Raw genomic sequence first — 109494 nt, forward strand, 5'->3', positions numbered from 1 at the left:
ATATTGACGAGGATGCCCTTCACTTGCGGGGTCGGAGGTGATGATCTTGAAGGCCTCGGTGACCTTTTCCTTGGTCGCCCCGCCGCCCACGTCGAGGAAATTGGCAGGCTCGGCGCCGTAGAGCTTGATGATATCCATCGTCGCCATCGCCAGACCCGCACCATTGACCATGCAGCCGATCTCGCCATCCAGCGCGATGTAGTTAAGGTCGTATTTCGAGGCTTCCAGTTCCTTGGGGTCTTCTTCCGAAGTGTCGCGCAACTCGGCGATATCGGGGTGGCGGTAGACCGCGTTGCCATCAAAGCCGAGCTTGGCGTCCAGCACCATAAGGTTGCCATCGGTGGTTACAATCAACGGGTTGATCTCGAGCATCTCCATGTCCTTTTCGACAAAGGCGCGGTAGAGAAGGCCCATGAGCGACACGCATTGCTTCACTTGTCCGCCGGTCAAGCCAAGCGCAAAGGCAATGCGTCGCCCGTGATAGGGCATGTAGCCGGTGGCGGGATCGACGGCGAAGCTGAGGATCTTCTCTGGCGTTTCAGCCGCGACCTCCTCGATATCCATGCCGCCTTCGGTTGAGCAGACAAAGCTGATACGGCTGGTTTGCCGGTCAATCAGGAGGGCGAGGTAAAGCTCGCGCGCGATGCTGGAGCCGTCCTCGATATAGATGCGGTTGACCTGCTTGCCCTCGGGGCCAGTCTGATGCGTGACGAGCGTGCGCCCGAGCATGCGCTTGGCTTCTTCTGCGGCTTCGTTAACTGATTTGGCGATGCGCACGCCGCCTTTTTCTCCGGCGCCCGCCTCTTTGAACTTGCCCTTGCCACGGCCACCGGCGTGGATCTGCGCCTTGACCACCCAGACGGGGCCATCGAGCGCGCCTGCGGCGGTCTTGGCCTCTTCGCCGCGCAGAACGACGCGGCCTTCGCTGACCGGAGCGCCGTAACTGCGCAACAGGGCCTTTGCCTGATATTCATGGATGTTCACGCTCTTCCTCCCTTAAGTGCAACGACCGGGGCCGTCATTTGATCAGTGGCAAAAGTTTCTTGAAGGCCGGGGTTCCGGCCCGGCCCAACCATTCGAAGGCGACCATTTCGGTTGTGGCGATGCCTGCGCCTGCGGCGCTGAGCCGGGCGATACAGGCCTGTTCGCTCTCGAGCGTGCGTGAGGCGGTGGCGTCAGACACGACAAAGACCTCGTATCCCTCTTCAATCAGGCTGGCGGCGGTTTGGAGTACGCAAACATGCGCTTCCATTCCTGCAAGCACCGCCTGCCTGCGCCCCAATCCCCGGAAATGCGCTGCGAAATCGGCGTCTTCCATGCAGGAAAAGTGCATTTTGCTAAGTACGGCGGTGCCGGGTGCTGGCTTGAGATCGGGCACGGTCTGGCCCAGGCCGGCGGGATACTGCTCGGTCATTACCACGGGCACCCCCATTTCCTGCGCGCAGGCCATCAGGGTGCGGGCATTGCGAATCGTGCGCGCGGGGGCCTGCATTGCGGGGACGAGACGCTCTTGCATGTCTATGATCACGAGCACGCTGTCGGCGGCGCGGATAAGCATGATCGTCCCCCTGATGTTGTCCACAGTGTGGTATTAATTCCTGTGGTAGTCCAAATACCACAGTTGATTTTAGCCAGCAACCCGGCAAATTTCAGGCCCTATCAGTAAGTTTCGGGGCGATGTGCCGGTCAAGACAAAGGTGGGGCTTTCGGGAGAGATGAAATGCCGCGCTGCGACATACGCGTGGTGATTCGGCAAGGTGGGGTCTGGTCCATAGATCGCTGAAATTCTCATAAAAAAGCAAATAAAACAGATACTTAAAAATCTCGCTGTCGACGCGAATTGCGCTTTGCCTTCGCCGATCCTGCAAGTCTAAATTGTGCTTGAATAACAAGGCTGTCGACGACTCTTGAGGGGGATCATGCTGCATGTGCGGCGACGAATTTTAAAAAAACGATTTGCCCGGTCTGATATGCTGGTCTATGGTATACCACAGATATGAGCATGGCCGCCACAGGGCGCGGGCGCATTGGAGGGATGACATGAAGCTACGCCCGATCGTGTCGAAATTCACGCTCAAGGATCATGTCTACGACCGTCTGCGCGAGGCGATCCTAGAGATGGATATATATGATCAGAATGCCGATCTGCGGCTCGACGAGCGATCTTTGGCCGAACAGCTGAATATCTCGCGCACGCCACTGCGGGATGCCATTGCCCGGCTCGAGGCGGATGGGCTGGTGACGGTGGTGCCGCGCAAGGGCGTCTATGTTCAACGAAAGAGCCTCGAAGAAATTCTCGAGATGATTGTGGCTTGGGCCGCACTTGAGAGTATGGCGGCGCGGCTTGCGGTAGACAACGCGAGCGACAGCGAAATCGCGACCCTGCGCAAAATCGCATCTAAATATAACGACGAGTTGTCAGCGACGCGGATTGCGGAATATTCCGACGATAACCTGAAATTCCACATGCATATCTTGGAGATTTCGCATTGCGGCCTGCTCAAGACCATGGCGGAGGGGCTATTTCTGCACATTCAGGCAGTGCGGCTGCGGTCGATGTGGGAGGGAGACCGCGTCAAGCGGTCGGTCGTTGATCACGCCGAAATCATCGAGGCGTTGGAGCGTCGCGATGCCGATGAGGCCGCCGAGCGGGTCCGAGAGCATACGATGCAGTTGCATCAGCATCTCCGAAAGACCTGGGGAAGGTTGGAATTGACGCGCAACGCCGCGGCGAACACGGGCTGAACAGCATACTCATACCCGGCAGCATAGGCGGGGTGAGATTGATTTGAAACGGGAGGGAAACCATGGCAGTCGCCAGCGCACACGCAGCAAATAGCAACGCACCTGAAGGGGATATCGAAAATCTCACCGATGGGTTCCACCTGCTTATTGATGCACTCAAACTTAACGGGATTGAGACAATCTATAACGTCCCGGGTATCCCGATCACGGACCTTGGACGCTATGCGCAGGCGCAGGGGATGCGGGTGATTTCCTTTCGCCACGAGCAGCATGCAGGCTATGCAGCTTCGGTCGCGGGGTTTCTGACCAAGATGCCGGGCGTCTGCATGACCGTCTCGGCCCCCGGCTTCATGAACGGTCTGACCGCTCTGGCCAATGCGACGACGAATTGCTGGCCTATGATCCTTATCTCCGGCTCTTCAGAGCGGGAAATCGTCGACCTTGCGCAGGGCGACTACGAGGAGATGGATCAACTGGCCATGGCGCGGCCATTCTGCAAGGCGGCATATCGCCTGACTTACGCGCAGGATATCGGTATTGCTGTCGCGCGGGCCATCCGTTCGGCCATTTCTGGTCGGCCCGGCGGTGTTTACCTCGACATTCCCGGTGCGATGTTGGGTCAGGTGATGGATGCTGCCGAAGGCGCGCGCTCGCTGGTCAAGGTGATCGAGCCTGCGCAACGGCAGATCCCTGCGAAGTCAGCGATTGATCGCGCTATCGAGGTAATGAAAACCGCAAAACGTCCGCTGATCGTGCTGGGCAAGGGGGCGGCCTATGATCAATGTGATGATCTGATCCGCGAACTGGTCGAGAAATCCGGCTATCCATTCCTGCCGATGTCGATGGCCAAGGGGCTCTTGCCCGATACGCACCCGCAATGTGCCGCGGCCGCGCGCTCGATGGTGCTCAAGGACTCGGATGTGGTCATCATGATGGGGGCCCGGATCAACTGGTTGCTCAGCCATGGTAAGGGCAAGCAGTGGGGTGAGCCGGGGGCCAAGCGCTTTGTCCAGATGGATATCGAGGCAGAGGAAATGGATTCCAACGTTGAGATCGCAGCCCCCATAGTGGGCGACGTGGGGTCATGTTGTGAGGCGCTGCTCAAGGCGATGGACGGAGCCGGGATCGCGCCGCCGAAAGAGTGGCTCGATGCGGTCAATTCCAAGGCCACCGCAAACATGGCCAAGATGGATGCGCGGCTGCGCAACAACAACGATCCGATGGATTATCACGGGGCGCTTGGCGTCATCAAGGATGCGATCAACGATCACCCCGACACGATCCTTGTCAATGAGGGGGCCAACACGCTGGATATGTGCCGCTCGATCGTGAACATCCACAAGCCACGTCACCGGATTGACGTGGGCACCTGGGGTGTGATGGGGATCGGCATGGGGTCGGCCATCGCGGCGGCGATTGAGACCGGCAAGCGGGTGCTGGCGGTCGAAGGCGACAGCGCCTTCGGGTTCTGCGGGATGGAGGTGGAAACAGTCTGCCGCTATAACCTGCCGATTTGCACCGTGGTGTTCAACAACGACGGCATCTATCGCGGGGATGGCGAGAACTGGGGCGGCGGTGACGATCCCGCGACCACGGTTTTTGTCAAAGGCGCGCGCTATGATCAGATGATCGAGGCCTTTGGTGGTGTGGGCGTCACCGCCCGCTCTCCAGATGAACTGCGCAAGGCTGTTTACGAAGCCCTCGACAGCGGCAAGCCCACGCTCATCAACGCAATCATTGACCCGGCTGCGGGCAAGGAAAGCGGCAATATCGGCAACCTCAATCCGCAATCGGTGGTGGCACAACGCCTCTATCCGCAGGCGCGAAAAGACTGAACACAGAACGAAACTGGGGCGTGGGTAACCAGCCCACGCAGCTCAGAAGATGGAGAACCCTATGAAAGCTCTTGAAGGCGTCAAGATCCTCGACTTCACCCATGTGCAATCTGGCCCGACCTGCACGCAACTCTTGGCGTGGTTTGGCGCGGATGTGATCAAGGTGGAGCGCCCGGGTGTGGGCGACGCCACTCGCAAGCAACTCGTGGATGTGCCGGGTGCGGACAGCCTCTATTTCACGATGCTTAACCACAACAAGCGCTCGATTGAGCTCAATCCCAAGAACGAAGCGGGCAAGGAGGTGCTGACGCGCCTGATCGAAACCTGCGACGTGCTGGTCGAGAATTTCGCGCCGGGTGCCCTGGACCGGATGGGCTTTAGCTGGGAGCGGATTCAGGAAATCAATCCGCGCATCATCATGGCGTCGGTCAAGGGGTTTGGCCCCGGCAAATATGAGGATTGCAAGGTCTATGAGAATGTCGCGCAATGCGCGGGGGGGGCGGCCTCGACCACTGGTTTTCTCGATGGTCCGCCACTCGTGACTGGCGCCCAGATTGGCGATAGCGGTACTGGCCTGCATCTTGCGCTTGGAATCGTCACCGCCCTCTATCAGCGTGAGCATTCAGGCCGTGGGCAAAAGGTGCTGGCACCGATGCAGGACGGGGTCATCAATCTCTGTCGCGTCAAGCTGCGCGATCAGCAGCGCCTGGCGGCAGGACCGCTCACCGAATATTCCCAATACGGGGCGGGCATTCCCTTCGGTGACTCCACTCCGCGCGCGGGGAATGACTCGGGCGGCGGTCAGCCGGGTCGCATTCTCAAGTGCAAGGGCTGGGAGACCGACCCCAACGCTTACACCTATTTCATCACGCAGGCTGCGGTGTGGGAGAAAGTGTGCGACGTGATCGGTGAGCCGGATTGGAAAACCGCTCCCGGCTATGCCACCCCGGCCGAGCGGCTGGACAAGCTCGATGCCATTTTCGCGCGCATCGAGGAATGGACCATGACCAAGACCAAGTTTGAAGTGATGGACATCTGCAACCCGCATGACATTCCCGTCGGTCCGATCCTGTCGACCAAGGAAATCATGGAGGATGAGGGCCTTCGCAAGACTGGTACCATTGTCGATGTCGATCATCCGACACGCGGCCGTTACACCACTGTTGGCTGTCCGATCAAGCTGAGCGACAGCCCGGTCGAGGTGACACGTTCCCCGCTCCTCGGGGAACATACGGCGGAAATCCTGAAGGACGTCCTTGGCTATTCCGGCGAAGATCTCGCGCGGATCATGGAGTCGGGTGCCGTCGGCACGGCTAAGCAGGCCGCCGAATAACGAATGAGTGACGGCAAGGCCGGCGCAGACCGGCCAACCGCACAAACGGGAGGAGCGAATGCGACTTATAGTGATGGGGCAACAGGCCTTTGGCAAAGATGTGCTGGCCAAGTTGCTCGACACCGGGACAGACGAGGTTGTCGCGGTATATTGCGAACCTGACAAGGACGGCAAACCTGTCGACCCGATCAAGGAACTCGCGCTGGAAAAGGGCCTGCCGGTCCACCAGCCTGCCAATTTCGATGATCCCGCCTCGCTCGAGGTGTTGGCGGGGCATAAGGCTGATCTGATGGTGATGGCCTTCGTCAACGTCTTCGTGCCCGAGGCCGCGCGCGATACGCCGACCCATGGCTCTATATGCTTTCATCCGTCCCTGTTGCCCCTGCACCGTGGCCCCTCTGCCGTTAATTGGCCGATCATCATGGGCTCGACGAAATCTGGCTATTCGTGGTTCTACCCGTCGGATGGTCTGGACGAGGGCGACAGCCTTTTGCAGTGGGAATGCGAGATTGGTCCAGATGACACAGTGATCGACCTCTACTTCAAGAAGATCTATCCGCATGCGGTCCAGAGCGTGCTTACGGTCTGTGATCTCTTCCGCGCGGGCAATCCGCCGCGCATCGTCCCGGACGAGAGCCAAGCGACCTACGAGCGCCGCTGCACCCGCACTCACGCGCGCATCGAATGGCATCGTCCGGTCAAACAGGTCTACGATCTCATTCGCGGTACCAATCCAGCACCGGGGGCCTGGACCACGCTGAACGGGGCCGAGGTCGATGTCTATGACTGTGCGCTCGTGCCGGGGGACGGCATATCGGGCCGCGTGCGTGAGGTTTCCGATGCAGGTGTTGCAGTGCAGTGCGTGGGCGGGCGTATCCTGATCAAGAGGGTTCGTCCGGCAGGCGGTGCCAAGATGCCCGCTGCCGAATGGGCCGCATCGGTCGGGCTTGCGCCGGGGGCCACCTTCGGAAGCTGATATACCATAGCAATGGGAGCGTATCATGGCAGACCTTGACCTATCTCAAGCCAACAGAGGGCCGCGGCAGATCGCCGATCGTCCTCTGGGTCAAGGTCTGCCATGCTGCACCTTCGCGACTGCGCCGGTTGCCTGCCGAATATTTCTGGCGCGTTTCCCATCCACCAACGCCGCAGGCGTTCCCAACGGGTTCTATTGATCATGGGCAAGAGCACACTTCACACCATCATGATGCCGGTTCGCGAAGACGGGCGGGGGCCGATCCTGTTTGCCCATGCCGCAGCTCTCGCCAAGCGCTACGACGCCCATGTGCGGGTGGTGCACTGCCATCCCAAGGCCGAAGACATGATGCCCTATGGGGTAGTGATCCCTGCCTTCTTGCGGAAGCAGTTGGAAGAGGCAAGCCAGAAGCGGGCGGACTACGAACAGGGCTACATGCGCGACAAGTTTCTTGACGATGCCAAACGGCATGGCATCAGCGTGGAGCCGCGCGCCGTCGGCAAGGCCACGGCCGCCTTTCGAGAGTATGAAGGCAAGCAGGTCGAGGTCGTGCGGCATTACGGTCGCCTGGCAGATCTGATCTGTGTGGCCAAGCCCAGCCAAGACGAGAATCTTGGATATAACACCTTGAAATCGGCGCTCTTCACGTCGGGACGTCCAGTTCTGGTCTGTCCCAATACCGAGCAAGTGGCCCCAGATATCGGCAGCCATGTGGCGATCGGTTGGAATGGCTCGCTTGAGGCGTCGCGCGCGGTGGCGATGGCCATGCCGCTCATCGAGGGCGCAGATCAGGTGACGATCCTGACGGCAGGGCGAATCGAACATACCGCCACGCCTGAGGAATTCCGCCATTACCTCGCGCAGCGCGGGGTTACATCGCAGATTCATGCCTTCGAGCGCACCGGAAATGTTGGTCGGACGCTTTTGGAAAAATGTACCGAAGTGGGGGCGAACATGCTGATTATGGGGGCCTATCACGAGAGTTATGAGCGGGAATCGCTCTTGGGCGGCAATTCCGCGACGATTGTCGCGGAGGCGAAAATTCCAGTCGTCATGGTGCATTGAGGCCGCGAGCACGAGGAACGGAAAACTTGTGGACAGAAAAGGGAGGACGACCGCAAACTAAAATCTGGTTCGGATAAGCCTGCAGAAAAATGACCGAGGAGGGTCAAGGGCCTGTCAGAACCTCTAACGCATCTGGCCATTTTGAAAGGCCATCAACGGGAGGAAGACATGAATATTCTGAAGACGTTAGCAATCGGCATCGCCGCGCTCGGGCTCTCGGCCCCTGCAGCAATGGCCGAATGGCAACCGCGCAAGCCTATCGACTTTGTCATCATGGCAGGTCCAGGCGGCGGTGCAGACCAGATCGCCCGCTTTATTCAGTCGGTGGCCGAGAAGAAGGACATGACGAACCGTCCTCTGATCCCCAACAACAAGGGTGGTGGATCCGGTGCAGAAGCGCTGATCTGGCTAAATTCCACGAATGACCCTGATCACACCATTCTGGTGACGCTCAATTCGTTCTTCTCGACGCCAATCCGGCAGCCGGAATTGGGCGTCGATATCCAGACCTTTACTCCGATTGCGATGATGGGCGTCGATCCCTTCGCCCTCTGGGTGCATAAGGACAGCGGCATCGAGAACTTCGAGCAGTGGGTTGATGCGGTCAAGGCGGCGGATGGCGAATATGTCACCGGCGGCACAGGCACGGGTCAGGAAGACAGTATCGTTTTTGCCTACCTCAACAATGCCTTTGATCTCAAGTCGAAGTACATCCCCTTCGACGGTGGTGGTGCGGTTGCGGCGGCCCTGGCTGGCAAGCAGATCATGGCCACTGTGAACAACCCTGCTGAGGCGCGTGGCTTCTTCCAGTCGGGCGATGTGCGTCCGCTTCTGGTTTTCTCGGACGAGCAGATGAGCGCCTATCCGGGCATTCCGACGCTCAAGGAAAAAGGCCACGATTTCAGCTACTACAACCAGCGGGCTGTTGTCGGTGCGCCGGGCATGTCGGATGAGGCCGCAGCCTATTACCAGAAGCTGTTCGAGGACATCTTCAACTCGGAAGAGTGGCAGGGCTACCTGGAAGCTGAATCGCTCTCGCCGCTGTGGATGAACCCCGACGAGCAGCGCGCCTATTGGCAGCTGCAGGTGGAAAACCACACCAAGCTGCTTTCTGGCATGAAGTGATCTGAATCGAAACCGATAATAAGGAGGGCTGGCCATGCGGGTTGGCGAAATAGTGACGGCGGGCGTGCTGGCCCTCCTCTCCATCTACCTGATGTACAAATCATCGGCGAACGGGATCGGTTTCGTGGCCGGGACCGGACCACAGGGCGGCTTCTGGCCATTCTGGCTGTCTCTCGGCATGCTGATCTCGACCGGCTTTATCGCCCTGAACTGGGTGCGGGGTACGTCTCCGCAATCCCAGTCGGATGAGCCTGTGCTCGACTCCTACGGGCTCAAGACATTGTTGCTCGTAGGGGGCGGTATCATCGGCTTTGTCGCGCTGATCGACGTCGTGTCGATGTATGGCGCGGTTGCGATCTTCATGATCTACTACCTCAAAGTTCTCGGTCGCCACGGCTGGTTTCTCACCGGCATGATGGCGGTAGTATTCCCGCTTGGGCTGTTCTTCTTCTTCGAAGGGCTAATGCAAATCTCGATGCCGACTGGCATGGGATTCACCGAGCCGGTGTTCAATGTCCTCTACGAAATCATCTACTGAGCCGGTCACGGCCTAGCTGACAAAGGGCGACCAAACCCATGGAAATTCTATCTCTACTTGGCGACGGCATATTTGTCGCACTGCAACCTCTTAACCTTTTGCTCATCTTTGTTGGCGTGACTCTCGGGCTCTTTATCGGCGCAATGCCGGGTCTGGGTTCCGTGAATGGTGTGGCAATCCTGTTGCCGATCACCTTTCTGGTCCCGCCGGGATCTGCGATCATCTTCTTGGCCGCCATCTACTACGGGGCCATGTACGGGGGAGCGATTTCGTCGATTACCTTGGGTATTCCCGGGGCCTCGACGGCGGTCGCGACCACCTTTGACGGGCGACCACTGGCACTTCAGGGCAAGGCACGTCTTGCCCTCGTGGCGGCGGCTATTGCTTCGTTTGTTGGTGGAACGGTGTCGGTCGTGCTCTTCACCGGCTTTGCCCCGCTTTTGGCAACGGTGGCCCTCAGCTTTGGTCCGCCTGAAATCTTTGCACTCATGCTTTTGGCCTTTGCCACATTCGTGGGCCTCGGCGGTGATGATATCCCCAAGACGGTGTTCTCGATCTGCTTTGGACTCGTGCTTGCAACGGTCGGCTTCGACCAGATTTCCGGCGCGCCACGCTTGATCCTGCTCGACATGAACGGCTTTCTTGGGGGCATCAGTTTTCTCGTTTTGGCCATCGGTGTCTATGGCATCGGCGAGATGATCTGGACGATTGAATCGACCCGGGGCGAAGTGACCAATACCGAAGCAAAGATCACGGTAAAGGGCATCGTCGAGGATACCGGTACATCCTTCAAAAGAGGGTGGAAGGGTATGTCCATCGGCTCATTCCTCGGCTTCTTTGTTGGCGTGCTTCCGGCGGCGGGGGCTACACCTGCGTCGCTCATGTCCTATGGCGTTACCAAGATGATCTCGAAACGCCCGGATGATTTCGGCAAAGGGCACGTTGGCGGCGTGGCTGCCCCGGAAGCAGCGAACAACTCTGCCTCGACCGGCTCCATGTTGCCGATGCTGACCTTGGGTATTCCTGGGTCTCCTACTACGGCAATTTTGCTTGGTGGTATGGTGATCTGGGGGTTGACCCCTGGCCCACGCCTGTTTGTGGAACAGTCGGATTTCGTCTGGGGTCTGATTGGATCGTTCTACGTATCCAACTTCTTCGCCGTGATCGTGAACCTCGCTTTCATCCCGCTCTTTATCTGGATGCTGCGCATGCCCTTCACGGTTCTGGCACCGCTGATCTTTGTATTGTCGGTGGTCGGTGGCTACGCCGCGATGCAGGATATGTTCGACATCTGGCTGCTTCTGATCTTTGGCTTTGGCGCCTTCTTCCTGCGCAAGTTCGACTATCCGGTGGCGCCTGCGGTTCTGGCCATCGTGCTGGGTCCGATTGCCGAACCGACGCTGCGCCAATCGCTGCTTCTGTCCTCGGGCGATCCGTCGATCTTTTTCAACCGTCCGATTTCGGCACCGATCATGGTGGTCGCGATCATCTTGATCCTGATGCCCGCGTTCAAATACTTGCGCCCCCGCCGGGCCAAGCCAGCCGAATAAGGACACATCGAGAGAAATGGAAGGGGGGCCAATCGGCCCCCTTTTCAGCTTTCATAACGGGTGCTGCCGCGCCGGTTTTCGTCAATTGGCAATTCCATCAACAAGGGCTGATGCGCGCGCTGTGAACAGGCCTGACGCGGGCAGAGGTTGCAGTTGAGACCGATGGGCGCATAGAGCTTGGGGTCGTCGAAATTGTAGCTTGAGGCATAGCGCAGGCGATGCGCATATTTCGCCTCGCAGCCTAAGGCGAGTGTCAGGCGGCGGTCCTGCGTTTCCTCGCTGAAAACCGGACGATGCACTGTGCGGCTGACAGTGAAATACCGCGCGCCGTCCGGCATTTCGACGAATTGCGGCATCATCACGCCGGGTTGATAAAACGCCGTGTGAATGTTCCACACTGGGCACGATCCGCCATACTCCGCAAGGTGAAACGAGGTGGAATTGAAGCGTTTGGTGACGTTCCCAGCCTTGTCGATGCGCAAGAAGAAGAACGGCACGCCGCGCGCGCCTTCGCGTTGCAGGGTGGTCAGGCGCTGACACACCTGTTCGAACGAGGTGCTGAACACGGCGGCAACGCGGTCAATGTCATAGGCGGCCAACTCGGCCTCGCGCAAGAAGGCGTCATAGGGCATGAGAAACGCGGCGGCAAAGTAATTGGCCAACTCCACCCGTAGCCGAGCCAAGGCATGTTGCGATCCAAGTCCGCTGCGATCCACAATCCCCGACAGAACGTCCGGATAGGCGACAAGGCACAGCACATGCGCCAATTGGAAGGCGCGGTTTGAGGTGTCAAGCGCCTGCGACAGATGCACGACGCCTGTGGCTTCGTCATAATAGCGCAGGGCATCGCCTATTTCTCCGATCCGCCGGATGCGCACGCTGATGCCGTGCCGCATCCGCAACCGCTCTCTCAGGTCGAAATAGCGATCTTCGGGCGAGCTGAATTCCCCGTCGCGTGCGCTTTCGGCGGCGCGCTCCAATTCCGGGAAATGGTTCTCGTGGTCGCGAAAGAAGTTGTGGATCACTGTCTCGGGTGAGCTGCGCAAGAGTTCGTCGGCGGCGTTCTCTCCCGCAAGGCTCAGGATCTTTTCCAACGCCGTGCGATAGGCACCGTGTAATTCGAGAAAAAGATCAACCAACCGGGGGGCGTGATCGACCGCGCCGCGCAATTCCTGCAGATCCGGGCGGTCCGACGCAAACACCGGATCGCGCACCGCATGGCGCAGGTCGGCCACCCGGCGCGCGGTCTCGTCCCGCGTCAGATCACGCCAATCGACCGCATAGGCATCGGCGATGGACATCAGCATCTGCACCGACAGGCTGCGCTGGTTGTTTTCCAGCAGGTTAATATAGGACGGGCTGACGTCCAGCTTGCGGGCCATGTCGGCCTGGGTTTGCCCCCGCTCGCGCCGCAGCTGGCGCAGTCGAGGGCCGATGAGGGTCTTGGCCATAGGAAACCTTACAACATTACAGATTTTTGCGATGTAATGTTTACTATACACACATTGACATTAATTTCGTAGTGAAATCGGCGCGCTCCTATATAACTAGTGGAACCAAAACACGCGCAAGATTCTTTCGAAAGGACTGTCATGGCATATCGCATCGTAATCCTTGGGGCCTCCTACGGCTCTCTTCTTGGCACCAAGCTTTTGATGGCCGGGCAGGATGTGACGCTTGTCTGCCGCCAGTCCACGGCTGATCTCATCAACTCCGAGGGCACCGATGTGCGCATCAAGCTGCGTGACGAGGCAGAGCATCGTTCGCTCCGCTCGCATGATATGCCTGGTACGCTCAACGCTCTGGCGCCCGAGGATGTCAATCCCGCCGATTATGACATGGTGGCGCTTGCCATGTCCGAGCCGCAGTATTGTGCCCAGAATATCGTCGACCTCTTGGGTCGCATTGCTGCTGCGGGCACGCCGTGCCTCTCGATCATGAACATGCCGCCGTTGCCCTATCTGCGCCGGGTGCCGGGGCTGGACACGTCGAAGCTTGAAGCGGCCTATACGTGCCCGAGTGCGTGGGCCGCGTTCAAGCCTGGCACAGTCACGCTCTGCAGCCCTGATCCGCAAGCATATCGCGTGGCCGAGGATGGCGCCAATACGCTGCATGTCGGCCTGCCCACCAATTTCAAGGCGGCCATTTTCGAGGATGAGGCCCATAACCGCATCCTGCGTGATCTGGAGGCGGCGATTGATGCGGTGACGGTCGATGGCAAGGACGTGCCGGTCAAGCTGCGCGTGTTCGACTCGATCTATGTTCCCTTTGCCAAATGGAGCATGCTGCTTACCGGCAATTACCGCTGTGTCCTGCCCGAGGGCGCGCGCCCGATCAAAGAGGCGGTGCATGGCGATGTGGCGCTGTCGGAAAAGATCTACAGCACCGTTGACGAGGTTGTGCGCCGATTGGGTGCAGAGGCCGACGATGCCGTGCCGTTCGCCAAATATGCCAGTGCCGCCAATGGCTTGCTCAAGCCGTCCTCGGCTGCGCGGGCAATTGAAGGCGGGGCCGATCGGATTGAGCGGGTTGATATGCTGGTGAAACTTATCGCCGACCAGCAGGGCATCGAGTCGAGTGAATTCTCCGGCATCGTCGATACGGTGAATGCACGGCTCAAGGCCAATCGTCGCAACGCCGCTTGAGGTGGGACATAAGCGCTCGCGGCTCAGGCCGCGAGACCCTTGCTGCCCATGCGCAGGAATTTTTCGCGCCGGTCCTTGATAAGGGCGGCGCGATCTTTTTCGGCTAACTCACTGAGCATCGCCTCGATTGTTCTACCCACCGCGGCAATGGCGCTTACCGGATCACGGTGCGCGCCGCCCAAGGGTTCATCAATCACGCGGTCCGCAACACCAAGCCGGGTCAGATCCTGAGCGGTGAGGCGCAGCGCTTCGGCGGCCTCACGCATCTTTTCGGAATCCTTCCATAGGATCGATGCGCAACCTTCGGGCGAAATCACCGAATAAACAGAGTGTTCCAGCATCGCCACGCGGTTGGCAGAGGCAAAGGCCACGGCCCCACCCGAGCCACCTTCGCCGATGATGACCGAGACCAACGGCACGCCGATGGCAAGACAGGTTTCGGTCGCGCGGGCAATCGCCTCGCTCTGGCCGCGTTCCTCTGCCCCCTTGCCGGGATAGGCACCGGGCGTGTCTACCAGCGTCACAACCGGCAGGCCAAAGCGGTCGGCCATCTGCATCAGGCGTACGGCCTTGCGATAGCCCTCGGGGCGGGCCATGCCGAAATTGCGGGCGATCCGGCTCTTGGTATCGTTACCCTTTTCATGGCCGATCACCATCACGGGGCGCCCGTTGATCCGGGCAAGACCGCCCATTATGGCGTGATCCTCGCCAAAGGCGCGGTCGCCGGCGAGAGGGGTGTAATCGGAGAACAGTGCCTCGATATAGTCGCGGCAATGCGGGCGGTCTGGGTGACGCGCGACCTGGCATTTACGCCATGGAGTCAAAGACTTGTAGAGATCGCGTAGCATCTCGGCGGCCTTGGCATCCAGGGCGGCGGCCTCTGCCTCGACGTTCATCTCGGCGTTTCCGCGGGCAATGGCGCGCAGTTCCTCGGCCTTGCCTTCAATCTCGGCCAGAGGCTTTTCAAAGTCGAGGTAGTTGGTCATTGCGCTCAGGTCTCCACGGTTGCCGTGGCGTTATATGGCTGCAAGAGCGACGATTTGCAATCACAACCGGGTCAGGAGGGCCAGAGTACGGGGATCAATGTTGCGATGAGCAGGGTGGCCATGAGCCAGTTGAAAATGCGCAGGCGGGTTTGGTTCTTGAGGAGGCGGCGGAGTTGTTGGCCAAGCAGGGTCCAGCTTGTGGTGCTGATGCTTGAGACCACAACATATACGCCTGCGACCCAAAGGACCGAGGCCAGATCGCGACCTGTTGCATAAAGGGTGATAGCCGAAAGCGCCATGCTCCACGCTTTGGGATTGACCCATTGGAACGCCGCAGATTGCAAGAAAGTCAATGGCTTACCGGACGCTTCCGCATCGCGGGGAGGGGCGGCGTTGGCGATTTTCCACGCGAGATAGACGAGGTAGGCGACGGAACCGATCTTGAGCAGGGTGTAGCTGAGCGGCCATAGGTCGAAAACCTGCATCACGCCAAGGCCGACGCAGGCCACCATTAGTGGAAACCCCAATCCGATCCCCAACATATGGGGAATCGACCGTGTAAACCCGAAATTTGTCCCCGACGCCATGAGCATGAGGTTGTTTGGCCCCGGAGTCATGACCGTGACGAAGGCGAAAGTGGCGAGGGCGGTGAGCAAATCGAGTGTCATGCCGCAACCTTATGCGAGAAAATCTGCCATGAAATTGCGTTCTGTTGCGATTTATAGGAATCAATGCAATAAAATTGATCCATGGACAAGATCGGTGAGCGTATATTGCAAGAGTTAACCCGCGATGGCCGGATCAGCAATCTGGAGCTTGCGGAGAAGGTGGGGCTGTCGCCGTCTGCCTGTCTGCGGCGGGTGCAGGATCTGGAGCGCCGGGGTATCATAGCGGGCTATCGCGCGGTGCTGGATCGCGGCGCGCTTGGTATCGGGTTTCTGGCCTATGTCACGGTCGGGCTCAACAGCCACACCAAGGCCAGTCAGGTGGCCTTTGAGCAGGCGATGAGCCGCGCGCCAGAGGTGGTGGAATGCCACAACATCACCGGAGCGGTGGAATATATCCTGCGGGTCGAAGTGGCCGATCTGGCGGCCTACAAACGGTTTCACACCGATGTTCTGGGCACGCTGCCGCAGGTCAATGCGATCACGTCCTATGTGGTGATGGGGTCGCCCAAGGATGGGCGCGGATGAAAACAGCCCCATAAAATGAAAGGGGGCCGTTGGTTCGGCCCCTCGATCATTCCTGCCATCGTAACTGGAAATCCCCGTAAAGTCAGGGGGTTGGAAGGTTTAGCACCTGACCGACGCGCAAGCGATCCGTGGGCTGCATCGTGTCGGCATTGGCGGCGAGGATGTCAGCCTGCCGCGCGAAATCGCTGTAAAAGCGATAGGCGATAGAGGCGAGGCTGTCGCCGGTGGCCACGGTATAGGTGGTGGGCACGCGAGGGCGAGCGGGTTGCGACAGGGCGCTGAGAAGAAGGGCGGTATCAACCCGGCCTTCGGCGGTTACGAGACCTTGGGGCACCTCGACCTTGCCCTTCTTGGCGGCGTCATTCACGAGCGCGTCGATGTAGCCTTCGGACTGCCCCTGTTGCAGCGCCCCAAGCACCATGGATTCAAGTGCAGTGCCAACCGGCATGGCTGTCTGCGGTTGAGGAGCGGTAGGGGTTGGGGCTGCGGGAAGGGCTGGCAACGTGGCAACATCCGTATTGTTTACCAACGGTTCAGTCGCGTGCGCAGGCGCGGTGAGCGTCGAGAGGTCCGGAGCAACGCGAGTGACATCGGTGTCGATCACGGGGGGCAAGTCGGCCACGGGACGCGATTTTCCGGGCTGAAGCAGGATCAACGCAAGGGTTACAGCGACAAATCCCGCCGCGATCAGTGTTGCACGCAACATAAGAAAACCTCATAATAATCAACGCTTTGGGAATATGCGGCCGGGGTCGTCGTACAGGCAACCGCTGTTGCTGCATCGCCAGTGTCACGGTTTGGCACGGCTCTATCCCCCTCGACGATTATGCAGTCCGGCGGGCAGGTGAGCCGGATTTTATTGCCTATATTTAGTCTGAATTTCAAGATTTCGTCAATATGGAGTGATTCGGAAATGGTCCTAAAACTCCGGAAAAGTCCGAAAAACCGCTGATTTCTCTCACGGTGTGGTTCACAGAGGGCGACCTTACAATCTGTAAGGTCCTTACGTGGATTTTGTAAGCTTTTTGCGTGTGTCTGTGCTGTGCCCCGGTCCGCCGGACTACCTAGCCGTTCTCGCGCAGGATTCCCCCTGCAAGGTAGAGGGAGCCACAGATGAGAATCCGCGCCTCGGGGCAGGTTGCGACGATGTCGGTGATAGCGGCAAGGGCGCTCTCGGCGGTGGTGGCGGGCAGGCCCGCCGCGCGCGCGGCCTCTGCCGTTACATCGGCGGGCAGGGTGTTGGCCTCGCCGGGGATCGACAGCGCGGTGAGTGCCGTGGCATGGGCGGCCAGCGGCGTGAGATAGCCCGCGATGTCCTTGGTGTTGAGCATGCCGCAGACGAGATAGGTCGGGCGCGCGGGCAGGGTGGCCAGATGCCGGGCGAGCGCCTCGCCTGCCGCGGGGTTGTGGCCGCCATCCAGCCAGACCTCGGCCCCGGGGGCCGCATCAAGGAGCGGGCCGGTTTGCAGGCGTTGCATCCGCGCGGGCCAGAAGGCGTGGGTGACGGCGGCCTCATAGGCGGCCTCGCCCATCTGGAGGTGGCGCAGCGCGGTGAGGGCGGCGCCTGCGTTCTCGATCTGATGCGCGCCGGGCAGGTTGGGCAGGGGCAGGTCGAGAAGGCCAGTTTCGTCCTGATAGATCAGGCGGCCGCGTTCTCGGGTTGCGTGCCAGTGCTGGCCATGCGCCAGCAGGGGCGCGCCGTGGCGGGCGGCGACGGATTCGATCACGGCCAAGGCCTCGTCGGGTTGCGGGCCGACGACGCAGGGCACGCGGCGTTTGATGATCCCGGCCTTTTCGCCCGCGATCTTGGCCAGCGTGTCGCCCAGATATTGTTCATGGTCGATGGAAATGGGCGTGATGACCGTGAGCGCCGGTTGGTCGATCACGTTGGTTGCATCGAGCCGCCCGCCAAGACCCACCTCGAGCAGGGTGTAATCCGCAGGTGTCCGGGCCATGGCCAGAAGTGCCGCGCAGGTGGTGATCTCGAAATAGGTGATCGGGTCGCTGCCGTTGGCGGCGTAACATTCATCGAGAATGGCGGTCAGGTGCTCTTCTGTGATCAACTCGCCTGCAAGGCGGATGCGTTCGTGAAAGCGCGCAAGGTGGGGCGAGGTATAGGCGTGGACGGACTTGCCCGCCGCTTCGAGCCCGGCGCGGATCATCGCCTGCGTGCTGCCCTTGCCATTGGTGCCCGCGATATGGATCACCGGGGGCAGGTCGTTTTGCGGATTGCCCAAGGCATCGAGCAAGCGCCAGACGCGATCGAGCGTGAGGTCGATGATCTTGGGGTGCAGCGCCATCATCCGGGCAAGGATGGCGTCGGATGTGGGGGCGGTCATTTTTGGGTGGCGTCCTGCTGCGGTTGTGCCTCGGGTCCGGGGGCGGGCAGGTCGCCCTTGATCGCGGGGGGCAAGCCCATCAACATGCGGGTGATGGTGATCAGTTCGTCGCGCAATTGGGTGCGGGGCGTCACGCGGTCAAGCATGCCGTGATCCAGCAGGTATTCGGCGCGCTGAAAGCCCTCGGGCAGTTTTTCGCGGATGGTCTGTTCGATGACGCGCGGCCCGGCAAAGCAGATGAGCGCGCCCGGTTCGGCAATCTGGACATCGCCCAACATGGCATAGGATGCCGTGACACCGCCGGTGGTAGGGTGGGTCAGCACGACGATATAGGGCAGGTTCGCCTCTTTCAGCATCTGCACTGCGACGGTGGTGCGGGGCATCTGCATGAGGCTCAGGATGCCCTCTTGCATCCGCGCGCCGCCTGCGGCGGAGAAGAGGATAAGGGGGCGTTTGAGCTTTACCGCGGCCTCGGCGGCGGCGATGATGGCGTTGCCCACATACATGCCCATGGAGCCGGCCATGAAGCTGAAGTCCTGGGCGGCGGCCACGATGGGTGTGCGACCCATCTCGCCGGTGGCGACCAGCATCGCCTCTTTCTCGCCGGTGGCCTTTTGGGCAGCGCGCAGGCGGTCGGGGTATTTCTTTTGGTCGCGGAAATGCAGGGGATCTGGGGTGGGCGCGGGGACCTCCACCTCGGAGAAGATGCCGCCGTCAAAGAGCGCTGTAAAGCGCGCGCGCGGGGTGATGCCCATGTGATGGCCGCAGTTGGTGCAGACGTTGAGATTGTCCGAGAGTTCGCGGTGGAACAGCATGGTTCCGCACTCGTCGCATTTGGTCCAGAGGTTTTCGGGGATTTCGCGGCGCGAGAAGATCGAGTTGATCCGGGGGCGCACGTAATTGGTGATCCAGTTCATTGGGTCCGGTCTCTCTGGTAACGTTGCGCCCTCACATAAGCGGGGCGCGGGTGAAATGCAATCAGCGGCGCAAGCTGAGGCGAATGGCGAGCCAGCCGCAGATGAGGATCAGCAGGTCGAGCGGCATCATGGCCCAGAGAGCGTCGGCATTGTCCACGGTGAAGGGATAGGCATAGAGCGCCAGCCCGTCGAATTGCCCGCGCGGGGCGGCGATCATGATGGCGCTGAAATTGTTGATGAAATGCAGTGCCGTGGCGGGGCCAAGGGTGCCGGAACGGGCGGTGAGGTCTGCGGCGGCCAGACCGAAGGCCGCAGCCCAGGCGACCACGACCCAGGCGTTTGCGCCAAAGCTGATGGGATCGTAGTGCAGCATGGCAAAGCTGACGGAGGGCAGCACCATCCATACAAGGGGCGATGCAAAACGCGCGGCAAGCTGGCTTTGCAAATAGCCGCGAAACACCAGTTCTTCGGCAAAGACCTGAAGAAAGAGGCCCGTCAGGGCGAGCGGCAGAAGCATCAGCCATTGCGAGGCGGGCAGGTTGGCAACCGGTTCCAGCCCTTCGGGCATGGGCAGAAAGAGCAGAGCACCGTAAAGCAGCAGCATCACCCCCATCGCGCGGGTGAACTGGCGCAAGGCTAGGGCATGGGGGCCGATGATGCTAGATAGGCCGCGCCGGTGGACGATGCGCAGGGTGAGGCCCAAGGCCACGATCAGCAGACCGAACACGAAGAGGTTGATCAGCACGCCCTGCGGGTTCGAGGCGCTTTCGATTCCCGGCGAGATTTGCGCCCAAGCCTCGGGTCCGAAGAGCAGCGGCAGAAGGGCGGCATAGCCATAGCTGAGCGCCACAAAGACCGGCACGCCAAGGGCGATGCCCGCCACAAGCCGCCCCGGATGGGCCGTGGCACGGGCAGGACCAACGAGGATTTCATGGGCGTCATATCTCATGCGCGCAAGCTATAGGCAGGGCAGAGGGGTTGCAATCGGCTTGCCCCCGCCGCGCCGCTGGCCTAGACCGATTTCCAGCTAATTCCGGGAGGCCTCTCATGACCAAGTTCGACAAAGCCAAACTGCCCAGCCGTCACGTGACCGAAGGGCCCGAGCGCGCGCCGCATCGGTCCTATTACTATGCCATGGGCATGACCGAGACAGAGATCCATCAACCGCTCGTGGGTGTGGCGACCTGCTGGAACGAGGCGGCCCCCTGCAATATCTCGCTCAACCGTCAGGCGCAGGCCGTCAAGGGCGGCGTGAAAGAGGCGCATGGCAGCCCACGCGAGTTCACCACGATCACGGTGACGGACGGGATCGCCATGGGGCATGAGGGTATGCGCTCGAGCCTCGCGAGCCGTGAGGCGATTGCCGACACGGTGGAGTTGACCATGCGCGGGCATTGCTATGATGCGCTGGTGGGTCTGGCGGGCTGCGACAAATCCCTGCCGGGGATGATGATGGCGATGGTGCGCTTGAACGTGCCGTCGGTGTTCATCTATGGCGGGTCGATCCTGCCGGGCAAGGCGCCGCAGGTCGAGGAAATCCCGGCGGACTTCCGCAGTCGCGATCTGACTGTGCAGGATATGTTCGAGGCGGTGGGGCGGCATCAGAATGCCGAGATGTCCGATAAGGCGCTGGATATGCTGGAGCGGGTGGCCTGCCCGTCGGCGGGGGCCTGCGGTGGGCAGTTTACCGCCAACACCATGGCCTGTGTGTCCGAGGCGATTGGTCTGGCGTTGATGAATTCCTCAGGCATGCCCGCGCCTTATGAGAGCCGCGATCAATATGCCGAGGCCTCTGGCCGGGCGGTGATGCAGCTCTTGGAAAAGAACATCCGGGCGCGCGATGTGGTGACGCTCAAGAGTTTGCAGAATGCGGCGCGGGTCGTGGCCTGCACCGGGGGCAGCACCAATGCGGGTCTGCACCTGCCTGCGATTGCGCATGAGGCGGGGATTGATTTCTTTCTCGAGGATGTCTGCGACATCTTCCGCGACACGCCCTATTTCGTCGATCTGAAACCGGGTGGGGCCTATGTGGCCAAGGACCTCTATGATGCTGGCGGCATTCCGGTGGTCATGAAGGAATTGCGCAAGGCGGGGCTGATCCATGAGGATTGCATCACCGCCAGCGGGCGCAGCATCGGCGAGGAGCTGGACCTGATCGAGCGCGAGGCCGATGGTAAGGTGATCTATCCGATTGAAACGCCGATCACCAAGACGGGGGGCGTTGTCGGCCTCAAGGGCAATCTGGCCCCGACCGGCGCGATCGTGAAAGTGGCGGGCATCGCGCCCGAGCATCAGGTCTTTACCGGCCCGGCGCGGGTGTTCGAATGCGAAGAGGATGCGTTCGAGGCGGTCAAGGCGCGCGCCTACAAGGAGGGCGAGGTGATCGTCATCCGCAATGAGGGCCCGGCGGGCGGCCCCGGCATGCGCGAGATGCTGTCGACCACGGCGGCGCTGAGCGGTCAGGGCATGGGCAAGAAGGTGGCGTTGATCACCGACGGGCGTTTCTCTGGGGCGACACGCGGGTTCTGTGTGGGCCATGTCGGGCCGGAGGCGGCGCATGGCGGGCCTATTGCCTTGATTGCCACGGGCGACATGATCACGATCGACGCGATCAAGGGTGTATTGTCGGTCGACTTGAGTGACGAGGAATTGGCCAAGCGCAAGGACGCGTGGAAAGGGCCGCGTGAGACCATCTACACGAGCGGCGCGCTGTGGAAATATGCGCAGTTGGTGGGCGAGACCTACAAGGGCGCTGTCACCCATCCCGGCGCGGCGTTCGAGCGGCATGTTTATATGGACCTCTGAGCGGGGCGGGGTCCGGGCGATAGCGCGCCGGACCCTGCTTGGGCTGGGGATGATGGCCCTTGCGGGCTGTCTTGCCGCGCCTGCGGGCAAGCCTCAGGCGATGACGGCGGTCGCGTTTTACGAGGGTGCGGTGGTGGTGACGGGCCCGCGTGGCTATTGCGTGGATGCGGCCAGCGTGCGGCGTGGAGTGTCGGGCAGTTTCGCGCTGATTGCCAGTTGTCTAAGTCTGGGGCAGATGGGCGGCGTCTATGCCGATCCGGCGGTGATGACTGTTTCGGTTCTGCCGCGCGTGGCGTCGGCGCAAGCACCGGATGCTCAGGCCATGGCCCGGGCGCTGGCCCCGGCAGAGGTGCGGGTGGCGCAGGAAAAGGACGGTCTGGCCGTGGTGCAGGTGATGCAGGGCGGCGATGCCGCGCTTCCGGGGGGCGATCCGGTACATTGGCGTGCTGGACTGGTGATCAACGGGCATCTGGTGGGACTGGCGGTTTACGGCCCCGAGGGGCAGGGTGTGTCGGGGGCCGAGGGGCAGGCGTTGGTGCAAGCCCTGGCGCGGGCGATGCGGGCGGCAAGCCCATCCTCCTGATCTTTGGGATGGATTGTTTCCTCTTTTGAATTAATGCTATGCAAGGATTTGGGACGTAGCAGTGCGGCACGGCCGCGCGTGCGAAGATTGGCAAGGGTGCGCTCTGCATGAAATTACTGGACGTGTTGACGCATCGCCACAGCCTGCGCAAATGGCGTCAGACTGCGCGCAATGCCCCGATGATGGGCTTGGCGGAGTTGCGGCGCGCGCGGGCGCGGGCGCGCAAGCTGATGTATTCGCTCAACGAGGTGATCTCGATTTCCGATAACCGGCTGGCGTTGCCGATGATCGGGTCGAATTCGTTTTCCCGGCCGCATGGCACCGATTGGGCCTGGCGGCCTGAATTGTGGCGCGAGCCCTTGCCGGTGCCCGGCATGGCCTCGGTCCGGTCCAAGTCTATGCTGGGGCGCGAGGTGACACTGTTTCACGATTGCGCCCGTTCGGAGCTGTGTTTGCGCCAGTTGCGCAACAGCCGCGAGGCGGATCTGGCGCCTTATGGGTTGCGGATGGATGTGTTTGCCTTTGACGGATCGTTTCTGTCGGTGGTGCTGGATTTTCCGCAGCAGGCGGTGAACGGGCTGACCAAGCGGCATCTGTTGCGGATGGATACGATTGTGGAATTGGAAAAGCCGCTGGAAATCTTTGCCCGGCTCAACATCAAGCACGGGCCGAATACCGAACAGATCGTGCGGGAATTGCCGCTGAATGCCGAAGAAATCATGGTCGAATTCGATCTGGCCTATTCCAACCTGAACGAAAAGCGGGTGGAGCGGGCGTGGATCGACCTGATCTTCGAGAATCCGCAGATGAGCCAGCTTGTGTTGCGGGATGTGACGTTTAGCCGTCGCCCGCGCGCGGCGCTATAGGGGGGTGCGGTGATGAGCGAGTGGACATTGACCAAGACGCGGCTCTTTGAAGGGGTCTGGGAGGGTGTGCTGACACGGGCGGGCGAGGCAGAGGCTGCGCCCGAGATCGAGGTCACGCATCAGCAAGAGCCGGTGGCGGGGGTCGTGGTGACGGCGAAGCCGGAGGAAAACCTCTGGGTGGTGCGGGTGCCGGTGCCCTTGGAAAAGATCGCGGACGGGGTACAGACCTTTGTGATCCGGGATCGGCGGAGCGGCGAGGTTCTGGACAGTTTCGCGCTCTTGGCGGGGGATGTGCTGAGCTATGACATTCGCGCCGAAATGGCGCTCTTGCGCGAGGAATTGGACCTGCTCAAGCGGGCATTCCGGCGGCATTGTCTGGATACGCTGTAGGGTCGTTGCATCTGATCGGGGTCACAGCGTCCCGGCCCCCGAGCCGGGGCCTCTATGCTGCTTGGGTGTGGTCCCGGGTCAAGCCCGGGACGGGTGTGGTTTCTATGGGGTGCCGCACGTTCTAGAGGCGGTCGAGATCACCCTTGCGCGGGAACATCTGTTGCACGACGCCTGCAAAGAGCAGGTAGACGCTGGTGATCACCAGCCCCCAATGCGCCCAGCTTTGCGGATCGAAATGCACCCAGGCCGCCCAGCCGGCAAAGAAGGTCCACGCCAGGGCCATGGGCAGGGTCAGCCAGCGCCAGCGTTCGGTGCGGACGGGATGCACGAATTTGAGCGGCAGGAACATGGCCACCGCGAGCACCACCACCAATCCGAGGATGATCCAGAAATTCGGAGCGAGCGCGAAGAGCACCAGCACCAGCATGTTCCAGCATCCGGGAAAGCCGGAAAAGGAATTGTCCTTGGTTTTCATCCGTGTGTCGGCGAAATACATCGCACTTGCAAAGGTGATCACGATGATGGCGAGCCAGCCTGTCCAGCCCGGCAAGAGATCGGATTTAAAGAGCGCAAAGGCCGGGATGAACACATAGGTGAGATAGTCGATGATCAGATCGAGCAGCACGCCGTCAAATTCGGGGGCATATTGCTGCACATCGTATTTGCGCGCGAGCGGCCCGTCGATGCCGTCCACCGCAAAGGCCACCACCAGCCAGAGGAACATCAGTTCCCATTTGTGATCGACTGCCGCGAGCATCGCAAGCATCGCGAAGACGGCACCGGTGGCAGTAAAAAGGTGAACAAGGAGCGCGCGCATCTGTAGGGTCATTCGGGTTTAATGACGCAGAGATGACGGATTTGCAAACAAAAGCCCGGCCCCTGAGAGGAGCCGGGCGAATTTTCTGGCGAGCTGCTCAGTTTGCGAGCCGCACCTCTTCCAGTGGATAGGCCAGCATATCCTGTGCCTCCCATGCGACGTGGCAGTCATGGCAGAAGCTTTGCTTGAATTTCATCGGCTTGCCGTTGGGCTGAATGCCGCCATAGACCCAATCGGCGGTCTCGGGCGCGCTGCCCGGTTCGCCCTTGGTCATGATGAAGAGCGGGCCGGGCACAGCGGCCTTTTTCTTGGCGCTGATGGTGATGCTTTCCTTGGCCAGCACGGATCCTACGGGCATGTTCACGCCCTCGGTCGCGTATTTCAGGTATTGCTCGGCGGCGATGTCATTGGCGAAGGTATAAAGCAGGCGGTTGCCATGGGCACCGGCCACGGCGGGGCGGGTCGAGGACACGGTCCAGTCACGATAGGCGCTGGCGACGGCATCGCCTTCTTTTGCGTAGCCTGCGACCATCTCGTCCTTGATGCAGGCGTAGATTTCCTCAATCGCGGCGGCCTCGAGCGCGAAGGGGTCATCCACCGCGACGGCACATTCGGCGGCATGGGCGGTTTGCGCAAAGCTGAGGCTGGCCATCAGGGTCGCGGCGGCGAAAAGCTGGCGGTTCATTCTGAATTTTCTCCCTTTAAATGATGAGACACGGCGGTCATCCACGCGGACATTTGCATGAATCCACTGTAATTGAACTTAACTATTGCGTGAGGCGTTGAAGGGATCGCGGGCTGTGATGGGCCGGGGCTGTGCGATTGCTGCAATGCGGCAACACTCTGCGGCAGCTGTCCGGTGATGGGCGATTTCCGACCGGATTCGCGCTATGATACCTTCAGGGAGGGGACCTGTTCGATCCGGGAAAGGGAACCCAAATGGCCGAGACCGACCTGACGACCCGCTTCATGCCTGCCAATTGGCGGCACGATCTGGACCTTTTTCTGGCCGAGCGTGCCGCCGGGATGAATGGCTATCTCTTGGCGCGTCCTAGGCTGGCGAGCGTGGCGCATCTCGAGAGCCTGTCTGAGTCTGAATTGGCGGCGATGGGGCTGACGCGCGCCGATATTCCCAGCTTTGTATTTGAGGACCTTTTACCGGAGTGAGTGCTGAACGCGGGCATTGATCCAGCTTGACAGTCTCGGCGGCAGCGGCCAACTCTGCGCCTCATGTTCGATATGCGACCCGTGGGATATCTCGTTGGCCTGATGGTCATGGCCATGGGCCTGACCATGGCGCTGCCGCTCTTGGTGGATATCGCCGAGGGGCGCGAACATTGGCCGGTTTTTGCCGAGAGCATGATCGTGACCTGCATTGCGGGCGGATTGGTGGCCCTGTCGTGCAAGAATTCGATGGGGCAACCTCTGACCATCCAGCAGGCGTTTTTGCTGACCACGCTGGTCTGGGTGGCGCTGCCGCTGTTTGGCGCGCTGCCCTTCATGCTGGGCGAAACCGATCTGGATTTCATCGACGCTTTTTTCGAGGCGATGTCGGGTGTGACCACCACAGGGGCGACGGTGATTGCCGGGCTGGATACCTTGCCCAAGGGCCTCTTGCTGTGGCGGGGCATCCTGCAATGGCTGGGCGGTCTGGGGATCGTGATCGTGGCGCTGGTGTTCCTGCCCGAGATGCGGGTGGGGGGGATGCAATTCTTTCGCGCCGAGGGGTTCGACACCTTTGGCAAGGCGCTGCCGCGCACCATCGACATCTCGAAGGGGGTGCTCAACGTCTATCTGGGGCTGACCGCGATTTGCACGCTTACCTTTCTTGCTCTTGGCATGGGCGCGTTTGATGCGACGGTGCATGCGCTGACCACGGTCTCGACGGGGGGGTTTTCCAGCATGGACAGTTCCTTTGCGGCCTTTCCTGGCGGGCCGCAATATGCCTGCGTGGTTTTCATGATCCTGGCCAGTCTTCCCTTTGTGCGGATGATGCAGGGGGTGCAGGGTAATATCCTGCCGCTCTATCGCGACACGCAGGTGCGCACCTACCTGCGGTGGATTTTTTATTCCGTCGCCTTGGTGGTTGGCTATGATTTCATAATGAACGGCCAGTTATCGGAAGAAAGCGTGCGCTTGCGGCTGTTCAACATCGTGTCGATCTTTTCCGGCACCGGATTCGGCGATGGCGATGTGACGGCCTGGGGGACATTTCCCTTTGTGGTGCTGATCGTGGTGGGGGCGATTGGCGGCTGCACCGGGTCGACGGGCTGTTCGATCAAGATTTTCCGCTACCAGCTGATGTTGCGCGCCATGGGGCAGCAGGCGCGGCGCATTTTCAACCCGTCCAGCGTGATGATCCTGCGCCATGAGGGGCGGCGGGTCGAGGATGAGGTGCTGCAATCGGTGATGCTGCTCTTTACCGTCTATATCCTGTCGCTGGGGTTTTTCTCGGTCGCGCTGGAGTTGACCGGGCTCACGCTGATGGAATCGGTGACGGGGGCCTGGACCGCGATTTTCAACGTCGGCCCGGCCTTTGGTCCCAGTGTCGGGCCGACCGGATCGCTGCTGGAGTTTCCCGATGCGGCCAAGGCGTTGATGATCCTTGCCATGCTGATGGGGCGGTTGGAAATTCTGGCCGTGATCGTGCTTATCCTGCCGTCGTTCTGGCGTCCGTGACACCCTGACCTGAAAAGGAGCCTGACATGGCCAAGACATCCGACGAGTTCCGCGTGCAGGCCCCTTTGGGCGCGCAGATCAGCCATATGCTGAAATCGCGCGGGGTCGAGGTGATCTTTGGTATTCCGGGCGTGCATAACCAAGAGATGTATCGCGGCATCGAAGAGGCGGGCATCACCCATGTTCTGGCGCGGCATGAGCAGGGGGCCGGGTTCATGGCCGATGGTTACGCGCGGGCCACGGGGAGGCCCGGGGTGGCCTATGTGATCACCGGGCCGGGGCTGTGCAATATCCTGACGCCGCTGGGGCAGGCGTGGTCGGACAGTGTGCCGGTGCTGGTGCTGTCATCCTGTCTGGATGAGGCAGCGGCGCAGCAGGGGCAGCTGCACCAGATGCGCGACCAGCGGGCGGCGGCGGCATGTGTCACGGAATGGAGCGCCGAGGCGCGCGACGCCGCCAGTGCCTATCGGTTGATAGACCGCGCGCTTGTCGAGTTTGCCACGCGGCGCGGGCGTCCCCGGCATATCCAGGTGCCGATTGCGGCGTTGGAGGGGATGGCCGAGGCGGCGCCTGTGGCGGTGCCCATGGTGGATAAGCCGGAGATTGCGATTGAGGTGGCGGCGGAGGTGGCCGAGGCGCTATGTGCGGCGCGCAAGCCGCTGATCATTCTGGGCGGCGGAGCCGTGAAGAGCGCCGATGCGTGGCGCGAGATTGCGACGAGGCTGGGGGCGGCGACCTTTACCACCTATGCCGGGCGCGGGATCATGGGGGCGGCGGCCCCGCTCGATTTCGGGGCCTATCTGGCGCGACCGGACAGCGCGTCGGTGATTGCCGAGGCCGATCTGGTGCTGGTCGTGGGCAGCGAGTTGTCGCAGAACGATCTGTGGCGGGCAGAGTTGGGGCATCGTGCGCCGCTCATCCGGGTGGATATGGACCCGGATGTTCTGGGCGGTGCGGTGGCTGGGGATCGCCGGATCCTGGCGGATGCCGGGGCGCTGGCGCGGGGGATTCTGGCGCAGGATATTGGCTCTCGGGGCGGCTGGCGACCCGAGGAGATTACGGCTGCGCGGGCACGTTGGCGGGCCGAGAGCGATGCCGAGCGGCCGGGGATCGCCGGCATTTGCGATGCCCTGCGCGCAGCCTTGCCCGAGGATACGATGATCTATTCCGACATGACGCAATTCGCCTATGTCGCCAAGGAGGCCTGGCCCATGGCGCGGCCCGGTCATTGGCACCATCCCACCGGCTTTGGTACGCTGGGTTATGCGCTGCCTGCGGCGATTGGCGGGGCGATGGCGCGGCGGGGCAAGCCCACGGTCGCCATCGCGGGCGATTACGGGTTTCAGTATACGGTGCAGGAGCTGGGCACGGCAGTCGAGCAGGGTCTGGCCCTGCCGATTCTGGTCTGGGACAATACCAAGCTGAAAGAGATCGAGGATAGCATGGTGCGTGCGCAGATCGCGCCCAATGCGGTCAAGGCGCATAACCCCGATTTCGGCGCCCTGGCGCGGGCTTACGGCGCCAATGCCGAGGCCCCGCAGAGTTTGGCGGCGCTGCAAGCGGCGGTGCAGGCGGCGCTGCGCGCGGACCGCCCGACGCTGATTCATATGACGCCGGTTTTGTCGGGGCAGGCCTAGTAGACATCCCCGCGCCCGGTGACGGAAATATAGGCCGGACAACCGGGCCGGGCGGTGTTGATGATGAGATACCAGACCGTTTCACCGGGCCGTCCGGTGCGCGAATATTCGCAGCCCGAGGGGTGGGTCCACCATTGGCCCTGATGGCTGGCAGGGGGCATGACGCTGCTTTTGCCGACCTTGATCTGGCTGGCACGGCCGATCTTTTTCGAGACATCGGCCTGTGCTGCACCGGTGAGGCCAAGGGTGAGCGCGGTGATGAGCGTGAGGATGGGTTTCATGGTCGGGACTCCGGTTCAAATGTTGCGTTCCGGCGGTCATTCCAGCGCCCGGCAGGGGCGCGTTGGCGTCAGGACCGTGGCAAAAGCACGGCTCTTCGCGAGGATTATTCTCGAATTTTACCAAAGGCTTGAGGGGCGTTCCGCTTCGCGTGCCACGTTTGGCGCGCGGGCGCGGTCCGTTGCGCGGTGTCTGTGCGACACGCGCTTGCGTGCGCTTGGCGGCTGTGGTTGTAGGATTGAGGAGCGATGCAGGATCTGGGGTGCGTATGAAGACGGTTCTGTTTCACGTTGGCATGCCGAAATGCGCCACCACGACGATCCAGGATTTTCTGACAATGCAGGGGACCTGGCTGGAAGAGCGTGGGTTTTCCTACAAGAAGCACCCGGATGATCCCACCGAGAGGCAGGGAAACGCTGCGCAGTTGGCCGACTATGCGATGACCGGCACCCCTGCGCAGCTGCTCGACCATCTCGACTTTTTCCTGAACTGTGACGGCAATGTCGTTCTGAGCAGTGAAATGCTGTTCGTTCTGGGGCGCGGAAACGGCTTCGAGACGATCCAGCAAGAGGTGCTGCGCCGGGGCTTTGATCTGCGGGTGATCGTTTATCTCAAGCGGCAGGATTTGTGGATCGAGAGCGATTACAAACAGCATGTGAAGGACGGCAACCTCTGGCAGGGGGATTTTGCCCAACTGCTTGCGATGCGGCAGTCGAAGCGCACGCTTGACTATAATTTCACCCTGACGAATTGGTCCAATCAGGTTGGGCATGCGCGAATGAGTGCAGTGGCGTTAAACCTGTCGCAGGATGAGGGCTATGCCATCGACAGTTTTTTGTCGCTGCTTGGTTTGCCCCGTCCAGAGGCGGAGATCGCCGCGCCTCGACAGAATGTCAGCCCGTCGGCAAGTGCAACCGAGGCGGCGCGCCAGATCAAGCTGCAACTGATCGGCGCAGGAATGGCCCCTGATGATATTCGAAATTTGATCCAGCGGTTTCTGGAGTCCGTGCGCGATGTCAGCCTTGATGTGCCCGGCGATGGCTTTCTCAGCCCGGTGGCGCGGCGCGCGCTCTTGTCCGAGTTGGCCGCCTCGAATGCCGAGCTTTCGCGCAGCTTTCTGGGGGGAAAGCCCGCCTTTGACGATCTGCCGCAGGACGATATGGCGGATTGGGTGCCCCCGACGGAGCGGGTGCCCGCTATTCTGGCGGGGGTGATTGCGAAATCGTTGAGGCAAGAGCGCCAAGATGACAGGTCGCCCGTTCAGAGCGATGCCCCGCTGACTGCATCCGGACAGCCTGAGGGGGCAGTGTCGTTGTTGGCGCGGATGAAGAGCCTGCTCCACCGCTGATATGGTCTGCCCCTTGGTGTGGCAGGGGCGCGTATCATGCGCTGTCCCTCTATCGCTTTGATCTCGACGTGTTATAGACTCTGGGCCATTGGGGGATGTGGCTGACATGGCGCGTCCCGTTCAGACCACAGGCGCGGTGATGCCCGTAGTAACCTTTCATATCGGCATGCCGAAATGTGCGACCACGACGATCCAGAGTTTTCTGGAGGCGCGGGCCGACTGGCTGGCGGCCCAAGGGCAGATATACGAGCGTCATCCAGAGGACCGCACGCGCAATCAGGGCAATGCGGCGCAGCTGGCCGCCATCTGCATGGCGCAGGATGCCGCGCGGATGGAGGCGCATCTGGGCTATTTCCTGCGCACGGGGCGCGATGTGGTGTTGAGCAGCGAGGTCCTGTTTGACCTGTGGCGCGACGAGAAGTTCATGCCGTTGCGCGATGCGGTGGAGCGCATGGGCTATGAGCCACGGGTGGTCGTCTATCTCAAGCGGCAGGATCTGTGGATCGAGAGCGATTTCAAGCAGCATGTGAAGGGCCGCAGCGATTGGGTTGGCAGTTTTGAGGATCTGCTGGAGCGGCGGTGGTCGCGGGGGACGCTGGATTATCACCGGCTCTTGTCGGCATGGGCGGCGCAGGTGGGGCGCGCGGCGATGCGCATTGTGCCGCTCAACCCCTCGCAGCCGCAGGATTTTGCCGTGAGCCGTTTGCTGGAAGTGATTGGCGTGGCCCTGCCAGATGGGCCGCTCGGCATCGCGCAACAGAATGTGAGCCCGCCCGCGGCGATGATCGAGGCGGCGCGGCACATCAAGGCGGCGCTGATGGCGCAGGGGATGCGGGCCCCGGATGTTGCGCCGCTCTTGGCGCGGTTCATGGCGCGGGGGCCAGAGTGGGCGCAAACCCGCGCCGCACAAGAGATCCTGAGCCCCGAGGCGCGGCGCGATTTGCTGGCGCGCTGTGCGGCCTCCAATGCGGCGCTGGCGCGGGATTTTCTTGGGGGGCAGGCACTGTTTGACGCGCCGGAAGACCCGGACGAGGCATGGGTGCCGCTGGCGGAGCGGGCAGAGGCGATCCTGTCGACGCATGTGGCGCAAGAGATGCGGGGCGCCCTGCCCGAGACCAAACCCGATGGCGCGCGGGTCCGGCGCTGGCTGGGCGCGCGTTGGCGCAAGACGTAGGGTAATCTTTTGCCGGGGGTGCGCAAATTGGGCTGGTCTCGGGGCAGTGGCGCGATTAGGTAGATGGGCGATAGCGACGCAACGGAGTGAGCCCAGACATGGCTAAAATCACCTATATCGAGCATAACGGCACCCGGCACGAGGTCGAGGTGGCCAATGGCCTGACCGTGATGGAAGGCGCGCGCGACAACAATATCCCCGGCATCGAGGCCGATTGCGGCGGGGCCTGCGCCTGTTCCACCTGTCACGTCTATGTCGATCCGACCTGGGTGGAGAAACTGCCCGCCAAGGATGACATGGAAGAGGACATGCTTGATTTCGCCTATCAGCCGGACCCGGCGCGCTCGCGCCTGACCTGCCAGCTCAAGGTGACGGATGCGCTGGATGGTCTGGTCGTGCAGATGCCGGAAAAACAGATCTGAGATGCGCGGCGCGGCAGCGGTCATCGGGGCGCTGCTGATTGCCGGACCGGTTCTGGCCGAACCTTGGGTCGCGAGCGGCGGTGGCAACATCGCCGCTGCGCGCTTTGAGGCCCCCGACGACAGCTATCCGCACCGGATCATGGGGCAGATCCAAGAGCGTCGTGTCCTGGCGGTGCGCGATGCCTCTGGAGTGGAAATCCGGCATGACTTGCGGCAAGGGCCGGAACCAAGCCATGTGTTCGAGGATATGGCCCCGCGTCTGGTGGATGCGGATGGCGATGGTCAGACCGATGTCGTGGTGGTGGAATCGAGCCCCACGCAAGGTGCGCAGCTGGCGATTTACACTCTGCGGCGCGGGCAGTTGGTGAAATCCGCGGCCACCCCGCATATCGGCACAAGGTTTCGCTGGCTGGCACCCGCCGCGATTGCCGATCTGAATGGCGACGGGATTACCGATATTGCCTATGTCGAGACGCCGCATCTGGGCAAGACCCTGCGCGTCTGGAGTTGGGCACCGGGGGGATTGACGCAAATTGCCAGTCTCACGGGCGTCACCAATCACCGGATCGGGGATGAGGTGATCTGGGGCGGGGTGCGCGACTGTGGTCAAGGTCCCGAAATCATCGTCGCGGATGGAGGATTTCGCGAAGTTGTAGCGGTGGCGTTTGACGGCGCTGACCTGACGGCGCGGCCCTTGGGGATCACGGCCAGCCCTGCGGGGTTCGCACAGGCGCTGGCCTGCGGTTGACAGGGGGCGCAGCTGTTGCGCGCTTGCAGCACACAACCATAATTTGAAAGCCGCAAGGGGAAGCCATTCGATAGGTAGATTGATTGCATTTTTGTCCCGACCTACGCTTCGTGCAAGGCAAGGTTTGTGAGGAGCGACGGTATGCTTGGTTTGCTGTTGGCGGCGATGGGCGTTTTGGGGGCATCCCTTGTCCTAAGTGATCAAAATGACGATGATAACGTGTCCAATGAGGGGCCGCCCGACGAGGATGACGTCGGAGAGGAGTTGCCGCCCATAACACTCCCCGAAGAGCCGGACGAAGAGCCGGTCGTAGATGGCCCGCGCCAATTCGGCACCGTCTCGATTTCATCCGGTCCTGACGATCAAGTGGCCACGCCTTTTGACGATGTGATCGCGATTGACAGCGGGTTCGCCCGAAATCCGTCAGGCGCAGGATTGGTGCCGGTTTTCAATTCCGTAGACGCCGGGGCGGGCAATGATCGCCTCTACGTATCCGGCGGCACGGGTATCGGGGGTGAGGGCGACGATACGATTTCACTGTTTGAAGGTGAGAGCCTCATTCAGTTTTTTGGCACCGAGTTCGAGGACTTGCCGGGAGTGCAGCCTGTTGCACTGGGGGGGGATGGCAATGATCTGATCGAGACGTTCGTTGGGGGCGATGGTGTGATCGACGCGGGTGAGGGCAATGACACCGTTGATGTCTATTCGGACAGGTCCGAAGACGGTGTTGATGTGACCTTAGGCGATGGCGATGATCTCATCCGGTATTTTTCCAGTAGGAGCCCGAGCGGCGTAATTGCCCAGCTGCATGATTTCAATCCGGCCGAAGACAGGATCGAGATCGTTCGGGATATTGCCGAGGGTTCGGTTCTTGGGGAGATGACCGGATTTGACGTGACAATTACCCCCGGCACCGGGGAAGAGCCATCCGTTCTGGCGATTACTGTCACTCATGCCGATCCCGCACTCCCTCCTGAGGTTTACCGCTATTTCGCTGACGGGCTGGATGCGACACAGGCGGACGAGATTCGGATCGGCTTTGTCGATGACTTGGGAGAGGAAAATGGGACACCAATCGAACCTCTGCGCGATGGCAGCGATCTTGTGTTCAGCCTTCGGTCCGCGGATTTGGCAACCCTTTCGGCGCAGACGTTTGACGTGTCCGGACAGGACGGAAATTCGCTCGCGGATATTACCCGTGTCGTGCTGAATATTGATGAGACTATAGAGGGCACATTCGAGGTTCACGATAGCAGACTCTTTATAAGGACAAGCGGCTCTGGGGATGGGATCAGCTCGCACTTCCGGCATGTCGTGTTTAGTCCGGCAGAGCTTGACGGGGCAACGGTGACCGAGGTGAAGCTGGCGGATGCGCCCTTTACGTTTTTGTCGATAGATGGACCCGCAGGGCCCGGAGGGAATGGTCTGCTCGATCTTCCGCAATTCCTGGCACCAAATGTCGAAGTCGTTCGGTTATTCAGAGGGGAAGTTGTTGAGGATTTGTTCAATCCCGAGAATGAGCGGAACACGGTCAATGATATAGAGATTGTGATCAACCGTGTGGCGCTTTCTTAGGCTGTGACCTCTGGAAACGTGGGATTTCGTTTCGGGGTGACACCCGAGAAAATGCCCGTTTAGGTCACTATGCGCTGCATGGTGATCGAGGTGGGGCGGTCATATCCGGGATGGGCGGTTTCGCCGGTTTTGACAAAGCCCATTCTGGCAAAGGCCCGGTGGTTTTCCGTCAATTCCACACGGACCTGCAATTCCACCGCGTCGAGGCCACGGGCGCGGGCGCGATCCGTGGCAAGGTCTACCAGCCGCGCAGCAAGCCCTTGTCCACGCCATGCGGCATCGACCGCGAGTTTGCCCAAGTAGAGACACCCGGATTTCGGCGTCAGGAAAACGCAGGCCACGGGCGGCGTGCCGATGGTCCAGACCTCGCCATTGCGGCAGTGCTGGTCGACGGATTCCACGGTCAGGCGGTGCATGGAGGAGGGCGGGTCGATCCGGCCCTCCATCTGCGCAAAGCTGCGGCGGATGAGATCAAGGATCGCCTCGGCCTGCCCGCTGCCGGGTTGCACCCGGACCGGGGCCGTGTCGAGGGTCATTTCAGCGCGCGCCAGCCGATGTCGCGGCGGCAAAACCCCTGAGGCCAGTCGATGCGATCGACCATGGCATAGGCGCGGTCGGCCGCCTCTTGCAGGGTGGTGCCACGGGCTGTGGCGGCCAGAACGCGGCCGCCTGTCGCGGTGATCTGCCCTTGGGCGCGTGTGGTGCCCGCGTGAAAGACCATGTGAAAGCTGTCCTCGGGGCAAGTGTCCAGCCCGTTGATGACGCTGCCTTTTTCGTAATCGTCGGGATAGCCCTGTGCGGCCAGAACCACCGTGAGGGCGTGATCCTCGGCCCAGTTGACGGAGATATCGGCAAGCCGCCCCTCGGCGGTGGCAAGCATCAGGTCGAGCGCCTGCGCGCCCAAGCGCATCATCAGCACCTGACATTCGGGATCGCCAAAGCGGCAATTGTATTCAACAAGGCGCGGTGCACCGTCCTTGATCATCAGCCCGACAAAGAGCACGCCTTGGTAGGGCGTGCCGCGCCGTGCCATTTCCGCCAAGGTGGGGCGGACGATCTGATCGAGCGCCTGTTGGGTCACGGCATCGGTCATCACCGGGGCGGGGGAATAGGCCCCCATGCCGCCGGTATTGGGGCCGGTGTCGCCTTCGCCCACGCGTTTGTGGTCTTGGGCGGTGCCGATGGGAAGGGCCGTCTCGCCGTCGCAAAGGACGAAAAAGCTGGCCTCTTCGCCGTCCATGAATTCCTCGATCACCACTTCGGCCCCGGCGCTGCCGAATTCGCCGCCGAACATGTCGTCTAGGGCGGCAAGCGCCTCCTCCTCGGTCATGGCGACGATCACGCCCTTGCCTGCCGCAAGTCCGTCGGCCTTGACCACGATGGGGGCGCCTTGGGTTTCGACATAGCTGCGGGCGGCGGCGAGATCGGTGAAATGGGCGTAGGCGGCGGTGGGGGCGCCTGCGGCGTCGCAGATGGATTTGGTAAAGCTCTTCGAGGCCTCAAGCCGGGCGGCGGCGGCGGAGGGACCAAAGACCAGCAATCCGGCGTCGCGCAGGCGGTCGGCGACACCGGCGGCCAAGGGCGCCTCGGGGCCGATGATGACGAAATCAATCGCCTCGGCCTCGCAAAAGCCAGCGATGGCCCCGCCGTCGAGAATGTCGAGCGCCGCAACTTCGGCGATTTCCGCGATCCCCGCATTGCCGGGGGCCACGATCAGCCGGTCGCATTTGGGGTTTTGCAGGACCGCCCAGGCAAGCGCATGTTCCCGCCCGCCCGATCCAAGGATGAGAATGTTCATGGCGGCAACTCCTGCTTGGCCTCGGTTGGCGAGCGTTCTAAGGTGGCGGGCAGCCAGACACAAGGCAGGAGGCGCGCGCATGTCCGATCTGATCGACGATCCCCAAGAGGGCGGCAATGCTCCGGAATTTTCGGTCTCGGATCTGTCAGGGGTGATCAAGCGGATGATCGAAGGCGAGTTTTCGCATGTGCGGGTGCGCGGCGAATTGGGGCGCATCTCGCGGCCACGGTCGGGGCATATCTATCTGGATCTAAAGGATGATAGTGCCGTGCTGGCGGGGATCATCTGGAAAGGGGTTGCGGCGCGCCTTGCGGTGCAGCCCGAAGAGGGGATGGAGGTGGTGGCCACGGGCCGTCTGACCACATTCCCCGGTCAGTCGCGCTATCAGATCATCATCGAGGATATGAAGCCAGCGGGCATGGGCGCGCTGATGGCGATGCTGGAAAAGCGCAAGGCGGCGCTGGCGGCGGAGGGGCTGTTTGCGCCTGAGCGCAAGCAGGCGCTGCCCTATCTGCCCGAGATTATCGGGGTTGTGACCTCGCCCTCGGGCGCGGTGATCCGCGATATTCTGCACCGGCTGCGCGACCGGTTTCCGCGCAAGGTGCTGATCTGGCCTGTCGCCGTGCAGGGGGACAGATGTGCGTCCGAGGTGGCGCGAGCGATCCGGGGGTTCAATGCGATGACGCCCGGTGGCGCGCTGCCGCGTCCCGATCTGATCATCGTGGCGCGCGGGGGCGGGTCGGTCGAGGATCTGTGGGGGTTCAACGAGGAAATCGTGGTGCGTGCGGCGGCGGAGAGTGCGATTCCGCTGATTTCCGCCGTGGGCCATGAGACCGACACAACGTTGATTGATTTCGCCTCGGACAAGCGGGCACCGACACCGACGGCGGCGGCGGAACTGGCGGTGCCGGTGCGCATGGACCTTTTGGCCTGGGTCGAGGGGCAGGGCGCGCGGCTGAGCCATGCGCTGAGCCAAGGGGTGCGTTTGCGTGGGCAGCGGTTGCGCGATCTGGCGCGGGCCTTGCCACGGGCCGAGGTGCTGCTCGATGGGCCGTGTCAACGGCTGGATGCGCTGGGCGAGCGCCTGCCTGCGGCGCTCATCCGTTCGGTGCAGGTGCGACGGGTGCATCTGTCGGAAACGGCGGGGGCGCTGCGGCCTGCGCTCTTGCGGCGCGCGGTCGAGGGGGATCGGCGGCGGTTACAGGGGGTGGCGGCGCGGCTCAATGTGCATGCGCTGAACCGGGATATTGCGCAGAAGCGGCGCGAATTGGACCGGCTGTCGATCCGATTTTCGGATGCGGCAGGACGGCAGGTGCAGGGCTGGCAGGATCAGCTGGCGGCGCTGGACCGGCTTCGCGAGACGCTGGGATACAAGGCCACGCTCAAGCGTGGCTATGCGGTGGTGCGCGGCGATGGGGCGGTTGTGACCACGCGGGCGGCGGCCGCGGGGGCCGGAGCGCTGGCGATCGAATTTACCGATGGGATGCTCGAGCTGTCGGGGGCTGCGACCCCGGCGCCGAAATCCAAGCCCAAGGGACCGCCGGAGGGGCAAGGGACGCTCTTTTGACGGGTTTATTCCGGTTTCTGCCCGCCGATGCGCTGGGTCAGGTCCGCAGCCGCCTCGGCCACTTGCCGTCCGACGGTCTCGAGCCGGGAATCGGGCAGGCGGGCGGCCAGACCCGAGACCGAGATGGCGCAGACCGCCTCGGCCTGCGGCGACCAGACCACGGCGGCAAGGCAGCGCAGGCCGGTCACGTGTTCCTCATCATCCAGCGCAAAACCCTGGGCACGGATGCGTTTGATGTCCACCATGGCGGTGGTCAGGCTGCGATGTGAGCGTTTGGTCATCGGGTGAAAGCCGGTGCGCGCCACGAATTCCGCAATATCGGCATCGGGCCAAGTGGCGAGAATCGCCTTGCCCATGCCAGAGCAAAAGGCGGGCACGCGCCCGCCGGGGGGCGAGATGGCGCGCATGATCTCGCGGCTTTCGACCTGTGACAGGGTCACAAGCTCGTCCTGGTCGAGAATCCCGAGATTGGCGGTTTCGCGCGTGACATCACGCAGATGACGCAAAAGCGGCAGCGCCGGGGTCACGAAATTATGCCGCCGGGCAAAGGCGGTGCCCACCGAAAACGCGCCGCGCCCCACATGCCAGAGCGCGCGTTCCGAATCGAACTGGGCGAAATGCTGCAATTCCAGCGTGGTCAGCAGCCGGTGGGTGGTCGAGACCGCAAGACCGGCCAGCCGCGCCAGATCCGAGACGCGCGCGCCTTCGTCCTGCTGGCTGAGCAGGTGCAGCAGGCGCAAGGCGCGGGCGACAGACTGGACGCCTTGGGTTTGGGGGTCGGACATGTTCGGTATACCTTTCCATACAATGGAAAACATTTTTCCCGTTCTTACAAGTGCCGCAGCACTGAAGTAGCTGCAAACCCCGATGATTTCCTGAAATACTGGAGCGATACTCATGACCACCTATGTTGACCGTCACGGCCTGAGCGTGGCCGCACCGCTGGCCCGTCTGATCGAGGATGAGGTGCTGCTTGGGCTGAGCGCCGATCAGTTCTGGTCGGGCTATGCCGCGCTGTTGCGTGATCTGGCCCCCAAGAACGCGGCCCTCTTGGCCAAGCGGCGGGAATTGCAGGTGCAGATCGACGGCTGGCACCGGGCGCGGCGCGGCCAGCAATTCGACGGTGAGGCATATCGCGAGTTTCTGACCGAGATCGGCTATCTGGTGCCGGAACCCGAGACATTCGAGCTGGGCACGCAGAATGTCGATGCCGAGATTGCGCAGGTCGCGGGGCCGCAATTGGTGGTGCCGGTGATGAATGCGCGCTTTGCGCTCAATGCGGCCAATGCGCGCTGGGGCAGTCTCTATGATGCGCTCTATGGCACGGATGCGATTGCAGGGCGTGCAGCGGGGCCGGGCTATGACGCGGCGCGCGGGGCGCAAGTGATTGCATGGGCGCGGGCACATATGGACAAGGTGGCCCCTTTGGCGGCTGGCTCTTGGGCGGATGTGGATGCCTTGGAGGTGGATGGCGAGTTGCGCATCACGGTCGCAGGACAGGTGACGGGGCTGGCCGATTCGGCGCAATTTGCCGGGCATACGGCGGGCGGTAATGTGATGTTGCGGGTCAACGGGCTGATGATCGAGATCGTGATCGACCGGGCCTCGGCCATTGGTCGCGATGATCCGGCTGGGATTTCTGACGTGCGGATCGAGAGCGCGCTGACCGCTATACAGGATTGCGAGGATTCGGTCGCGGCGGTGGATGCCGACGACAAATGCGTGGTCTACCGCAACTGGCTGGGTCTGATGCGCGGGGATCTGGAAGAGCGGTTCGAGAAGGGCGGGCGGCTCTTGACCCGGCGGCTGAACCCGGATGTGACCTATCTTGATCCGCAGGGCGCCGAGGTGGTGCATCCCGGTCGTGCGCTGATGCTGGTGCGCAATGTTGGTCTGTTGATGACCACGGATGCGGTGCTGCTCGATGGCAAGGAAACACCCGAGGTGATGCTGGATGCGGCGGTGACCGTGGCGGCGGCGATGCATGATCTGGCGCGCGGGCCTGAGGGCAATTCGCGGGCTGGATCTGTCTATGTGGTGATCCCCAAGCTGCACGGACCCGAGGAATGTGCCTTTGTCGATACGCTCTATGGGCGGATCGAAGAGGTGCTGGGCCTGCCACGCAACACGGTCAAGCTGGGCGTGATGGACGAAGAGCGGCGGACCTCGGCGAACCTGATGGCTTGTATCAAGGCGGTCAAGGATCGCTGCGTGTTCATCAATACCGGGTTTCTGGACCGCACCGGGGATGAAATTCATACCTCGATGCAGGCGGGGCCGGTCATTCCCAAGGGCGAGATGCAAAAGGCGATCTGGCTCGCGGCCTATGAGGCCGGGAATGTCGATGCGGGCCTTGCGGCGGGTATGACCGGGCGCGGTCAGATCGGCAAGGGCATGTGGGCCAAGCCCGATGCCATGGCCGATATGCTGGAGGTCAAGATCGCGCATCCCAAGGCCGGGGCGAATACCGCATGGGTGCCGTCGCCCACCGCGGCGACGCTGCATGCCACGCATTACCATCAGGTGGATGTGGCTGGACTGCAAGAGGCGCTGAAAGGGCGGGATCGCGCGGCACGGGCCGATCTCTTGACGCCGCCGCTGATGGTGGGGCGGAACCTATCGGGCGAAGAGGTGCGGCGCGAGTTGGACAATTCCTGTCAGTCGATCCTGGGCTATGTGGTGCGCTGGGTCGATCAGGGCATTGGCTGTTCCAAGGTGCCGGACATCAATGATGTCGCCCTGATGGAGGATCGCGCAACGCTGCGGATTTCGTCGCAATATCTGGCAAATTGGCTTATCCATGGGATCTGTACGGCAGAGGAAATCGACGCCTCGTTGCGGCGTATGGCCCCCAAGGTGGATGCGCAGAACGCGCATGACCCGGCCTATCGCCCGATGGCGCCCGATTTCGACGGGGCGGCGTTCAAGGCGGCGCGGGACCTGATTTTCGAGGGGGCCAAGCAGCCCTCGGGCTATACCGAGCCGCTGCTGCATGCGGCGCGGCGTGGGGTCAAGGCGGCATAAGGGGCAGGGCCATGATGACAGTGAAGCGGCTTGATCTGGCGGATGCCGGGGCGCTCCTTGCCGGGGCGCGGGCCAAGGCGGCGGAAATCGGCGTGCCGATGTGCATCGCCATCACCGACGAGGGCGGCAATCTGGTGGCATTCGAGCGGATGGATGGCGGCAAGGTCACGTCGATTACCATTGCCATCGACAAGGCCTTTACCGCCGCCGGAGCCAAAAAGGCGACGCATGAATATGGCGAGGTGAGCCAACCCGGCAAGCCGGTGTACGGTATCGCCTCGGCCATTGGCGGGCGGTTGATGGTGGTGGGCGGTGGCCTGCCTGTCGTCGTGGACGGAGAGGTTGTGGGCGGCATCGGCGTGAGTTCGGGCACACCGATGCAGGACCGCGAGGTTGCAGAGGCCGGGATCGCGGCGTTTCTGGCGGAACTCTAAACTTCGGCGGGGGCCAAGGCCTGCTGAAAATTTGCAAAGAACTGCGCGGCGAGTTTCTTTGCCGTGCTCTGAATCAGGCGGCTGCCCAATTGCGCGAGCTTGCCGCCGATTTCGGCGCGGGCGGTGTAGCGCAGCGTGGTGACGCCGTTGTCTTCGGTCAAGGTCACATCCGCGCCGCCCTTGGCATGGCCTGCGGCGCCGCCATTGCCCTGACCTGTCAGTGAAAACGCATCCGGCGCGCCTGTGGTGTCGAGCGTGACGGTGCCAGTAAAGCGCGCCTTGACCGGCCCGATCTTGAGCACGACGCGCGCCTCAAGTTCAGTGTCGGACTGTTTGATCAACTCCTCACAGCCCGGAATGCTCTGGCGCAGGATTTCGGGATCGTTCAGCGCGGCGTAGACGCGGGATTTGGGCGCGTGAAGCGTGATTTCATCGGCGAGGTCCATGGGGTCTCCTTGATACTTGGGGAATGTCAGGTCTGGCGCTGGCCCTGGCGGCGGTGCTGGACGATCTGCGCAAGGATCGAGAGCGCGATTTCCTCGGGCGTCACGGCATGGATCGCAAGGCCTGCAGGCGCGTGAACCCGCGCCAGCGCCTCAGGCGTGGCCTCAAGCCGCGCGGCGAGGGTGGCGAACTTGCGGCGGCTGGCGACAAAGCCGATGTAATCTGCGTCACTGGCAAGCGCCGCGCGCAGGGCGTCAAGATCGCCCACGCCTTGGGTGGCGATGACCACCATGCGCACATGGTTGGCGGCGGGCAGGGGGCCAGAATCGGGCAGGGTATCCGGCGTGGTGATGTCAAAGCCGAAGGGCTGGGCGAGGGTGGCAAGCGCCAGGGCCACGGGCGAGGCCCCGAGAATCACCAGTTCTGGGCGAGGCAGGACAGGTTCCACGAAAATCTCCATCGCGCCCTTGCTGGGACAGCCGTTGCGGGCAATGTCGCGCCCCTCATGGCGCTGACCGGGGCTGAGACCCTGTGCGGTCAGATCCTCGTCGGGCTGAATGGAAATCAGGCGCGGTGTGCCCTCGGCGATGGCGCTCTGGGCGGCGCGGGCAACCGCGCCCCGCACGCATCCGCCGCCGATCCAGCCCTCGGTGATGGTGCCATCCGCGAGGATCAGCGCCCGTGCGCCCGGCTTGGCGGCGGTGGCCCCGACGGTGCGGATCACGGTGGCGATCGCATAGGGGGTGCGGGCGGCGTTCAAGCGGTGGGTAGCCGTGTTGAGCGTGTCAGGGATCATGTCAGGCGCTCCAACTGCGGGCCAAGCGCCGCCAGATCATCGAGCGTCGTGGCAGCGGCGAAGAGATCAAGATGCGGCAGGGCGGCGGCCATGGCGGCCGTCACCGGCGCGTAATCCTTCCAACCTTTCAAGGGGTTGAGCCATATGATGCGACCGCCCCGTTTGCGCAGCCGCGCGAGGGCGTCGGTCAGGGCGGCGGGCGGGTCGGTGTCGTAGCCGTCCGAAAGGATCACAACGACCGAGCGCGAATTGACGCAATGCCGCGCAGGGCCGTGGGCGAACTGTGCAAGCGATGCACCGATTTTCGAGCCGCCGCCAAAGCCATCGGCCAAGAGCGACAGGCGGTTGAGCGCGCGCAGCGGATCAGGGTCACGCAGCGCGTCAGAAATGCGCACAAGGCGGGTGTGGAACAGCCACGCGTCGGTGGCGTCATCGGCGCGAATGAGGCCGGTGAGAAAGGCGAGAAACACCCGCGCGTAGATTGTCATCGAGCCGGAGACATCGCAAAGGGCGATGATCCGCATTTGCCGGTCTGGGCGTTTCTTGCGCGGGAGTGTCAGAGGCTCGCCCCCGGTCGAGAGGCTGGCACGGATCAGGCGGCGAAAGTGGATTTGATCGCCCCGGCGCGCGGCGCGGCGACGGCGCGACCGGCGGTAGGCGAGGGAGTGCGCGAGGTGGCGGGCGATGGATTCAGCGGCGGCAATGTCCTGCGGGCTGACCAGTTTGCGCATGTCGTGATGCATGAGGCTGGCGGTGCGGCTGGCGATGAGCGTGCCGGTGCCCTCGCCATGCGCGGCACCTGCACCATCGTCGGGGGCGTGAATTTGCCCGCGCGCGGCGGCGTTTTCGCCGCTTGCTTCGCGGCTGCTGCGGCTGTGGGCGTTGCCGCCACGCTCTGACGGGGCAAATTTTTCGCGCACGCGGCCGGCGTTCAGCCAATAGCTGTCAAAGAGCGCGTCGAACTGCGTCACCTCATCGGCGGTGCTGGCGCAGACCGACTTGAGGGCGCGGCGGGTCTCGTCGGGGTTGGCGGCGTTGACATGGGTGAGCGCGGCGAGGGCTGTTTCTGTCTCGCCCACCCCCAAACGCAGGCCATTGGCGCGCAGATGGGCGATGAAACCCGCGATGCGCGCCGATGGCCCCGGATCGCGGGCGGCAAAGCGGGTGACGCGACTCATGCCGCTTGTCCCGCGAGGCGCTGCGCCACTTCGGTGGTGATGCGGGCGCGGTCCACTTGGGTCTTGAGCAGGGTGGCGAGGGCAGCTTGCAGGATCACCGGATCATGGGTCAGGTCGTTGATGCCGAGGCCAGCAAGGGCGGCGGCGAAATCGAGGGTTTCGGCGATGCCGGGGGTTTTCTCCAGATCCTCGCGGCGGAGTGTCTGCACGAAGCTGACGATCTGGCGGGTGAGGTGTTGGTCGATCTGGGGACAGCGACTTTGCAATATTGCAAGCTCTGCGGCGCGTTCCGGGTAGTCGACATGCGCATAAATGCAGCGTCTGCGCAGCGCATCCGAGAGGTCGCGGGTGCCATTGGCCGTGAGGATCACCATGGGGCGCGCAGTGGCGGTGACGGTACCCATCTCGGGAATGGTGATCTGGAACTCGGACAGAATTTCAAGAAGATAGGCCTCGAATTCCTCGTCCGCGCGGTCGATCTCGTCGATCAGCAGAACCGGCGATTCCGTCTGCCTGATGGCCTGCAACAAGGGACGCTCCAGCAGATATTCATCCGAGAATATCCGTGCCTCGATGCCGGCCCCTGTCTCGCCCCCCTTCGGCGGCGGCGCGGATGGCAAGGAGTTGGCGGGGGTAGTTCCATTCATAGATCGCCTGTGCTGCGTCCAGCCCTTCGTAGCATTGCAACCGGATCAGGCGCGTGGATTTGAGCGCCGCGAGCACGCGCGCCACCTCGGTTTTGCCCACGCCTGCCGCCCCTTCCAGCAGGAGAGGCCGCCCCAGCGACAGCGCGATATGCAAGGCCATGACCAGATCATCGCCCGCGATATAGCCATGATCCGCCATGCTCTGTTGCAGATCGCGCCAGTCTGCCATGCTGTCATCCTGTTTCTTCTTGGTGCAAATACTCCGGGGGTCCGGGGGCTGGCCCCCGGTCCCGTCCTCAGCCATGCAGCCCAAGCTCGTGCGCCGCGCGCCAGATGCGCCAATGATCATGCGGCATATGGGTGTGGCGCAGGCCAAAGGGGCGCAGCGCGTCATGCACGGCGTTGGAAAAGGCCGGAACACCGCCGACATTCGGGCTTTCGCCCACGCCCTTGGCCCCGATGGGGTGATGCGGCGAGGGGGTTTCGGTGTGATCGGTGGTGTAATGCGGCGTTTCCCAGGCAGTCGGGAGGAAGAAATCCATCAGCGTGCCGGTTTTGACATTGCCCATCTCGTCATAGGCAATCTCTTGCCCCATGGCGATGGCGAGTGCCTCGGTCAGGCCGCCGTGGACCTGGCCTTCGATCACCATCGGATTGATGCGGGTGCCGCAATCGTCGAGCGCGTAGAACTGGCGCACCGCGATCTCGCCGGTGTCCACGTCGATCTCCATCACGCAGATATAGGCGCCGAAGGGATAGGTCATGTTGGGCGGGTCATAGTAGCTGACCGCTTCGAGCCCCGGCTCGACACCGGGAATGGCCTGATGATAGGCGGCATAGGCAATCTCGGCCATGGTCTTGAATCGTTCCGGCGCGCCCTTGACGACAAAGCGGTCGATGTCGAATTCGACGTCATCGTCGTGGACCTCAAGCAGATAGGCCGCGATCATCTGCGCCTTGGCGCGGATCTTGCGACCGGCAAGCGCGGTGGCCGCGCCTGCGACGGGTGTCGAGCGGCTGCCATAGGTGCCAAGGCCGTAAGGGGCGGTGTCGGTGTCGCCTTCTTCCACCGTGATCTTGTCCGCCGGAATGCCGATTTCGGAGGCGAGGATCTGGGCAAAGGTGGTGGCGTGGCCTTGGCCCTGAGAGATGGTGCCAAGACGGGCGATGGCCGATCCGGTGGGGTGGATGCGAATCTCGCAGCTGTCGAACATGCCCATCCCGAGGATGTCGCAATTCTTGACCGGGCCAGCGCCGACGATCTCGGTGAAATGGGTCAGGCCGATCCCCAGCAATTTGCGGGTTTCGCCGCGTTTGAAGGCCGCGACCCGGTCGGCCTGTTCCGCGCGCAGACCGGCGTAATCCACGGCCTTGAGCGCCTTGTCCCAAGCGGTGTGATAGTCGCCCGAATCGTATTCCCAGCCAAGCGCCGACTGATAGGGAAACTGGTCGGCGCGGATGAAGTTGAGGCGCCGCAGCTCTGCGGCGTCCATGCCCAACTCGATCGCCAGTATCTCGATCATCCGTTCGATGAAATAGGCGGCCTCGGTCACGCGGAAGGAGCAGCGATAGGCGACGCCGCCGGGGGCCTTGTTGGTATAGACGCCATCGACGCCCACGTAGGCCACGGGGATGTCATAGCTGCCGGTGCAGATGTGAAAGAAGCCGGCAGGAAATTTGGTGGGATCGGCGCAGGCGTCGAACGCGCCGTGATCGGCGGTGACATGGCACCAAAGGCCGGTGATCTTGCCGTCTTTGGTGGCCGCGATCTTGCCTTTCATCCAGTAATCGCGGGCGAATGCTGTGGCCATCAGGTTTTCCATCCGGTCCTCGACCCATTTCACCGGCACGCCGGTCACGATAGAGGCGACAATGGCGCAGACATAGCCGGGATAGACGCCCACCTTGTTGCCAAATCCGCCGCCGATGTCGGGGCTGACCACGCGGATGTTGTGTTCGTCGATGCCCGAGAGCAAGGAGGCCACGGTGCGCACCACATGCGGGGCCTGAAAGGTGCCGTAGACGGTGAGCTTGCCATTCACCTTGTCCATGGATGCGACGCAGCCGCAGGTTTCCAGTGGGCAGGGGTGGGTGCGGTGGTAGTAGATCATTTCCTCGGCCACCACATCGGCGGCGGCGATCACCTCTTCGGTGGCGGATTTGTCGCCCTCTTCCCACAGGAAAATGTGGTTGGGGTGGCGGCGGGGGCCGTGCGCGCCATCGGCACCGGGGGTGAGATCCTCGCGCAGGGTCACATCGGATTGCAGGGCCTCGAACGGGTCGGTGATGACGGTCAGTTCCTCATACTCGACCTCGACCAGTTCCACGGCATCGGCGGCGATATAGCGGTCGCGGGCGACGACAAAGGCCACCTCTTGCCCTTGAAAGAGCACCTTGCCATCGGCCAGCACCATCTGTTTGTCGCCCGCAAGCGTGGGCATCCAGTGCAGGCCAAGCGGTTCGAGATCCTTGGCGGTCAGCACAGCGACCACGCCATCGAGCGCCATGGCGGCGGAGGTGTCGATGGATTTGACGCGGGCATGGGCGTAGGGCGAGCGAACAAAATCGCCAAAGAGCATACCGGGCAGCTTGATGTCATCGACATAGTTGCCCTTGCCTTGGGTAAAGCGTGCATCCTCCACGCGCTTGCGGGCGCAGCCGATGCCCTTGAGCTTGGCGGTGCGGTCGTCGCGGTCTGGGGTCAGGTCGTTCATTCTGCGGCCTCCTTGGCAGCATTGATCGTGGCGGCGGCGGCAAGCACGGATTTGACGATGTTCTGATAGCCGGTGCAGCGGCAGAGATTGCCGGCCATGCCAAAACGCACCTCTTCCTCGGTCGGGTCGGGGTTTTCCTTGAGGAGTTGCGCCGCGCGGGTGATCATGCCCGGCGTGCAGAAGCCGCATTGCAACCCGTGATGCTCGCGGAACGCCTCTTGCAGCGGATGCAGCGCGTCGGGCGTGCCGAGCCCCTCGATGGTGGTGATGGAGGCACCATCGGCTTGCGCGGCGAACACCGTGCAGGATTTGACCGAGCGGTCGCCCATGATCACGGTGCAGGCGCCGCAATGCGAGGTTTCGCAGCCAATGTGAGGCCCGGTGATATTGAGGCGTTCGCGCAGGACATGGATCAGGAGTTCGCGCGGCTCGGCCAGCAATTCATGCCGGGTGCCGTTTACGGTGAGGGTGATCTGCATTTTCTTTGACATGGGTCTCTTCCTCAGGCGCGCGACCAGGCGCGGGCGATGGCGCGGGCAAGGATGATGCCCGCCGCGTGGCGTTTGAATTCGGCAGGACCGCGATTGTCCTCTGATGGATCAATGGCGGCCTGCATCGCGGTGATTGCGGCGATAACGGCATCCTCGCCGCAGGCGGTGCCGACAAGGGCCTCGCCTGCTGCCTCGGCCCAGATGGGCGTATCCGACAGGTTGGTCATGGCGATGGAAGCGGCGGTGCAGCGGTCGCCCAAGCGGGTGAGGATCACGGCGGCGGCGGCGGTGGCGTAATCGCCGATCTTGCGTTTCTGTTTTTCATAGGCCTGCCCGCCGGTGGGTGCGTCAAAGCTGACGGCGGTCAGGATTTCGTCGTCCTCACGGGCGGTGAGATAGGCGCTTTCGTAAAACTCTCGCGCGGGGATGTCGCGGCTGCCCGCAGGGCCGGTGACGTGGAATGTGGCATTCAGGCATTGCATGAGACCGGGCATGTCGTTGCCGGGATCGCCATTGGCGACATTGCCACCGACCGTGCCCATGGCGCGCACCTGCGGGTCGGCGATTTGAAGGGCTGCCTCGCGCAGGATGGGGGCGTGGGTGGTTAGGCCGGCATGGGCGATGATTTCTGCCTGCGTGACCATGGCCCCAAGGGTGATGCGGTGGCCGTCGATGGTGATCCCGCGCAACGCGTCGATGGCTTGCAGGTCGATGAGATGCGGCACCTCGGCCATGCGCAGCTTCATCATCGGGATGAGGCTGTGACCGCCTGCGATGACGCGGGCGTCGTCGCCGTGTTCTTGCAGCAGGGCCAAGGCGGCGGGCAGATCACCGGGGCGGTGATACTCGAATGCGGCTGGAATCATGTGGTCTCCTCCCAAAGACGGGGCCGGGCGGCCTTGGGCGGGATTTGGAGAGGGCGGGCGCGGGTTGTCGCCTCACATGTCCTGAAAATCGCGGGTCGCTGCACGAAATGCGAAATGGTTGCACGAAATGCGAGTGTTTCAGGCGGCGAGCGTTTCGGCGCCGATGGGGTGCCACGCCTGCATCCGCGCTCGGAACCATGTGCGCTGGCGTTTGGCATATTGGCGGGTGGCGATGGTGGCGGCCTCGCGGGCCTGATCGAGGGTCATTTGCCCACGCAGATGCGCGATGAGTTCGGGCGCGCCGATCGCCTTCATCGACGGCAGGGCAGGGTCCCAGAGGGGCAGATTGGCGCGCGCCTCGTCCAGCGCCCCGGCGCCCAGCATTGCATCAAAACGGCGAGCGATACGGGCCCCAAGCCAATCCTTGTCGGCGGTGATCACGAGCGGCGTGCAGGTGCCGAGCGGCAGGAGAGGCGGCGGTGTGTCATCCTGCCATGCCGACAGCCCCCGGCCTGTGGCGCGCTGCACCTCCCAGGCGCGCTGCACGCGCATCGGATTGCGCGTGTCGATGCGGTCACGGGTCGTGGGGTCGAGCGCAGCCAGAAGGGGGGCAAGGCCCTGGCTGGCCAGCAGGTGATCTGCCTCGGCGCGGATCGCGGCGGGGGTTGCGGGGATTTCGGCCAGACCTTCGGTCAAGGCGCTGAAATAGAGGCCGGTGCCGCCGACGATGATGGGCCGCGCGGGTGCCTTGAGGATCGCTGCCACCTCGCGCAGCCAATGGCCGGTGGAATAGGGCGTGCGCGCGCCGACGTGACCATAAAGACGGTGGGGAAGATCAGCTTCGTCCTCGAGACTGGGCCGCGCGCTGAGAATGCGCCAGTTTTCATAAACTTGCAGGGCGTCGGCGTTGACGATCACGCCGCCCTGGGTGCGGGCGATTTCCATCGCAAGCGCCGATTTGCCGCTGGCAGTGGGGCCGGCGATCAAGACGGGGCGGTCGGGGGCGATGTCAATGGGCAGGTGCATAGGCCCCGGTTAACGCCAATCGCGCGGTTTGGCGAGGCGGTTTGCCGCCTTTTCCCCGCGAAACGGGGTGATCAGCGATTGCACATGGGCGGCATTTGCGACATTTTGCGCGGGATTGACACGACCGAGCGGAGAATGCCGATGACCACCCCGGAGAGAGCCAAATTCACCCGTGTGATGCTCAAGATTTCCGGGGAGGCTCTGATGGGGGATTTGGGGTATGGCCTGCATCCGCCCACGGTCGAGCGGATCGCGCGCGAGGTTAAGATCGTGCATGATCTGGGGGTCGAGATCTGCATGGTGATCGGGGGCGGCAACATTTTTCGCGGCTTGCAAGGCAGCGCGCAGGGGATGGAGCGCACGACCGCCGATTACATGGGCATGCTCGCCACGGTGATGAACGCGCTGGCGATGCAATCGGCGCTGGAGAAAATGGGCGTGTTCTGTCGGGTGATTTCGGCCATTCGCATGGATGAGGTGGCCGAGCCTTATATCCGCCGCCGCGCGGTGCGGCATCTGGAGAAAAAGCGCGTCTGCATCTTTGCCGCCGGAACCGGCAATCCCTATTTCACCACGGATACGGCGGCGACGTTGCGCGCCAATGAAATGGCCTGCGAGGCGATCTTCAAGGGGACCAAGGTGGACGGCGTCTATGACAAGGACCCGATCAAGCACGCGGATGCCAAGCGGTTCGAGCGCGTGACCTATGACGAGGTTCTGGCGCAGCATCTGGGGGTGATGGATGCCTCTGCGATTGCACTGGCGCGGGACAATAACCTGCCGATCATCGTCTTCTCACTTGACGAACCGGGCGGGTTCAAGGGCATTCTGGCCGGTGAGGGCACCTATACAACCGTGCACGGTTGATGCAAAACAAGGCTTAGACGCAAGAGCCGCAAGAAGGACCAAGACAATATGGCGGATGATATCGAAATCGACACAGGCGATCTGGAGCGCCGGATGGAAGGCGCGATGAGCGCACTCAAGACCGAGTTTGCCTCGTTGCGCACCGGGCGCGCCTCGGCCTCGATGCTGGAGCCGATCATGGTCGATGCCTATGGCCAGAAAACCCCGATCAACCAAGTGGGCACGGTCAACGTGCCAGAGCCGCGGATGGTGACGGTCAATGTCTGGGACAAGGGGCTGGTCGGCAAGGTGGAAAAGGCCATTCGCGAGAGCGGTTTGGGCATCAATCCGCAGCTAAATGGCACGATCATCATGTTGCCGATCCCCGAGTTGAACGAGCAGCGCCGCAAGGAATTGACCAAAGTGGCGGCGCAATATGCCGAACACGCCCGCGTCGCCGTGCGCAATGTGCGCCGCGATGGCATGGATCAGATCAAGAAGGCCAAGGGCGATGGCATGTCGGAGGATGATCAGAAATTCTGGGAATCCGAGGTGCAATCCCTGACCGACCGTTTCATCAAGCATGTGGATGAATTGCTTGAGGGCAAGCAAGCGGAGATCATGCAGGTCTGATGGCAAAAAGCGCGCCCATGGCAGGAATATCCGCGCCGGCCGAGGGGCCGCGCCATGTGGCGATCATCATGGATGGCAACGGACGCTGGGCGCAAAAGCGCGGGCGTCCGCGCCTTTTCGGGCATCACGCCGGCGCGCGGCGGGTGCGTGAAATTGTGCAGGCCTGCCCCGGTTTGGGGGTCAAGTATCTGACGATCTTTGCCTTTTCCACCGAGAACTGGAAACGGACACAGACCGAGGTGGCCGGTCTCATGAGTCTCTTTCGCCGCTATATCATGAAGGAAATGCAGGAATTCGTGCGCGAGAACGTGCAGGTGCGTTTCATCGGGGACCGGCCGCGTCTGGATGCCAAGCTGCGCGGGCTGATGGACGAGGCCGAGGCGATGACCGCGCATTGCACCGGCACGAACCTGACCATTGCCCTGAATTATGGGGGGCGCGATGAGGTATCGCGCGCCACGCGGCGGCTGGCAGAGGATGTGGCCGCAGGGCGGTTGCGCCCAGAGGATGTGGACGAGGAAACCTTGCCACGGTATCTGGATACCTATGTTTTGCCCGACCCCGATCTGGTGATCCGCACCAGCGGCGAGGCGCGGATTTCCAATTTCCTGCTCTGGCAATCGGCCTATGCGGAATATGAGTTCATCGACACGCTCTGGCCGGATTTCACGCCGGATGTCTTTGCTGGATTGCTCGCGCAGTACGGCACGCGGGACCGCCGCTTTGGGGCTGTGCCTGCATGAGCGGCGCGGCGCGTTGGGCTGATCTCTGGCCCCGGCTTGTGTCGGGTATCGTGCTGATCGTCGTGGGCGCGGTTGAGATCTGGGTAGGTGGATTACCCTTTGCCGCGCTGGTCTGTGCGCTGGCGGGCGCGATGATCTGGGAAGCCGCGCGGATGTTCGCGGCCCGTGATGCGCTGCGCTCTGGCGTGCTGGCGGCGGTGGCTGTGGCGCTGGCACTGTGGCTGCCGGGGATCATGGTCTTGCCTCTTTTGCTGGCGGCAGTGATGGTCGCGTCAAGCTCAATCGAGCGCGAGCGCGGGCCGTTCTTTGCGCTGGCGCTCTGGGCGCTATTGGGCTGTTATGCCATGGGCACGCTGCGCGCTGAGGCCGGTTTGGTCTGGGTCTTGTGGCTGGTCGCGGTTGTGGTGATCTCGGATGTGGCGGGGTACTTTGCCGGGCGCATTCTGGGCGGGCCCAAGTTCTGGCCACGGTTCAGCCCCAAGAAAACATGGTCCGGCACGATTGCGGGCTGGATTGGTGCGGCGGTGATCGGGCTGATCTTTGCCGGGCCGACCGGGGCAGGTCTTGCGCTGGTGCCTTTGTCGGTGCTGGTAGGCTTTGCCGGGCAGATGGGGGATATTGCCGAAAGCGCGGCCAAGCGGCTGCGTGGGGTCAAGGACAGTTCCAACCTCATCCCGGGTCATGGCGGTGTTCTGGACCGGTTCGATGCGATGCTGGGCGCGGCGCTGGTTGTGGTGATCCTTTGGGCGCTGGGTCTCTTGCCGGGGGTGGCATGAAACGTATTTCCATTTTGGGCGCGACCGGTTCTGTCGGGCAGAACACAATTGACCTGATCCGCCGCGCGCCGGGGGCCTATCAGGTGGTGGCGCTGACGGGCGGGCATCATATCGACCAGCTGGCGCGGGATGCGATTGATCTGGGGGCCGAAGTGGCGGTGACGGCGCATGACGATCTGCTGGTGTCCCTGCGCGAGGCGCTGAGGGGCAGCAAGGTCGAGGCGGCGGCGGGCAAGGCCGCGCTGATCGAGGCGGCCAGCCGTCCGGCGCAATGGGTCATGTCGGCCATCGTTGGGGCCGCCGGGCTGGCCCCCGGTCTGGCGGCGCTGGAGCAGGGCGCGACGCTGGCCTTGGCCAACAAGGAATCGCTTGTGACGGCGGGGGCGCTGATGATGCGCACCGCGCGCGCCAACCGCGCCAATATCCTGCCGGTGGACAGTGAGCATTCGGCGATTTTTCAGGCGCTGGTCGGCGAGGATGCTGCCGCTGTGAGCCGGGTCATCATCACCGCCTCGGGCGGGGCATTTCGCGATTGGCCGCTGGAGCGGCTGGCCGCCGCTACCGTGGCCGAGGCGTCGAGCCATCCCAATTGGGCCATGGGGCAGAGGATCACCATCGATTCCGCCTCGATGTTCAACAAGGCGATGGAGATGATCGAGGCGCGGGAATTCTTTGGCTTTACCCCCGATCAGATCGAGGTGTTGATCCATCCCCAATCGCTTGTGCATGCGCTGGTGGGGTTCTGCGACGGGGCGCTCATGGCGCATGTGGGGCCGCCCGATATGCGCCATGCCATCGGCTACGCGCTGAACTGGCCGCAGCGTCAGGCGCTGCCGGTGGCGGCGCTGGATCTGGCGGCGATTGGCACGCTGGAATTTCGCCCGCCTGATCCCGAGCGTTATCCCGCGCTGCGGCTGGCGCGTGAGGTGATGCAGGCGCGCGGCCTCTCGGGGGCGGTGTTCAACGCCGCCAAGGAGCGGGCGCTGGACCATTTCATCGCAGGACGGATCGGATTTACCGACATGAACATCGTGGTGGAGGAGGTTTTGACCGCCTTGCACGATGCGCCCGAGGCGCGGAATTCCGAGATGACCCTTGATGTGGTGGCGCATATGGACCATCTGGCTAGGAAGCAGGCCGATCTGGTCGTGTCTCAGCGAAAAACCCAAGGATAAAGTGTGGAAATTCTGACCTCTCTGCCGCAGTTCGGCAATCTGTTCCTGACCCTTGCGGCCTTTGTCGTGGCCTTGTCGGTGATCGTCGCCGTCCATGAATATGGCCATTACATCGTCGGGCGCTGGTCGGGGATCAAGGCCGAGGTGTTCTCGCTTGGGTTTGGTCCGGTGCTGTTTTCGCGGATGGACCGGCATGGGACCCGTTGGCAGATCGCTGCCTTGCCCTTTGGTGGATATGTCAAGTTTCTCGGCGATGCCGATGCCGCGAGTGGCAAGGATGGCGCGGCGATGGCGGCGCTGCCGTCTGAACGACTGCGCCAGACCATGCATGGCGCGCCTCTCTGGGCGCGCACGGCGACGGTGGCGGCGGGGCCGATATTCAATTTCATTCTGTCCATCGTGATTTTCAGCGCTGTGATGATGACTGGTGGCAAGACCGCCGATCCGTTGACGGTGGGGGCATTGAAGCCGCTGCCGGTAGCTGGGATCACGCTAGAGCCGGGCGACCGGGTGCTGAGCATCGAAGGCCATCCCCTGCCGGATGTGGCGGCGGGCGAGGTCTATGACGACATGATCGACGCGCTGCCGCGCGTGGCGCTGCTCAGCTACAGGGTCGAACGTGCAGGGCGCGAGATCGAGGCGACGGGGCCACAGCTCATGCCGCCCTTGATCAGCGGGCTTGCGCCGCAATCGGCGGCATTTGCTGCGGATCTGGAGGCGGGCGATGTCATCACGGCGGTTAACGGCACGCCGATTGTGGCCTTTGAAGAGCTCAAGGTTGTGGTCGAGGGATCGAACGGGGCACCTCTGACGCTGACAGTGTGGCGCGAGGGTCGCGGGACCCACGAGGTCTCGATCTCGCCGCGCCGGGTGGACGAGCCGCAGCCTGAGGGCGGGTTTCGCACCGAATGGCGAATCGGGATTGCGGGCGGCATGGCGTTCGAGCCTGCGACAGAGCGGCTGGGGCTGATCGAGGCGGTGGGCGATGCGGTGGCGCAGATCGGCGACATCATCCAAAGCTCGCTCTCGGGTCTCTATCACATGATCACGGGCGCGATCAGCAGTTGCAACATGTCCGGGCCGATCGGTATCGCGCAGGTTTCGGGGGCGATGGCCAGTCAGGGCGCGCAGAGTTTCATCTGGTTCATTGCGGTGCTGTCGACGGCGGTGGGGCTACTCAATCTCTTTCCGGTGCCGGTTCTGGATGGCGGGCATTTGGTGTTTTATGCCTATGAGGCGGTCGCGGGCCGTCCGCCGAGCGAGCGGGCACTGCGTGTGCTGATGACCGTGGGGCTGACGCTTATCCTGTCGCTGATGCTGTTCGCGCTCTTCAACGATATTTTCTGCCCCTGAGGGCGGGTGCGGCTATCCTGACTTGTCTGGCGCGACGATTTCGCGCGATGCTGCGCGTGTTATAAGGGGAGCGCAGAGCATGTCAGAGCATGACTATACTGCCCGCGTCGTCTGGACCGGAAACCGGGGCGAGGGGACGCAGCATTACAAAGGGTATGACCGCACCTGGAATGTCGAGACGCCGGGCAAGCCGGTCATCCATTGCTCCAACGATCCGCTGCTGGGGGGAAACCCCGGCCTGCACAACCCCGAGGACATGCTGATTGCCGCGCTCAGCGCCTGTCATATGCTGTGGTTTCTGCATCTGGCGAGTGACGCAGGCATTGCCGTGCAATCCTACGAAGACGATCCGCTGGCGGTGGGGGAGACCGACAGCGCCGGGGCGAGCCGGTTTCTGCGCGCCACGCTGCGGCCAAGGATTGCGGTGCCGGCGGGAACCGACCTTGCCCAAGCCGATGCGCTGCATGGGCAGGTCCATGCCTTTTGCTTTATTGCGCGATCGGTGAATTTTCCGGTGAGCTACGCGGCGCGCTACCGGGTTCTGGCGTGAGTGGTCCGGGCGGCGTCGGTTTCAGGCTTGCAGCTTGGGGGCCCGCGCGTCTAGGCTGAACCTGTCAGGGTGCCGCCCTTTGGGGCGGAGAATTGGGAAGCCGGTGCAAGTCCGGCGCTGCCCCCGCAACGGTAAGGAAGGGCGTTTCGGCAATAGGCCACTGGGCAGGTTTGCCCGGGAAGGTGCCGCAACGCGAGGGCCGCAAGGCCTGCCGTCCAAGCCCGGAAACCAGCCTTGGCGTGACGTCGAATCGCGGGGTGCGGTGCGGGCGTGCGCGCGCCAAGCCGGATGCTCTGACGTGCCATGTCCCTTGCCGCTCTCGCCCCATCCGGCCCGGGGTGCGGTCGGGGAGAAGAGCAAGATGGGCTTTCAACGAATCATGGATGGGCTTGAGAGCAGCCCGGCGACCGGGTCACAGGCGATGCAGGCCGCGCGGTTGGGGTTCCTGCAGTGGGCCTGCGCGGTCGATGGGCCGGTCACGTCACAGCTTGTGAGGGCCGCGTTGGAAAGTCCGGAGGCGCGGACCGCCGAGAGCGACGCGGCGCGGGCCTTTGTCGGGGTCCTGCAAGAGGCCTGCCGGGCCTTTCAGGTCAAACCGATGCGGCGCGGACGGGCGCGGATTCTGCATTGAGGGCAGGGCCGTGGGGCCAATAGCGACCAGAGGGCCACCCGTTCGGTCATGTCACTGAATATCTCTGCCTTGCGTTTGCGCAATAAAAAACGGCGGCACCAGGGAGGAGGAGGGGTGCCGCCGTTTCCTATACGTCCGGCCCAGGGAGGAGGAGAGGGCCTTTCGCAAAACATAAGGACTTGTTCAGTCCCGATTTGACGGCCCCGAGCATCAGGGAGGAGGAAAGATGCCCGTGACCGTAACAGATACCCCAGGGAGGAGGAGGGGGGTACCTGATCTCTTATTACGACCGGTGGCCGTAAACTGTTTCATGCGCAACGCGGCGAATTTCGCTACGGTGCAGGCCCAGATCGGCAAGGTCATGCGCGCTGAGTTGCGACAGTTCATTGACCGTGCGGCGATAGGTGCGATAATTCACGACGCGCTGCATTGCAGCGTAGACAGCCGCGCTCAGGTCTTCGCCAAGGACGGCGGCGGCGGAGCGGCTGGTATTGAGCGTGGTCGGCATTGTTTCGGGTCCTTGCGGATTTGATCGTGTTAAGGTTCGGCGGAGTTCGTTTCGCCTTTTGTTGAGAGTAAGATACGCCTTTGCTGCGCGTGCACAATACCCCGGATGAGCAATGCTGCTATGCAGCAATTGCATAAGCCAAAAGTGACCTAAGGTTAAGCAAATGCGGCATTTTTTAGGCGTTATGTGAAGATGAACCGCCCCGGTTGTGGGGTGGGCGAGAGAGCAACCCGGGACCAAAGGACCGAAAATGAGCGATTTTCGCAACGAACTTGAAGCGCGGTTGCGGCAACTGGAATTGCCCGACGGCGGCAATCTTGTGTCGCGGGATATGGTGCGCGCGCTGGAGGTGGAGGCGGGCGAGGTGCGCTTTGTCATCGAGGCCCCAAGCCCGGAAATGGCGCGGATGATGGAGCCGCTGCGGGCCGCCGCCGAGCGTGCGGCATTGAGCCTGCCGGGAATCGTCCGGGCGCGCGTCGTGCTCACGGCGCAGGCGGCCCCACCTGTGCTGAAGCTGGGGCAGCATCCCAAGGGGGGCAATGCCTCGATCAGGCCAGAGGGAATTGGCGCGCTGTTGGCGGTGGCAAGTGGCAAGGGCGGCGTGGGCAAATCCACCGTCGCGGCCAATCTGGCGGTGGCGCTGGCGCGTCAGGGACGGCGCGTGGGATTGCTCGACGCGGATATTCATGGGCCGAGCCAGCCGCGCATGATGGGGCTGAGCGCGCGCCCCGCAAGCCCCGATGGCACGCGGATCACCCCGCTGGAGGCGCATGGCGTCAAGGTCATGTCAATCGGGTTGATGCTCGATCCGGCCAAGGCGGTGATCTGGCGGGGGCCGATGCTGATGGGGGCGTTGCAACAGATGATGGCGCAGGTCGATTGGGGCGATCTGGATGCGCTCATCGTCGATTTGCCGCCGGGCACGGGCGATGTGCAACTGACGCTCAGCCAACGTGCCCGGCCCGATGGGGCGATTATCGTCTCGACGCCGCAGGATGTGGCGCTTCTTGATGCGCGCAAGGCGATGGATATGTTCCGTACGCTGCAGGTGCCGATTCTGGGTATGATCGAGAATATGTCGTTCTTTACTTGCCCTGAATGTGGCCATGAGGCGCATGTCTTCGGTCATGGTGGTGTCCGGCATGAGGCCGAGGGGTTGGGTCTGCCGCTCTTGGCGGCCTTGCCGATTGATCTGGAAACCCGGCTGGCGGGGGATGCCGGCCGTCCGGTGGCGGCGGGCGACAGCGCGGCGGCGCAGGCCTATCTGGCGCTGGCACAGCGGCTGGTCGATCAGGGGCAGGGCTGAGGGCAGGGGGCGCTGCCCCCGTCCCGGATGATTCCGGGACTCCCCCGAGGTATTTCGGGCCAGATGAATCCCGGAGGGCAGGGTCAAAAGTGGGCGATCGCCTCAGTCGGGGATCGGCGTGGCCACCAGCCCCAGGCGACGGGCGCTGTCGAGCGAGAGCGTGTCGCTGTCCAGACCAAGCGGGGCCTGATAGCGGGCGATGGCGGCGCGGGTGCGGGCATCGAACCGGGCCGTGATCTGACCGGTGTAGAGCCCGCGTGCCGCGAGCGCGCGTTGCACCGAGGCGATGAATTCGGGCGTTTGCACATCGGCGCAGGGGGTTTCGTACCACGTGGTAACGCGTTCCTGCAGAATGGCCTGACGGGTCACGGTGGCATAGGTGGCAGGCCGCAGAACGCGGCCTGTGGCATCTGTTTCGGCGGGGGTAAGTTGCACCTGTTCGGTGACGGTTTCGATTACGGCAGGGGTGTCCTTTTTCCCCCAGCAGGTGCCGGGTGCGGCACCCGGCGGTGTCTCGGCCCCGAGGTTTGGGCGATCCACGCCGGGGGGCGTGGGCTGGCAGGCGGCAAGGGCAAGTGCCAGCACAAGGCAGGGCAGGCGGAAAGGCATCATGGGCGGGCGTCTCGCAGGCGGTGGACCGGTCAAGCCTAGCCTGTTTGATCCGGTGGGGAAAGCGGGGTTTCGGGATCGGCCAGAAGGTCAAGCAGGGGCGAGATGTCCTCGATCTCTTCGGCGACGACATGGGTCACACCCGATTGCCGCTCGACCCGGCCAGTGACCCGCAGCATCCGCCCGGCGATGACCGCCCGGCGAAAGCGGTCGAACACCTTGCGCCAGATCACGACATTGACGGTGCCGGTCTCGTCCTCGAGCGTGACAAAGACCACGCCGCGCGCGGTGCCGGGGCGCTGTCGCACCAGAACCAGCCCTGCCACGGTCACGCGCCGCCCCGGCGCCACCTCGGGGAGGGCGGCAGCGATCAGGGCTGAGGGGGGGCGGGCAGGTGGCATCGTGATCGGGGCTTTCTGGTGCGCGCTGTCTTGAGCAAGAGGTATCCAATTCCGAGGGCCTAGTGCAAGATCACGACGTGGTCGGGTCACGGTGATACGCGGTGATGCGGCGCACCGATCTGCGACGCGGGCACTTTCTGACGCGCCATCAGAGTGCCATTCGACACGAAAGGCGGGCACAGGGGCAGATTTCCATGATGTGGCAAAAGTGGCAGCCCGTAGGGGAGTCGAACCCCTCTTTTCAGGTTGAAAACCTGACGTCCTAACCGATAGACGAACGGGCCATGCCTTGGCGTGTCGCGTAACTAGGCAAAAGCGGCGGGGGGTGCAAGAGGGATTTTGCAAAAACTTCGCGCCACAATCAGAAATTTCTCCCCCACGGGGCAGGGGCGTCGGGCAGCGGGATTTTCAAGCCGGAGCGGCATCTTCCAGCCGCAATTGAACGGTCTGTCTGCCGCCCCAATTGTTGATGTCGAGCCGTCCAGCAAGGTGGAAGCGTGCGCCGCCATGGTTCAGCAATGTGGGTCCAAGAGGGCCGTCGAGCGCGCCAAAGCAGATCGCGTCAAGGCTTGCCCCCATGCCATCGCCAAAGCGCAGCTTGAGATGCGCGCCGCTCAGCGCCTTGGCAAAGGTGATCTGGCAATCGGGAAAGACATAGCGGGGTCCGGGCGCGCCCGCGCCAAAGGGGCCGGCGGCCTCGATCCGCTCGACCAGTTCGACCGTTGCCGCACCGGGCATCAAGAGACCGTCCAGCCGCAGATCGGCGGGGCCGCCCGCGCCCGCGCCCTGTTTGGCGAGCAACTCCGAGAGCCGTGCCATGGCAGCCTCGAGGTGATCTCGCGCCACGGTAAGCCCCGCCGCCATCTTGTGTCCGCCGCCCTTGATCAACAGCCCCTCGCTGGCCAGCCGTTGAATGGCGGCCCCGAGATCGACGCCCGAGACCGAGCGCCCCGAACCTTTGCCCTCGTCGCCGTCCAGCCCGATCACGATGGCGGGGCGGTTGGCGCGTTCCTTGAGGCGGCTGGCGACAATGCCCACGACACCGGGGTGCCAGCCCTCGCCCGCCGCCCAGACAAGAGGGGCATCAAGGCCGCGTGCCTCGGCCTGGGCGAGGGCGGCATCGCGCACCTGCGCCTCGACCTCGCGCCGCTCGGTGTTGAGCTGGTCGAGGCGTTCTGCCATGGCGCGGGCCTCGGCTGGATTATTACAGGCCAAGAGGCGCGCGCCGAGGTCCGCCTTGCCGATGCGGCCTCCGGCATTGACGCGCGGCCCCAGAAGAAAGCCCAAGTGATAGGCATTTGGGGCGGTGTCCATCCGCGCCACGTCTGCCAGCGCCACCAGACCGGGGCGCGTGCGCGTGGCCATGACGCGCAGGCCCTGGCGCACGAAGGCGCGGTTGACGCCGATGAGTGGCGCCACGTCGGCGACGGTGGCCAGTGCCACCAGATCGAGCATTGCCATCAGGTCCGGCCCCTGAGCGCCCGACGCGCGCAATTGCCGCCCGGCCTCGACCAGCATGAGAAAGACCACACCGGCGGCGCAGAGATGGGCCAGATCGCCGCTCTCGTCCTGCCGGTTGGGATTGACGACGGCGAGGGCGGGCGGCAGCGTCTCGCCGCCCAGGTGGTGATCGAGCACCACCACATCCGCGCCCTTGGCGGCGGCAATCGCCTCATGGCTGAGGGTGCCGCAATCGACGCAGACAATGAGATCGTGGCGCGCGGCCAGATCTGACATGGCGGGCACGTTGGGTCCATAGCCCTCGTCGATCCGGTCGGGGATATAGAGCGTGGGGGCGGGGGCCTGCATCTGGCGCAGCCAGTCGATCAGCAGCGCGGCAGAGGTGCCGCCATCCACATCGTAATCGGCGAAGATGGCGATGCGCTCCGAAGTCCGCACCGCCTGCAGAAAGCGCGCTGCAGCCTCTTGCATGTCGCGCAGGCTGCGCGGATCGGGCAGCAGATCGCGCAGGGTGGGGGCGAGATAGGCCTCGGTGGCATCCTCTGTCACACCCAGCCGGGCCAGCGTCTGACAGAGCGGTCGGGGCAGGGCGGTGGCCTGTGCCATCGCTTCGGCCAAGCGATCGGTTTCGGCCCCCGGACCGATCCAGCGTCGCCCCGAGAGCGAGTGTTCCACTCCGAGAAAGGCCGGTCCCATGCGCGCCTCCTCTCATTCATCTGGCGAAAAATACCTCGGGGGAGTCCCGGGTCAGGCCCGGGACGGGGGCAGCGCCCCCACCCCGGTGCCCGTGTTCAGTCCCGCTTGCTGCGATAGATCATCCGCCGCACCGATCCGGTGCGCGAGCGCATCAGCAGGGTCTCGGTTTCGACATAGCCGGGGCGGCGTTTGACGCCCGAGAGGATAGAGCCGTCGGTGACGCCGGTGGCGGCAAAGATCACATCCGATGTCACCATCTCGTCGCGCGCATAGATGCGGTCGAAATCGGTGATCCCGGCCTTGGCGGCGCGGGCGCGTTCATCCTCGTTGCGGAACACGAGGCGGCCCCACATCTGCCCGCCCATGCATTTGAGCGCAGAGGCCGCCAGCACGCCCTCGGGTGCGCCGCCCGTGCCCATGTACATGTCGATGCCGGTGCGGTCGGCCTCGGCGCAATGTATGACGCCGGCCACATCGCCATCGGGGATCAGGAACACGGCGGCCCCCGTGCTGCGCAGTTCCTCGATCATTTCCTGATGGCGCGGGCGCTCCAGCACGCAGACGGTGATCTCGGACGGGCGGCAGCCACGCGCGGCTGCCAGCGCCTCGACCCGCTCACGCGGGCTCATGGCGAGAGAGACGACATTCTCAGGGTAGCCCGGCCCGATGGCCAGCTTGTCCATATAGGTGTCGGGTGCGTGCAACAGCGTGCCGCGCGGGGCCATGGCGATCACGGTCAGGGCATTGGGCATGGCCTTGGCGGTCAGGGTGGTGCCTTCGAGCGGATCCAGCGCGATATCGACGCCGGGGCCGTCGCCGGTGCCCACCTCTTCGCCGATGAAGAGCATCGGGGCCTCGTCGCGCTCGCCCTCGCCGATCACCACGACCCCCTTGATGGCCAGAATGTTGAGCTGTTCGCGCATGGCGTTCACGGCGGCCTGATCGGCGGCCTTTTCATCGCCACGCCCGATCAGGTCAGCACAGGCCAAGGCGGCCTGTTCGGCCACGCGCGCGAGGCCGAGCGAGAGCATGCGATCGTTGAAGGCAGTATCAGAGGTCATGGGATGGTCCTTGTAAATCTGGTCAAATCAGCATTAGCGCCGCGGGCTCTGGCGCACAAGTCTGGCGGGCGGGGCCGCGTCAGACGGTTTCGATGCGCAGGGCCACCGGCTCTCCTGACAGGACGTCAAGGCGTCTGATGCCGGTCAGGGCGGTGTCGAGCGCGTCGCGCGTGGTCTTGTGCGTCACGATCAGAACCGGCGCTGTGGTGGCGTCATGGCGATACTGGCGCATCCGGTCGATGGAAATACCCGCTTCGCCGAGGATGGTTGCGACCTTGGCCAGGGCGCCGGGTTTGTCGATCAGCGACATGCGCATGTAATAGGGGGCCGGTGTGGCGCTGGTCGCGGTCTGGCAGCGGGTGAGACCGGCGGCGGGTTGGCCAAAGGTCGGCAGGCGGAAGCCGCGCGCGATGTCCATCACGTCGCCCATCACCGCGCTGGCTGTTGGGCCCATGCCCGCACCGGGGCCGCGCAGCACGATCTGTTCGACATTGTCGCCTTCGAGCACAACCATATTGGTGCCGCCCTCCAGTTGGCCAAGGGGGCTGGTGTCGGGCACAAGGCAGGGAGACATGCGCTGTTCCAGCCCGCGCCCCGTCATCTGCGCCACGCCCAAGAGCTTGATCCGATAGCCCATGTCGGCCGCGTGACGGATATCCTCGATGGTGACTTTCTGGATGCCTTCGAGGGTCACACCGTCGAAATTGACCTCGCAGCCAAAGGCGATGGAGGCGAGCAGCGCCAGCTTGTGCCCCGCGTCGATCCCGCCCACATCAAGGGTCGGGTCCGCCTCGAGATAGCCCAGTTTGGCGGCCTCTTCGAAGACCTGCGCATAGGGCAGGCCTGCCGATTGCATGCGCGTCAGGATATAGTTGCAGGTGCCGTTCATCACGCCCATGACGCGGGTGATGTCATTGCCCGCCAGCCCTTCGGTGAGCGCCTTGATGACCGGGATGCCGCCCGCGACGGCCGCCTCGAAGCGGATCACGCGGCCCGCTGCCTCGGCGGCGAGGGCCAGTGCCTGACCGTGATGGGCGAGCATTGCCTTGTTCGCGGTGACAATATCCTTGCCTGCGGCAATCGCCGCCTCGGTTGCGGCCTTGGCCGGGCCGTCCGACCCGCCCATCAGTTCGACAAACACATCCACATCATCGCGTTTGGCAAGAGCGACGGGATCATCCTCCCAGGCGTAGTCACTGAGCGTGACACCGCGATCCTTGTCGCGGGTCCGCGCCGAAACGGCGGTGATGACCACGGGTCGACCTGCGCGGGCGGCCAGAAGATTGGCCTTTTGCCGGATGATCCGCACGACACCCGTGCCGACCGTGCCCAATCCGGCGATGCCAAGGCGCAGGGGTGTGTTCATGGGGCTCTCCGATTATCACTGTTCAGGGATTTTGCCGCGATGTAACGGGTTCGGCGGTCCCTTGCAACGCGGCTTGCAGGGGCAGGGCCGTGGCTTTCACTCGTTCACACCGCTTTGCATGCGCTCTTGCGTGCCGGGATCGACCACACCGCGCTTGAGCCGTGCGGCGCGCGCACGCAATCCCGCACTGCGCTGGTCGAGCGTATCGGCGGTGTCCGGTGTGATTTGGGGCGTGGTGGCCTGCGCCCTGATGTCTTCGGTCGGGATCAGATCGGGATAGGAGGCGTCGCGGGTGCGTTTGTCGACGGTGCGGTCGAGCGGCAGGATATCGCTGCAGCCCGCCACAAGGCCGGTGAGCAGGATCAGAAGAGGCAGGCGCAAAGCCATGGCGGCCGGTATCCTTGTTCGGGTGGATGGGTCTGTCTTGCCATTCTTTGGGGTCAGAGGGCAAGCCGGGCTTTGATCTGAACGAATGTTCAGTTAAACCCGGTGTCATGGCACGAACCCAAGGCTCTCATTCCGATATCACCGGCCCGCGCGTCCGCGATGCGGCGCTGCGTCTCTTTGCGCGCCACGGGTATGCGGCGGTCTCTATGCGGCAGATCGCGGCGGCGGTGGGGGTGCAGGCGGGTGCGCTCTATAATTACACGCCCGACAAGCAAACGCTGCTCTTTGACCTGATGCGCGGGCATATGGAGGATTTGCTGGCGGCTTGGGATGCGGCAGAGCCCCAGGGCGACGCAATGGCGACGCTAGAGGCGTTCACCCGGTTTCACATCCGCTTCAACACCAGCCGGGCCGATGCGGTCTTTGTGTCCTATATGGAGTTGCGCAATCTTGAGCCTGAGAATTTCGCAGTCATCGAAGGGTTGCGGCGGGACTATGAGACGCGGCTTGAGGTGGTGTTGCGGCGCGGGGGAGAGGCGGGCGTGATGGTCGTGACCGAGCCACGGATTGCCAGCATGGCGCTGATTGCCATGCTGACGGGCGTGAACACCTGGTATCGCGCAGAGGGGCGTTTGTCGCTCGATGAGGTCGAGGCGGTCTATTGGGATATGGTGCGCCGGTCGGTGACGGGGTGAACCGACGGCGTGGCCGGCCGATGAGGGCGGGCCATCACCATCGGTCGAGGTCGGTTTCCGCCTTTTTTCAGTCCCGCAGGTTGGTTTCCAGCCAATGTTCCAACCAGTGAATGTTGTAATTCCCGGACTGGATGTCATCCTCTTGCAGAAGCGCGTGAAAGAGGGGCACGGTGGTGTCGACGCCATCCACGATCAACTCGCCAAGTGCGCGGGCCAGACGGCGCAGGGCGCTGTGACGGTCCTTGCCATGCACGATCAGTTTGGCAATGAGGCTGTCATAGTAGGGCGGAATTTTATAGCCGTCATAGAGCGCTGAATCCATCCGCACGCCCAGACCGCCGGGGGCGTGAAACTGGGTGATCCGGCCGGGGCGCGGCGCGAAATCCGGCAGTTTCTCGGCGTTGATGCGCACCTCAATGGCGTGGCCATTGATGATGAGGTCGTCCTGAGTAAAGGACATCGGCAGGCCTTCGGCGACGCGGATCTGTTCCTGCACGAGGTCCACGCCAAAGATCGCCTCGGTCACGGGATGCTCGACCTGCAGGCGCGTGTTCATCTCGATGAAAAAGAATTCGCCCTTTTCATAGAGAAACTCGATGGTGCCTGCGCCGCGATACTGGATGTTCGCGCAGGCATCGGCGCAGATCTTGCCGATACGCGCGCGTTCTTCGGCGGTGATGCAGGGGCCGGGGGCCTCTTCCAGCACCTTTTGGTGGCGGCGTTGCAGCGAGCAGTCGCGCTCGCCCAGATGTACGGCGCGGCCCTTGCCATCGCCGAACACCTGAATTTCGATATGGCGCGGCGTGGTGAGGTATTTCTCGATATAGACCTCGTCATTGCCAAAGGCGGCCTTGGCCTCGGAACGGGCGGTGAGAAAGGCCTTTTCCAACTCGGTGGCGCTCTGCGCCACCTTCATGCCGCGTCCGCCGCCACCGGCGGTGGCCTTGACGATCACCGGAAAACCGATCTCCGCGCAGAGCGCCTGCGCTTGCTTGAGAGTGGCGACGCCCCCCTCGGAGCCGGGCACGCAGGGCACGCCAAGCGCTTTCATCGTGTCCTTGGCGGTGATCTTGTCGCCCATGATGCGGATGTGTTCGGCGGATGGGCCGATAAAGGTCAGTCCGTGATCCTCGACGATCTGCACGAAATTGGCATTCTCGCTGAGAAAGCCATAGCCGGGATGGATCGCCTGCGCGCCCGTGACCTCGCAGGCGGCGATGATCGAGGGAATCGACAGATAGCTTTCAGACGAGGACGGCGGTCCGATGCAGACGGATTCGTCGGCCATGCGCACATGCATCGCGTCGGCGTCGGCGGTGGAATGGACCGCGACGGTCTTGATCCCCATCTCACGGGCGGCGCGGATCACGCGGAGGGCAATCTCACCCCGGTTGGCGATCAGGATTTTCTCGAACATCGTTTGGGCCTTATTCGATGATCATCAGAGGTGCGCCATATTCGACCGCCGCGCCATCTTCGATCAGGATGCGTTTGACGGTGCCGCCGCGCGGGGCGGGAATATGGTTCATGGTCTTCATCGCCTCGATGATCAGAAGCGTGTCGCCCTCGGACACCTGCGTGCCCACGCTGACAAAGGCGGGCGCGCCCGGTTCGGCCTGCATATACACGGTGCCGACCATGGGCGAGGTGACGGCGCCGGGGTGGCTTGCCGGGTCTTCGGTGGCTGACCCGGCGGCGGGGGCAGGGGCGGCCATGGTGGCGGGAGCCGGAGCATATGAGGGGGGCCGGGGCCGGGGCGTAGTGGGCCGTGACGGCCTCACCGCGGCGGCTCACGCGGACCTGCAGCGTGTCATCCTCGCCATATTCCCGCTTGACCGACAACTCTGTCAGGTCGTTCTCGTTCAGGAGTTCCGCCAGAGCCTTGATAAAGGCCACGTCCGATTCATGGGATTTGTTCGACATATCTTCCTCGACCACAGCGCGATGATGTCCCGCGTGGCGGGCTCATGGCATTTGTTTTGGCCGCTTATAGGGCAAGGTGCAGGCTGAGAAAAGCGGCCATTGCCCCTTAATCTGGGGGCAGGGGGGCAATTTTACGAGAGGCGCGCGCAATCAGAGCGGCATGCCCGAAAGTTTGGCCACGAGTTCCGCGAGTTTTCGGGCCTGAAATTTCTCAAGCAGGCGCGCGCGATAAACCTCGACCGTGCGATAGCTCAGACCGAGATCAAGGCCGATTTCCTTCGACGTCAGCCCGCGACAGGTGAGAATCGCCACCTCGCGTTCGCGTTGGGTCAGTTCGACAAGCGGGCGTTCGTCCGAGAGATCGGAAAAAGACCAGATGCCGCGCTGAAACGGCGCCTCTGGCGTGAGCGACTGTCCGCGCACCCGGCACCAGAAGAGCGTGCCGTTGCGCCGCTTCATCACCCGCTCGTCGGAATAGCGCCCGGTCTTGCGCATGATGGCAAGCGCATCTGCCCCGATGCGGCGATAATCCTCGATCGAGGGGTAATAGCGGGCCAGCGGGATATTGGCATAATCGGCGGGGGTATCGCCAAAGATCGCGGCGAATTTCTGATTGCACTGCCGGATGATGCGATGTTCCAGCAGGGCAAGGCCCACGGGGGCATGATCGAAGGCGAGTTCCTTGATGTCCATGGCCCGTTATGCCGCGCGGGATGCGGCACGCCAAGCGGTTTGCGTGTTTCTACGGAATTGTGCTGGGGCCGCGTCAGTGTTTTGGTGTGGATTGGGAGGAACCGGGGATGAATATCGGGATATGGCTGGAACGCGCGGCGCAGGCGTGGCCTGCGCGCGGGGCGCTCTTCACCGGCGTTGATCTGGTGGCGGATTATGCCGGATTTGACCGCGCGGCACGTGAAGTGGCTGGCGCGCTTGTCGCGCAAGGCGTGGCCCCCGGCGACCGGGTCGCGATCTTCATGGGCAATGCGCCCGACTATCTCTTGGCGCTCTACGGTATCTGGTATGCCGGGGCCGCCGCCGTGCCGATCAATGCCAAGCTGCACGCGGCAGAGGCGGCCTGGATCATCACCGATGCAGGTGCGCGGGTGGTTTTGGCGGATGCGGCGCGGCGGGAGGCCTTGTCCGAGCAGGGGGTTACGGCGCAGGCGGTCACGCAGGGCGCGCCCGTGGCCGAGGTCGCCGCGCGCGCGCCGGGCGATCTGGCATGGCTCTTCTACACCTCGGGCACCACCGGGCGACCCAAAGGGGTGCGGATCACGCATCGGATGCTGGTGGCGATGTCGCTGAGCTATCTGGCGGATGTGGATGAGGTGACGGGCGCGGATGCAACGCTCTACGCCGCGCCGATGAGCCATGGCGCGGGGCTCTATGCGATGGTGCATGTGTTGCGCGGGGCGCGGCATGTCTGTCCGGCGTCGGGCGGGTTCGACGAGGGCGAGATTTTCGATCTCGCGCGGCATCATGGCCGGGTGCATATGTTCGCCGCGCCCACGATGGTGAAACGGCTGACCGCTTGGGCGCGGGCGCGCGGCGAGACTGGCGCGGGCCTGCGCAGCGTGGTCTATGCCGGGGGGCCGATGTATCTGGCGGATATTCTCGAGGCGGTCGAGGTGTTCGGCCCGGTTTTCCTGCAAATCTACGGGCAGGGGGAATGCCCGATGGCGATCACCGCGCTGTCCCGCGCCGATGTGGCGGGTCGCAACCATCCGCGTTGGCGCGAGCGGCTGGCCTCGGTGGGCCGCGCGCAGTCGGTGGTCGAGGTGCGGATTGCCGACGACACCGGGGCGGAGGTACCGCCGGGGGAGGTGGGCGAAATCCTCGTGCGCGGCGATGCGGTGATGCCGGGCTATTGGCAGAACACGGCGGCGAGTGAAAAGGCGCTGCGCGGCGGCTGGCTCTGGACTGGCGATCTGGGCCGGATGGACGGTGACGGCTATGTGACCCTGCAGGACCGCTCCAAGGATATGATCATCTCGGGCGGCAGCAATATCTATCCGCGCGAGGTGGAAGAGGTGCTCTTGACCCATCCTGACGTGATCGAGGTGGCGGTGGTGGGCATGGCCGATGCCGAATGGGGCGAGGTGGTGGTGGCCTTTGTGGTCTGTGATGGGGCGCTGGATGAGGCAGCACTTGACGCGCACTGCCTGAGCCATATTGCCCGGTTCAAGCGGCCCAAGCGCTATATCGCGCTGCCCGAGTTGCCCAAGAACAATTACGGCAAGGTGCTCAAGACTGAATTGCGGGCGCGCTTGGCCGAGTAGACCGACCTTGTTTTAGACTGTCAAAGGCGCTAGATGCGCGGGGTCGAGCGGTCGCAGCCTACCCGCTTTAAAAAACAAGGATGAAAGATGAGGACGATTGTTATCTGCTCGGGCGGGCTCGATTCCGTATCGCTCGCCCATAAGGTGGCCGCTGAGCATGAATTGGCGGGGCTTCTGAGCTTTGATTACGGGCAACGCCATGTGAAAGAGGTGGAATATGCCGCCGCTTGTGCGCGCCGTCTGGGTGTGCCGCACAAGGTGGTGGATATTCGCCAGATCGGGGCGGCGCTGTCGGGATCGGCGCTGACCGATGACGTCGCGGTGCCAGATGGGCATTACGCCGAAGAGACCATGAAAATCACCATCGTGCCCAATCGCAATGCGATCATGCTGGCCATTGCCTTTGGCATGGCGGCGGCGGAAAAAGCGGATGCCGTGGCCACGGCGGTGCATGGTGGGGATCATTTCATCTACCCCGATTGCCGTCCCGGCTTTATCCATGCCTTTCAGGCGATGCAGGACGCGGCGCTGGAGGGCTATGCCGAGGTCACGCTCTACACGCCCTACCTCAACGGCTCGAAAGGTGACATCGTCGCCGATGGTGCCAAGCATGGCACGCCCTTTGCCGAAACATGGTCGTGCTACAAGGGTGGGGCGCGTCACTGCGGGCGGTGCGGCACCTGTGTCGAGCGGCGCGAGGCGTTTCATCTCGCGGGGGGTGATTGACCCCACCGAGTATGCGGACCCGGATTTCTGGCTGGCGGCTGTGGCCGGACGGGGGGCGTGATGTATCGGATCACAAAGGAATTCCACTTTTCCGCCTCACATCAGCTTTTTGGCCTGCCGCCCGAGCATCAATGCGCGCGGCTGCATGGGCATAATTACATCGTGGTGGTGGAGCTGACCGCCGCCGAATTGAACGCGCATGGGTTCGTGCGCGATTACCTCGATCTGGGCGATCTGAAACGGTATATCGACGACACGCTGGATCACCGGCATCTGAATGATGTGCTGGGGGATGATTGTGTGACCGCCGAGCGGATGGCCAAGCATCTCTTTGACTGGTGTCGGGCGCGGTGGCCCGAGGTGACGGCGGTCAAGGTCAGCGAGACGCCGAAAACATGGGCGGAGTATCGCCCGTGAGCGAGGCGATCCGGGTATCCGAAATCTTTGGCCCGACCATTCAGGGCGAGGGCGCGCTGATCGGGCAGCCGACAGTATTCGTGCGCACCGGGGGCTGCGATTATCGGTGTAGCTGGTGTGACAGCCTGCATGCGGTCGAGTCGGCCTATCGCGAGACATGGGTGCCGATGAGCCCCGACGCGGTGTTGGCCGAGGTCGCGCGCCTCTCGGACGGTCGGCCGATCATGGTGACACTCTCGGGCGGCAATCCGGCGATACAGCCCTTGGGCGCGTTGATCGACCAAGGCCATGCGCGCGGCTATCGGTTCGCGATGGAAACCCAAGGCTCTGTCGCGCGCGACTGGTTTGCCGCGCTCGATATGCTGGTGCTCAGCCCCAAGCCGCCGTCTTCGGGCATGGAGGTAGACTGGGCGCTCTTTGACGATTGTGTTGCGGCGGCCAAGGGCGCGGCGCGCGTGCTCAAGATCGTGGTGTTTGACGAGGCGGATTACCAATGGGCGCGGGACGTGGCGGGGCGCTATCCTGACCTGCCGCTCTATCTGCAACCGGGCAATCACACGCCGCCCCCACCCGAGGATGACACGGCCACCGTGGATCAGGCGGGCATCGACGACCGGATGCGCTGGCTGGTGGAGCGGGTGACAGCCGACGGATGGTTTGACGCGAAGGTTTTGCCGCAATTGCATGTGATGCTCTGGGGCAACAAGCGCGGGGTGTGAAGGAGAGAAAGATGAGCGAGAATATCTACAAGGATCTCAAACAGTTGGGCGGTGCTACCGTGGTCCCGCAAAGCCCGGAAGAGGCGGTGCTGGAGCGGGTTTCCAATCCGCAGGCCGATGTGCGGTATAACGTGCGCTTCACCGCGCCCGAGTTTACCTCGCTCTGCCCGATGACCGGACAGCCGGATTTCGCGCATCTGGTGATTGACTATGTGCCGGGCAAATGGCTGGTCGAGAGCAAGTCGCTCAAGCTCTATCTCACCAGCTTTCGCAATCACGGGGCGTTCCACGAGGATTGCACGATTTCGATTGCCCGGCGGCTGGTGGAATTTCTCGAACCGGAGTGGCTGCGGATTGGCGGCTACTGGTATCCGCGCGGCGGTATCCCGATTGATGTGTTCTGGCAGACCGGGGCGATGCCCGACGGGGTCTGGATTCCCGATCAGGGCGTGCCGCCCTATCGCGGGCGCGGCTGAGGCCGTTGGATTTTTTGCGCCCGCCCGTTGACCGGGCGGGCGCGTGTTGCGTCACACGCCAAGCCAGCGATGCTGTGCCTCGGTGTCGGCGCGGATCGCCTCGGCGCTGCCGGTCCAGACCACCTGACCCTTGCTGACCACGACCACATCATCGGCAAGCGAGGTGGCAAAGCCGAAATTCTGCTCGACCAGAACCATCGACAGCCCCTCGCGCTTGAGCTCCATCAGCTTGTCATGGATCAGCTTGACGATGATCGGGGCCAGCCCCTCGGTCGGCTCGTCGAGGATCAAGAGGCGCGGATTCATCAGAAGCGCGCGCGCGATAGCCAGCATCTGCTGTTCGCCCCCCGACAGTTGCGTGCCGCCATTCTCCAACCGCTCGCCAAGGCGCGGGAAAAGGTCCAGCACCCGGTCCATCGTCCAGGCCCCGTCAAACCGCTTGGACGCGATTTCAAGGTTTTCGCGCACCGTCAGAGAGGGAAAGATATCCCGCGTTTCGGGCACATAGGCGATGCCCGCCTTGGCGATGTCATAGGGGCGCTTGGGCATGGCCTGCCCGTCCAAGGTGATCTGCCCGTCGCGCAGCGGCAAGAGGCCCATCACCGTCTTGAGCGTGGTCGATTTGCCCGCGCCATTGCGCCCCAGAATGGCCAGAACCCGGCCCGCTTCGGCGCGCAGGCCCATGCCATAGAGCACCTGGGTTTCGCCATAGCCGGAATTGACGGCATTCAGTTCAAGCATCTTCCCAACTCCCCAGATAGATGTCCTTGAGCAGCTTGGAGCCGCGCGCGGCCTCGGGCAGCCCGTCAAAGACCACTTCGCCATAGTTCAGCACGGTGATCGTATCGGCCACGTCAAAGGCCAGATCCATGTCATGCTCGATGATCAACAGCGTCAGATCACGCGGCAGGTTGCCCAGCAGATCGTGAAAGCCCTTGGCCATCTCGGGGCCGACACCGCTGGTCGGTTCGTCCATCAAGAGAACGAGGGGCCGTGTGGCAAGGGCCACGCCCACCTCCAATTGCCGCCGCACGCCGTAGCTCACCTCGGACACGCGCGCATGCAGATAAGGCATGAGATTGACCTGCTCGGCCACCTCGGCCACGATCTCGCGCACCTCGGGGCGGGCGAGGCTGTCGGTATGGAGCCGCGTTGCGTTACCGGTGTGGATCGCCGCCGCGAGCCCCAGATTTTCCTCGACGGTCAGCCCGTCAAAGAGCGTGTTCTTCTGATAGCTGCGCGACAGACCTTGGCGCGCGCGCCGGGCCACGGGCAGGGCGGTCACATCCTCGCCTGCCAGATGCACCGAGCCGCTGTCGGGGGTCAGTTCCCCCACTAGCAGGTTGAAGAGCGTCGTCTTGCCCGCGCCATTCGGCCCAAGGATCACCCGCCGCTCGCCCCGCTCCAGTTTGAGCGAGACCCCGCGCGTGACATGCACCGCACCAAAGCTCTTGTCGAGATTGCGTGTCTCAAGCATCGGTCTTGACCTCCCTGGGGTCTATATCGCGCACCGCATCCGCCGCGCGCCGTTCAATCCGCGCGCCAAACCGCGCCTCGATCCAGCCAAAGATGCCATTGGCGCGGCTCATCACCACGGCAATCAGGATGACCCCGACCACTAGATGCCAATAACTCGTGAGCGCGCCCACCTCATGCTTGAGCAGCACAAAGACCGCCGCCCCCAGCAAGGGGCCGACCAGCGTGCCAAGCCCGCCCAGGATCACCACCACCAGCGCTTCGCCCGATACCGTCCAGGACAGAAGGCCGGGAGAGACGAACATCACATGCTGTGCTGCCATCACACCGGCCAGGCCCGAGATCAGACCAGAGAGGCCAAAGACATCCGCCTTGACCCTCCAGACCGTAAGGCCAAGCGCGCGCATCCGCTGTTCATTATGCATGACCCCAGAGAGGGACCGACCCAATCCTGAGCGCAGGATCAGCACCGCCGCGCCATAGATCGCGGCCAGCACGCCAAGGCAAAAGAGTGCAAAGCTGCGCCCGTCGTTGAGATCGAGCCCTATCAGCGTGAGGTCCAGCCGGGCAATGCCGCCCAGCCCGTCATCGCCACCAAAGAGCGGCGCCTCGAACACATAGGAATAGCCCATCTGACCAAAGGCGAGCGTTGCCATGATGAAATAGATGCCGTGACTGCGCGCGCAGATGGCTCCGATGACCCAAGCGATACCCCCGGTCACGGCCACCGCCCCGCCCATTGCCATGAGCGGCGTCAGCCCCACCTTGGTGGACAGGATCGCATAACCATAGGCCCCGACGCCAAGCAATGCGCCGTGGCAGAGCGAGACCATGCCGCCAAAGCCCGCGACCATGTCGAGCGCGATCACCAGCATGGCGAGAATGAGTATCTCGGTCAGGATTTCCAGCCCGAAATATTCCGCGGTAAAGGCCTGAAAGAGGGCGGCCGAAGCCAAGAGCACGAGCGCGGCATATCTGAGTGGTGTATGTCGAAACATCGCCTTATTCTTTCGCCGGAAAGAGGCCCACGGGCCGGATCACCAGCACCGCCGCCAAGAGCGCGTAGATCAGAACCGAGGCCAGTTGCGGTGCCAGCACCGCGCCAAAGGTCTGTACGAAGCCAAAGATGAGCGAGCCCGCAATCGCCCCCTTGAGCGAGCCGAGACCCCCGATCACGATCACGATCAGGGTTGGGATGAGGATTTGCAGGCCCATGTCGGGTGTGACGCTCAGCAAGGGGGCCGCCACGGCGCCCGCCAGACCCGCAAGCGCGCAGCCCACGCAGAACACGATGAAAAAGAGTCGCTCGACATTGATCCCAAGACAGGCCGCCATCGCGTCATTGTCGACGCCCGCGCGGATCATCGCACCGATCTGTGTGCGGCTGAGGACAAAGGCCAGAGCGGCAAAGATTGCCTGTCCCAGAGCGATGATGAAGAGCCGGTAAACGGGGTATTCGACACCCAAGAGCGCCACGCGCCCGGCAAGAAGTGTTGGCACTTCCAGCCCCAGTGCCAGATCGCCCCAGACGATCCGGGTTATATCGAGCAGGGCAAAGATGAGGCCGAATGTCACCAGCACCTGCGCCATCGGCCCCGATTTGCGCATCCGTTGAATGAGGCCGGAATAGAGCAGCACGCCCACCCCTGCGACCGCCACCGGGGCCAGGAAGAACCCTGCCCAATAGCCGCCGACCGCCGCCACAGAGGCCGCGAAATAGGCCCCGAGCGCGTAGAGCGCGCCATGCGCCAGATTGACGAAATGCATCAGGCCAAAAATCACGGTCAGGCCGATGGAAAGCAGAAACAGAAGCATCGAAAGCTGGAGCGCGTTGAGCGCCTGCAGCGTCCAGAAACCCAGATCAAGTGACATTGCGGAACCTCCTCCCGAATGGGCCCGGCCAGGGATATGGCCGGGCCTTGGCTTTTAGTTGCTGACGGGTGTGGCCATCTCGCAGCCATTGACCGGATCGGCCTCGGCGGGCAGGGCGGCCAGCACCTTTTGCGTGAGGCCGTCGTCGCCTGCGACGGTCTCGTAGACATAGATCGGCTGCACGATGTTGTTCGTCGCGGGATCAATCGAGAGCGCGCCGCGCGGTCCGTCGAAACTGACCTGCCGCAGGGCATTGGCAAGGCTCTCGCGGTCCGTGGCCCCGGCCTTGACGGCCTCGATCAGCGCACGACCGGCGTCATAGCCATGCACCGCGAATTCCGATGGCACGCGGCCTGTCTTGGCCTTGAACGCCTCGACGAATTGCACGTTCGCGGGATTGTCGAGCGTGGGCACGTAATGCAACGCGGTGATCACGCCCTCTGCCGCCGGACCTTCGGCGTTGACATAGAGCGACGAGGTAAGAAAGCCCGAACCATAGAGCGGCAACTCGGCCTTGAGGCCAAAGCTGTCATATTGCTTGACAAAGGAAATCGCCTCGCCACCCGCATAGAACACGAACACCGCCTCGGCGCCGCTCGACTTGGCCTGTGCCAGGTAGGGGCCGAAATCCTGCGTCTTCTGGAAGGGGGTGAAATCCTGCCCGACAATCTCGCCGCCCGCCGCGGTGAAGGTCTGGACAAAGCCGTCGATCATCTGCCGTCCGGCGGCATAATCGGGGGCCAGCGTATAGACCTTGCGGATGCCCTGATCATACATCCATTGCCCCATCGGGCGGTTGACCTGCCCGTTGGAAAAGGACATGCGCGTGATATAGGGCGAGCACGCCTCGCCGGTGGCCTCATCGTTGCCCGCATTGGCGACGATCAGCGGCACGCCCGCGCCATGCACCATGTCGCGCACGGCGCCCAGCACGCCAGAGCTGACGATGCCCGAGATCACATCGACCTTGTCCTGCAAGATCAGCTTCTTGGCCTTGGCCAGGGCCACGGGCGGCTTGACCTCGGTGTCCTCGCGGACAATCTCGAATGTGGCCGGGGTTTCGCCGCCGAATTGTTCGAGCGCGGTGGCAAATCCGGCCTCGATGTCATTGCCAAGCGCGGCATAGACGCCGGAGAATGGCAAGAGAAGCCCGACCTTGATGTCCTGGGCTGTTGCAGGCACAGCGAGGCCAGTGGCGAGCCCGAGGGCCGCCAGAATTGCGCGTTTCATGGGTAGTTCCTCCAGTTGGTGTTCAGACCCCTCCTCAGGGTCTATCCAAGATCGCCCCCGCCCACCGGCACGGTAACGCCGGTGATGTAAGAGGCCTCATCCGACGCCAGGAACAGGATGGGTCCTGCCTGTTCGTCGAGTGTTCCGTAGCGTTTCATCAGGCTGGACTGGATCGTCTGATCGACGATGGTCTGATACCAGTCGGCGCGCTGTTCCTCCGCCGCATTGGGGTTGCGCGGCACCACGCGGGGCGGCGCCTCCGTGCCCCCCGGCGCAGTGGCGACCACGCGGATACCGCGCTCGGCCACTTCCCAGGCGAGGCTCGCCGTGATCGCATTCACCCCGCCCTTGGCTGCCGCATAGGGCACGCGGTTGAGGCCGCGCGTGGCAATGGACGAGACATTGACGATCACACCCGAGCCTTGCGGCAACATCCGCTCGATCGCGGCCCGGCAACAATAGAGCGTCGGAAAGAGAGACCGGCGCACCTCGGCGTCGATCTCATGGGGCGCGTAATGCTCATAGGGTTTGGCCCAGATCGTGCCGCCTACGTTGTTGATCAGAATGTCGATCCGACCCCAGATCTTGACCGCCGTTGCGATGGCCGCGTCACAGCCGTCCCATGTTTCCAGATCGACGTTGAGCGCCTGGGCCTCGCCGCCTGCGTCACGGATTGCCGCGACCACCGCCTCGCGCTGCTCGGAGCGGTCCACGACCAGCACCTTTGCCCCCTCGGCCGCGGCGCGTTCGGCCACCCGGCGCCCGATCCCCTGGGCAGCACCGGTCACGACCATCACCTTGCCTGTGAAACGCGGTGTCATGCGGCCGCTGCCTCTGTCTCGGTCGGGTTGAACTTCTCGAAATGGAACGCGGCGGGGGTTACGCCCAGTTGGGCGAAATGCGCGCGCACCGCGTCCACCATCGGGGGCGGACCGCAGAGGTAAACGTCGCAATCGCCACTGTTCAGATCCTCGGCCGTCACATGATCGGTGACAAAGCCCTTGCGCGCGTGTTCCTCGTTCTGATCGGCCAGCACGGTGATCACGGTCACGTTGCCGATCGCCTCGGCCAGCGCCGTCACCCGGTCCAGCTCCACCAGATCGGCGGCGCGGGTCACGGCATAGTAGAGCGTGATCGGCTGATCCGCGCCCTGCACTGCCACCTGTTCCAGCATCGAGAGGAACGGGGCAAGACCCGTGCCGCCCGCCAGCCACAGTTGCGGCCGCGTGATGGGCCGCAGGTAGAAGGCGCCCATCGGCCCCGTCAGCGTGACGGCATCGCCGGGGGTGGCGCGCTCGCCCAGATAGCGGCTCATGACCCCGCCCGGAATGTTGCGGATGAGGAATGTGGCCTCCTCCGCGCCGGGGGCAGAGGAGAAGGAATACGAGCGGTGTGCCTCTGTGCCGGGCACGCTCACATTCACATATTGACCGGGCAGGAACCCCATCGGCTTGGCCAGCTTGACCCGCAGACCAAAGGAGGTCTCGGACAGGCGGTCCACGCCCAAAACTTCGGCGCTGATCGCCTCGGGTGCGGTCTTGCACACGGCAGAGGAGGCCGGCACGCGGACCACGCAATCGCTCTGCGGCATCATCTGGCAGGTCAGCACATAGCCCTCTGCCGCCTCTTCCTCGGTCATCGCCTCGTCGAGGTAGAATTCCAGCTCATACTCGCCCTTTTCGGCAAAGCATTTGCAGGTGCCACACACCCCGTCGCGGCAGTCCATCGGAATGTTGATCTTTTGCCGAAAGGCGGCTTCGGTGACTTTCTCGTCATCCTCGCACTGGATGACACGGGTCACGCCATCCTCGAAATTAAGGGCGATGTTATAGCTGGTCATGGCGGGCTCCTCCCCTCTGCTGGCGCGCGCCCTCGGGCACGCGCCGGTCCTGGTCTCAGATGTGATAGACGTCGATCACATGGTGGATCTGGTCATTCTTGAGCACGACCTTCTTGTCCGTGATCAGCGGCTTTTTCCCCGTCACATCAAGCGTGTAGAACGACGTGCCCCAGTGCTGATCGGTCTTGCCATAGCGATAGGTCAGCGTGTGCCAGTTGAAGCGCAGCGTGATCTTGCCTGCGTCCCGGCTCAGCACTTCGATATTGGCAAGGTAATGATTGGTGCGCGGTTCAGGCAGGGACGTGGCCGAAGAGCGATCCGTCTGGATGCGGAACACGCGATCCTCGATGCCCGAGCGGTCGGGGTAATAGATCAGCGACATCTCGTTCTGCGGATCCTCGGTCAGTTGATCCTCGTCATCCCATGCGGGCATCCAGAACGGGCAATCCGGGTGATAGAAGGTCAGCCAATTGTCCCAGTCCCGATCATCGAGCGCGCGGGCCTCGGCATAGAGAAAGGCTTGGATTTCCTCGTAGGTCATGGTGGCCTCGGTGCTCTGGCGGTCAAGTGTTGCGGTTGTCATGGTCTCTCCTCCTCACTCTGCCGCGACTTGGGCGTCGGATGCGGTGGCGCGTTCCTTGGCGATGGCCTGCGCCATCCGCTCGGACCACTGCTTGTGCTGGATCACAAAGAGACCCTCGTCCTCGGTGCGGGCTCCCGACAGGATCGGGTTCACGCCAAGTGCCTTGGCATCCTCGTCCGGGCCGTAGATCCACTGGGTTGCGCCCCGGCAGATGTCATTCCACTTGGCATGGGCGGCCCCGGCATAGCCGCGCTGCGTGGCGCGGAATTCCTCGGTGTCGTCGGGCGTGGCCATGCCGGAGGCGTTGAAGAAATCCTCGTACTGACGAATGCGGCGCGCGCGGGCCTCTTGGCTTTCGCCCTTGGGCGCGATGCAATAGATCGTGACCTCGGTCTTATCCACGCTCACGGGGCGAAACACCCTGATCTGGCTGCTGAACTGATCCATCAGGAACACGTTGGGATAGAGGCAGAGATTGCGCAGCACACCCACCATCCATTCGGCCTTGGTCGCGCCGTATTTCTCGGTCCATTCCGCGAGGCGCGGATAGTTGGGGCGGTTGGTCGAGTCGGCCCATGTGGTCCACAAGAGGAGGTGACCATTCACATAGGAATGAAACCCGCCCTTCTGCTTGGCCCATTTGCTGGCATCGGTCGCCTTGATCTTGTCCTCCTTGCCGTCCGCCGTGCGGTGCGATGTGGTGGCCACATAGTTCCAATGTACCGCTGAAACGTGATAGCCATCCGCACCGTTTTCAGCCTGCAATTTCCAGTTGCCGTCGAACGTATAGGTGGACGAACCGCGCAGCACCTCTAGCCCCTCGTCGGATTGATCGACGATCATGTCGATCATCTTGCGCGCCTCACCGAGGTAGTCCTCAAGCGGGGCTACATCGGCGTTGAGCGATCCAAAAAGGAAACCGCGATAGTTCTCGAACCGCGCCACCTTGGTCAGATCGTGACTGCCGTCGGTGTTGAACTGTTCGGGATAGCCCGCGCCATTCGGGTCCTTGACCTTGAGCAGCTTGCCGGTGTTGGAAAAGGTCCAGCCGTGGAACGGGCAGGTAAAGGTCTTTTGATTGCGCCGCTTGAAGCGGCAGAGCTGTGCACCGCGATGCGAGCAGGCATTGACCAATGCGTTCAGATTGCCGTCCTTGTCGCGGGTGATCACCACCGGCGTGCGCCCCATGGTCAGGGTAAAGTAATCGCCGGGATTGGGGATCTGGCTTTCATGCGCCATGTAGATCCAGTTCCCCTCGAAGATATGCTTGATCTCAAGCTCAAAGAGCTCCTCATCGGTGAACATGTCACGTCGCGCGCGGAAAATCCCCGCCTCGGCATCCTCTTGCACGATACCGTCCAGGCGGCCTTCCAGTTCGTCGAGATTGGATTGGGTAAACATCGTCTTTCCTCCTCCGGAAAAGTCTTGGTTCTTGGGCCGGTTATTCACCGGCCACGGTTTTCAGGCTCCGCGCACGGTCGCGGCGGAAAAACTCGACCTTGTCGTGGTCGAGCGTCACGCCAATGCCCGCGCCCTGCGGCACCTCGACGGTGAAATCGGCATAGCGGATCGGGGTGGCCAGAATGTCCTCGGTCAAGAGGAGAGGGCCAAAGAGCTCGGAGCCCCAGCGCAATTCCTCAACCCCGGCAAAGAGTTGCAGCGCGGCAGCTGTGCCAAGCCCCGTTTCCAGCATCGTTCCGGCATAGAGGCCAAGGCCCGCCGCCTGCCCAATCGCCACCACTTCGGACGCGCGCTTGATCCCGCCCGATTGTGCCACCTTGACGGCGAACACATCCGCCGCACCCTTGGTCACGATGCTCACGGCATCCTCGGGGCCGTTCAGCGCCTCATCGGCCATCACCGCAATCTCGTGGTTCCGCGTCAATTCACGCAAGGCGTTCAGATAGCGCGCGCGCACCGGCTGTTCGACCAACTCGCAGCCCACATCCTGAAGGTCCTTGAGGCCCCAGCGCGCATCCTGAAGCGACCATGCCTGATTGACATCGACGCGGATGCTGGCGGCATCGCCTAACGCGGCCTTGATCCGTGCCACATGCGCCACATCCTCGGCCACTGCGCGTTTGCCGATCTTGAGTTTAAAGATGTTGTGGCGCCGGGTCGCGATCATCTCTTGCGCCTCGGCAATATCCGTGTCGGAATTGCCCGAGGCGAGCGTCCAGGCCACCGGAAGCCGCGTGTGCACGGCACCGCCGAAAAGCTGTGCCACCGACACGCCCAAACGCCGACCCAAGCCATCCCAAAGCGCGATTTCAACCGCCGCCTTGGCAATGCGGTTGCCCTTGACCAGATGGTCGATCAGCTGCACCGCGCCGTTCACATCATCCGCCGCACGGCCCAAGAGGGCAGGGGCGATATAGGTGTCGATGGCGGATTGGATGCTCTCGGGGCTCTCTGGGCCATAGGTGAGCCCGCCGATGGTGGTGCCCTCGCCAATCCCCTCGGACCCATCCGAGAACCGTATGCGGACCAGAACGGCGGTCTGGACCCGCATCGTCGCCATCGACAGGACATGGCCCCGGATGGTCGGAATATCGAGGATCATCGTTTCGATCTGGTCGATCTTGGTCACGGCGTTCACCACATGTCAGTATTGCATTGAGGTGCAAACTGCCTGTGGTGGGGCATCAAGTCGATGATGCTGCGGGTCTTGGGTGATACCCGCACCGAAAGGTTGCCCCATGTCCCGTGCCGGGCTATGGCACAAAGGAAAAGGCGCGCCAGACTGGCGCGCCTTGCTGAAATCCGTGCGAGAGGGGGCGGTTTACATCATGCCCAAGGCTTCTTTGTACATTTCGAGAACCGCCTCTTCTTCGGCGATGTCATCCTTGTCGCGTTTGCGCAGGGCGATAACCTTGCGCATGACCTTGGTGTCGTAGCCGCGTCCCTTGGCCTCGGCCATCACTTCCTTTTGCTGGTCGGCGATGTCCTTCTTCTCGGCCTCGAGCCGCTCGAACCGTTCGATGAACTGGCGCAACTCATCGGCGGTAACGCGGTAGTTGCTGTCGGAATTCATATCGTCCATGGCCTGATCTCCGGTCGGTTGGGGTTTCTGACTAGCGCCCTGTCGGATATGGTGCAAGGGACATCTGCGGCGCGGCTTGCAATGGCGGAAAAATTGCTCTAGCGCCGGGGCGGTAACCGGCCGGGGAGGTGGCGATGGAGTATATGATCTGGTCTGGGGCCGCCCTGTCGGTGGCTGGTCTGGCCACATTGATCTGGTGCATCGTCAAGGTCTGGCGCGCGCGTAATGCGGGGCTGTCGGATGACGCATTGCGGGCGGCGGTGCAACGGATCGTGCCGCTCAATACCGGTGCCTTGTTCTTGTCTGTGATCGGGCTGATGATGGTTGTTGTGGGCATCCTGCTTGGGTGACTCGGCTGAGCGCCTCAGGCGTCGGCCCGCCGACCAAAGAAACCCTCGCCATTCTTGACCATCTCGCGCAGCATTGGCGGCACCTCCCAGAGTGGGCTGCACAAGGCGGCGAGCGCCTTGAAATCCTGCAAAACCGCGAGCATCCCGCGCTGATCGGCGGCGAAAAGAGGCCCGCCGCGCGCGCGGTCGTAGCCGTATCCGCGCACCAACAGCAAATCAAGATCCGACGCGCGCTGTACGGCACCGCGCGCCAATAGCTGCATTGCGGCACCGAGCAGTGCGGCCTGCAAAGCATGTCTTGGTGCCACCGCGCCCAATACCTCAGCCAGATCACGCCCTGGCCCTGCCCAGGTCTTGGGGGCGCGCGGTCCGTCGCGTGGGTGGTCATAAAAGCCGCGCCCGACCGCGCGGCCGACCGCCCCTTTGGCCAGACGCTCGGCCAGCGGATCATCCGCGCCGGGGGCAGGGCAACCCAGCCATTCGGCCACTGTTCGTAGCCGTGCTGCCACCACCGGCAGCCCTTCATAATCCATCATCAGGAACGGCCCCGCCCGAAACCCGAGGCGTTGCGCCGCCTGATCCACCCGTTGCGGGGTCATGCCAAGGCGCACCAGTTCCAGCCCAGCCAGACTGAGCGCCCCCATCAGCACATGACCCAGCCCCGGCCCCGATGCAGGCTGCGCCGCGCGCACCGCCGTCACGCCCAGCCCGGTGCAGAGCCGCGCAAGGCTGGCTACCGTCCCGGCATCTGCGGCATGGGACACGGAGAGTTCTGCCAGCCGCACGCTCTGCGCAGGCCGGTAGAGCCGTAGACCCAGAGCCGCACCTGCCAGACCGCGCCCATCGTCGAGCGGCAGGCTGAGCGCTACATTCGCGGCCTCTGAGCCGCGCGTGCAGAGCGCCAGATCAACGGGCGCTGTGCCATTCTGCAACCGCGTCAGATATGCGTCGCGGGTGGCAGCCTCGATCTTGCCTTGTGTGACCAGCCCGTCGAGCGCGCGCGACACGTTGGTGCGCAGGTCTGGCGCATCGCTGCGCACCTCCTTGCCGCCCTCCAGGAGCAGCAGCGCGACATCCCCCAACCGCGCCCCCGCAAGCGCGATTCGGGTCATGTCATGCGTCGGGGATTGCGCGCGTTCGGGCATGCCCGAGGCCCGGCGCTCGGCCGCGTAAATGTGCCGCTGCGCGCGCGCTTCGGGGCTGCGCAACCGGTCGTCGAACAGCGTCGCCTCAAAGGCCAGCCCCTGTGGGAAGGGCAGAAGCTGCGCTGCCTCGACGGCACGCAAGATGTCGGAGGCCGCACCGGTCTGTCCCTTGAGCCGCTCGGCGACGGCGGAGATGGCGCGCTGATAGCCTGCAGGATCGGACAGGCCGCGCGTGGCGTCTTGGCTGCGGCGCCAATGGCCCTGATCTGCCAACTTGCGGGCCAGATCGACCGCCGCAGGCAACGGATCATCTGTGGTGATCTGGGAAAAGAGGTGACGCAGCCGCGGATCGGACGCACGCAGGGTCTGCCCCGTCAACATCACCTCCAGCGCCACCTGCGCCCCCAGAAGGCGCGGCAATCGCTGCGTTACTCCGCCCCCCGGCACCATCCCAAGCGTGATTTCAGGAGAGGCGAGCCGCGCCTCGGCCTGCACAACGCGGGCATGCGATGCGAGGGCCAGCGCCAGACCCGCGCCGAAGGTCGCGCCGTGCAATGCGGTGATCACAGGCTTGGGAAACTCCTCGATCCGCGTGCAGAGCGTGTCAATCCACGGCTCTGCCAGCGGGCCGTCGTATTCCGTGAGATCGACACCAGAGGAAAACCCGGCGCCTGATCCCGCAAGGACCACGGCGCGCACCTCGGTTTCGGTGGCCGTGCGATCCAACGCGGCCGCAAGCTCTGCGCGCAAGTCAGGGGACAGCGCATTGGCCACGGGACGATCCAGCAGCAGCACCGCCACCCCGTCCCGCAATTTCTGGCGTATCTGCCCCGTCACTCCGTCCCACCCGTAAAACGCTTCTACGCACAAGTTCTACGAGGAATTTCCTCCTGTGCAAGCTTGGGACGGAAAAACTGGTGGTTTCAGACGGGCATGTTGTCGAACTGCGCCTCAATAGCCTCGCACAAGAGCAGCTCGTGCAGGCTCTTGGTTTCGTCCGGAACGGCTATGCCTTCGTCATGCAGACGCGCAATCATCCGGCGCAATTGCGGCTCCAGCTTGTGGCGGGTGTCGGGATTGGCCTGTCCAATCTGATGCTCAAGACGGTCAAGCTCGGTGCGCGTATTGATCATGGTGGTCCTCCCTGGTGGCAATGCAACTCTAGCGTGTTTTGCGCTGCAATTCGAGGCTTTATCGAGACCCGGTAACAGTTGCGTGACGGGATCAGGAAACCTGTGCGGCACAGGCCCGGCAGAGCGGTGTTTCTGGCAAGACATCCAGACGATCAGCGGCAATCTGTTCTTCGCAACGGGCGCAGGTTCCAAACGTGCCCTTGCGGATACGGTCAAGTGCTGCGCGGATTCGTGCGACTTCTTCCTGACCGTACTGACCCAGATGCTCGAGCACCTCATCGCCTTCGCGCTCGATCGCGGCGTCGTCCCAATCCTTGGATTTGGTCGAATCGAGCTCATCTTCAATGGCATGCAGACGTTTGTCCAATTCGCCAAGCCGCGCCATAAGCGCCAACCGGTATCGTTCAGTCTCGAGCATCCAAAGCCTCCTTTATTTTAGATATCCTAGCATACGGCGGTGTTTCGGTCATTGATGCAGGTCAAGAGGGCGCAGATCGGCGTGAAGGTGCCTGATTACATCGGATGATCGGTAAGGTTCTGAGCCTCGATCGGCAAGAGATCAGAGCTGTTTCGCGGGGCGACAGGGGCGGGGTCCGGGACCGGGTCTGGCGGGTCCGGCGGGTCTGGCAAAGGCGAGGCCGCCCCTGAAATCAGGCGCAGCGCGCGCACGCCGTTCATTTGCCCAAGCTCTGCCGTGGCCACCAAATGCCCGCGCGTGCCGACAAGCTGGGTTCCGGTCAGCGACTCTCGCGGAAGGGGAAGCAGATCGCCGGGTTTCAGCGCCAGAATATCACGCAGGGGCAGGCGTAACCGGGCCATGACAGCGTCAAGCACCACTGGGGCCTTGGACACAACCTGGTCGATATGTGCAGGCGTTTCGATTGCGGCGCTTGCGGTTTTGCCGGGGGTGGCGCGTGCCGGCGGTGCGATCACGGGCAAGAGCAGGTCAAGACGCCCGGTCTTGGCCCCCGGTCCCAGATCGACCGTGAGGCGCAGCACCTCAAAATCCGGGGCCACCAGCAAGAGCAGCAGACCGCGCAGGTCCTCGACCATATCGCCAAAGGCAAAGTGGCGGGCCGGTGGCGCGTCAGGCTCTGCCGTCAACTGGCTGTCAAAATCGGCCAGAACCGCGTCGATCAGGGGCGCGACCATCGCCGCGTCGGTGCGTGTGGCCGCGCGTGATCGTGCCATGCCGGCGCGCACGGCGCCCGTGGTCTGCACCTCGATCAGCCCGGCAAGGAATTGTGAATCAAGACAGAGCGCGCCGCGTGCGCCCCCCGGCCCCCTCCAACAACACCAAGAGACCTGCATCGCACAAGCTGTGCCCCACGTCGGCAAGCGGCACGCGTATCTGTTCGACGGTGGCCACCGTCAGGCCAAGGCCCAGAAGGGTATCCGCCGCGCGTGCCACGGCCAGGCGCAGCGCCTTGACCGGAGTCATATGGCGGCTGTCGGACCCGTCGCGTGCGGTTTGCGCCATCCGCTGAATGACCGAACTGTGATCCTGCGATCCCATACCCTGCGCCATCGCCCCTTTCTGAAGCTGTCGGGGTGACCCTAGGCAGGCTTGGTTACGATTTTCTTTAGGCTGGCTGGAAAACCTCTGGTCTATTGTGCGGCCATGCGCGCGCTCAGCGGTAGGGTCACGCGGAATGCGGCCCCTTTTTGCCCCGGTAGGTAGCTGACCGCGCCGCCCAAACGCGCCATGATCTCGCGGCAGATGGCTAGGCCAAGACCCGCGCCGCCGGCCTTGTGTTGGCCTATGCGCGAGAATTTCTCGAATATGACGGCCTGTTGGGCGGGGGCGATGCCCGATCCGTTGTCGGTAAAGTCAATCACCAGTTCCCCATCGATCACCGCCGTGCGAATCGTCAAAATCGGCGGCTGCCCGTCGCAGTATTTGCGCGCATTGGCGATGAGGTTGATAAAGACCTGCACCAGCCGGTCCAGATCCGTGGTGAGCGCCACCGCTTCGGCTGTTCGGTCGCGCATCACCCTGAGTGTGCCACCCTGCACCCCCGCCGCGCGTTCCGCCCGGTCCAAGAGGTCAGCCAGAGATCCGGTTTGCACGTGCAAAACGACCTGCCCGTTTTCCAGCACGCTGAGATCCAGCAGATCATCCAAAAGCCGCGTCAGGCGCACCGCCTCGTCATGGATCACCGAGGCGTATTTACTCTGTTCTTCCGGGGTCAGATCGCCCGTGTCGCGCAGGATTTCCGAAAAGGCGCGGATCGAGGTCATCGGCGTGCGCAGCTCATGGCTGATCTGGCTCAGAAACCCGTCCTTTTGCACCGAGAGCTGTGTCAGTTTCTCATTGGCCTGCCGGAGTTGTCGGGCAGTACGGGCCAGTTCCTGCGATTTCGCCTCAAGCTGGCTGGAATATTCCATGATCTGCGCGGTTTCATCCGCCACTGCCATCAGATCCTCGACCGAAACCGCCGCGCCCCCGACGATCTGGCTGATCATGGCATGCGCCGTCGCGGCCCCGACAGAGCCCGACAACTCGCGCTCCAACTCTTGCAGGAAAGAGGGGCTGGGTTCGGGCAGATAGCCCGCCAGCCCCTGTCGTCTGGCGGCCTCGGCAAAAAGCGCCTGCGCCTCGGTGGCACCCATGATGCGTTGTGCCATGATCAACAGGTCTTCGCTCTGCGCCATGCCGCCGGTCCAGCCGCCGGGCGTTCCGGAATGATCGAAGACATTGACGAATTGCGCCCCTTGCAAGCGTTCCACGGGCTGCGGAAAGCTGAGGAGCGAGCCAAGGACAAAGGCGGAGGTGTTGAGCAACAGCGACCAGAGCACCGCATGTACCACCGGATCCATCCCCTCGGTGCCAAAGAGCGCACGGGGCCGCAACCAGTGCAGTCCAAAGAGACCTTCGTCAAAGACCACCTGCGGCAGCACCACCGAGGGGCCGAAGCTGGGCAGAAAAAGGCAGTAGATCCACACCACCGCCCCGACGATCAGACCCGCCAAGGCCCCGGTGCGTGTGGCCCCGCGCCAGAAAAGGCCGCCCATCAGCGCGGGCATGAATTGCGCCACCCCGGCAAAGGCAATCAGCCCGATTGCCGCAAGAGCCGTGCCGCCGCCCGACAGGCGGAAATAGACATAACCCAAGAGAACGACACCCGCGATACTCAGCCGCCGCGCCAGCAGGGCCACATGCCGCACATCCCCCGAGACCATCGCCGCCCCGCCTGAAAAATGCAGCCAGAGGGGCATCACGACGTGGTTCGACACCATGGTCGAGAGCGCAATCGCCGCCACGATGACCATCGAGGTGGCGCTGGAAAACCCACCCAGAAAAGACAGGATCGCCAGCCCGTCGCGCCCGTCCATCAAGGGCAGCGTCAGCACGAAGAGATCGGGATTTGCACCCCCCGGCATCAATTCCAGCCCTACCGCCGCGATCGGCACGACAAAGAGGCTCATCAGCATGAGGTAGGTTGGAAACGCCCAAGCAGCGGTGCGCAAATGGTCTTCGTCCTCGTTCTCGACCACCATCACCTGAAACATGCGGGGCAAGCACAGAAATGCCGCCGCCGACAGCATCGTGAGACCAACCCAGCGACTGCCCGACACCTCGAACCGTGCAATGGCCGAGGCGTCGATCCGGTCGAGCGTTGCCGCCACCCCGCCCGACAGACCCCAGACCACGAATATCCCGACGGCCAAAAGGGCAAAGAGCTTGACCACTGCCTCAAGCGCGATGGCCATGACCACACCATGATGGCGCTCGTTCGCATCCAGATTGCGGGTTCCAAAGAGAATAGTGAAGAGCGCCAGCCCCCCCGCCACCCAGAGGGCGGTGGATTGCATGTCCGGCAATGTCGTGGCTGTGGGGTCCGTTTCTGCAAACGCAGCAAAAGACAGCGTCACCGATTGCAATTGCAGTGCAATATAGGGTGTCGTGCCAATGACCGCCAAAACGGTCACGATCACCGCGAGCAGGTTGGACTTGCCATAGCGCGAAGAAATGAGATCGGCGATCGAGGTGATCCGCTGGCTTCGGCCAACCCGCACCATTTTGCGCAGGGTCCACCACCAGCCAATCATGATCAGCGTCGGACCCAGATAGATGGTGACAAATTCCAGCCCCGAGCGCGCGGCAAAGCCGACCGCGCCATAGAATGTCCAGGCGGTGCAATAGATCGACAGCGACAGGGTGTAGATATAGGGCGAGCGTAGCCAGCTGCCGCGTCCGCGCAGCGCGGCGCGGTCGGCGGCGAAGGCCACGGCGAAGAGAAACACCACGTATAGTATGCAGACAAGGATGAGGACGTTGAGGATCGTCATCTATCGCTCCTGCGGCCCCTTTGAGTCTTCCTCGCTCTCGGTCGGGCGCAGCCGTGCCGAGATCACGCCGGCAATCCCTGCCAGCACGATCCAGAGGCCAAAAATATAGAACATCGCGCGCGTGGTGCGTACGCCGTCTGTCTCCCACAAGAGGGGCACCGCGAACAGGACAGCCCCGGCAACCGGCAGCATCCGCGCTGCATCCGAAAGCCGCCGCATCCGATAGGTGCGCCGCGCCAGAAACAGCGGGCCGCGCTCGGCGCTCATGGCACGACCAGCGCCCGCACCGCGGCCAAGACATCGGCGTTGGAAAAGGGCTTGGTCATGTATTGGCTGGCCCCGGCGCGTTCTGCCATTTCGCGATCCTTGGTCTGGCCACGCGCCGTCAGCATCAGGACTGGCGTGTGGCCATAGACGGCATCGGCGCGGATTTCCTGAAGGATGTCAAAGCCGCTTTTGCCGGGCAGCATCACGTCGAGAATGATGAGGTCTGGGGCGCGGGCGCGCACCGCCTCCATCGCATCATGGCCATTGGCATGGGTCTTTACCTCCCAGCCATCCCGCGAGAGGATAAAACTGACAGCTTCGATGATGTTCGGCTCATCCTCGATCACCAGAACCCTCTTACTCATGCAACCGGCCTCCCCTCCGTTGCGCGCGCGGTCTTTGCCGTGCGTCTGATTCCCTGTTCGCCCATGCGGTCACATCCCTTCTGCGACAATCGACGGCTCGCGTCGTGCGGCGCAATCGGCCAGTGGACATATCCGGCAACTCACCCCAATGGCACGCACCGCGCCGCCCGCCTCGCCGGGATCGGGCAGCATCAGCATCAGCGCTTGCATCAGCGGCGGGCGGTCAAAGCCTGCGGGCCCGGTTTGGGCGGCCACCGCAAAGGCCTCGATCACCTCGGCGCCGCGTCCGGCCTGTCGCAGCCGCAACCGCAGGGGCACCTGTGGCTGGCTCAACACCTGATAGAGGGGCCAGAGCGCGCAGGCCCCGGCCATGCGCGGTGTGGCGAATCCGGCAATCGGCTTGCGAAACGTCAGCGTGCCGGAGGCATCGCAGATCACCAAGCCTATCGGCCCCACTTCGGCCTCGGGCAAGCTGGCCAGACGCCGGAACACCCGCGCCATATCCGCGCCCGTCGCCTCGGCCAGCCGGTCGGGGCGCAGCCCCAATGTCCTGACCCGTGCCAGAAACGCCCGCAGGGGCAGGGCGGCCGCGTCCTCCATATAGCGCAAGAGCGCCTCGCGCGTTAGGTTCTGGGCCGGGCTTGACATGCCGTCGGTTGCGGCAGTTTCAATCAGGCGAGCCACATCACTTGGCCCCGCCATTTCGCGCTCCAGCTCGGGCAAATGATAGCCGCGCGCCGCCAGATAGGCATGCATCTCATCTTGGGGCGAGGTCAGCTCTGCCTCGGTATTGGGGGCCGCTTCGAGATAGCGCACGAGGGCTTGCGCGCCTTCGGTCAGGCGGGCGCTGTCCTCGTTGATATTGCGGTGAAACCGTGCCTGCCATTCGGGTTCGATTGCCTCGGTTTCCACGAGGATCGACGAGGTGGCGCGAATGGCCGTCACGGCGGAAATCACCTCGTGCAGCGAATCCGCGAGAAAGGGATCATGCGCCAGTCGGTCGGTCAGGGTTTCGATGGTGCGCTCCAGCGCCTGCGTGCGCCGATGCAACTCGCTCAAAAGGCTGGCCCAGCCGGGATAGCGCCCGGCGAATTCCTCGGTCCGGTCCAGTTCCGGCCCATCTGAACGGGGTTTGCCCGCCGCCTCGCGCAGGCCTGAAATCAACGTGGCCTCTGCCCCTTGGGTCAGTTGCGATGGCTCGACCTTTAGCGCCTCGGCCAGTTTGAGCAGGGTCTTACCGCCGATCCGGCGATGGTTGTGCTCTATCAGATTGAGGTAGGACGGTGAAATCCCGGCCCGCTGCGCCAGATCGGATTGCCGCATGCCGTTCAGAACCCGCCGCTCGCGAATTCTGGTGCCGATCATGAGCCGGTCCGGCATCTGGCGTGTCCTTTTCCGGGGGAGGCGAGAGATACGAGAATTTTTTTACAACAGGCGCGCAGGGCTTGTCTATAAGTTTACAAGCGATTTGTTCCATATGATATTTGCTTTGCGCAAGATTGTTTCGCGTTTACCTGCGGACGTTCCGTGCTGCAAGCGATCTTGTCCAAGGCCATATTGTGCCGCGTCTCGCGCGGAGTCTGATCTGGCGAAGGGGTGCTCTGTTTTTGCGCGATCACGTCGCAAAATGGCGCGACAGTCGGTTTCGATCTGCCCAGCGTGAGAGGCAGTGGCCGCGCGCCAACAGCTCAGAAATGGAACCCCATGGCCACGCTATCGGCACAGCCCGCCCCCGCGCCCTCGCGCGCGCTGCAAGGGATACTCTGCGTCGAGATCGCCATGCTGCTCTTTGTCGGTCAGGACGCGATGATGAAGACGCTGCTGACCATCTATCCGGTCTGGCTGCTGATCTTCGTGCGTTCCATCGTGACGGTTCTGGTGATGACGCCGCTGATCCTGTGGCTGGGCAAGCCGCATCGCCTGCTGACGCCACTCTGGCCGCTGCATCTGATGCGTGCGTTCCTTTTTGCCTCGGGCTTTTCGATGTTCTACGCGGCCTTCCCGTTCATGGGGTTGGCCGAGGTCAGCACGATCTTTTTCTCGGCGCCGCTCATCACCGCGCTCTTCGCGGCGGTCTTCCTGCGCGAAACGATCGGCTGGCATCGCGGGATCGCCTTGGTGGCGGGGTTTGTGGGCGTGCTCATCGCGATGAACCCGGCGGGCGAGAACTTTTCCCTTGTTGCGGTCCTGCCGCTGCTCTGTGCCGTGACCTATGCGATTTCCCAGATCATCGCCCGTCAGATCGGCGACCGGGAGAGCACGCTGACCGTTGGCCTTTATACCCTGACATTCGCCGGAATCCTGATCCTGCCGATGGGCTGGCTGGTCAATCAGGTGATCGACATCACCCCGGCGACCTATCACCTGCGTTGGGAATTGCCGCCCAAGGCGCTTGACGACCTGCCGCGCCTGGCGCTCTTGGGGGTCATTGGCATGGCCGCCTATACGCTTGTCTCGCGCGCCTATCAGGTGGCCAATGCCAGCCTCGTGGCGCCATTTGACTATACCTATCTGCCCTTTGCCGCCCTGTTGGCCTATGTCCTCTGGGATGAGGTGCCAGCGCTGAATACGCTGGCAGGCATGGTGATCATCACCGCCTCTGGTCTTTACCTTGGGTGGCGGGAACTGCGCGCGTCGCGGCAGAGCGATGCAACGCCGGTCACCGCCGAGGCGATCTTTGCCCCCGGCAGCCCCCTGCCGCCGCAAATTCCCGAGGAAGAAAGCAGCCGATGACAACCATGACGATCCAGCCTGAACGCGATATGCGTGGCTACGTCCTTGTCTTTCTCGCCGGTCTGGTCTGGTCGACCGTGGGCTTGGGGATCCGCCTGATCGACGAGGCGCAGGTCTGGCAGATCCTGTTCTATCGCTCGGCCTCGATGACCCTACTTCTCTATGTGGTGATCCGGTTGCGCACAGGCCAGGATGCACTGCGCCTTGCGCGGCAAATGGGATGGCCGGGGGTGATTGGCGGGCTGTCGCTGGTGGCGGCCTACACGGGGGCGATCTTTGCGATTCAGACCACGTCGGTTGCCAATGCGATGATGCTTTTCGCCTGCTCGCCGCTCTTGGCCGCGATCCTCGGGCGGATCGTGTTGCGCGAATATGTCCGGCCGCAAACTTGGGTTGCCATCGTGGTGGCAGGCTGTGGCATCGCGGTGATGGTCTGGGACAAGTTCGGGGGCGCAGCACTTGTGGGCAATCTCGCGGCCATCGGTTCGGCGGTGGGCTTTGCCACCTTCACCATCACCTTGCGGTGGGGCAAGGCGACCGAGATGATGCCGGCGATCTTTCTTTCAGGTCTTTTCGGTATGGCGCTGATGGCGGCGATTTGTTTCTGGCTGGGGTTGTCGCTGCGGATATCCAACGCCGACACCGCGCTGTCGCTTGGCATGGGCGTGTTTCAGGTGGGGTTGGGGCTGATCCTCTACACGATCGGGTCTCGCACCGTGCCGGCCGCCGAACTCACGCTTTTGTCACTGGCCGAGGTGGTGCTTGGTCCGGTCTGGGTCTGGCTGATACTGGGCGAGACGGCGACAACCAACACTTTGATTGGCGGAACGATCCTGTTGGGGGCGATCGCTGGCAACGCCTTGTCCGGGGCGCGGCGCAGACCGCCCCCGCCGATGCTCTGATCGGCAATCCCCTGCCGATACAGTTTGGCTCCGGGAACAAAACCCGTTCCCCTACGTTATCTTGGACGATGTGTTTGAACCAAGAACGGAAAGGGAAAGATCATGAACCGCAGTCTCATTCTTGCCAGCGTGACCAGCCTTGCCCTGGCAGGGTGCATGCAGGGCGTCAGCGACCGGGAACTTGTGGGCGGTGCGGCGGGTGCTGCCGGGGGTGCCTTGCTCGCCTCGGCCTTTGATGCCGATTCCGACTGGACGATTGTCTCGGCGCTGGCCGGGGCGGCAGCGGGCACGCTGGTCGCGCGCAACACCGCGCGCAATCAATGCGCCTATGCCAATGGCGACGGCACCTATCGCACCGTGCCTTGCTGATCCATGGTGCCTTACTGAAACGAGAGGCGGCGGGCCGCGTCGCCCGCCGCTTAAAACTGCTTGCGCGCCACGCGCTGTGCGATCTTGACGAAGTTGTGGACATGCACGCCCTGTTCGTCCAACCGGTGATTGACCGATAGGCTTGTGCGGGCAATCTCTGGTTCGATCCGGAGGAATTTCATGCCTTTGCGCGGCGCGGTCGCGACCGACTCGGGCACAATGCACACGCCCTCGCCAATGGCCACGAGGCTGAGCGCGGTTTGCAAGTCCATGCACCAGAGGCGTAACGGCGCGCTGAACCCCGCGTCCTCAACCGCCTTGATCACGAAATCGGCGAAACTGGGCCGCGGATACTCGGGGTAGAGGATAAGGTTATGCGTCTCGAGCCGTTCGAGCTTGGCCACGGTGCGCCCGCCGGTATCGACCGTGTCGGGCAGGGCGAGGATCAGCTTTTCCTCCATCAACTCCTTGGTGACAAATTCGGGATCCTTCAACGCGGGCCGGGCAAAGGCCACGTCCAACTCGCGCGAGACAAGGGCGCGGTGCAATTGCGCATTGTTCATCGGGTTGAGGCTCAGGTTGACCTCGGGATAATTGGCGCGAAAGGATTTGATGATGGTGGGCAGGATGCCGAATGTCGCCGAGCCGACAAAGCCGACGCGCAGCCGCCCTTCGGCGCCCTGACCCAAGCGGCGCACTTCGAGCTTGGTATCCTCAAGCTGTGCGACAATGGATCGCCCGCGTTCGAGCAAGCGCTCGCCCGCCTGCGTGAGACTGATGGCGCTGCGGCCACGGTTGAAGAGGATCGCGCCCAACTCCTCTTCGATCTGTTTGATCTGACGACTGAGCGGCGGTTGCGCCATGTCGAGCCGTTCCGCAGCGCGGCCAAAGTGCAATTCCTCCGCCACAGCGATGAAATAGGTCAGTTGCTTGAAATTCATGGCACCCTCCAGCCCCGGCTCCAGCCTAGCCTGTTGCGGGCATAAAAAAAGCCCCCGCGTGACGGGGGCTTCAAGTCTCAGGGAAGGATCGTCTTACTCGGCGGCCACGGCCTGCGCTGCCGCATCCGCCTTGAGGACGAAGTCGAACTCGAAATGCAGGTCGGTGCCAAGCGTCTCGGGCGCGGGCTTGAACGTGCCGATCAGGCTGTCCTTGACGGCAAACACGCTGTCATCATCGAGCCATTTGCTATCGCCGTCATAGATTTGACTGATCAACTGGCGATAGCCGTCTTTCGAGATGATGAAGTGCATGTGGCCGGGACGGTAAGGGTGATGACCCATATAGCGCAGCAGTTCACCTGCCGTTTCAGTATCAGGGATCGGGTAGGGCACCGGGCGCACGGCGACAAAGGAATAGTGGCCGTTCTCGTCGGTCTCGAAGCGGCCGCGCAGATTGTATTCCGGCTGATCCGGGTCGAGGTTCTCATAGATGCCGTTCGGCGCGTCTTCCCAGACGTCGAGTGTCACACCGGCAATGCCGTTGCCCGCCGCATCGCGGATATAGCCCTCGTAATAGGCGGTTTCCTCGTTGTCGTAATGCTTCTGGATGGTCGAGGCGCCCTTGGGCAGAACGGGCGGATTTTCACGGTAAAACGGCCCCAGCACGGTCGACTCGCTCTCGGGGCCCCTCGACCGGGTTTGACAGCATGTCCACCAGCACTTCGATCCCTAGAATATCACCCAGAAGAACGAACTCCTGCCGGTTCTCGTCACAGGTCTGCCCTGCGCGCTTGAGGTATTCACACCCTTCCAAGAACTCACCATGCTGCAGGTTCACATCCTTGCAAAAGGCGTGCAGGTGACGGATGAGCGCGGTCATGATCTCGCGCTGACGCTCGGTGATGTCACCGTGCTTGCCAAGGCTCGCGATCACCACATCGGTGATGTTTTCCAGATTGACGATTCCCATGGGTTCTCCTCCAAACGGGGTTTCATATGGCGCGGGGCAGGCCGGGGCACACCCTCTGGTCCTCGTTGTCGATCAAGGTTGGCGTCAAACCAATGCCGCAGGCGGTATCGCGTGATACCCCGTCCGGCATGGATCAAACGCCCCCTTAAATGTCACTTCTAGCACATCCGCAGCATCAGGAGGGAGGCAGAGGTGATCGACAGATTTCGCGAGATAGAGGCACGGCTCAAGGATCAGCCGCATCTCTTGCGCCTTGGACGGCTGTTTTCCGAGACAGTGCTGATCGAGATCGACGGCGAGGAAATCTATCTGACCTTCGACAAGGGGCAGATCACCTCGGTCATGGCCGGTCCAAGCCGCAAGACACCGTGGCGCTTTGCGCTGCGCACCGATGCCGACGCGCTGGAACAGTTCTGGCAGGCGCGCCCCGCGCCGGGATTTCACGACATTTTCGGGCTGGCCAAGATCGGGCGCGGACGGATTGACGGCGACATTCTGTGTCTGGTCAAGAACCTGCGCTTTTTCAAAGAGGTCATGGCGCTTGCGCGTTGCAAAGAGGAGGCAGCCCTATGAGCATCGAGCCAATCACAGGCCGTTACCTGAGCGTCGAGATCGCAGGTGCCCCGCGCCGCATCTATTTCGAGGAGGCCGGGCAGGGGCGGCCGGTGCTCTGTCTGCATACGGCCGGCGCGGACACGCGGCAGTGGCGGCATCTGATGAACGATGCCGAGATCACGGCACATCACCGCCTGATCGCCTTTGACATGCCGTGGCATGGCAAATCCCTGCCGCCCGAGGGGTTCGAGACCCAAGAATACCTGCTGACCACCGAGGCCTATATCGAGACCGTTCTGGCGGTGGTCGCGGGCCTGGGGCTGGAGCGGCCCATTCTGGCGGGCTGTTCCATGGGCGGACGCATCGCGCTGCAACTGGCGGCGCTGCACCCCGAGCAGTTCAGCGGCTTTATCGCGATCGAGGCCTCGGATTTTCAACCCGCGTGGTATGACATCGACTGGTTCCACCGCCCCGATGCGCATGGCGGCGAGATGGGCGCGGCGCTCGTGTCGGCCAATATCTCGCCCTATGCGCCGAATGCCGAGCGCTGGAACACGCTCTGGATGTTCATGCAGTCGGGGCCGGGCGTGTTTCGCGGCGACCTGAGCTTCTACACCCGCGACGACAGCCTGATCGGGCGGCTGGCGCAGATCGACACCGCGCGGACCCCGGTTCATCTGCTGGTCGGGGCCTATGATCTGACCTGCACGCCCGAGGATGCGAAACGCACGGCAGCGGCCATTCCCGGTGCCACGGTCGCGGTGATGGACGAGTTGGGCCATTTCCCGATGAGCGAACACCCCCAAGGGTTCCGGCCCTTTTTCATGGATGCCCTCGCGCGCATGGCGCGCGCATCGGCGCAAGCGGCCTGAGAGGAGGGGCTGACATGACCAAACCCTGCATCATCTGTGTGGCGATCACCGGCAGCCTGCCGCAGAAATCCGACAATCCGGCGGTGCCGATCACCGTGGCCGAACAGGTCGACTCCACCCATGAGGCCTATGAGGCTGGGGCCAGTATCGTGCACGCCCATGTGCGCAACGACGATGGCTCGTCTTCGTCCGACCCCGAGAAATTCGCCCGGCTCAAAGAAGGGATCGAGGCGCATTGCCCCGGCATGATCGTGCAGTTCTCCACCGGCGGGCGTTCTGGCGCGGGCCAGACGCGGGGCGCGATGCTCTGCTTGCGGCCCGACATGGCCTCGCTCTCGGTCGGGTCCAACAATTTCCCCACTCGCGTTTATGAGAACCCGCCCGATCTGGTCGATTGGCTGGCGGGGGAAATGCGCACCCACGAGGTCAAGCCCGAGATCGAGGCGTTTGACCTGAGCCACATCCTCAAGGCCAAGGAAATGGCGGATCACGGCCAACTTCTCGGCACGCCCTATGTGCAATTCGTGATGGGGGTGAAAAACGCCATGCCGGTCGACCGCGATGTGTTCGAGTATTACATCCACACGGTCAATCGCCTGTTCGGCCCGGATGCGCCCTGGTGCGCGGCGGGGATCGGGCGACACCAGATCACGCTCAATGAATGGGCTGTGGCGGCGGGTGGGCATGCCCGCACCGGGCTTGAGGATAACGTGCGGCTGGATCGCGACACGCTGGCACCCTCGAACGCCGCTCTGGTGCGCCGCGTTGTCGACATCTGCGCGCGTCACGACCGCCCGGTGGCCACCTGTGACCAGGCGCGGCAGATGCTGGGCCTGCGTGCCCAATGTGGTCTCAAGGATGACAAAGTGGCGTGATCCCATGGTGAATGGGCTGGTCCTGCGCCGGTCAGCCCGTCACCATCCCATCCCCTACCACGATTTGCCGCCGACAGAGCGATGCGATCTTGTCGTCATGGGTCGAGATCAGAAAGGTCGTGCCTTCTTCGCGGTTGATCTCGGCAATCAACTCCATCACCTGCATGGCCGAAACGCGGTCGAGATTGCCTGTGGGCTCGTCTGCCAGCACGAGTTCGGGGCTGTTCATCAGCGCGCGCGCCACGGCGACGCGCTGCTTTTGTCCACCAGAGAGATTGGTGGCGGGAAAATGGATCCGCTCCGCCAGCCCCATCCGCGCCAAAAGATCGCGCCCGCGTGCTCGTGCCGGGGCGGTTTCCCGGCCTTCGCGGACAGCCGTCGGGAAAATCACATTCTCCAGCGCCGTGAAATCCGGCAAGAGATTGTGGAACTGAAAGACAAACCCGATATGGGCGTTGCGAAATTCGGTCAGCGCCCGATCGTCTGCGGCAATGAGGTCTTGACCCAGCATGACATGCTGGCCCGAGGTGGGTTTCATCAAGGTGCCAAGGATGGTCAGTAGCGTGCTTTTGCCCGATCCGGATGGTCCCAACAAAGCCGCCATTTCGCCCGCATCAAGCCGTAGGGATAGTCCGCGCAGGACGCGGGTCGCGGCCTCGCCGGTGCCAAAGGTCTTGACCAGATCGCACACCTGCAGAAGCGCTGTCATTGGCCGATTGCCGTGACCGGATCGACCCGAGCCGCAGATCGCGCGGGCAGGATCGAGGCGAGGATGGCACCAATCACCGTCAGGGTGATGGCCAGCCCGTAAGAGCCCTGAGTGATGTCCATCGGCAGGGTGCCCGGCTTGAACGCTTCGCGGGGCGGGAAGGGCAGGAGGGCCAGATACCCGAGCCCCGCGCCCATGATCCCGCCCATCAATCCAATAAGCGCCCCTTGGGTCACAAAGACAAACACCACAAAACCGCGCCCCGCGCCCATCGCGCGCATGATCCCGATTTCCGGGCGGCGGCGGTAGGTCGAGAGCAAGAGCGCCGAGGCCACCCCGATCACGATTGTGATAAGCGCGAAGGTCTTGAGGAAATAGCCGGTCTGCGCCTGCGCGCTCAGCGCCTCCATCAACTGCTCTGCCCCGTCGGTCCAGGGCACCGCATCGAGCCCGGTCAGCCCGCGAATGCGCAGCGCCGTGGCATCGGCGGCGTTGAGGTCAAAAAGCTTGATCTCGATCTGGCTCACACCTTGCGGCATGGCAAAGAGCGTGCGCGCGGTCGAGAGGCTGACAAAGGCGCGTGCCCCGTCCAAGGCGCCGTTTCCTGTCTCATAGATACCGGAGAGTGTAAGCAGGGCCGTCACGCCCTCAGAGCTTTGCAGGCGCAGCGGCTGATTGAGCGACAGATCGAGATCATCGGCCAGTTCGCGCCCCAGCACGATCAGCCCCGCGCCCAGCCTCGCGCGCCCTTCGACCATATACCCCTCCAGATCGAGGATGGCGGATTCGCGCCCCGGCTCGACCCCGGTCACGCTGACCTGTTCGACCTGTGCGCCACGCGTCAGAAACCCGGCACCGGTGATCTGCGGTGAGACCGCCTTGACCCCCGGCACCGCCTCGATAAGGGGTAGCCAAGTCGCAGCCTCTGAGAGAGACGCCGTGCGGGTGCGCCCGCGTTCGGCAACCAGCAGCACATGGCCTGCGGGCGAGATCAAGAGGGCGGGGTCATCCGGTTCGGCCTCGATGGTGACATGCGATATATCGCCAACGGTGCGTGACAGGATGAATTGCGCCAAACCGCCAATCAGCGCCGACATGAAGATGAAGATAAAAACCCCAACCGCTACCCCAAGCACCAGAAGGGCTGTTTGCGCCTTGCTGGCGGTCAGATAGCGCGCGGCGATCTTGAGCGCGTAAAGCATCAGGGTTGCCCCGCTGTCACGGCCTGACCATCCGTGATGCCTGTGGCCTCGGTGATCAGCACTTCGCCCTCGGCCAGCCCCGCCGTGACGATCAGCCGTGCGGCGGGCCAATCCACCACGCTGACCGACTGAAATCTGGCGGTGCCGTCGCGGAGCAGGAAAACGCCCGGCGCGCCTGCGTCCGAAGTCAGCGCGGTGCGGGGCACGGTCAGGGCCGCGTCCCGCTGCTCTACGATGATGTTGGTCGCGACCGTCAGGCCCACCGGCGCAGTGACCGGCGTATCAAACGACAATTCGACCGCCAGCCCGCCGGTTGCGATGTCGACGCGCTGTGAGACATAGCTGACCCGCCCGGTGCGGGTCTGGGTTTCGCCGGCGAGTTGCAGGACAGCGGGCTGGTCGAGCGCGATCTGGGTGGCGTAGGCCTCGTCCACATCAGCCTCGACCAGAAGCGCGCTGAGGTCGGCCAGGGTCAGGATCGGCGTGGCGGGGCTGACAAGCTGACCCTGCTCGACATCGAGCATCACGACGCTGCCCGCGACGGGCGCGCGGATCGTGTGGTTGGCCAAAAGGACGCGGGCCTGATCGAGCGCCGCGCTCAGGCGGGCAACCTCTTGGGTCGCCGCTTCGAGTTTGTAACCATAGGTGTCGCGCACCGAGCGGGCGATTGTCGTGCTCAGAGAGGCCGCGCGGTCAAACTCGGCCTGTGCTTCGCGCTGCGCATCGCGGGCGGCATCGAGGGCAGCTTGTGCCTGGCGCACGCTGGCGCGTTGCGCTTCGGCATCAACCTGCGCAAGCAATTGACCTGCCTCGACCTTGTCACCCTCGGACACGGGCAGCGCGATGAGCGTGCCGGTGACAGGGGCTGTCACCTCGACCGAACTGACCGCCGCAATCCGGCCATTGACCGCCAACACACGAGTAACAGGGGCGAGCGTTGCCGTCTCGACCGCGACAAGCGGGGGGCGGGTCATCCAGGCCTGCGCCGTGATCAGCCCGGCCATAGCGAAGCCGATCAGCGCTGCCGCTGCCCAGAGCCACCGACGTCGAGCGTTCCGCGCAGGCGCATCTTGTCGGCTAGGTTTCTGGTCAGCCGGAGCCAAACGGAGTTCCTTCTTATCGGATAGACGTGCCGGGTGACGAATCTTGCGCCGCCTCATGTTCCTTTAGCATAGGGCAGCAAATCGCAACTACTTTGACGTGGATCAGCGACCGGCACGATGGATGGGCCGCGATTGACGCCCAGGCGCTACCAAGGGCATAACGCTCGCACAGCGGGGTATTGCGCCGTCTGTGACAGGCCCATGCTGCCACACGGATCAGGTCCGGCGCAGCCCCAACAAAAGAGTGATGCCATGCGCAGCAGCAAGATCATCCACGTCGTTTCCTGTCATGCCGAAGGCGAGGTGGGGGATGTCATCGTGGGCGGCGTGACCCCGCCCCCCGGCGCCACGATCTGGGAGCAGCGCAAATGGATCGCTGAGGATCAGACGCTGCGCAATTTCATGCTGAACGAGCCGCGCGGCGGTGTGTTCCGGCATGTCAACCTGCTCGTGCCGCCCAAGCACCCCGAGGCACAGGCCGCCTGGATCATCATGGAGCCCGAGGATACGCCGCCGATGTCCGGGTCGAACTCGATCTGCGTGTCCACCGTGTTGCTGGACAGCGGAATTCTTCCCATGCAAGAGCCGGTGACGCATATGGTGCTTGAGGCGCCGGGCGGTCTCGTGCGGGTGCGCGCCGAATGCGCCAATGGCAAGGCCGAGCGTATTTTCGTCGAGAACCTGCCTTCCTTTGCCAGCCGTCTGGGCGTGCCGCTCGATGTGCCGGGGCTGGGGCGGATCACGGTGGATACCGCCTTTGGCGGGGATAGTTTCGTGGTGGTCGATCCGGTGGCCCTTGGGGTGGATCTGGTCGAGACGAACGCGCGCCAGATTGCGGAACTGGGCATTCGCATCACCAATGCCGCCAACGCGCAATTCCGGTTCGAGCATCCCGAAAAACCCGATTGGGCGCATCATTCGTTCTGCCTCTTTGCCGGGCCGATCACGCGCGAGGGGACTGCCTTGCGCGCGCAATCAGTGGTGGCGATCCAACCCGGCAAGCTCGACCGTTCTCCGACCGGCACGGCGGTCTCGGCGCGCATGGCGATTCTGGCCGCGCGCGGCGAGATGGGCGAGGACGACCGCTTTACCGGCGTGTCGATCATCGGGTCGGAATTTCACGGCCGGATTCTGGGCAGGGTGCAGGTCGGCGAGCTTGCGGCCATCCGCCCCGAAATCAGCGGGCGGGCGTGGATCACCGGCACGGCACAGCACATGCTGGACCCGAGCGATCCTTGGCCGGGCGGCTATCGCCTCTCGGATACATGGCCACGGATCAGCTAAGGGGCAGGGGGCGCCCCAAACGCCCCTGCACTCAACCCTCGACCGCTGCCAGCCCCTCGGCCTCGAACCGCGCCAATTGCGCCAGTTCCGCATCGCTGAGCGTGATACCATCGCGCAAGGACGCCTCGCGCGCCGCAAAGCGCCGCTGCGAGGGCAGGCGCGCGCCTTGGCCGCTGATGGCGGTCAACAGCCGCTCGCCCTCGGCAATGGGATCACGCCCGCTGCGCGCGGCAAAGCGGATCGGATCAAGGGCCAGAACCAAGGCCCCATGCCGTGGGAGCAGGGCGGTGCCGCCGGAAAACTCCAGCGCTTCCTTGCTCATGAACTCGCCCAGCATGGCACCAGCCAGCAATTCGACCATGGTCGAAATCGCCGATCCCTTGTGCCCGCCAAAGGGCAGCATCGCGCCCGCGAGCGCCGCTTCTGGATCGGTGGTCGGATGGCCGTCGCGGTCCATGGCCCAGCCTTCGGGGATGGGGGTGCCGGCGCGCCGGTGCAACTCGATCTCGCCACGCGCGGCGACACTGGTCGCGAAATCGAACACATAGGGATGAGGGCCGGGGCGCGGCCAGCCAAAGGCAATCGGGTTTGTGCCCAAAAGCGGCTCCTTGCCGCCCGTGGGGGCGACGGACGAATAGCTGGGGCACATCGAGAGAGAGGCAACGCCCCGTGCCGCCAAGGCCTCGACATCATGCCACAGCGCCGAGAAATGCAGGCAATCACGGATCACGAGGGCGGCCAGCCCCGTGTCGCGCGCGCGGGCCGCCAGCGCGTCCACCGCCGCGTCAAAGGCCGGGTTGGAAAACCCGCCGTTCGCATCCACCTCGATCACCGCGAGGCCCGTATCATGCAGTGCGGGCACCGCATCCGGCACCACCTTGCCCGCCGCGATCACCCGCAAGCAGCCTTCGATCCGGTAGATGCCGTGCGATTTGCAGTGATCCCGCTCGCCCGCGACGATCACCCGCGCCACCGCTGCGGCACTCTCGGGGCGCACGCCCGCGCGCTCGAAAATCGACGTCACCCGCGCCAGGAGGTCATCAACGGAAATCACGTTCGGCTCAGCCATGCGGGCGGCTCCTTCAGGGTCAAGAGGTCTTATTTGTCGACATCGGTATAGGTGCAAGCCCAGAACACCTTGGTCTCGGTGTCATCGAGCGCGCGCAACCCGTGTTTGATGGTGCTGTCGAAATAGGCGCAATCGCCGGGCTCCATGATCACCGGCTCGTAATGCTCCACCGTCAGCTCGACCCGTCCCGACAGCACATAGAGCGTCTCTTCGCCGTCATGCGATTCCAGCTCATCACGCGTGAGTGGCGCGCGTTTTTCGACCAGCGTGACCAGCGGGATGATCTTTTTCTCGGCCAGCGCGTTGCACAGCACCTCGTATTCGAAATTCTTGGCGCGCACCTTGCGCCCTTGACCTGCGCGGGTCACGGTCATGCGGGTGGTTTGCGTGGCGTCGTGGTCCGCGGAAAAGAGCCGCTCCATGCCGATGCCATAGGCGCGGGCAATCTTGATCAGGTTCTCATAGCTGGGCGAGACGCGCCCGTTCTCGATCTTGTGGATCGTCGACAGGGCAAGGCCCGTGCGCTGCGCCGCCACTTCGAGCGTATAGCCGCAGGCCTGTCGTACCGCCTTCATGCGGGCACCCAGATCGGCGCGCAATTGGTGGCGCTCGACGTCCCAATCATCCACTGCGCTGTCGGTTGAGGTTTTTTCCGTTTCGGCCATAATTTTTCTTTTCTTACCAACCGTGATTGTTTAAGCATATTTTTACGTTGGGCACAACAGTAGCAATCGACGGTGCGCAAGGGGAGACCGAATATCGGAGTTTTCCGAAATCCCTGCCGAACCGCGTCAGAACAGACTTCAAAAAAGGGTGATCTCATGCCGGACCTGATTGTCGCCGCCGAGGTTGAGGGGCCGATCCTGCTTTGCGACGAGGGTCTGAGCGTCTGGGGCGGTGTCGATCCCCTCAGCGGGCGGATCATCGACGCGCATCACCCGCAGCAGGGGCAATCTCTGGCCGGTCATGTTGTGATGATGCCGACGAGTCGCGGCTCCTGCACCGGGAGTGGCGTGCTCTTGGGTCTGGCCTTTGCCGGCACTGCGCCCAAGGCGCTGATTTTCCGCGAGGGCGAGGACATCCTGACATTGGGTGCCCTTGTGGCCACGCGGCTGTTTGACCGGCCCATCGCCGTTCTGCGTCTCTCTGGCCCCGATTATGACCGCCTGGCGCAGCACTCCCATGCCACGATCACCGCCACGCACCTGCACGCGGGCGATCTGGCGTTGCCGCTGACCTCCGTTGCCTCCGAGGGGCTGACGCTTTCGGACGTGGACCGTGCCTTTCTGGCCGGGGATCATGGCGCGGCGGCGCAACTGGCGATGGAAATCATCACGACGCTGGCCGCCGCCCAAGGCGCGCCAAGCCTGACCGATGTCAGCCGCGTGCATATCGACGGCTGCATTTATGCCAGCCCTGCCTTTCTGACCTTTGCCCGCGCCATGGCGGACAAGGGTGGGCGGGTGCGGATCCCCACCACGATGAACGCCATTTCCGTCGATCACGCCAATTGGCGCGCGCAAGGCGTGTCCGAGGCCTTTGGCCTGCCCGCCAGCCAATTGGCCGATGCCTATGTCGAAATGGGCGCGCGTCCCAGCTTTACCTGTGCGCCCTATCTGCTCGAGGACAAGCCCTCGGCGGGCGAGGACATCGCCTGGGCCGAAAGCAACGCCGTGATCTACGCCAACACGGTTCTGGGCGCGCGCACCGTGAAACATGCCGATTTCATGGACCTCTGTATCGCGCTCACAGGGCGCGCCGCACGTGCGGGCGTCTATCTGGACCAGAACCGCGCAGCCCGCCGGATCATCGACATCGACGTGCCCGAGGGTATTGACGATGCCTTCTGGCCGATGCTGGGCTGGATCGTGGGGCAGGTGGCCCCGGATCGCATCCCGCTCTTGCGCGGGCTCGAGGGGTTGCATCCCTCCGACGATGATCTCAAGGCGCTTTGCGCGGCCTATGGCACCACCTCTGCCTCACCGATGATGCATATCAAAGGGATCACGCCCGAGGCGGATATGCCCCCCGCGCCCGAGGCCGATCACGCCCGCATCACGCTGCAGGATTTCGCGCAGGCTTGGCAGGGGTTCAATCAGGGCGCCGACAAGGTGGATCTGGTCGCCCTCGGCAGCCCGCATTTTTCCGCCGCCGAAAGTGCCGTCTTTGCCGATCTGATGGAGGGCCATCATGTCCACCCGGATGTTGCCACGATCATCACGCTTGGGCGCGGCACCCTGACCACCATCACCGCCAATGGCGTCAAGGCGCGGCTCGAGGCCGCTGGCGTGACCATCGTGCCCGACATCTGCTGGTGCTCGATCTCCGAGCCGGTCTTTCCGCCCTCGGCAGAGGTCCTGATGACCAATTCCGGCAAATACGCGCATTACGCGCCGGGTCTGAGCAACCGCGCCGTGCGCTTCGGCTCTCTGGCGCAATGCGCGCAAACCGCGCAAACTGGCACGGCCCCCATCAACCCGCCGCCGTGGATCGCCGCGGCCCCGGCCCCTTCGGGCCACTAACCGCCGCAATCAAACGACACGCATCCAAAGGAGTTCCCCCATGAAGAAAGACGTCTTTCACGGCACCATCCCCGCCCTGCTGACCCCCTGCACCCCGGATCGCAAACCCGATTTCGACGCGCTGGTGCGCAAGGGGCAGGAAATGATCGCGGCGGGCATGTCGGGCGTAGTCTATTGCGGCTCTTGCGGCGACTGGCCGCTCTTGACGGATGACGAGCGGATGGAAGGTGTCGCGCGCCTGACGGCGGCGGGCGTGCCCGTGGTCGTGGGCACCGGCGCCATCAACACCAAATCCGCCGTGGCCCATGCCGCCCACGCGCAAGAGGTGGGTGCCGCGGGCCTCATGGTCATCCCGCGCGTTCTGTCGCGGGGGCTGTCGGTGGCCGCACAGCGCAACCATTTCAAGGCCATTCTGGATGCCGCCCCGGATGTGCCCGCCATCATCTACAACAGCCCCTATTACGGCTACGCCACCAAGGCCGATCTCTTCTTTGCCCTGCGCGCCGAGCACAAGAACCTCATCGGCTTCAAGGAATTCGGTGGCAAGAATGATCTCAGCTACGCCGCCGAGCACATCACCCATCAGGATGATGACGTGCTCCTGATGGTGGGCGTCGATACCGAAGTCTATCACGGCTTTGTCAAATGCGGGGCGGTGGGGGCCATTACCGGCATCGGCACCATCTTCCCCAAAGAGGCGCTCTTGCAGGTGGCCCTGTCGCGTCGCGCGGCAGAGGGATGCCCCGAGGCCGATCAGCGCGCGCGCGAACTGGCGGATGCGCTGCATGTCATCGCCAAGTTCGACGAGGGCGTCGATCTTGTGCTCTATTTCAAGCATATGATGGTGCTGAAGGGCGAAGAGGAATACCGCCTCAACATCAATGAAACCGATGCGCTCTCGCCCTCTCAGGCGCGCTTCTGCGAGGCGCAGTTCCACCAGTTCAACACATGGTTCGCAACTTGGGTGAAACAGGGCGGGGTGATCGCTGAATGCATGTGATCGACAGCCACACTGGCGGCGAGCCGACGCGCGTGATCCTCGATGGGGGGCCGGACCTTGGGTCCGGTCCCCTGTCCGAGCGTGCGCGGCTCCTCGCCTCCGAGCATCGCGATTTCTATCAATCGGTCAGCCTCGAGCCGCGGGGCCAGGTGGCCATGGTCTGTGCCCTTCTGGTGCCGCCGACCGATTCGACCTGTGTCACCGGCGTGATCTATTTCGATGCCGAGGCGGTCCTGGGCATGTGTGGTCATGGCACCATCGGTCTTGTCGTGACGCTGGCGCATATGGGCCGGATCAAACCGGGCATGCATCGGATTGAGACACCCGTGGGCATTGTCACCGTCGATCTCATCGACGCCAATACCGTCACCGTCACCAATATCGAGAGCCGCCGCACCCATACTGGCGTCACGGTCGAGATTGAGGGTATCGGCACGGTCTCTGGCGATGTGGCCTATGGCGGCAATCTCTTTTTCCTTGTCGATCCCAGCCCCGTTTCTGTCCATTCCGGCAATATCCGGGCGCTGACCGATGCCACCATCGCGGTGCGAGAGGCGGTGCAGGCGCAGGGCATCGACGTGGACCACGTGATTTTCTACGGCCCCTCTGACGATCCGCAGGCCCATAGCCGCAATTTCGTCCTCTGCCCTGACAATGCCTATGATCGCTCGCCCTGTGGCACCGGCTGTTCGGCGCGTCTGGCTTGTCTCGCGGCCGAGGGGCGGCTGGACGCGGGGCAAGAGATCGTGCAGGAAAGCGTGATCGGCAGTACCTATCGGCTGTCCTATACTCCCGGTCCGAACGGCGGCGTGACCCCCTCGATCACCGGGCGCGCCTATGTGATGGCCGACAGCACGCTTCTCTTTGATCCCAACGATCCGTTCCGCAACGGTATCCGTCTCTGACCCTCACGGCAAAGGTGCCCCATGGCCCGCTCTGAAATCCTCGTCATCGGTGCCGGTATCATCGGCGTCACAACCGCGCTTGCGTTGCAACGGGATGGCCATGCCGTGCGCATCCTCGACCGCAAGGGCGTCGCGGCTGAAACATCGCGCGGCAACGCCGGGGCCTTTGCCTATACCGACATCGAGCCGCTGGCGACGCCCGGCATTCTGCGCAAGGCACCGAAATGGCTGCTCGATCCGCTTGGGCCGCTGTCCATTCCGCCGGCCTATGCGCTGCCGCTTTTGCCGTGGATGCTGCGCTTCTGGCGGGCAAGCTGGCAGGATCGTTATGCGACGGCGGTGGCGGCACAGGCCAGCCTGATGCACCAATCCCGCGCCGCTCTGGAGCGGTTGATCGCGGATGTGTCCGGCGAGCCGCTGATGCGCCGCGAGGGGCAGTTGCAGGTCTACGAGGGCGAGGCCGCCTATCGCGCCAGCCTTCCGGCATGGGAACTGCGCCGCCAGCATGGCGTGCGGTTCGACCTCTTGCAAAGCCCCGGTGCCTTGGCCGAAGTTCAGCCGGGTCTCAGCCCGCGCTTCACCCATGCCGGGTTTACGCCCGACTGGATGAACACCGTCGATCCGGCGCGCTGGACCGAGCATCTGGCACAGCAGTTTGTGGCCGGAGGCGGGCAGATCGACATCGCCGATGTCCGCGCGCTGCGGCAGGTGAGCGAGGGCGTCGAGGTCGAGACCGCCACCGGTAGCATCCGCGCCGATCAGGTCGTCTTGGCGGCGGGGGCCTGGTCGCACCATCTGGCGCGCACCCTAGGCGACACGATCCCGCTCGAAACCGAGCGCGGATATAACACCACCTTTCCCACCGCCAGCTTCGATCTGCGCACCCATGTGACCTTTGCCGATCACGGCTTTGTCGTGTCGAAAATCGGCGGCGGGCTGCGCGTGGGCGGGGCGGTGGAACTGGGGGGCCTGCGCCGCGCACCCAATTACAAGCGCGCCGAAACGCTCGTGCGCAAGGCGTGCGATTTCCTGCCGGGGTTTGACCCGCAGGGCGGCACGCAATGGATGGGGTTCCGCCCGTCGCTGCCCGACAGCCTGCCGATCATTTCCCGCGCGCCGCGCGCTGACCGGGTAATCTATGCCTTTGGGCATGGGCATCTGGGGCTGACGCAATCGGCGGGCACGGCGGAATTGGTGGCGGCCCTTGCCGCGCGGCGCGATCCGGCGATTTCGCTCACTCCGTTCGACGCAGGCCGCTTCTAGAGCAGGGTGCGTCTGCTTGCGTTCACATCGCCCCGGCCCCCGCCCCCGAACCGGGGCCTCCATCTGCCTTGGCAAGGTCCAGGGTCAAGCACGGGACGTGTGCGGTGTCGATCGCTGCGCCGCCGCCAGCGCGCTCAGCGCACGTTGGCGAGGAACTTTTGCGTCTCCGGATGCTGCGGATCGTTAAAGAGCTGATCCGGCGCACCAATCTCGGCCATGATCCCCTGGTGAAAGAACGCCACCCGGTTCGATACATCGCGGGCAAACCCCATTTCATGCGTCACGCAGATCATGGTCATGCCTTCTTCGGCCAGCATCTTGAGGGTTTCCAGAACCTCGCCCACGAGCTGCGGATCAAGCGCCGAGGTCACCTCGTCAAAGAGCATGTAATCGGGCGACATCGCCAGTGCGCGGGCAATCGCCATGCGCTGCTGCTGCCCGCCCGACAGGCGGGAAGGATAAGTTGTCAGCTTGTCGCCCAACCCGACATGGCGCAATTGCTTTTCGGCAATCGCCTCGGCCTCAGCCTTGGCCATGCCCAGCACCTTGCGCGGGGCCAAGGTGACATTTTCCAGCACGGTCAGATGCGGAAAGGCGTTCCATTGCTGAAACACGATGCCCACCTTGCGGCGCAGCTTGTTCAGATTGGTGGATTTGGCATGCACCTCTGTGCCGTCGATGGTGATCCGCCCGGAATCAATCGGCTCCAGCCCGTTGATGCAGGTCAGCAGGGTCGATTTGCCCGAGCCTGAGCCGCCGATGACGGTGACAACCTCGCCCTTTTGCACCGTCAGGTCGATCCCCTTGAGAACCTCCAGATCGCCAAAGGATTTGCGGACATTCTGGATCTCAATCATTGGACCACCTTTTTTCGAGATAGCCGCCGAAACGGGCAAGCGGGAAGCTGATGACAAAATAGAACGCACCGCAGATCAGCAGCAGGAACAGCGGCTCTTGCAGGCGCGTGATGAGGATTTGAGTGGATTTCAACAGTTCCGTAACCTGCACCACATACACGAGGGCCGAGTCCTTCATCACCCCAAGCGCCAGACCGATCCATGAGGGCAGCGCCACGCGCGTGGCCAACGGCAGGACGATATAGCGCATGTCCTGCCCCCATGTGAGGCCAAGGGACCGCGCCGCGCGGCGGGTAATTTCCGGAACCGCATCAATGCCGCCGCGCACGATCTCGGCGCAATAGGCCGACGTATAGAGCGACAGCACGATACAGGCGACGGTAAAGCCGGAAATCTGGAGTTGCAGCACCATCCCGACAAAGGCGTTGCCCAACACCAATTGAATGAGCAGCGGCACAGAGCGGAAGATGTCGA

General features: G+C 63.2%; 109 protein-coding genes, 1 tRNA gene, 5 pseudogenes and 1 riboswitch (1 of these 116 only partly in view). Of the genes and pseudogenes, 52 read left to right on the plus strand and 63 right to left on the minus strand.

The genetic code is table 11. The features are described 5' to 3' along the window. Together sucC and ROSMUC_RS05500 are read right to left on the minus strand one after the other, a co-directional pair. A pseudogene (gene sucC / locus ROSMUC_RS05495) lies at positions 1-984 on the minus strand (ADP-forming succinate--CoA ligase subunit beta); the annotation flags it as partial. A gap of 34 nt (positions 985-1018) precedes the next feature. Continuing rightward, entirely contained in the window at positions 1019-1558 is a 540-nt protein-coding gene (locus tag ROSMUC_RS05500) for a hydrolase (RefSeq protein WP_037270480.1), read from the minus strand. 482 nt (positions 1559-2040) lie between these two features. Here ROSMUC_RS05500 and ROSMUC_RS05505 point away from each other — a divergent pair, with 482 nt between their 5' ends. The 8 genes from ROSMUC_RS05505 to ROSMUC_RS05540 all read left to right on the plus strand — a co-directional run bounded on the left by ROSMUC_RS05505 (position 2041) and on the right by ROSMUC_RS05540 (position 11167). After that, the gene (locus ROSMUC_RS05505; RefSeq protein ID WP_037270482.1) at positions 2041-2745 is read left to right on the plus strand and encodes a GntR family transcriptional regulator; all 705 of its coding nucleotides are present in this window, start codon (positions 2041-2043) and stop codon (positions 2743-2745) included. A gap of 62 nt (positions 2746-2807) precedes the next feature. Further along, positions 2808-4580: an oxalyl-CoA decarboxylase gene (oxc, locus tag ROSMUC_RS05510; protein WP_037270484.1), complete on the plus strand. Its 1773-nt coding sequence runs from the start codon at positions 2808-2810 to the stop codon at positions 4578-4580. A 61-nt stretch (positions 4581-4641) separates the two neighbouring features. Beyond that, on the plus strand, positions 4642-5913 hold the full coding sequence (frc, locus tag ROSMUC_RS05515) for a formyl-CoA transferase (RefSeq protein WP_037270485.1): 1272 nt from the start codon (positions 4642-4644) through the stop codon (positions 5911-5913). A 58-nt stretch (positions 5914-5971) separates the two neighbouring features. Next, positions 5972-6889 carry a methionyl-tRNA formyltransferase gene (locus ROSMUC_RS05520; RefSeq protein ID WP_245875121.1) on the plus strand — a complete coding sequence of 306 codons (918 nt, stop codon included), beginning with the start codon at positions 5972-5974 and terminating at the stop codon, positions 6887-6889. Between the two features lie 201 nt (positions 6890-7090). Beyond that, positions 7091-7954: a universal stress protein gene (locus tag ROSMUC_RS05525; RefSeq protein WP_037270490.1), complete on the plus strand. Its 864-nt coding sequence runs from the start codon at positions 7091-7093 to the stop codon at positions 7952-7954. A 168-nt stretch (positions 7955-8122) separates the two neighbouring features. After that, a complete protein-coding gene (locus tag ROSMUC_RS05530) occupies positions 8123-9079 on the plus strand; it encodes a Bug family tripartite tricarboxylate transporter substrate binding protein (RefSeq protein ID WP_037270492.1) in 957 nt (318 codons plus the stop codon). A 34-nt stretch (positions 9080-9113) separates the two neighbouring features. After that, positions 9114-9617: a tripartite tricarboxylate transporter TctB family protein gene (locus ROSMUC_RS05535; protein ID WP_037270494.1), complete on the plus strand. Its 504-nt coding sequence runs from the start codon at positions 9114-9116 to the stop codon at positions 9615-9617. A 38-nt stretch (positions 9618-9655) separates the two neighbouring features. After that, the gene (locus tag ROSMUC_RS05540; RefSeq protein ID WP_037270496.1) at positions 9656-11167 is read left to right on the plus strand and encodes a tripartite tricarboxylate transporter permease; all 1512 of its coding nucleotides are present in this window, start codon (positions 9656-9658) and stop codon (positions 11165-11167) included. 44 nt (positions 11168-11211) lie between these two features. Here the strand turns inward: ROSMUC_RS05540 and ROSMUC_RS05545 are convergent, their stop codons facing one another. Continuing rightward, positions 11212-12618 carry a helix-turn-helix domain-containing protein gene (locus ROSMUC_RS05545; RefSeq protein ID WP_037270498.1) on the minus strand — a complete coding sequence of 469 codons (1407 nt, stop codon included), beginning with the start codon at positions 12616-12618 and terminating at the stop codon, positions 11212-11214. Positions 12619-12759: 141 nt separating this feature from the next. Here ROSMUC_RS05545 and ROSMUC_RS05550 point away from each other — a divergent pair, with 141 nt between their 5' ends. Continuing rightward, positions 12760-13812 carry a ketopantoate reductase family protein gene (locus ROSMUC_RS05550; protein ID WP_037270500.1) on the plus strand — a complete coding sequence of 351 codons (1053 nt, stop codon included), beginning with the start codon at positions 12760-12762 and terminating at the stop codon, positions 13810-13812. 23 nt (positions 13813-13835) lie between these two features. On the opposite strand, the gene ROSMUC_RS05555 is transcribed toward ROSMUC_RS05550, so the two are convergent. Together ROSMUC_RS05555 and ROSMUC_RS05560 are read right to left on the minus strand one after the other, a co-directional pair. Further along, complete coding sequence (locus ROSMUC_RS05555) at positions 13836-14798, minus strand: acetyl-CoA carboxylase carboxyltransferase subunit alpha (protein WP_037270502.1); 963 nt, start codon at positions 14796-14798, stop codon at positions 13836-13838. Between the two features lie 71 nt (positions 14799-14869). Further along, positions 14870-15466 (minus strand): LysE family translocator, encoded by a 597-nt coding sequence (locus ROSMUC_RS05560; protein ID WP_037270504.1) that lies wholly within the window; start codon positions 15464-15466, stop codon positions 14870-14872. 81 nt (positions 15467-15547) lie between these two features. Here ROSMUC_RS05560 and ROSMUC_RS05565 point away from each other — a divergent pair, with 81 nt between their 5' ends. Then, positions 15548-15991: an Lrp/AsnC family transcriptional regulator gene (locus ROSMUC_RS05565; protein ID WP_037270506.1), complete on the plus strand. Its 444-nt coding sequence runs from the start codon at positions 15548-15550 to the stop codon at positions 15989-15991. Positions 15992-16073: 82 nt separating this feature from the next. Here ROSMUC_RS05565 and ROSMUC_RS05570 read toward each other — a convergent pair whose 3' ends face one another. The 4 genes from ROSMUC_RS05570 to ROSMUC_RS05585 form a co-directional block, all read right to left on the minus strand. Continuing rightward, a complete protein-coding gene (locus ROSMUC_RS05570) occupies positions 16074-16697 on the minus strand; it encodes a LysM peptidoglycan-binding domain-containing protein (protein ID WP_037270509.1) in 624 nt (207 codons plus the stop codon). A 358-nt stretch (positions 16698-17055) separates the two neighbouring features. After that, positions 17056-18330 carry a bifunctional folylpolyglutamate synthase/dihydrofolate synthase gene (locus tag ROSMUC_RS05575; RefSeq protein WP_037270511.1) on the minus strand — a complete coding sequence of 425 codons (1275 nt, stop codon included), beginning with the start codon at positions 18328-18330 and terminating at the stop codon, positions 17056-17058. After that, entirely contained in the window at positions 18327-19247 is a 921-nt protein-coding gene (gene accD, locus ROSMUC_RS05580) for an acetyl-CoA carboxylase, carboxyltransferase subunit beta (RefSeq protein WP_037270513.1), read from the minus strand. The genes ROSMUC_RS05575 and accD overlap by 4 nt, the downstream gene beginning before the upstream one ends. Positions 19248-19308: 61 nt before the next feature. Then, on the minus strand, positions 19309-20196 hold the full coding sequence (locus ROSMUC_RS05585; RefSeq protein ID WP_037270514.1) for a CPBP family intramembrane glutamic endopeptidase: 888 nt from the start codon (positions 20194-20196) through the stop codon (positions 19309-19311). Between the two features lie 98 nt (positions 20197-20294). On the opposite strand from ROSMUC_RS05585, the gene ilvD reads away from it, so the two are divergent. The 4 genes from ilvD to ROSMUC_RS05605 all read left to right on the plus strand — a co-directional run bounded on the left by ilvD (position 20295) and on the right by ROSMUC_RS05605 (position 23891). Beyond that, on the plus strand, positions 20295-22052 hold the full coding sequence (ilvD, locus tag ROSMUC_RS05590; RefSeq protein WP_037270515.1) for a dihydroxy-acid dehydratase: 1758 nt from the start codon (positions 20295-20297) through the stop codon (positions 22050-22052). Then, complete coding sequence (locus ROSMUC_RS05595; RefSeq protein WP_245875122.1) at positions 22033-22635, plus strand: hypothetical protein; 603 nt, start codon at positions 22033-22035, stop codon at positions 22633-22635. Before ilvD ends, ROSMUC_RS05595 begins: the two co-directional genes overlap by 20 nt. 107 nt (positions 22636-22742) lie before the next feature. Next, positions 22743-23501: a DUF6478 family protein gene (locus ROSMUC_RS05600; protein ID WP_008280485.1), complete on the plus strand. Its 759-nt coding sequence runs from the start codon at positions 22743-22745 to the stop codon at positions 23499-23501. Between the two features lie 12 nt (positions 23502-23513). Further along, positions 23514-23891 (plus strand): hypothetical protein, encoded by a 378-nt coding sequence (locus ROSMUC_RS05605; RefSeq protein WP_037270995.1) that lies wholly within the window; start codon positions 23514-23516, stop codon positions 23889-23891. A gap of 121 nt (positions 23892-24012) precedes the next feature. Here ROSMUC_RS05605 and ROSMUC_RS05610 read toward each other — a convergent pair whose 3' ends face one another. Next, positions 24013-24720: a CDP-alcohol phosphatidyltransferase family protein gene (locus tag ROSMUC_RS05610; RefSeq protein WP_037270517.1), complete on the minus strand. Its 708-nt coding sequence runs from the start codon at positions 24718-24720 to the stop codon at positions 24013-24015. A gap of 85 nt (positions 24721-24805) precedes the next feature. Beyond that, on the minus strand, positions 24806-25393 hold the full coding sequence (locus ROSMUC_RS05615; RefSeq protein ID WP_037270518.1) for a cytochrome P460 family protein: 588 nt from the start codon (positions 25391-25393) through the stop codon (positions 24806-24808). Positions 25394-25647: 254 nt separating this feature from the next. On the opposite strand from ROSMUC_RS05615, the gene ROSMUC_RS05620 reads away from it, so the two are divergent. From ROSMUC_RS05620 to ROSMUC_RS05630, 3 genes are all read left to right on the plus strand, one after another. Beyond that, a complete protein-coding gene (locus ROSMUC_RS05620) occupies positions 25648-25875 on the plus strand; it encodes a hypothetical protein (RefSeq protein WP_037270520.1) in 228 nt (75 codons plus the stop codon). Positions 25876-25938: 63 nt separating this feature from the next. Continuing rightward, positions 25939-27387: a TrkH family potassium uptake protein gene (locus ROSMUC_RS05625; RefSeq protein WP_037270522.1), complete on the plus strand. Its 1449-nt coding sequence runs from the start codon at positions 25939-25941 to the stop codon at positions 27385-27387. Between the two features lie 26 nt (positions 27388-27413). Beyond that, positions 27414-29024 (plus strand): thiamine pyrophosphate-binding protein, encoded by a 1611-nt coding sequence (locus ROSMUC_RS05630; RefSeq protein WP_037270524.1) that lies wholly within the window; start codon positions 27414-27416, stop codon positions 29022-29024. On the opposite strand, the gene ROSMUC_RS05635 is transcribed toward ROSMUC_RS05630, so the two are convergent. Next, entirely contained in the window at positions 29021-29305 is a 285-nt protein-coding gene (locus ROSMUC_RS05635; RefSeq protein WP_037270526.1) for a hypothetical protein, read from the minus strand. The two genes, ROSMUC_RS05630 and ROSMUC_RS05635, sit on opposite strands and share 4 nt — an antisense overlap. Before the next feature lie 266 nt (positions 29306-29571). Here ROSMUC_RS05635 and ROSMUC_RS05640 point away from each other — a divergent pair, with 266 nt between their 5' ends. From ROSMUC_RS05640 to ROSMUC_RS05660, 5 genes are all read left to right on the plus strand, one after another. Continuing rightward, positions 29572-30651 (plus strand): hypothetical protein, encoded by a 1080-nt coding sequence (locus ROSMUC_RS05640; protein ID WP_052115260.1) that lies wholly within the window; start codon positions 29572-29574, stop codon positions 30649-30651. Between the two features lie 106 nt (positions 30652-30757). Then, positions 30758-31825 carry a hypothetical protein gene (locus tag ROSMUC_RS05645; RefSeq protein ID WP_245875123.1) on the plus strand — a complete coding sequence of 356 codons (1068 nt, stop codon included), beginning with the start codon at positions 30758-30760 and terminating at the stop codon, positions 31823-31825. Between the two features lie 98 nt (positions 31826-31923). Then, positions 31924-32247, plus strand: coding sequence for a 2Fe-2S iron-sulfur cluster-binding protein (locus ROSMUC_RS05650; protein ID WP_037270528.1), 324 nt, complete (start codon positions 31924-31926; stop codon positions 32245-32247). A gap of 1 nt (position 32248) precedes the next feature. Beyond that, positions 32249-32995: an FG-GAP repeat domain-containing protein gene (locus ROSMUC_RS05655; RefSeq protein ID WP_037270530.1), complete on the plus strand. Its 747-nt coding sequence runs from the start codon at positions 32249-32251 to the stop codon at positions 32993-32995. 141 nt (positions 32996-33136) lie between these two features. Continuing rightward, on the plus strand, positions 33137-34570 hold the full coding sequence (locus ROSMUC_RS05660) for a hypothetical protein (protein WP_037270533.1): 1434 nt from the start codon (positions 33137-33139) through the stop codon (positions 34568-34570). 59 nt (positions 34571-34629) lie between these two features. Here ROSMUC_RS05660 and ROSMUC_RS05665 read toward each other — a convergent pair whose 3' ends face one another. Then, the gene (locus tag ROSMUC_RS05665) at positions 34630-35106 is read right to left on the minus strand and encodes a GNAT family N-acetyltransferase (RefSeq protein WP_052115261.1); all 477 of its coding nucleotides are present in this window, start codon (positions 35104-35106) and stop codon (positions 34630-34632) included. After that, positions 35103-36368 carry a phosphoribosylamine--glycine ligase gene (gene purD / locus ROSMUC_RS05670; RefSeq protein ID WP_037270535.1) on the minus strand — a complete coding sequence of 422 codons (1266 nt, stop codon included), beginning with the start codon at positions 36366-36368 and terminating at the stop codon, positions 35103-35105. The genes ROSMUC_RS05665 and purD overlap by 4 nt, the downstream gene beginning before the upstream one ends. Positions 36369-36447: 79 nt before the next feature. Between purD and xseA the strand changes: the two genes are divergently transcribed. After that, on the plus strand, positions 36448-37935 hold the full coding sequence (gene xseA / locus ROSMUC_RS05675; RefSeq protein ID WP_037270537.1) for an exodeoxyribonuclease VII large subunit: 1488 nt from the start codon (positions 36448-36450) through the stop codon (positions 37933-37935). Between the two features lie 5 nt (positions 37936-37940). Here xseA and ROSMUC_RS05680 read toward each other — a convergent pair whose 3' ends face one another. Beyond that, complete coding sequence (locus ROSMUC_RS05680; protein WP_037270539.1) at positions 37941-38720, minus strand: IclR family transcriptional regulator; 780 nt, start codon at positions 38718-38720, stop codon at positions 37941-37943. Positions 38721-38832: 112 nt separating this feature from the next. Between ROSMUC_RS05680 and ROSMUC_RS05685 the strand changes: the two genes are divergently transcribed. Both ROSMUC_RS05685 and ROSMUC_RS05690 read left to right on the plus strand, forming a co-directional pair. Further along, positions 38833-40959, plus strand: coding sequence for a malate synthase G (locus ROSMUC_RS05685; RefSeq protein ID WP_037270542.1), 2127 nt, complete (start codon positions 38833-38835; stop codon positions 40957-40959). Positions 40960-40970: 11 nt separating this feature from the next. After that, the gene (locus tag ROSMUC_RS05690; RefSeq protein ID WP_037270544.1) at positions 40971-41393 is read left to right on the plus strand and encodes a GlcG/HbpS family heme-binding protein; all 423 of its coding nucleotides are present in this window, start codon (positions 40971-40973) and stop codon (positions 41391-41393) included. Here ROSMUC_RS05690 and ROSMUC_RS05695 read toward each other — a convergent pair. The 8 genes and pseudogenes from ROSMUC_RS05695 to miaA all read right to left on the minus strand — a co-directional run bounded on the left by ROSMUC_RS05695 (position 41390) and on the right by miaA (position 49555). Beyond that, complete coding sequence (locus ROSMUC_RS05695) at positions 41390-41839, minus strand: SRPBCC family protein (protein WP_037270546.1); 450 nt, start codon at positions 41837-41839, stop codon at positions 41390-41392. The genes ROSMUC_RS05690 and ROSMUC_RS05695 overlap by 4 nt on opposite strands. A gap of 26 nt (positions 41840-41865) precedes the next feature. Further along, positions 41866-42633 (minus strand): XdhC family protein, encoded by a 768-nt coding sequence (locus tag ROSMUC_RS05700; protein WP_037270548.1) that lies wholly within the window; start codon positions 42631-42633, stop codon positions 41866-41868. Next, positions 42630-43811, minus strand: coding sequence for a vWA domain-containing protein (locus ROSMUC_RS05705; RefSeq protein WP_037270550.1), 1182 nt, complete (start codon positions 43809-43811; stop codon positions 42630-42632). Before ROSMUC_RS05705 ends, ROSMUC_RS05700 begins: the two co-directional genes overlap by 4 nt. Beyond that, positions 43808-44687 (minus strand): annotated as a pseudogene (locus ROSMUC_RS05710) (AAA family ATPase). The gene ROSMUC_RS05705 and the pseudogene ROSMUC_RS05710 overlap by 4 nt, the downstream one beginning before the upstream one ends. A 67-nt stretch (positions 44688-44754) precedes the next feature. Further along, on the minus strand, positions 44755-47172 hold the full coding sequence (locus ROSMUC_RS05715; protein WP_037270552.1) for an aerobic carbon-monoxide dehydrogenase large subunit: 2418 nt from the start codon (positions 47170-47172) through the stop codon (positions 44755-44757). After that, on the minus strand, positions 47169-47663 hold the full coding sequence (locus tag ROSMUC_RS05720; protein WP_037270554.1) for a (2Fe-2S)-binding protein: 495 nt from the start codon (positions 47661-47663) through the stop codon (positions 47169-47171). The genes ROSMUC_RS05715 and ROSMUC_RS05720 overlap by 4 nt, the downstream gene beginning before the upstream one ends. 11 nt (positions 47664-47674) lie before the next feature. Beyond that, positions 47675-48529, minus strand: coding sequence for an FAD binding domain-containing protein (locus tag ROSMUC_RS05725; protein ID WP_037270556.1), 855 nt, complete (start codon positions 48527-48529; stop codon positions 47675-47677). A 138-nt stretch (positions 48530-48667) separates the two neighbouring features. Continuing rightward, on the minus strand, positions 48668-49555 hold the full coding sequence (gene miaA / locus ROSMUC_RS05730; RefSeq protein WP_037270558.1) for a tRNA (adenosine(37)-N6)-dimethylallyltransferase MiaA: 888 nt from the start codon (positions 49553-49555) through the stop codon (positions 48668-48670). Positions 49556-49696: 141 nt separating this feature from the next. On the opposite strand from miaA, the gene pyrH reads away from it, so the two are divergent. From pyrH to ROSMUC_RS05770, 8 genes are all read left to right on the plus strand, one after another. Then, positions 49697-50422 (plus strand): UMP kinase, encoded by a 726-nt coding sequence (gene pyrH, locus ROSMUC_RS05735; RefSeq protein ID WP_206018426.1) that lies wholly within the window; start codon positions 49697-49699, stop codon positions 50420-50422. 48 nt (positions 50423-50470) lie between these two features. Next, positions 50471-51034, plus strand: a complete 564-nt coding sequence (frr, locus tag ROSMUC_RS05740; RefSeq protein ID WP_037270562.1) for a ribosome recycling factor — start codon at positions 50471-50473, stop codon at positions 51032-51034. A gap of 17 nt (positions 51035-51051) precedes the next feature. Further along, positions 51052-51777 carry an undecaprenyl pyrophosphate synthase gene (locus tag ROSMUC_RS05745; protein ID WP_037271006.1) on the plus strand — a complete coding sequence of 242 codons (726 nt, stop codon included), beginning with the start codon at positions 51052-51054 and terminating at the stop codon, positions 51775-51777. Then, the gene (locus tag ROSMUC_RS05750) at positions 51774-52553 is read left to right on the plus strand and encodes a phosphatidate cytidylyltransferase (protein ID WP_037270564.1); all 780 of its coding nucleotides are present in this window, start codon (positions 51774-51776) and stop codon (positions 52551-52553) included. The genes ROSMUC_RS05745 and ROSMUC_RS05750 overlap by 4 nt, the downstream gene beginning before the upstream one ends. After that, complete coding sequence (dxr, locus tag ROSMUC_RS05755; RefSeq protein ID WP_037270566.1) at positions 52550-53728, plus strand: 1-deoxy-D-xylulose-5-phosphate reductoisomerase; 1179 nt, start codon at positions 52550-52552, stop codon at positions 53726-53728. Before ROSMUC_RS05750 ends, dxr begins: the two co-directional genes overlap by 4 nt. A gap of 3 nt (positions 53729-53731) precedes the next feature. Next, positions 53732-55081: an RIP metalloprotease RseP gene (gene rseP, locus ROSMUC_RS05760; protein WP_037270568.1), complete on the plus strand. Its 1350-nt coding sequence runs from the start codon at positions 53732-53734 to the stop codon at positions 55079-55081. A gap of 79 nt (positions 55082-55160) precedes the next feature. After that, the gene (locus tag ROSMUC_RS05765; RefSeq protein WP_037270570.1) at positions 55161-55631 is read left to right on the plus strand and encodes an OsmC family protein; all 471 of its coding nucleotides are present in this window, start codon (positions 55161-55163) and stop codon (positions 55629-55631) included. Positions 55632-55681: 50 nt separating this feature from the next. Beyond that, positions 55682-55882, plus strand: a riboswitch (cobalamin riboswitch). Positions 55883-55992: 110 nt separating this feature from the next. Beyond that, a complete protein-coding gene (locus ROSMUC_RS05770; protein WP_245875124.1) occupies positions 55993-56262 on the plus strand; it encodes a hypothetical protein in 270 nt (89 codons plus the stop codon). Between the two features lie 283 nt (positions 56263-56545). Here ROSMUC_RS05770 and ROSMUC_RS05775 read toward each other — a convergent pair whose 3' ends face one another. Further along, positions 56546-56770: a DUF1127 domain-containing protein gene (locus ROSMUC_RS05775; RefSeq protein ID WP_037270571.1), complete on the minus strand. Its 225-nt coding sequence runs from the start codon at positions 56768-56770 to the stop codon at positions 56546-56548. Positions 56771-57020: 250 nt separating this feature from the next. Between ROSMUC_RS05775 and ROSMUC_RS05780 the strand changes: the two genes are divergently transcribed. Continuing rightward, complete coding sequence (locus ROSMUC_RS05780) at positions 57021-58076, plus strand: Mrp/NBP35 family ATP-binding protein (RefSeq protein ID WP_037270572.1); 1056 nt, start codon at positions 57021-57023, stop codon at positions 58074-58076. Between the two features lie 102 nt (positions 58077-58178). Here the strand turns inward: ROSMUC_RS05780 and ROSMUC_RS05785 are convergent, their stop codons facing one another. The 7 genes from ROSMUC_RS05785 to ROSMUC_RS05815 all read right to left on the minus strand — a co-directional run bounded on the left by ROSMUC_RS05785 (position 58179) and on the right by ROSMUC_RS05815 (position 64057). After that, a complete protein-coding gene (locus ROSMUC_RS05785) occupies positions 58179-58688 on the minus strand; it encodes a peptidoglycan-binding domain-containing protein (RefSeq protein ID WP_037270573.1) in 510 nt (169 codons plus the stop codon). A gap of 35 nt (positions 58689-58723) precedes the next feature. Continuing rightward, complete coding sequence (locus tag ROSMUC_RS05790; RefSeq protein WP_037270575.1) at positions 58724-59086, minus strand: OB-fold nucleic acid binding domain-containing protein; 363 nt, start codon at positions 59084-59086, stop codon at positions 58724-58726. A gap of 209 nt (positions 59087-59295) precedes the next feature. Further along, positions 59296-59370 (minus strand) — tRNA-Glu (locus ROSMUC_RS05795). A gap of 124 nt (positions 59371-59494) precedes the next feature. After that, the gene (gene recJ, locus ROSMUC_RS05800; RefSeq protein ID WP_037270580.1) at positions 59495-61243 is read right to left on the minus strand and encodes a single-stranded-DNA-specific exonuclease RecJ; all 1749 of its coding nucleotides are present in this window, start codon (positions 61241-61243) and stop codon (positions 59495-59497) included. Between the two features lie 95 nt (positions 61244-61338). Next, the gene (gene glpX, locus ROSMUC_RS05805; protein WP_037270582.1) at positions 61339-62304 is read right to left on the minus strand and encodes a class II fructose-bisphosphatase; all 966 of its coding nucleotides are present in this window, start codon (positions 62302-62304) and stop codon (positions 61339-61341) included. Positions 62305-62383: 79 nt separating this feature from the next. Beyond that, positions 62384-63670 carry a homoserine dehydrogenase gene (locus tag ROSMUC_RS05810; RefSeq protein ID WP_037270583.1) on the minus strand — a complete coding sequence of 429 codons (1287 nt, stop codon included), beginning with the start codon at positions 63668-63670 and terminating at the stop codon, positions 62384-62386. Positions 63671-63766: 96 nt separating this feature from the next. Continuing rightward, positions 63767-64057 (minus strand): hypothetical protein, encoded by a 291-nt coding sequence (locus ROSMUC_RS05815; protein ID WP_037270585.1) that lies wholly within the window; start codon positions 64055-64057, stop codon positions 63767-63769. A gap of 107 nt (positions 64058-64164) precedes the next feature. Between ROSMUC_RS05815 and ROSMUC_RS05820 the strand changes: the two genes are divergently transcribed. Then, positions 64165-64752: a TetR/AcrR family transcriptional regulator gene (locus ROSMUC_RS05820; protein ID WP_037270592.1), complete on the plus strand. Its 588-nt coding sequence runs from the start codon at positions 64165-64167 to the stop codon at positions 64750-64752. A gap of 67 nt (positions 64753-64819) precedes the next feature. On the opposite strand, the gene accC is transcribed toward ROSMUC_RS05820, so the two are convergent. The 3 genes and pseudogenes from accC to ROSMUC_RS05835 form a co-directional block, all read right to left on the minus strand. Then, complete coding sequence (accC, locus tag ROSMUC_RS05825) at positions 64820-66169, minus strand: acetyl-CoA carboxylase biotin carboxylase subunit (RefSeq protein WP_037270593.1); 1350 nt, start codon at positions 66167-66169, stop codon at positions 64820-64822. Positions 66170-66179: 10 nt separating this feature from the next. Further along, positions 66180-66675, minus strand: a pseudogene (gene accB / locus ROSMUC_RS05830) (acetyl-CoA carboxylase biotin carboxyl carrier protein). Positions 66676-66825: 150 nt separating this feature from the next. Then, positions 66826-67368, minus strand: a complete 543-nt coding sequence (locus ROSMUC_RS05835; RefSeq protein WP_245875125.1) for a LuxR C-terminal-related transcriptional regulator — start codon at positions 67366-67368, stop codon at positions 66826-66828. 107 nt (positions 67369-67475) lie between these two features. On the opposite strand from ROSMUC_RS05835, the gene ROSMUC_RS05840 reads away from it, so the two are divergent. The 5 genes and pseudogenes from ROSMUC_RS05840 to queF all read left to right on the plus strand — a co-directional run bounded on the left by ROSMUC_RS05840 (position 67476) and on the right by queF (position 71292). Beyond that, a complete protein-coding gene (locus ROSMUC_RS05840) occupies positions 67476-68954 on the plus strand; it encodes an AMP-binding protein (protein WP_037271012.1) in 1479 nt (492 codons plus the stop codon). 87 nt (positions 68955-69041) lie between these two features. Then, positions 69042-69741, plus strand: a pseudogene (gene queC, locus ROSMUC_RS05845) (7-cyano-7-deazaguanine synthase QueC). Continuing rightward, positions 69741-70097: a 6-pyruvoyl trahydropterin synthase family protein gene (locus ROSMUC_RS05850; RefSeq protein WP_037270594.1), complete on the plus strand. Its 357-nt coding sequence runs from the start codon at positions 69741-69743 to the stop codon at positions 70095-70097. The pseudogene queC and the gene ROSMUC_RS05850 overlap by 1 nt, the downstream one beginning before the upstream one ends. Then, a complete protein-coding gene (gene queE, locus ROSMUC_RS05855) occupies positions 70076-70816 on the plus strand; it encodes a 7-carboxy-7-deazaguanine synthase QueE (RefSeq protein WP_037270595.1) in 741 nt (246 codons plus the stop codon). The genes ROSMUC_RS05850 and queE overlap by 22 nt, the downstream gene beginning before the upstream one ends. 11 nt (positions 70817-70827) lie before the next feature. Further along, positions 70828-71292 carry a preQ(1) synthase gene (gene queF / locus ROSMUC_RS05860; protein WP_037271013.1) on the plus strand — a complete coding sequence of 155 codons (465 nt, stop codon included), beginning with the start codon at positions 70828-70830 and terminating at the stop codon, positions 71290-71292. A gap of 51 nt (positions 71293-71343) precedes the next feature. Here the strand turns inward: queF and ROSMUC_RS05865 are convergent, their stop codons facing one another. From ROSMUC_RS05865 to ROSMUC_RS05915, 11 genes are all read right to left on the minus strand, one after another. Next, positions 71344-72033: an ABC transporter ATP-binding protein gene (locus ROSMUC_RS05865; protein ID WP_037270597.1), complete on the minus strand. Its 690-nt coding sequence runs from the start codon at positions 72031-72033 to the stop codon at positions 71344-71346. After that, on the minus strand, positions 72026-72769 hold the full coding sequence (locus tag ROSMUC_RS05870; protein ID WP_037270599.1) for an ABC transporter ATP-binding protein: 744 nt from the start codon (positions 72767-72769) through the stop codon (positions 72026-72028). Before ROSMUC_RS05870 ends, ROSMUC_RS05865 begins: the two co-directional genes overlap by 8 nt. Further along, positions 72762-73766 carry a branched-chain amino acid ABC transporter permease gene (locus ROSMUC_RS05875; RefSeq protein ID WP_037270600.1) on the minus strand — a complete coding sequence of 335 codons (1005 nt, stop codon included), beginning with the start codon at positions 73764-73766 and terminating at the stop codon, positions 72762-72764. The genes ROSMUC_RS05870 and ROSMUC_RS05875 overlap by 8 nt, the downstream gene beginning before the upstream one ends. 4 nt (positions 73767-73770) lie before the next feature. Continuing rightward, complete coding sequence (locus ROSMUC_RS05880; protein WP_037270602.1) at positions 73771-74640, minus strand: branched-chain amino acid ABC transporter permease; 870 nt, start codon at positions 74638-74640, stop codon at positions 73771-73773. A gap of 54 nt (positions 74641-74694) precedes the next feature. Continuing rightward, positions 74695-75870, minus strand: a complete 1176-nt coding sequence (locus tag ROSMUC_RS05885; protein ID WP_037270603.1) for an ABC transporter substrate-binding protein — start codon at positions 75868-75870, stop codon at positions 74695-74697. A 41-nt stretch (positions 75871-75911) separates the two neighbouring features. Beyond that, on the minus strand, positions 75912-76691 hold the full coding sequence (gene benD, locus ROSMUC_RS05890) for a benzoate diol dehydrogenase BenD (protein ID WP_037270605.1): 780 nt from the start codon (positions 76689-76691) through the stop codon (positions 75912-75914). Continuing rightward, complete coding sequence (gene benC, locus ROSMUC_RS05895; protein WP_037270606.1) at positions 76688-77710, minus strand: benzoate 1,2-dioxygenase electron transfer component BenC; 1023 nt, start codon at positions 77708-77710, stop codon at positions 76688-76690. Before benC ends, benD begins: the two co-directional genes overlap by 4 nt. A 55-nt stretch (positions 77711-77765) precedes the next feature. Continuing rightward, the gene (benB, locus tag ROSMUC_RS05900; protein ID WP_037270608.1) at positions 77766-78293 is read right to left on the minus strand and encodes a benzoate 1,2-dioxygenase small subunit; all 528 of its coding nucleotides are present in this window, start codon (positions 78291-78293) and stop codon (positions 77766-77768) included. 12 nt (positions 78294-78305) lie between these two features. Continuing rightward, a complete protein-coding gene (gene benA, locus ROSMUC_RS05905; protein ID WP_037270609.1) occupies positions 78306-79694 on the minus strand; it encodes a benzoate 1,2-dioxygenase large subunit in 1389 nt (462 codons plus the stop codon). 40 nt (positions 79695-79734) lie between these two features. Next, a complete protein-coding gene (locus ROSMUC_RS05910; protein ID WP_281256582.1) occupies positions 79735-80883 on the minus strand; it encodes a muconate/chloromuconate family cycloisomerase in 1149 nt (382 codons plus the stop codon). A gap of 192 nt (positions 80884-81075) precedes the next feature. Beyond that, positions 81076-81336: a DUF2312 domain-containing protein gene (locus tag ROSMUC_RS05915; RefSeq protein WP_008281976.1), complete on the minus strand. Its 261-nt coding sequence runs from the start codon at positions 81334-81336 to the stop codon at positions 81076-81078. 134 nt (positions 81337-81470) lie between these two features. On the opposite strand from ROSMUC_RS05915, the gene ROSMUC_RS05920 reads away from it, so the two are divergent. Then, the gene (locus ROSMUC_RS05920) at positions 81471-81686 is read left to right on the plus strand and encodes a hypothetical protein (RefSeq protein ID WP_037271015.1); all 216 of its coding nucleotides are present in this window, start codon (positions 81471-81473) and stop codon (positions 81684-81686) included. Positions 81687-81700: 14 nt separating this feature from the next. On the opposite strand, the gene ROSMUC_RS05925 is transcribed toward ROSMUC_RS05920, so the two are convergent. The 9 genes from ROSMUC_RS05925 to ROSMUC_RS05960 form a co-directional block, all read right to left on the minus strand. Further along, complete coding sequence (locus tag ROSMUC_RS05925; RefSeq protein ID WP_037270613.1) at positions 81701-83668, minus strand: enoyl-CoA hydratase/isomerase family protein; 1968 nt, start codon at positions 83666-83668, stop codon at positions 81701-81703. 86 nt (positions 83669-83754) lie between these two features. Beyond that, entirely contained in the window at positions 83755-83964 is a 210-nt protein-coding gene (locus ROSMUC_RS05930) for a hypothetical protein (RefSeq protein ID WP_037270615.1), read from the minus strand. A gap of 91 nt (positions 83965-84055) precedes the next feature. Beyond that, positions 84056-84382 carry a TraR/DksA family transcriptional regulator gene (locus tag ROSMUC_RS05935; RefSeq protein ID WP_037270617.1) on the minus strand — a complete coding sequence of 109 codons (327 nt, stop codon included), beginning with the start codon at positions 84380-84382 and terminating at the stop codon, positions 84056-84058. Positions 84383-84477: 95 nt separating this feature from the next. Next, positions 84478-85155 carry a FliM/FliN family flagellar motor switch protein gene (locus ROSMUC_RS05940; RefSeq protein WP_245875126.1) on the minus strand — a complete coding sequence of 226 codons (678 nt, stop codon included), beginning with the start codon at positions 85153-85155 and terminating at the stop codon, positions 84478-84480. 58 nt (positions 85156-85213) lie between these two features. After that, positions 85214-85492 carry a hypothetical protein gene (locus ROSMUC_RS21280; RefSeq protein WP_052115264.1) on the minus strand — a complete coding sequence of 93 codons (279 nt, stop codon included), beginning with the start codon at positions 85490-85492 and terminating at the stop codon, positions 85214-85216. 80 nt (positions 85493-85572) lie between these two features. Further along, complete coding sequence (locus tag ROSMUC_RS05945) at positions 85573-88257, minus strand: ATP-binding protein (protein ID WP_037270620.1); 2685 nt, start codon at positions 88255-88257, stop codon at positions 85573-85575. Beyond that, positions 88258-88524 (minus strand): hypothetical protein, encoded by a 267-nt coding sequence (locus ROSMUC_RS05950; RefSeq protein WP_037270622.1) that lies wholly within the window; start codon positions 88522-88524, stop codon positions 88258-88260. After that, positions 88521-88889 (minus strand): response regulator transcription factor, encoded by a 369-nt coding sequence (locus ROSMUC_RS05955; RefSeq protein ID WP_037270623.1) that lies wholly within the window; start codon positions 88887-88889, stop codon positions 88521-88523. Before ROSMUC_RS05955 ends, ROSMUC_RS05950 begins: the two co-directional genes overlap by 4 nt. A 69-nt stretch (positions 88890-88958) precedes the next feature. Further along, a complete protein-coding gene (locus tag ROSMUC_RS05960) occupies positions 88959-90269 on the minus strand; it encodes a helix-turn-helix domain-containing protein (protein WP_037270624.1) in 1311 nt (436 codons plus the stop codon). Positions 90270-90593: 324 nt separating this feature from the next. Here ROSMUC_RS05960 and ROSMUC_RS05965 point away from each other — a divergent pair, with 324 nt between their 5' ends. The 3 genes from ROSMUC_RS05965 (at position 90594) to ROSMUC_RS05975 (ending at position 92893) form a co-directional block, all read left to right on the plus strand. After that, entirely contained in the window at positions 90594-91622 is a 1029-nt protein-coding gene (locus tag ROSMUC_RS05965) for a DMT family transporter (protein ID WP_037270628.1), read from the plus strand. Next, positions 91619-92524: a DMT family transporter gene (locus tag ROSMUC_RS05970; protein ID WP_037270630.1), complete on the plus strand. Its 906-nt coding sequence runs from the start codon at positions 91619-91621 to the stop codon at positions 92522-92524. Before ROSMUC_RS05965 ends, ROSMUC_RS05970 begins: the two co-directional genes overlap by 4 nt. A gap of 102 nt (positions 92525-92626) precedes the next feature. After that, entirely contained in the window at positions 92627-92893 is a 267-nt protein-coding gene (locus ROSMUC_RS05975) for a glycine zipper 2TM domain-containing protein (RefSeq protein ID WP_037270631.1), read from the plus strand. A gap of 50 nt (positions 92894-92943) precedes the next feature. Here ROSMUC_RS05975 and ROSMUC_RS05980 read toward each other — a convergent pair whose 3' ends face one another. Both ROSMUC_RS05980 and ROSMUC_RS05985 read right to left on the minus strand, forming a co-directional pair. Continuing rightward, on the minus strand, positions 92944-93834 hold the full coding sequence (locus ROSMUC_RS05980) for a LysR family transcriptional regulator (RefSeq protein WP_037270632.1): 891 nt from the start codon (positions 93832-93834) through the stop codon (positions 92944-92946). 93 nt (positions 93835-93927) lie between these two features. Then, positions 93928-94804: pseudogene (locus tag ROSMUC_RS05985) on the minus strand (dioxygenase family protein). Positions 94805-94996: 192 nt separating this feature from the next. Here ROSMUC_RS05985 and ROSMUC_RS05990 point away from each other — a divergent pair. Genes ROSMUC_RS05990 through ROSMUC_RS06000 form a run of 3 tightly spaced genes read left to right on the plus strand, consistent with a single transcriptional unit; the run spans position 94997 to position 97106 of the window. Then, positions 94997-95377: a hypothetical protein gene (locus ROSMUC_RS05990; RefSeq protein ID WP_037270633.1), complete on the plus strand. Its 381-nt coding sequence runs from the start codon at positions 94997-94999 to the stop codon at positions 95375-95377. Then, complete coding sequence (locus tag ROSMUC_RS05995; RefSeq protein WP_037270635.1) at positions 95374-96231, plus strand: alpha/beta fold hydrolase; 858 nt, start codon at positions 95374-95376, stop codon at positions 96229-96231. The genes ROSMUC_RS05990 and ROSMUC_RS05995 overlap by 4 nt, the downstream gene beginning before the upstream one ends. A gap of 14 nt (positions 96232-96245) precedes the next feature. Beyond that, positions 96246-97106 (plus strand): 3-oxoadipate:acetyl-CoA acetyltransferase, encoded by an 861-nt coding sequence (locus ROSMUC_RS06000; RefSeq protein ID WP_037270636.1) that lies wholly within the window; start codon positions 96246-96248, stop codon positions 97104-97106. 31 nt (positions 97107-97137) lie between these two features. On the opposite strand, the gene ROSMUC_RS06005 is transcribed toward ROSMUC_RS06000, so the two are convergent. Genes ROSMUC_RS06005 through ROSMUC_RS06015 form a run of 3 tightly spaced genes read right to left on the minus strand, consistent with a single transcriptional unit; the run spans position 97138 to position 100021 of the window. Next, positions 97138-97815 carry an ABC transporter ATP-binding protein gene (locus ROSMUC_RS06005; RefSeq protein ID WP_037270637.1) on the minus strand — a complete coding sequence of 226 codons (678 nt, stop codon included), beginning with the start codon at positions 97813-97815 and terminating at the stop codon, positions 97138-97140. After that, positions 97812-99017 carry an ABC transporter permease gene (locus tag ROSMUC_RS06010; RefSeq protein ID WP_037270640.1) on the minus strand — a complete coding sequence of 402 codons (1206 nt, stop codon included), beginning with the start codon at positions 99015-99017 and terminating at the stop codon, positions 97812-97814. The genes ROSMUC_RS06005 and ROSMUC_RS06010 overlap by 4 nt, the downstream gene beginning before the upstream one ends. Beyond that, positions 99017-100021 carry an efflux RND transporter periplasmic adaptor subunit gene (locus tag ROSMUC_RS06015; protein WP_037270642.1) on the minus strand — a complete coding sequence of 335 codons (1005 nt, stop codon included), beginning with the start codon at positions 100019-100021 and terminating at the stop codon, positions 99017-99019. The genes ROSMUC_RS06010 and ROSMUC_RS06015 overlap by 1 nt, the downstream gene beginning before the upstream one ends. A gap of 351 nt (positions 100022-100372) precedes the next feature. Between ROSMUC_RS06015 and ROSMUC_RS06020 the strand changes: the two genes are divergently transcribed. After that, positions 100373-101404, plus strand: coding sequence for a trans-3-hydroxy-L-proline dehydratase (locus ROSMUC_RS06020; protein WP_037270644.1), 1032 nt, complete (start codon positions 100373-100375; stop codon positions 101402-101404). Positions 101405-101435: 31 nt separating this feature from the next. Here the strand turns inward: ROSMUC_RS06020 and ROSMUC_RS06025 are convergent, their stop codons facing one another. Beyond that, positions 101436-102473, minus strand: a complete 1038-nt coding sequence (locus tag ROSMUC_RS06025; RefSeq protein WP_037270647.1) for an Ldh family oxidoreductase — start codon at positions 102471-102473, stop codon at positions 101436-101438. A gap of 29 nt (positions 102474-102502) precedes the next feature. Next, positions 102503-103138 carry a helix-turn-helix domain-containing protein gene (locus ROSMUC_RS06030; RefSeq protein WP_037270649.1) on the minus strand — a complete coding sequence of 212 codons (636 nt, stop codon included), beginning with the start codon at positions 103136-103138 and terminating at the stop codon, positions 102503-102505. A gap of 156 nt (positions 103139-103294) precedes the next feature. On the opposite strand from ROSMUC_RS06030, the gene lhpI reads away from it, so the two are divergent. The 4 genes from lhpI to ROSMUC_RS06050 are packed head-to-tail and all read left to right on the plus strand — an operon-like array spanning position 103295 to position 108163. Beyond that, positions 103295-104995: a cis-3-hydroxy-L-proline dehydratase gene (lhpI, locus tag ROSMUC_RS06035; protein WP_037270651.1), complete on the plus strand. Its 1701-nt coding sequence runs from the start codon at positions 103295-103297 to the stop codon at positions 104993-104995. 40 nt (positions 104996-105035) lie between these two features. Next, entirely contained in the window at positions 105036-105995 is a 960-nt protein-coding gene (locus tag ROSMUC_RS06040) for a dihydrodipicolinate synthase family protein (protein ID WP_037270652.1), read from the plus strand. Then, complete coding sequence (locus tag ROSMUC_RS06045; RefSeq protein ID WP_037270654.1) at positions 105986-106900, plus strand: 4-hydroxyproline epimerase; 915 nt, start codon at positions 105986-105988, stop codon at positions 106898-106900. Before ROSMUC_RS06040 ends, ROSMUC_RS06045 begins: the two co-directional genes overlap by 10 nt. A 21-nt stretch (positions 106901-106921) precedes the next feature. Beyond that, complete coding sequence (locus ROSMUC_RS06050) at positions 106922-108163, plus strand: NAD(P)/FAD-dependent oxidoreductase (protein ID WP_037270655.1); 1242 nt, start codon at positions 106922-106924, stop codon at positions 108161-108163. 134 nt (positions 108164-108297) lie between these two features. Here the strand turns inward: ROSMUC_RS06050 and ROSMUC_RS06055 are convergent, their stop codons facing one another. Continuing rightward, positions 108298-109020 carry an amino acid ABC transporter ATP-binding protein gene (locus tag ROSMUC_RS06055; protein ID WP_037270656.1) on the minus strand — a complete coding sequence of 241 codons (723 nt, stop codon included), beginning with the start codon at positions 109018-109020 and terminating at the stop codon, positions 108298-108300. Further along, positions 109013-109494, minus strand: the 3' portion of a protein-coding gene (locus tag ROSMUC_RS06060; RefSeq protein ID WP_037270660.1) for an amino acid ABC transporter permease. It continues 172 nt past the right edge of the window; 482 of the gene's 654 nt are visible here — the last part of the coding sequence; the start codon falls outside the window, past its right edge — the gene reads right to left on this strand; the stop codon is at positions 109013-109015. The genes ROSMUC_RS06055 and ROSMUC_RS06060 overlap by 8 nt, the downstream gene beginning before the upstream one ends.

This window comes from Roseovarius mucosus DSM 17069, assembly GCF_000768555.3.
Classification (GTDB): Bacteria; Pseudomonadota; Alphaproteobacteria; order Rhodobacterales; family Rhodobacteraceae; genus Roseovarius; species Roseovarius mucosus.

What these genes read in the sequence shown, in the direction of transcription:
- miaA (WP_037270558.1), bottom strand. Translation starts at nt 49,555, where the DNA reads ATGCACCTGCCCATTGACATCGCCCCCGACCGCCCCGTCTTGATCGCC.
- ROSMUC_RS05600 (WP_008280485.1), top strand. Translation starts at nt 22,743, where the DNA reads ATGAAATTACTGGACGTGTTGACGCATCGCCACAGCCTGCGCAAATGG.
- ROSMUC_RS05980 (WP_037270632.1), bottom strand. Translation starts at nt 93,834, where the DNA reads ATGAATTTCAAGCAACTGACCTATTTCATCGCTGTGGCGGAGGAATTG.
- ROSMUC_RS06000 (WP_037270636.1), top strand. Translation starts at nt 96,246, where the DNA reads ATGACCAAACCCTGCATCATCTGTGTGGCGATCACCGGCAGCCTGCCG.
- ROSMUC_RS21280 (WP_052115264.1), bottom strand. Translation starts at nt 85,492, where the DNA reads ATGGCGCAGGGTATGGGATCGCAGGATCACAGTTCGGTCATTCAGCGG.
- ROSMUC_RS05705 (WP_037270550.1), bottom strand. Translation starts at nt 43,811, where the DNA reads ATGAGTCGCGTCACCCGCTTTGCCGCCCGCGATCCGGGGCCATCGGCG.
- ROSMUC_RS05690 (WP_037270544.1), top strand. Translation starts at nt 40,971, where the DNA reads ATGATGACAGTGAAGCGGCTTGATCTGGCGGATGCCGGGGCGCTCCTT.
- ROSMUC_RS05505 (WP_037270482.1), top strand. Translation starts at nt 2,041, where the DNA reads ATGAAGCTACGCCCGATCGTGTCGAAATTCACGCTCAAGGATCATGTC.
- ROSMUC_RS05550 (WP_037270500.1), top strand. Translation starts at nt 12,760, where the DNA reads ATGGCATATCGCATCGTAATCCTTGGGGCCTCCTACGGCTCTCTTCTT.
- ROSMUC_RS05880 (WP_037270602.1), bottom strand. Translation starts at nt 74,640, where the DNA reads ATGTCACTTGATCTGGGTTTCTGGACGCTGCAGGCGCTCAACGCGCTC.
- ROSMUC_RS05565 (WP_037270506.1), top strand. Translation starts at nt 15,548, where the DNA reads ATGGACAAGATCGGTGAGCGTATATTGCAAGAGTTAACCCGCGATGGC.
- ROSMUC_RS05965 (WP_037270628.1), top strand. Translation starts at nt 90,594, where the DNA reads ATGGCCACGCTATCGGCACAGCCCGCCCCCGCGCCCTCGCGCGCGCTG.
- ROSMUC_RS05500 (WP_037270480.1), bottom strand. Translation starts at nt 1,558, where the DNA reads ATGCTTATCCGCGCCGCCGACAGCGTGCTCGTGATCATAGACATGCAA.
- ROSMUC_RS05685 (WP_037270542.1), top strand. Translation starts at nt 38,833, where the DNA reads ATGACCACCTATGTTGACCGTCACGGCCTGAGCGTGGCCGCACCGCTG.
- frr (WP_037270562.1), top strand. Translation starts at nt 50,471, where the DNA reads ATGGCGGATGATATCGAAATCGACACAGGCGATCTGGAGCGCCGGATG.
- ROSMUC_RS06020 (WP_037270644.1), top strand. Translation starts at nt 100,373, where the DNA reads ATGCGCAGCAGCAAGATCATCCACGTCGTTTCCTGTCATGCCGAAGGC.
- ROSMUC_RS05770 (WP_245875124.1), top strand. Translation starts at nt 55,993, where the DNA reads ATGGGCTTTCAACGAATCATGGATGGGCTTGAGAGCAGCCCGGCGACC.
- ROSMUC_RS05540 (WP_037270496.1), top strand. Translation starts at nt 9,656, where the DNA reads ATGGAAATTCTATCTCTACTTGGCGACGGCATATTTGTCGCACTGCAA.
- ROSMUC_RS05650 (WP_037270528.1), top strand. Translation starts at nt 31,924, where the DNA reads ATGGCTAAAATCACCTATATCGAGCATAACGGCACCCGGCACGAGGTC.
- ROSMUC_RS05815 (WP_037270585.1), bottom strand. Translation starts at nt 64,057, where the DNA reads ATGGCTTTGCGCCTGCCTCTTCTGATCCTGCTCACCGGCCTTGTGGCG.
- ROSMUC_RS05560 (WP_037270504.1), bottom strand. Translation starts at nt 15,466, where the DNA reads ATGACACTCGATTTGCTCACCGCCCTCGCCACTTTCGCCTTCGTCACG.
- accC (WP_037270593.1), bottom strand. Translation starts at nt 66,169, where the DNA reads ATGTTCGAGAAAATCCTGATCGCCAACCGGGGTGAGATTGCCCTCCGC.
- ROSMUC_RS05570 (WP_037270509.1), bottom strand. Translation starts at nt 16,697, where the DNA reads ATGTTGCGTGCAACACTGATCGCGGCGGGATTTGTCGCTGTAACCCTT.
- ROSMUC_RS05615 (WP_037270518.1), bottom strand. Translation starts at nt 25,393, where the DNA reads ATGAACCGCCAGCTTTTCGCCGCCGCGACCCTGATGGCCAGCCTCAGC.
- ROSMUC_RS05865 (WP_037270597.1), bottom strand. Translation starts at nt 72,033, where the DNA reads ATGCTTGAACTGAATGCCGTCAATTCCGGCTATGGCGAAACCCAGGTG.
- ROSMUC_RS05970 (WP_037270630.1), top strand. Translation starts at nt 91,619, where the DNA reads ATGACAACCATGACGATCCAGCCTGAACGCGATATGCGTGGCTACGTC.
- ROSMUC_RS05535 (WP_037270494.1), top strand. Translation starts at nt 9,114, where the DNA reads ATGCGGGTTGGCGAAATAGTGACGGCGGGCGTGCTGGCCCTCCTCTCC.
- ROSMUC_RS05835 (WP_245875125.1), bottom strand. Translation starts at nt 67,368, where the DNA reads ATGGACATCAAGGAACTCGCCTTCGATCATGCCCCCGTGGGCCTTGCC.
- ROSMUC_RS05625 (WP_037270522.1), top strand. Translation starts at nt 25,939, where the DNA reads ATGTTCGATATGCGACCCGTGGGATATCTCGTTGGCCTGATGGTCATG.
- ROSMUC_RS05820 (WP_037270592.1), top strand. Translation starts at nt 64,165, where the DNA reads ATGGCACGAACCCAAGGCTCTCATTCCGATATCACCGGCCCGCGCGTC.
- ROSMUC_RS05995 (WP_037270635.1), top strand. Translation starts at nt 95,374, where the DNA reads ATGAGCATCGAGCCAATCACAGGCCGTTACCTGAGCGTCGAGATCGCA.
- ROSMUC_RS05940 (WP_245875126.1), bottom strand. Translation starts at nt 85,155, where the DNA reads ATGGCACGATCACGCGCGGCCACACGCACCGACGCGGCGATGGTCGCG.
- oxc (WP_037270484.1), top strand. Translation starts at nt 2,808, where the DNA reads ATGGCAGTCGCCAGCGCACACGCAGCAAATAGCAACGCACCTGAAGGG.
- ROSMUC_RS05810 (WP_037270583.1), bottom strand. Translation starts at nt 63,670, where the DNA reads ATGAACACACCCCTGCGCCTTGGCATCGCCGGATTGGGCACGGTCGGC.
- ROSMUC_RS05695 (WP_037270546.1), bottom strand. Translation starts at nt 41,839, where the DNA reads ATGGACCTCGCCGATGAAATCACGCTTCACGCGCCCAAATCCCGCGTC.
- benA (WP_037270609.1), bottom strand. Translation starts at nt 79,694, where the DNA reads ATGTTTACCCAATCCAATCTCGACGAACTGGAAGGCCGCCTGGACGGT.
- queE (WP_037270595.1), top strand. Translation starts at nt 70,076, where the DNA reads ATGGGCGGAGTATCGCCCGTGAGCGAGGCGATCCGGGTATCCGAAATC.
- ROSMUC_RS05605 (WP_037270995.1), top strand. Translation starts at nt 23,514, where the DNA reads ATGAGCGAGTGGACATTGACCAAGACGCGGCTCTTTGAAGGGGTCTGG.
- ROSMUC_RS06025 (WP_037270647.1), bottom strand. Translation starts at nt 102,473, where the DNA reads ATGGCTGAGCCGAACGTGATTTCCGTTGATGACCTCCTGGCGCGGGTG.
- ROSMUC_RS05840 (WP_037271012.1), top strand. Translation starts at nt 67,476, where the DNA reads ATGAATATCGGGATATGGCTGGAACGCGCGGCGCAGGCGTGGCCTGCG.
- ROSMUC_RS05870 (WP_037270599.1), bottom strand. Translation starts at nt 72,769, where the DNA reads ATGCTTGAGACACGCAATCTCGACAAGAGCTTTGGTGCGGTGCATGTC.
- ROSMUC_RS05790 (WP_037270575.1), bottom strand. Translation starts at nt 59,086, where the DNA reads ATGCCACCTGCCCGCCCCCCCTCAGCCCTGATCGCTGCCGCCCTCCCC.
- pyrH (WP_206018426.1), top strand. Translation starts at nt 49,697, where the DNA reads ATGACCACCCCGGAGAGAGCCAAATTCACCCGTGTGATGCTCAAGATT.
- benC (WP_037270606.1), bottom strand. Translation starts at nt 77,710, where the DNA reads ATGACCAGCTATAACATCGCCCTTAATTTCGAGGATGGCGTGACCCGT.
- ROSMUC_RS05545 (WP_037270498.1), bottom strand. Translation starts at nt 12,618, where the DNA reads ATGGCCAAGACCCTCATCGGCCCTCGACTGCGCCAGCTGCGGCGCGAG.
- ROSMUC_RS05950 (WP_037270622.1), bottom strand. Translation starts at nt 88,524, where the DNA reads ATGAGCGCCGAGCGCGGCCCGCTGTTTCTGGCGCGGCGCACCTATCGG.
- queF (WP_037271013.1), top strand. Translation starts at nt 70,828, where the DNA reads ATGAGCGAGAATATCTACAAGGATCTCAAACAGTTGGGCGGTGCTACC.
- benB (WP_037270608.1), bottom strand. Translation starts at nt 78,293, where the DNA reads ATGACAACCGCAACACTTGACCGCCAGAGCACCGAGGCCACCATGACC.
- ROSMUC_RS05920 (WP_037271015.1), top strand. Translation starts at nt 81,471, where the DNA reads ATGGAGTATATGATCTGGTCTGGGGCCGCCCTGTCGGTGGCTGGTCTG.
- ROSMUC_RS06050 (WP_037270655.1), top strand. Translation starts at nt 106,922, where the DNA reads ATGGCCCGCTCTGAAATCCTCGTCATCGGTGCCGGTATCATCGGCGTC.
- ROSMUC_RS06010 (WP_037270640.1), bottom strand. Translation starts at nt 99,017, where the DNA reads ATGCTTTACGCGCTCAAGATCGCCGCGCGCTATCTGACCGCCAGCAAG.
- ROSMUC_RS05720 (WP_037270554.1), bottom strand. Translation starts at nt 47,663, where the DNA reads ATGTCAAAGAAAATGCAGATCACCCTCACCGTAAACGGCACCCGGCAT.
- lhpI (WP_037270651.1), top strand. Translation starts at nt 103,295, where the DNA reads ATGCCGGACCTGATTGTCGCCGCCGAGGTTGAGGGGCCGATCCTGCTT.
- ROSMUC_RS05945 (WP_037270620.1), bottom strand. Translation starts at nt 88,257, where the DNA reads ATGACGATCCTCAACGTCCTCATCCTTGTCTGCATACTATACGTGGTG.
- ROSMUC_RS05885 (WP_037270603.1), bottom strand. Translation starts at nt 75,870, where the DNA reads ATGAAACGCGCAATTCTGGCGGCCCTCGGGCTCGCCACTGGCCTCGCT.
- ROSMUC_RS05655 (WP_037270530.1), top strand. Translation starts at nt 32,249, where the DNA reads ATGCGCGGCGCGGCAGCGGTCATCGGGGCGCTGCTGATTGCCGGACCG.
- ROSMUC_RS05850 (WP_037270594.1), top strand. Translation starts at nt 69,741, where the DNA reads ATGTATCGGATCACAAAGGAATTCCACTTTTCCGCCTCACATCAGCTT.
- ROSMUC_RS05780 (WP_037270572.1), top strand. Translation starts at nt 57,021, where the DNA reads ATGAGCGATTTTCGCAACGAACTTGAAGCGCGGTTGCGGCAACTGGAA.
- ROSMUC_RS05610 (WP_037270517.1), bottom strand. Translation starts at nt 24,720, where the DNA reads ATGACCCTACAGATGCGCGCGCTCCTTGTTCACCTTTTTACTGCCACC.
- ROSMUC_RS06030 (WP_037270649.1), bottom strand. Translation starts at nt 103,138, where the DNA reads ATGGCCGAAACGGAAAAAACCTCAACCGACAGCGCAGTGGATGATTGG.
- ROSMUC_RS05975 (WP_037270631.1), top strand. Translation starts at nt 92,627, where the DNA reads ATGAACCGCAGTCTCATTCTTGCCAGCGTGACCAGCCTTGCCCTGGCA.
- ROSMUC_RS05520 (WP_245875121.1), top strand. Translation starts at nt 5,972, where the DNA reads ATGCGACTTATAGTGATGGGGCAACAGGCCTTTGGCAAAGATGTGCTG.
- ROSMUC_RS05915 (WP_008281976.1), bottom strand. Translation starts at nt 81,336, where the DNA reads ATGGACGATATGAATTCCGACAGCAACTACCGCGTTACCGCCGATGAG.
- recJ (WP_037270580.1), bottom strand. Translation starts at nt 61,243, where the DNA reads ATGGGACCGGCCTTTCTCGGAGTGGAACACTCGCTCTCGGGGCGACGC.
- ROSMUC_RS06015 (WP_037270642.1), bottom strand. Translation starts at nt 100,021, where the DNA reads ATGGCCGGGCTGATCACGGCGCAGGCCTGGATGACCCGCCCCCCGCTT.
- ROSMUC_RS05575 (WP_037270511.1), bottom strand. Translation starts at nt 18,330, where the DNA reads ATGACCGCCCCCACATCCGACGCCATCCTTGCCCGGATGATGGCGCTG.
- dxr (WP_037270566.1), top strand. Translation starts at nt 52,550, where the DNA reads ATGAAACGTATTTCCATTTTGGGCGCGACCGGTTCTGTCGGGCAGAAC.
- ROSMUC_RS05955 (WP_037270623.1), bottom strand. Translation starts at nt 88,889, where the DNA reads ATGAGTAAGAGGGTTCTGGTGATCGAGGATGAGCCGAACATCATCGAA.
- ROSMUC_RS05530 (WP_037270492.1), top strand. Translation starts at nt 8,123, where the DNA reads ATGAATATTCTGAAGACGTTAGCAATCGGCATCGCCGCGCTCGGGCTC.
- purD (WP_037270535.1), bottom strand. Translation starts at nt 36,368, where the DNA reads ATGAACATTCTCATCCTTGGATCGGGCGGGCGGGAACATGCGCTTGCC.
- ROSMUC_RS05930 (WP_037270615.1), bottom strand. Translation starts at nt 83,964, where the DNA reads ATGATCAATACGCGCACCGAGCTTGACCGTCTTGAGCATCAGATTGGA.
- ROSMUC_RS05960 (WP_037270624.1), bottom strand. Translation starts at nt 90,269, where the DNA reads ATGCCGGACCGGCTCATGATCGGCACCAGAATTCGCGAGCGGCGGGTT.
- ROSMUC_RS05775 (WP_037270571.1), bottom strand. Translation starts at nt 56,770, where the DNA reads ATGCCGACCACGCTCAATACCAGCCGCTCCGCCGCCGCCGTCCTTGGC.
- ROSMUC_RS05715 (WP_037270552.1), bottom strand. Translation starts at nt 47,172, where the DNA reads ATGAACGACCTGACCCCAGACCGCGACGACCGCACCGCCAAGCTCAAG.
- ROSMUC_RS05665 (WP_052115261.1), bottom strand. Translation starts at nt 35,106, where the DNA reads ATGACCCTCGACACGGCCCCGGTCCGGGTGCAACCCGGCAGCGGGCAG.
- ROSMUC_RS06045 (WP_037270654.1), top strand. Translation starts at nt 105,986, where the DNA reads ATGCATGTGATCGACAGCCACACTGGCGGCGAGCCGACGCGCGTGATC.
- benD (WP_037270605.1), bottom strand. Translation starts at nt 76,691, where the DNA reads ATGACACCGCGTTTCACAGGCAAGGTGATGGTCGTGACCGGTGCTGCC.
- ROSMUC_RS06040 (WP_037270652.1), top strand. Translation starts at nt 105,036, where the DNA reads ATGAAGAAAGACGTCTTTCACGGCACCATCCCCGCCCTGCTGACCCCC.
- ROSMUC_RS05745 (WP_037271006.1), top strand. Translation starts at nt 51,052, where the DNA reads ATGGCAGGAATATCCGCGCCGGCCGAGGGGCCGCGCCATGTGGCGATC.
- ROSMUC_RS05680 (WP_037270539.1), bottom strand. Translation starts at nt 38,720, where the DNA reads ATGTCCGACCCCCAAACCCAAGGCGTCCAGTCTGTCGCCCGCGCCTTG.
- ROSMUC_RS05585 (WP_037270514.1), bottom strand. Translation starts at nt 20,196, where the DNA reads ATGAGATATGACGCCCATGAAATCCTCGTTGGTCCTGCCCGTGCCACG.
- ilvD (WP_037270515.1), top strand. Translation starts at nt 20,295, where the DNA reads ATGACCAAGTTCGACAAAGCCAAACTGCCCAGCCGTCACGTGACCGAA.
- accD (WP_037270513.1), bottom strand. Translation starts at nt 19,247, where the DNA reads ATGAACTGGATCACCAATTACGTGCGCCCCCGGATCAACTCGATCTTC.
- glpX (WP_037270582.1), bottom strand. Translation starts at nt 62,304, where the DNA reads ATGACCTCTGATACTGCCTTCAACGATCGCATGCTCTCGCTCGGCCTC.
- ROSMUC_RS05525 (WP_037270490.1), top strand. Translation starts at nt 7,091, where the DNA reads ATGGGCAAGAGCACACTTCACACCATCATGATGCCGGTTCGCGAAGAC.
- ROSMUC_RS05630 (WP_037270524.1), top strand. Translation starts at nt 27,414, where the DNA reads ATGGCCAAGACATCCGACGAGTTCCGCGTGCAGGCCCCTTTGGGCGCG.
- ROSMUC_RS05635 (WP_037270526.1), bottom strand. Translation starts at nt 29,305, where the DNA reads ATGAAACCCATCCTCACGCTCATCACCGCGCTCACCCTTGGCCTCACC.
- ROSMUC_RS05750 (WP_037270564.1), top strand. Translation starts at nt 51,774, where the DNA reads ATGAGCGGCGCGGCGCGTTGGGCTGATCTCTGGCCCCGGCTTGTGTCG.
- xseA (WP_037270537.1), top strand. Translation starts at nt 36,448, where the DNA reads ATGTCCGATCTGATCGACGATCCCCAAGAGGGCGGCAATGCTCCGGAA.
- ROSMUC_RS05555 (WP_037270502.1), bottom strand. Translation starts at nt 14,798, where the DNA reads ATGACCAACTACCTCGACTTTGAAAAGCCTCTGGCCGAGATTGAAGGC.
- ROSMUC_RS05700 (WP_037270548.1), bottom strand. Translation starts at nt 42,633, where the DNA reads ATGATCCCTGACACGCTCAACACGGCTACCCACCGCTTGAACGCCGCC.
- ROSMUC_RS05620 (WP_037270520.1), top strand. Translation starts at nt 25,648, where the DNA reads ATGGCCGAGACCGACCTGACGACCCGCTTCATGCCTGCCAATTGGCGG.
- ROSMUC_RS05725 (WP_037270556.1), bottom strand. Translation starts at nt 48,529, where the DNA reads ATGATTCCAGCCGCATTCGAGTATCACCGCCCCGGTGATCTGCCCGCC.
- ROSMUC_RS05640 (WP_052115260.1), top strand. Translation starts at nt 29,572, where the DNA reads ATGAAGACGGTTCTGTTTCACGTTGGCATGCCGAAATGCGCCACCACG.
- ROSMUC_RS05660 (WP_037270533.1), top strand. Translation starts at nt 33,137, where the DNA reads ATGCTTGGTTTGCTGTTGGCGGCGATGGGCGTTTTGGGGGCATCCCTT.
- ROSMUC_RS06005 (WP_037270637.1), bottom strand. Translation starts at nt 97,815, where the DNA reads ATGACAGCGCTTCTGCAGGTGTGCGATCTGGTCAAGACCTTTGGCACC.
- ROSMUC_RS05645 (WP_245875123.1), top strand. Translation starts at nt 30,758, where the DNA reads ATGGCGCGTCCCGTTCAGACCACAGGCGCGGTGATGCCCGTAGTAACC.
- frc (WP_037270485.1), top strand. Translation starts at nt 4,642, where the DNA reads ATGAAAGCTCTTGAAGGCGTCAAGATCCTCGACTTCACCCATGTGCAA.
- ROSMUC_RS05875 (WP_037270600.1), bottom strand. Translation starts at nt 73,766, where the DNA reads ATGTTTCGACATACACCACTCAGATATGCCGCGCTCGTGCTCTTGGCT.
- ROSMUC_RS05935 (WP_037270617.1), bottom strand. Translation starts at nt 84,382, where the DNA reads ATGCTCGAGACTGAACGATACCGGTTGGCGCTTATGGCGCGGCTTGGC.
- ROSMUC_RS05595 (WP_245875122.1), top strand. Translation starts at nt 22,033, where the DNA reads ATGTTTATATGGACCTCTGAGCGGGGCGGGGTCCGGGCGATAGCGCGC.
- ROSMUC_RS05765 (WP_037270570.1), top strand. Translation starts at nt 55,161, where the DNA reads ATGTCAGAGCATGACTATACTGCCCGCGTCGTCTGGACCGGAAACCGG.
- ROSMUC_RS06055 (WP_037270656.1), bottom strand. Translation starts at nt 109,020, where the DNA reads ATGATTGAGATCCAGAATGTCCGCAAATCCTTTGGCGATCTGGAGGTT.
- ROSMUC_RS05785 (WP_037270573.1), bottom strand. Translation starts at nt 58,688, where the DNA reads ATGATGCCTTTCCGCCTGCCCTGCCTTGTGCTGGCACTTGCCCTTGCC.